Annotated in this window: 101 protein-coding genes and 1 pseudogene (2 of these 102 cut by a window edge); 50 read left to right on the forward strand and 52 right to left on the reverse strand. The window is 71.8% G+C overall.

Translation table 11 applies throughout. The annotated features are described in order from the left end of the window. On the reverse strand, positions 1–1,528 hold the 5' portion of the coding sequence (locus tag Q1B24_RS01055) for a substrate-binding domain-containing protein (RefSeq protein ID WP_299922280.1). 140 nt of this gene lie to the left of the window's left edge; the window shows 1,528 of its 1,668 coding nt (coding positions 1–1,528); its start codon is at positions 1,526–1,528; the stop codon falls past the left edge of the window. Between the two features lie 97 nt (positions 1,529–1,625). On the opposite strand from Q1B24_RS01055, the gene Q1B24_RS01060 reads away from it, so the two are divergent. Then, on the forward strand, positions 1,626–2,240 hold the full coding sequence (locus Q1B24_RS01060) for an ATP-binding protein (RefSeq protein WP_299922282.1): 615 nt from the start codon (positions 1,626–1,628) through the stop codon (positions 2,238–2,240). Here the strand turns inward: Q1B24_RS01060 and Q1B24_RS01065 are convergent. Further along, a complete protein-coding gene (locus Q1B24_RS01065) occupies positions 2,227–3,303 on the reverse strand; it encodes an adenosine deaminase (RefSeq protein ID WP_299922284.1) in 1,077 nt (358 codons plus the stop codon). The two genes, Q1B24_RS01060 and Q1B24_RS01065, sit on opposite strands and share 14 nt — an antisense overlap. A gap of 49 nt (positions 3,304–3,352) precedes the next feature. On the opposite strand from Q1B24_RS01065, the gene Q1B24_RS01070 reads away from it, so the two are divergent. After that, positions 3,353–3,805, forward strand: a complete 453-nt coding sequence (locus tag Q1B24_RS01070) for a MaoC family dehydratase (protein WP_299922286.1) — start codon at positions 3,353–3,355, stop codon at positions 3,803–3,805. Between the two features lie 16 nt (positions 3,806–3,821). Here Q1B24_RS01070 and Q1B24_RS01075 read toward each other — a convergent pair whose 3' ends face one another. The 3 genes from Q1B24_RS01075 to Q1B24_RS01085 all read right to left on the reverse strand — a co-directional run bounded on the left by Q1B24_RS01075 (position 3,822) and on the right by Q1B24_RS01085 (position 7,282). After that, positions 3,822–5,411, reverse strand: a complete 1,590-nt coding sequence (locus Q1B24_RS01075) for a VWA domain-containing protein (protein ID WP_299922288.1) — start codon at positions 5,409–5,411, stop codon at positions 3,822–3,824. A 105-nt stretch (positions 5,412–5,516) separates the two neighbouring features. Further along, a complete protein-coding gene (locus Q1B24_RS01080; RefSeq protein WP_299922290.1) occupies positions 5,517–6,812 on the reverse strand; it encodes a thymidine phosphorylase in 1,296 nt (431 codons plus the stop codon). Next, positions 6,812–7,282, reverse strand: a complete 471-nt coding sequence (locus Q1B24_RS01085) for a cytidine deaminase (RefSeq protein ID WP_299922292.1) — start codon at positions 7,280–7,282, stop codon at positions 6,812–6,814. Before Q1B24_RS01085 ends, Q1B24_RS01080 begins: the two co-directional genes overlap by 1 nt. Positions 7,283–7,464: 182 nt before the next feature. Here Q1B24_RS01085 and Q1B24_RS01090 point away from each other — a divergent pair, with 182 nt between their 5' ends. From Q1B24_RS01090 to Q1B24_RS01110, 5 genes are all read left to right on the forward strand, one after another. Continuing rightward, positions 7,465–8,586, forward strand: a complete 1,122-nt coding sequence (locus tag Q1B24_RS01090) for a BMP family ABC transporter substrate-binding protein (RefSeq protein WP_299922294.1) — start codon at positions 7,465–7,467, stop codon at positions 8,584–8,586. A 98-nt stretch (positions 8,587–8,684) separates the two neighbouring features. After that, positions 8,685–10,208, forward strand: a complete 1,524-nt coding sequence (locus Q1B24_RS01095) for an ABC transporter ATP-binding protein (RefSeq protein ID WP_299922296.1) — start codon at positions 8,685–8,687, stop codon at positions 10,206–10,208. Next, positions 10,205–11,443, forward strand: a complete 1,239-nt coding sequence (locus tag Q1B24_RS01100; RefSeq protein WP_299922298.1) for an ABC transporter permease — start codon at positions 10,205–10,207, stop codon at positions 11,441–11,443. Before Q1B24_RS01095 ends, Q1B24_RS01100 begins: the two co-directional genes overlap by 4 nt. After that, the gene (locus Q1B24_RS01105) at positions 11,440–12,741 is read left to right on the forward strand and encodes an ABC transporter permease (protein WP_299922300.1); all 1,302 of its coding nucleotides are present in this window, start codon (positions 11,440–11,442) and stop codon (positions 12,739–12,741) included. The genes Q1B24_RS01100 and Q1B24_RS01105 overlap by 4 nt, the downstream gene beginning before the upstream one ends. Positions 12,742–12,851: 110 nt before the next feature. Beyond that, on the forward strand, positions 12,852–13,988 hold the full coding sequence (locus Q1B24_RS01110) for a CDP-glycerol glycerophosphotransferase family protein (RefSeq protein ID WP_299922302.1): 1,137 nt from the start codon (positions 12,852–12,854) through the stop codon (positions 13,986–13,988). Between the two features lie 40 nt (positions 13,989–14,028). Here the strand turns inward: Q1B24_RS01110 and Q1B24_RS01115 are convergent, their stop codons facing one another. From Q1B24_RS01115 to Q1B24_RS01140, 6 genes are all read right to left on the reverse strand, one after another. Further along, complete coding sequence (locus Q1B24_RS01115) at positions 14,029–14,235, reverse strand: hypothetical protein (RefSeq protein WP_299922304.1); 207 nt, start codon at positions 14,233–14,235, stop codon at positions 14,029–14,031. 16 nt (positions 14,236–14,251) lie between these two features. Beyond that, positions 14,252–14,449: a hypothetical protein gene (locus tag Q1B24_RS01120; RefSeq protein WP_299922306.1), complete on the reverse strand. Its 198-nt coding sequence runs from the start codon at positions 14,447–14,449 to the stop codon at positions 14,252–14,254. A gap of 85 nt (positions 14,450–14,534) precedes the next feature. Then, positions 14,535–15,191 (reverse strand): Crp/Fnr family transcriptional regulator, encoded by a 657-nt coding sequence (locus Q1B24_RS01125; RefSeq protein ID WP_299922308.1) that lies wholly within the window; start codon positions 15,189–15,191, stop codon positions 14,535–14,537. A gap of 4 nt (positions 15,192–15,195) precedes the next feature. Then, positions 15,196–17,448 carry a GAF domain-containing protein gene (locus Q1B24_RS01130; protein WP_299922310.1) on the reverse strand — a complete coding sequence of 751 codons (2,253 nt, stop codon included), beginning with the start codon at positions 17,446–17,448 and terminating at the stop codon, positions 15,196–15,198. 141 nt (positions 17,449–17,589) lie between these two features. Next, positions 17,590–18,072, reverse strand: coding sequence for a DUF1707 domain-containing protein (locus tag Q1B24_RS01135; RefSeq protein WP_299922312.1), 483 nt, complete (start codon positions 18,070–18,072; stop codon positions 17,590–17,592). Positions 18,073–18,242: 170 nt separating this feature from the next. After that, positions 18,243–19,700 carry an MFS transporter gene (locus Q1B24_RS01140; protein WP_299922314.1) on the reverse strand — a complete coding sequence of 486 codons (1,458 nt, stop codon included), beginning with the start codon at positions 19,698–19,700 and terminating at the stop codon, positions 18,243–18,245. Between the two features lie 289 nt (positions 19,701–19,989). On the opposite strand from Q1B24_RS01140, the gene Q1B24_RS01145 reads away from it, so the two are divergent. The 11 genes from Q1B24_RS01145 (at position 19,990) to Q1B24_RS01195 (ending at position 34,224) form a co-directional block, all read left to right on the forward strand. Beyond that, positions 19,990–21,498, forward strand: a complete 1,509-nt coding sequence (locus Q1B24_RS01145) for an MFS transporter (RefSeq protein ID WP_299922316.1) — start codon at positions 19,990–19,992, stop codon at positions 21,496–21,498. A gap of 157 nt (positions 21,499–21,655) precedes the next feature. After that, a complete protein-coding gene (locus Q1B24_RS01150) occupies positions 21,656–22,501 on the forward strand; it encodes an ABC transporter ATP-binding protein (protein WP_299922318.1) in 846 nt (281 codons plus the stop codon). A gap of 3 nt (positions 22,502–22,504) precedes the next feature. Then, positions 22,505–25,036, forward strand: a complete 2,532-nt coding sequence (locus Q1B24_RS01155; protein WP_299922320.1) for an ABC transporter permease — start codon at positions 22,505–22,507, stop codon at positions 25,034–25,036. Between the two features lie 123 nt (positions 25,037–25,159). Next, the gene (locus Q1B24_RS01160) at positions 25,160–25,669 is read left to right on the forward strand and encodes a GNAT family N-acetyltransferase (protein WP_299922322.1); all 510 of its coding nucleotides are present in this window, start codon (positions 25,160–25,162) and stop codon (positions 25,667–25,669) included. Further along, entirely contained in the window at positions 25,666–27,051 is a 1,386-nt protein-coding gene (locus Q1B24_RS01165; protein WP_299922324.1) for an alpha/beta fold hydrolase, read from the forward strand. Before Q1B24_RS01160 ends, Q1B24_RS01165 begins: the two co-directional genes overlap by 4 nt. After that, complete coding sequence (locus Q1B24_RS01170; protein WP_299922326.1) at positions 27,048–27,281, forward strand: hypothetical protein; 234 nt, start codon at positions 27,048–27,050, stop codon at positions 27,279–27,281. Before Q1B24_RS01165 ends, Q1B24_RS01170 begins: the two co-directional genes overlap by 4 nt. Positions 27,282–27,372: 91 nt before the next feature. Beyond that, positions 27,373–30,114: an AAA family ATPase gene (locus tag Q1B24_RS01175; protein ID WP_299922328.1), complete on the forward strand. Its 2,742-nt coding sequence runs from the start codon at positions 27,373–27,375 to the stop codon at positions 30,112–30,114. Between the two features lie 128 nt (positions 30,115–30,242). After that, the gene (locus tag Q1B24_RS01180; protein ID WP_299922330.1) at positions 30,243–30,380 is read left to right on the forward strand and encodes a hypothetical protein; all 138 of its coding nucleotides are present in this window, start codon (positions 30,243–30,245) and stop codon (positions 30,378–30,380) included. Positions 30,381–30,420: 40 nt separating this feature from the next. Beyond that, the gene (locus Q1B24_RS01185; RefSeq protein ID WP_299922332.1) at positions 30,421–31,680 is read left to right on the forward strand and encodes an isochorismatase family protein; all 1,260 of its coding nucleotides are present in this window, start codon (positions 30,421–30,423) and stop codon (positions 31,678–31,680) included. A gap of 459 nt (positions 31,681–32,139) precedes the next feature. Next, positions 32,140–32,925 carry a hypothetical protein gene (locus Q1B24_RS01190; RefSeq protein ID WP_299922334.1) on the forward strand — a complete coding sequence of 262 codons (786 nt, stop codon included), beginning with the start codon at positions 32,140–32,142 and terminating at the stop codon, positions 32,923–32,925. 120 nt (positions 32,926–33,045) lie between these two features. Further along, positions 33,046–34,224, forward strand: a complete 1,179-nt coding sequence (locus tag Q1B24_RS01195; RefSeq protein WP_299922336.1) for an ATP-binding protein — start codon at positions 33,046–33,048, stop codon at positions 34,222–34,224. Here Q1B24_RS01195 and Q1B24_RS01200 read toward each other — a convergent pair. Genes Q1B24_RS01200 through Q1B24_RS01215 form a run of 4 tightly spaced genes read right to left on the reverse strand, consistent with a single transcriptional unit; the run spans position 34,214 to position 40,451 of the window. Beyond that, positions 34,214–35,401 (reverse strand): amidohydrolase, encoded by a 1,188-nt coding sequence (locus Q1B24_RS01200; protein ID WP_299922338.1) that lies wholly within the window; start codon positions 35,399–35,401, stop codon positions 34,214–34,216. The genes Q1B24_RS01195 and Q1B24_RS01200 overlap by 11 nt on opposite strands. A gap of 12 nt (positions 35,402–35,413) precedes the next feature. Continuing rightward, positions 35,414–36,403 carry a methylmalonyl Co-A mutase-associated GTPase MeaB gene (meaB, locus tag Q1B24_RS01205; protein WP_299922340.1) on the reverse strand — a complete coding sequence of 330 codons (990 nt, stop codon included), beginning with the start codon at positions 36,401–36,403 and terminating at the stop codon, positions 35,414–35,416. After that, entirely contained in the window at positions 36,403–38,640 is a 2,238-nt protein-coding gene (gene scpA, locus Q1B24_RS01210; protein WP_299922342.1) for a methylmalonyl-CoA mutase, read from the reverse strand. Before scpA ends, meaB begins: the two co-directional genes overlap by 1 nt. After that, a complete protein-coding gene (locus Q1B24_RS01215) occupies positions 38,637–40,451 on the reverse strand; it encodes a methylmalonyl-CoA mutase family protein (RefSeq protein ID WP_299922344.1) in 1,815 nt (604 codons plus the stop codon). The genes scpA and Q1B24_RS01215 overlap by 4 nt, the downstream gene beginning before the upstream one ends. Before the next feature lie 147 nt (positions 40,452–40,598). Between Q1B24_RS01215 and Q1B24_RS01220 the strand changes: the two genes are divergently transcribed. Next, positions 40,599–41,843, forward strand: coding sequence for a hypothetical protein (locus Q1B24_RS01220; protein ID WP_299922346.1), 1,245 nt, complete (start codon positions 40,599–40,601; stop codon positions 41,841–41,843). Positions 41,844–41,847: 4 nt separating this feature from the next. Here the strand turns inward: Q1B24_RS01220 and Q1B24_RS01225 are convergent, their stop codons facing one another. Genes Q1B24_RS01225 through Q1B24_RS01235 form a run of 3 tightly spaced genes read right to left on the reverse strand, consistent with a single transcriptional unit; the run spans position 41,848 to position 45,319 of the window. Then, positions 41,848–42,624 (reverse strand): succinate dehydrogenase/fumarate reductase iron-sulfur subunit, encoded by a 777-nt coding sequence (locus Q1B24_RS01225; RefSeq protein WP_299922348.1) that lies wholly within the window; start codon positions 42,622–42,624, stop codon positions 41,848–41,850. Positions 42,625–42,634: 10 nt separating this feature from the next. Beyond that, entirely contained in the window at positions 42,635–44,497 is a 1,863-nt protein-coding gene (locus tag Q1B24_RS01230) for a fumarate reductase/succinate dehydrogenase flavoprotein subunit (protein ID WP_299922350.1), read from the reverse strand. Next, positions 44,498–45,319: a hypothetical protein gene (locus Q1B24_RS01235; RefSeq protein WP_299922352.1), complete on the reverse strand. Its 822-nt coding sequence runs from the start codon at positions 45,317–45,319 to the stop codon at positions 44,498–44,500. Between the two features lie 155 nt (positions 45,320–45,474). On the opposite strand from Q1B24_RS01235, the gene Q1B24_RS01240 reads away from it, so the two are divergent. From Q1B24_RS01240 to Q1B24_RS01250, 3 genes are read left to right on the forward strand one after another with little or no spacing between them, the layout of a single operon-like run. Then, positions 45,475–46,194 carry a succinate dehydrogenase cytochrome b subunit gene (locus tag Q1B24_RS01240; protein ID WP_299922354.1) on the forward strand — a complete coding sequence of 240 codons (720 nt, stop codon included), beginning with the start codon at positions 45,475–45,477 and terminating at the stop codon, positions 46,192–46,194. Positions 46,195–46,234: 40 nt separating this feature from the next. After that, positions 46,235–48,256, forward strand: a complete 2,022-nt coding sequence (locus Q1B24_RS01245) for a fumarate reductase/succinate dehydrogenase flavoprotein subunit (protein ID WP_299923192.1) — start codon at positions 46,235–46,237, stop codon at positions 48,254–48,256. Beyond that, positions 48,253–48,996, forward strand: coding sequence for a succinate dehydrogenase/fumarate reductase iron-sulfur subunit (locus tag Q1B24_RS01250; RefSeq protein WP_299922356.1), 744 nt, complete (start codon positions 48,253–48,255; stop codon positions 48,994–48,996). Before Q1B24_RS01245 ends, Q1B24_RS01250 begins: the two co-directional genes overlap by 4 nt. 219 nt (positions 48,997–49,215) lie before the next feature. Here Q1B24_RS01250 and Q1B24_RS01255 read toward each other — a convergent pair whose 3' ends face one another. The 3 genes from Q1B24_RS01255 to Q1B24_RS01265 form a co-directional block, all read right to left on the reverse strand. Beyond that, positions 49,216–50,091, reverse strand: coding sequence for a hypothetical protein (locus Q1B24_RS01255; RefSeq protein ID WP_299922358.1), 876 nt, complete (start codon positions 50,089–50,091; stop codon positions 49,216–49,218). Between the two features lie 362 nt (positions 50,092–50,453). Next, entirely contained in the window at positions 50,454–51,503 is a 1,050-nt protein-coding gene (locus tag Q1B24_RS01260; protein ID WP_299922360.1) for a YihY/virulence factor BrkB family protein, read from the reverse strand. Positions 51,504–51,507: 4 nt separating this feature from the next. Next, positions 51,508–52,017: a 2'-5' RNA ligase family protein gene (locus Q1B24_RS01265; protein WP_299922363.1), complete on the reverse strand. Its 510-nt coding sequence runs from the start codon at positions 52,015–52,017 to the stop codon at positions 51,508–51,510. Between the two features lie 60 nt (positions 52,018–52,077). On the opposite strand from Q1B24_RS01265, the gene trpS reads away from it, so the two are divergent. After that, a complete protein-coding gene (gene trpS, locus Q1B24_RS01270; protein ID WP_299922365.1) occupies positions 52,078–53,133 on the forward strand; it encodes a tryptophan--tRNA ligase in 1,056 nt (351 codons plus the stop codon). A 34-nt stretch (positions 53,134–53,167) separates the two neighbouring features. Here the strand turns inward: trpS and Q1B24_RS01275 are convergent, their stop codons facing one another. From Q1B24_RS01275 to Q1B24_RS01290, 4 genes are all read right to left on the reverse strand, one after another. Further along, positions 53,168–53,326 (reverse strand): hypothetical protein, encoded by a 159-nt coding sequence (locus tag Q1B24_RS01275; protein ID WP_299922367.1) that lies wholly within the window; start codon positions 53,324–53,326, stop codon positions 53,168–53,170. A gap of 138 nt (positions 53,327–53,464) precedes the next feature. After that, positions 53,465–54,721 carry an MFS transporter gene (locus Q1B24_RS01280; protein ID WP_299922369.1) on the reverse strand — a complete coding sequence of 419 codons (1,257 nt, stop codon included), beginning with the start codon at positions 54,719–54,721 and terminating at the stop codon, positions 53,465–53,467. 73 nt (positions 54,722–54,794) lie between these two features. After that, on the reverse strand, positions 54,795–55,217 hold the full coding sequence (locus Q1B24_RS01285) for a DUF6498-containing protein (RefSeq protein ID WP_299923193.1): 423 nt from the start codon (positions 55,215–55,217) through the stop codon (positions 54,795–54,797). A gap of 68 nt (positions 55,218–55,285) precedes the next feature. Beyond that, the gene (locus Q1B24_RS01290) at positions 55,286–57,499 is read right to left on the reverse strand and encodes an NADP-dependent isocitrate dehydrogenase (protein ID WP_299922371.1); all 2,214 of its coding nucleotides are present in this window, start codon (positions 57,497–57,499) and stop codon (positions 55,286–55,288) included. Positions 57,500–57,672: 173 nt separating this feature from the next. Between Q1B24_RS01290 and Q1B24_RS01295 the strand changes: the two genes are divergently transcribed. Beyond that, positions 57,673–58,803, forward strand: a complete 1,131-nt coding sequence (locus Q1B24_RS01295; protein WP_299922373.1) for an aquaporin — start codon at positions 57,673–57,675, stop codon at positions 58,801–58,803. A gap of 30 nt (positions 58,804–58,833) precedes the next feature. On the opposite strand, the gene Q1B24_RS01300 is transcribed toward Q1B24_RS01295, so the two are convergent. Beyond that, positions 58,834–59,511: a hypothetical protein gene (locus tag Q1B24_RS01300; protein ID WP_299922375.1), complete on the reverse strand. Its 678-nt coding sequence runs from the start codon at positions 59,509–59,511 to the stop codon at positions 58,834–58,836. Between the two features lie 89 nt (positions 59,512–59,600). Between Q1B24_RS01300 and Q1B24_RS01305 the strand changes: the two genes are divergently transcribed. Then, on the forward strand, positions 59,601–60,587 hold the full coding sequence (locus Q1B24_RS01305) for a malate dehydrogenase (protein ID WP_299922377.1): 987 nt from the start codon (positions 59,601–59,603) through the stop codon (positions 60,585–60,587). Positions 60,588–60,646: 59 nt separating this feature from the next. On the opposite strand, the gene Q1B24_RS01310 is transcribed toward Q1B24_RS01305, so the two are convergent. The 5 genes from Q1B24_RS01310 to Q1B24_RS01330 all read right to left on the reverse strand — a co-directional run bounded on the left by Q1B24_RS01310 (position 60,647) and on the right by Q1B24_RS01330 (position 66,017). After that, a complete protein-coding gene (locus Q1B24_RS01310) occupies positions 60,647–61,042 on the reverse strand; it encodes a DUF3017 domain-containing protein (protein ID WP_299922379.1) in 396 nt (131 codons plus the stop codon). Position 61,043: 1 nt separating this feature from the next. Further along, a complete protein-coding gene (locus Q1B24_RS01315; protein WP_299922381.1) occupies positions 61,044–61,892 on the reverse strand; it encodes a bifunctional methylenetetrahydrofolate dehydrogenase/methenyltetrahydrofolate cyclohydrolase in 849 nt (282 codons plus the stop codon). A gap of 135 nt (positions 61,893–62,027) precedes the next feature. Next, positions 62,028–63,617 carry a bifunctional phosphoribosylaminoimidazolecarboxamide formyltransferase/IMP cyclohydrolase gene (gene purH, locus Q1B24_RS01320; RefSeq protein ID WP_299922383.1) on the reverse strand — a complete coding sequence of 530 codons (1,590 nt, stop codon included), beginning with the start codon at positions 63,615–63,617 and terminating at the stop codon, positions 62,028–62,030. Between the two features lie 276 nt (positions 63,618–63,893). Continuing rightward, positions 63,894–64,511, reverse strand: coding sequence for a phosphoribosylglycinamide formyltransferase (gene purN, locus Q1B24_RS01325; protein WP_299922384.1), 618 nt, complete (start codon positions 64,509–64,511; stop codon positions 63,894–63,896). Between the two features lie 243 nt (positions 64,512–64,754). Further along, the gene (locus Q1B24_RS01330) at positions 64,755–66,017 is read right to left on the reverse strand and encodes a DUF6350 family protein (protein ID WP_299922386.1); all 1,263 of its coding nucleotides are present in this window, start codon (positions 66,015–66,017) and stop codon (positions 64,755–64,757) included. Positions 66,018–66,241: 224 nt separating this feature from the next. On the opposite strand from Q1B24_RS01330, the gene Q1B24_RS01335 reads away from it, so the two are divergent. From Q1B24_RS01335 to Q1B24_RS01345, 3 genes are read left to right on the forward strand one after another with little or no spacing between them, the layout of a single operon-like run. Next, positions 66,242–68,140 carry a hypothetical protein gene (locus Q1B24_RS01335; RefSeq protein WP_299922388.1) on the forward strand — a complete coding sequence of 633 codons (1,899 nt, stop codon included), beginning with the start codon at positions 66,242–66,244 and terminating at the stop codon, positions 68,138–68,140. 60 nt (positions 68,141–68,200) lie between these two features. Further along, a complete protein-coding gene (locus tag Q1B24_RS01340; protein ID WP_299922390.1) occupies positions 68,201–69,601 on the forward strand; it encodes a hypothetical protein in 1,401 nt (466 codons plus the stop codon). A gap of 4 nt (positions 69,602–69,605) precedes the next feature. Next, positions 69,606–69,830 (forward strand): hypothetical protein, encoded by a 225-nt coding sequence (locus Q1B24_RS01345; RefSeq protein WP_299922392.1) that lies wholly within the window; start codon positions 69,606–69,608, stop codon positions 69,828–69,830. A gap of 16 nt (positions 69,831–69,846) precedes the next feature. Here the strand turns inward: Q1B24_RS01345 and sucD are convergent, their stop codons facing one another. Next, positions 69,847–70,728 carry a succinate--CoA ligase subunit alpha gene (gene sucD / locus Q1B24_RS01350; RefSeq protein WP_299922394.1) on the reverse strand — a complete coding sequence of 294 codons (882 nt, stop codon included), beginning with the start codon at positions 70,726–70,728 and terminating at the stop codon, positions 69,847–69,849. A gap of 17 nt (positions 70,729–70,745) precedes the next feature. Further along, positions 70,746–71,915 (reverse strand): ADP-forming succinate--CoA ligase subunit beta, encoded by a 1,170-nt coding sequence (gene sucC / locus Q1B24_RS01355; RefSeq protein ID WP_299922396.1) that lies wholly within the window; start codon positions 71,913–71,915, stop codon positions 70,746–70,748. Positions 71,916–72,044: 129 nt separating this feature from the next. On the opposite strand from sucC, the gene Q1B24_RS01360 reads away from it, so the two are divergent. Together Q1B24_RS01360 and Q1B24_RS01365 are read left to right on the forward strand one after the other, a co-directional pair. Then, positions 72,045–73,379 (forward strand): deoxyribodipyrimidine photo-lyase, encoded by a 1,335-nt coding sequence (locus tag Q1B24_RS01360; RefSeq protein ID WP_299922398.1) that lies wholly within the window; start codon positions 72,045–72,047, stop codon positions 73,377–73,379. Positions 73,380–73,594: 215 nt separating this feature from the next. Beyond that, entirely contained in the window at positions 73,595–74,362 is a 768-nt protein-coding gene (locus tag Q1B24_RS01365) for a peptidoglycan DD-metalloendopeptidase family protein (RefSeq protein WP_299922400.1), read from the forward strand. 489 nt (positions 74,363–74,851) lie between these two features. Here Q1B24_RS01365 and pcrA read toward each other — a convergent pair whose 3' ends face one another. From pcrA to Q1B24_RS01395, 6 genes are all read right to left on the reverse strand, one after another. Next, positions 74,852–77,263 (reverse strand): DNA helicase PcrA, encoded by a 2,412-nt coding sequence (gene pcrA / locus Q1B24_RS01370; protein ID WP_299922402.1) that lies wholly within the window; start codon positions 77,261–77,263, stop codon positions 74,852–74,854. A gap of 36 nt (positions 77,264–77,299) precedes the next feature. Then, complete coding sequence (locus Q1B24_RS01375; RefSeq protein WP_299922404.1) at positions 77,300–77,653, reverse strand: hypothetical protein; 354 nt, start codon at positions 77,651–77,653, stop codon at positions 77,300–77,302. A 29-nt stretch (positions 77,654–77,682) separates the two neighbouring features. Beyond that, the gene (locus tag Q1B24_RS01380; RefSeq protein WP_299922406.1) at positions 77,683–78,135 is read right to left on the reverse strand and encodes a universal stress protein; all 453 of its coding nucleotides are present in this window, start codon (positions 78,133–78,135) and stop codon (positions 77,683–77,685) included. A 1-nt stretch (position 78,136) separates the two neighbouring features. Further along, the gene (locus Q1B24_RS01385; protein ID WP_299922408.1) at positions 78,137–79,579 is read right to left on the reverse strand and encodes an APC family permease; all 1,443 of its coding nucleotides are present in this window, start codon (positions 79,577–79,579) and stop codon (positions 78,137–78,139) included. Positions 79,580–79,646: 67 nt separating this feature from the next. Continuing rightward, a complete protein-coding gene (locus Q1B24_RS01390; RefSeq protein WP_299922410.1) occupies positions 79,647–80,312 on the reverse strand; it encodes a response regulator transcription factor in 666 nt (221 codons plus the stop codon). Further along, positions 80,309–81,703, reverse strand: a complete 1,395-nt coding sequence (locus Q1B24_RS01395; RefSeq protein ID WP_299922413.1) for an ATP-binding protein — start codon at positions 81,701–81,703, stop codon at positions 80,309–80,311. The genes Q1B24_RS01390 and Q1B24_RS01395 overlap by 4 nt, the downstream gene beginning before the upstream one ends. Positions 81,704–81,846: 143 nt before the next feature. On the opposite strand from Q1B24_RS01395, the gene Q1B24_RS01400 reads away from it, so the two are divergent. Further along, a complete protein-coding gene (locus tag Q1B24_RS01400) occupies positions 81,847–83,139 on the forward strand; it encodes a PspC domain-containing protein (RefSeq protein WP_299922415.1) in 1,293 nt (430 codons plus the stop codon). 10 nt (positions 83,140–83,149) lie between these two features. Next, entirely contained in the window at positions 83,150–83,464 is a 315-nt protein-coding gene (locus Q1B24_RS01405; protein ID WP_299922417.1) for a hypothetical protein, read from the forward strand. A gap of 13 nt (positions 83,465–83,477) precedes the next feature. Here Q1B24_RS01405 and Q1B24_RS01410 read toward each other — a convergent pair whose 3' ends face one another. The 3 genes from Q1B24_RS01410 to Q1B24_RS01420 form a co-directional block, all read right to left on the reverse strand. Beyond that, positions 83,478–85,166 carry an aminotransferase class V-fold PLP-dependent enzyme gene (locus tag Q1B24_RS01410; RefSeq protein ID WP_299922419.1) on the reverse strand — a complete coding sequence of 563 codons (1,689 nt, stop codon included), beginning with the start codon at positions 85,164–85,166 and terminating at the stop codon, positions 83,478–83,480. Positions 85,167–85,201: 35 nt separating this feature from the next. Beyond that, entirely contained in the window at positions 85,202–86,308 is a 1,107-nt protein-coding gene (locus tag Q1B24_RS01415) for a glycerophosphodiester phosphodiesterase (RefSeq protein ID WP_299922421.1), read from the reverse strand. 64 nt (positions 86,309–86,372) lie between these two features. Beyond that, positions 86,373–87,395 (reverse strand): glycerophosphodiester phosphodiesterase family protein, encoded by a 1,023-nt coding sequence (locus tag Q1B24_RS01420; protein WP_299922423.1) that lies wholly within the window; start codon positions 87,393–87,395, stop codon positions 86,373–86,375. Positions 87,396–87,454: 59 nt separating this feature from the next. Between Q1B24_RS01420 and Q1B24_RS01425 the strand changes: the two genes are divergently transcribed. After that, positions 87,455–88,015 (forward strand): YbaK/EbsC family protein, encoded by a 561-nt coding sequence (locus tag Q1B24_RS01425; protein ID WP_299922425.1) that lies wholly within the window; start codon positions 87,455–87,457, stop codon positions 88,013–88,015. Between the two features lie 27 nt (positions 88,016–88,042). Here the strand turns inward: Q1B24_RS01425 and Q1B24_RS01430 are convergent, their stop codons facing one another. After that, positions 88,043–88,300, reverse strand: a complete 258-nt coding sequence (locus Q1B24_RS01430; protein WP_299922427.1) for a hypothetical protein — start codon at positions 88,298–88,300, stop codon at positions 88,043–88,045. A 149-nt stretch (positions 88,301–88,449) separates the two neighbouring features. On the opposite strand from Q1B24_RS01430, the gene Q1B24_RS01435 reads away from it, so the two are divergent. The 5 genes from Q1B24_RS01435 (at position 88,450) to Q1B24_RS01455 (ending at position 96,079) form a co-directional block, all read left to right on the forward strand. Further along, on the forward strand, positions 88,450–92,679 hold the full coding sequence (locus Q1B24_RS01435; RefSeq protein ID WP_299922429.1) for a BTAD domain-containing putative transcriptional regulator: 4,230 nt from the start codon (positions 88,450–88,452) through the stop codon (positions 92,677–92,679). Between the two features lie 79 nt (positions 92,680–92,758). Further along, positions 92,759–93,799 carry an LLM class F420-dependent oxidoreductase gene (locus Q1B24_RS01440; RefSeq protein WP_299922431.1) on the forward strand — a complete coding sequence of 347 codons (1,041 nt, stop codon included), beginning with the start codon at positions 92,759–92,761 and terminating at the stop codon, positions 93,797–93,799. After that, on the forward strand, positions 93,787–94,692 hold the full coding sequence (locus tag Q1B24_RS01445; protein WP_299922435.1) for an oxygenase MpaB family protein: 906 nt from the start codon (positions 93,787–93,789) through the stop codon (positions 94,690–94,692). Before Q1B24_RS01440 ends, Q1B24_RS01445 begins: the two co-directional genes overlap by 13 nt. Next, positions 94,685–95,833 (forward strand): acyl-CoA dehydrogenase family protein, encoded by a 1,149-nt coding sequence (locus Q1B24_RS01450; protein WP_299922437.1) that lies wholly within the window; start codon positions 94,685–94,687, stop codon positions 95,831–95,833. The genes Q1B24_RS01445 and Q1B24_RS01450 overlap by 8 nt, the downstream gene beginning before the upstream one ends. A gap of 30 nt (positions 95,834–95,863) precedes the next feature. Next, positions 95,864–96,079: an amphi-Trp domain-containing protein gene (locus Q1B24_RS01455; RefSeq protein WP_299922441.1), complete on the forward strand. Its 216-nt coding sequence runs from the start codon at positions 95,864–95,866 to the stop codon at positions 96,077–96,079. On the opposite strand, the gene Q1B24_RS01460 is transcribed toward Q1B24_RS01455, so the two are convergent. Next, positions 96,069–96,956: an alpha/beta hydrolase gene (locus Q1B24_RS01460; RefSeq protein ID WP_299922443.1), complete on the reverse strand. Its 888-nt coding sequence runs from the start codon at positions 96,954–96,956 to the stop codon at positions 96,069–96,071. The genes Q1B24_RS01455 and Q1B24_RS01460 overlap by 11 nt on opposite strands. Before the next feature lie 56 nt (positions 96,957–97,012). Here Q1B24_RS01460 and Q1B24_RS01465 point away from each other — a divergent pair, with 56 nt between their 5' ends. Genes Q1B24_RS01465 through Q1B24_RS01475 form a run of 3 tightly spaced genes read left to right on the forward strand, consistent with a single transcriptional unit; the run spans position 97,013 to position 98,382 of the window. Further along, positions 97,013–97,780 (forward strand): DinB family protein, encoded by a 768-nt coding sequence (locus Q1B24_RS01465; protein WP_299922445.1) that lies wholly within the window; start codon positions 97,013–97,015, stop codon positions 97,778–97,780. A 22-nt stretch (positions 97,781–97,802) separates the two neighbouring features. Further along, positions 97,803–98,174, forward strand: a complete 372-nt coding sequence (locus tag Q1B24_RS01470; RefSeq protein ID WP_299922448.1) for a hypothetical protein — start codon at positions 97,803–97,805, stop codon at positions 98,172–98,174. 22 nt (positions 98,175–98,196) lie between these two features. Next, positions 98,197–98,382 carry a hypothetical protein gene (locus tag Q1B24_RS01475; RefSeq protein ID WP_299922450.1) on the forward strand — a complete coding sequence of 62 codons (186 nt, stop codon included), beginning with the start codon at positions 98,197–98,199 and terminating at the stop codon, positions 98,380–98,382. On the opposite strand, the gene Q1B24_RS01480 is transcribed toward Q1B24_RS01475, so the two are convergent. Beyond that, a complete protein-coding gene (locus Q1B24_RS01480; protein WP_299922452.1) occupies positions 98,375–99,319 on the reverse strand; it encodes an FAD-dependent oxidoreductase in 945 nt (314 codons plus the stop codon). The two genes, Q1B24_RS01475 and Q1B24_RS01480, sit on opposite strands and share 8 nt — an antisense overlap. Then, complete coding sequence (locus Q1B24_RS01485; RefSeq protein ID WP_299922454.1) at positions 99,316–100,533, reverse strand: NAD(P)/FAD-dependent oxidoreductase; 1,218 nt, start codon at positions 100,531–100,533, stop codon at positions 99,316–99,318. The genes Q1B24_RS01480 and Q1B24_RS01485 overlap by 4 nt, the downstream gene beginning before the upstream one ends. A gap of 361 nt (positions 100,534–100,894) precedes the next feature. Between Q1B24_RS01485 and Q1B24_RS01490 the strand changes: the two are divergent. The 4 genes and pseudogenes from Q1B24_RS01490 to Q1B24_RS01500 form a co-directional block, all read left to right on the forward strand. Further along, positions 100,895–101,722 (forward strand): annotated as a pseudogene (locus tag Q1B24_RS01490) (DUF222 domain-containing protein); the annotation flags it as partial. A 68-nt stretch (positions 101,723–101,790) separates the two neighbouring features. Continuing rightward, a complete protein-coding gene (locus Q1B24_RS21815) occupies positions 101,791–102,000 on the forward strand; it encodes an HNH endonuclease signature motif containing protein (RefSeq protein ID WP_366916413.1) in 210 nt (69 codons plus the stop codon). Positions 102,001–102,188: 188 nt separating this feature from the next. Then, positions 102,189–103,799, forward strand: a complete 1,611-nt coding sequence (locus Q1B24_RS01495) for a helicase (protein ID WP_299922456.1) — start codon at positions 102,189–102,191, stop codon at positions 103,797–103,799. A 4-nt stretch (positions 103,800–103,803) separates the two neighbouring features. Continuing rightward, positions 103,804–104,217: an HNH endonuclease signature motif containing protein gene (locus Q1B24_RS01500; protein ID WP_299922458.1), complete on the forward strand. Its 414-nt coding sequence runs from the start codon at positions 103,804–103,806 to the stop codon at positions 104,215–104,217. Here Q1B24_RS01500 and Q1B24_RS01505 read toward each other — a convergent pair. After that, positions 104,177–104,458: a hypothetical protein gene (locus Q1B24_RS01505; RefSeq protein WP_299922461.1), complete on the reverse strand. Its 282-nt coding sequence runs from the start codon at positions 104,456–104,458 to the stop codon at positions 104,177–104,179. The genes Q1B24_RS01500 and Q1B24_RS01505 overlap by 41 nt on opposite strands. Before the next feature lie 53 nt (positions 104,459–104,511). On the opposite strand from Q1B24_RS01505, the gene Q1B24_RS01510 reads away from it, so the two are divergent. Beyond that, positions 104,512–105,021, forward strand: coding sequence for a metallophosphoesterase (locus Q1B24_RS01510; RefSeq protein WP_299922463.1), 510 nt, complete (start codon positions 104,512–104,514; stop codon positions 105,019–105,021). Here the strand turns inward: Q1B24_RS01510 and Q1B24_RS01515 are convergent. Next, positions 104,981–105,151 carry a hypothetical protein gene (locus tag Q1B24_RS01515; RefSeq protein ID WP_299922465.1) on the reverse strand — a complete coding sequence of 57 codons (171 nt, stop codon included), beginning with the start codon at positions 105,149–105,151 and terminating at the stop codon, positions 104,981–104,983. The genes Q1B24_RS01510 and Q1B24_RS01515 overlap by 41 nt on opposite strands. Before the next feature lie 142 nt (positions 105,152–105,293). On the opposite strand from Q1B24_RS01515, the gene Q1B24_RS01520 reads away from it, so the two are divergent. The 4 genes from Q1B24_RS01520 (at position 105,294) to Q1B24_RS01535 (ending at position 111,324) form a co-directional block, all read left to right on the forward strand. Further along, complete coding sequence (locus Q1B24_RS01520; RefSeq protein WP_299922467.1) at positions 105,294–107,150, forward strand: long-chain fatty acid--CoA ligase; 1,857 nt, start codon at positions 105,294–105,296, stop codon at positions 107,148–107,150. Then, positions 107,147–107,998, forward strand: coding sequence for a glycerophosphodiester phosphodiesterase family protein (locus tag Q1B24_RS01525; protein WP_299922469.1), 852 nt, complete (start codon positions 107,147–107,149; stop codon positions 107,996–107,998). The genes Q1B24_RS01520 and Q1B24_RS01525 overlap by 4 nt, the downstream gene beginning before the upstream one ends. A gap of 35 nt (positions 107,999–108,033) precedes the next feature. Then, a complete protein-coding gene (locus tag Q1B24_RS01530) occupies positions 108,034–109,089 on the forward strand; it encodes a hypothetical protein (protein ID WP_299922471.1) in 1,056 nt (351 codons plus the stop codon). Between the two features lie 84 nt (positions 109,090–109,173). After that, positions 109,174–111,324, forward strand: coding sequence for an MMPL family transporter (locus tag Q1B24_RS01535; protein WP_299922473.1), 2,151 nt, complete (start codon positions 109,174–109,176; stop codon positions 111,322–111,324). A 164-nt stretch (positions 111,325–111,488) separates the two neighbouring features. Here Q1B24_RS01535 and map read toward each other — a convergent pair whose 3' ends face one another. The 4 genes in view from map to Q1B24_RS01555 are tightly spaced (at most 51 nt apart) and all read right to left on the reverse strand, a layout consistent with a single transcriptional unit that may run on beyond the window. Further along, positions 111,489–112,262 carry a type I methionyl aminopeptidase gene (gene map / locus Q1B24_RS01540; RefSeq protein ID WP_299922475.1) on the reverse strand — a complete coding sequence of 258 codons (774 nt, stop codon included), beginning with the start codon at positions 112,260–112,262 and terminating at the stop codon, positions 111,489–111,491. Positions 112,263–112,272: 10 nt separating this feature from the next. After that, positions 112,273–112,974, reverse strand: coding sequence for a hypothetical protein (locus tag Q1B24_RS01545; RefSeq protein WP_299922476.1), 702 nt, complete (start codon positions 112,972–112,974; stop codon positions 112,273–112,275). A gap of 51 nt (positions 112,975–113,025) precedes the next feature. Continuing rightward, a complete protein-coding gene (locus Q1B24_RS01550) occupies positions 113,026–114,258 on the reverse strand; it encodes an ROK family protein (protein ID WP_299922477.1) in 1,233 nt (410 codons plus the stop codon). 8 nt (positions 114,259–114,266) lie between these two features. Beyond that, positions 114,267–114,544: the 3' portion of an ABC transporter permease gene (locus Q1B24_RS01555; protein ID WP_299922479.1), read on the reverse strand. It continues 1,003 nt past the right edge of the window; 278 of the gene's 1,281 nt are visible here — the last part of the coding sequence; the start codon falls outside the window, past its right edge; the stop codon is at positions 114,267–114,269.

Below are 114,544 nucleotides of genomic sequence, written 5' to 3' on the forward strand. Positions count from 1 at the left end.
CCTTGACGGGCTTGGCCGGGTCACGCAGCGACTTGAGCTGGTTGACGAGCGACTCCAGCGAGAGCGAGCTCGAGTCGTCGCTCGCGCCGTCGGTCATGATGACCACGGAGTTGAACCACGCCGGGTCCCACATCTCCTGGGCGTGCTTGTAGGCGGCCAGGGTGGTGTCCATGACACCGGTCCCGCCCCGCACCTTGCCGGGGAGGGCGTCGGCCTCGGCCCGGACCTCCTCACCGTGGCTCTTGCCGTCGGCACCCGGGGCGTCGAGCCGCTCGAGGGGCGAGTACTCGGCGTACGACGCACCGTTCTCGCCGCGGTTCTTGGAGAAGCCCCAGATGCCGATGCGGGCCTGCGCCGGGAAGGCGTCGAGCGCCACCTGGGACGCCGTCACCGCGAGCCCGATGCGGGTGGTGTCGCCGATGGCCATCTTCATCGACCCGGAGAGGTCGACCACGGCGAGGATGCTGGAGGGCACCGAGAGCACGCGCCACTGGCGCAGCGTGTCGTCGGTGGTCTTCTGCGGCACCTTGGCGAGCACGGGCGCGCTGCCGAGGCCGATGTCGTTGGGCAGCGGGGCGCCGTCGGGACCGCGGAGCTCCGCGGCTGCGATGGCCTCGATGCCGGCCGCCGAGGAGAACCAGCGGCCGAGCGCCCGGCCCACGCGGGCCGACAGGTCGCCGCCGGAGGAGAGGATGTCCTTGCTGCCGCGGTTCACGTCGATCAGCGGGTACTGCAGCATCGGCACACCGGTCCGCGGAGCCACCAGGGCGAGCTGGTCGTTGCTGCGACGGGCGGCCAGGTAGGCCTGCTCGGTCGCCGGGACGAGCTGGGTGCTGGAGGCGGTGATGGTCGAGAGGTCGGTCTCGTTGGCGCTGCCGGCCACGGCGCGCTCGCCGTAGGTCTGGGCGACCGGGACGGTCTTCTCCTCGATGGTCAGCGCGGTCTCGCCCGTCTTCTTCATCTCGGCGTAGGGCGCGAGCAGTGCGAGCGCGGAGGCACCCTCGGCGCTCGGGTCGGCCATCGCCAGGCTGCCGCCGTCGAGCACGGCGGACCAGGAGGCCGGGGCCTTGGCCGCGGGACCGCCGATGAGGCCGACCGGCGTCTGGGCGAGCACCTCGGCGATCGGCGTACCGGTCCCGCCGGCGCTGGTGAGCTGGCCCTTCCAGGTCGGGCTGTCCGGGATCCAGATCTCGGGCAGCTCGGCATTGGGGTCGCTCAGCAGGGCGACGACGTCCTTCACGCTGCCGGCGGTGACCTGGATGTCGATGCAGGGCTCGTCCTGGTTGACGTCCTTGACGGCCTTGTTGACGAGGTCCTCCATCACCGGGGCGGTGGTCAGCGTGACCACCTCGGAGATGCAGTCGGCCCCCTTGGGCTCGCCGCTGGCCCCGCGCACCGCGAAGAAGCCGACGAGACCCACGACGAGCGCCAGCGCGAGCCCGCCCAGCACGAAGGTCTTGGCGGGGCGCCCAGCCGGGCCGCCGGAGCCGTCCGCGGTCTCGGGTGCGGTCGAGTCGTCGAGACTCATGGAGGTCCTCCCACAGAGGTGTCGATCGGGGGTCTGGGCGAGACTAAGGTCAAGCCCTCGAGCCCCGTGGCCGAACGACGAAATGAGTTCGCAACAAATGAGCACAGCCCAGGTGGTCGTCCTGGCCGGTCCCAGCGGCGCCGGGAAGTCCCGGCTCGCCGAGCGTCTCGGACTCCCCGTCCTGCGCCTCGACGACTTCTACAAGGACGGCGACGACCCCTCGCTCCCCCGCATCACCACCGGCGCCAACGCCGGGCTCGTCGACTGGGACCACCCGGACTCCTGGCACGAGGCCGACGCACTGGCCGCGCTGCGCCAGCTGTGCGCCACCGGCCGCGCCGAGGTACCGATCTACGAGATCGCCCTCAACGGGCGCTGCGGCACGCACACCGTGGACCTCGGCGGCGCCACCCGCTTCGTCGCGGAGGGCATCTTCGCCCCGGACGTCGTGGCCGCCTGCCGGGAGGAGGGGATCCTCGCCGCCGCCTACTGCATCACCCAGCACCCGCTCGTGACGTTCTGGCGCCGCCTCACCCGCGACCTGCGCGAGCACCGCAAGCCGCCGCTGGTGCTCGTACGCCGCGGGCTGGCTCTGCTGCGCGACCAGCAGCGGGTCGTCTCCCACGCCGTACGCCAGGGGTGCCGGCGGGCGACGGGCGACCAGGCCTACGCCGAGCTGTCCGCCGGCACCGACGCTGCTAGCCGGCGATGAGGGCGGCGTAGCCCGGCTTGACGACCTCGTCGATGAGGGCGAGCCGCTCGTCGAAGGGCAGGAAGGCCGACTTCATCGCGTTGATGGTGAACCAGCGCAGGTCCTCGAACGTGTAGCCGAACGCCTCGACCAGGCCGAACATCTCCTGCGTCATCGACGTACCGCTCATCAGGCGGTTGTCGGTGTTGACGGTGACCCGGAAGCGCAGGTCGGTCAGCAGCCCGATCGGGTGCTCGGCGAAGGACTCGGCGGCCCCGGTCTGGATGTTGGAGCTGGGGCACATCTCGAGCGGGATGCGCTTGTCGCGGACGTAGGCCGCCAGCCGGCCCAGCTCGACCGAGCCGTCGTCGTGGACGGTGATGTCGTCGATGATCCGCACGCCGTGGCCGAGCCGGTCGGCGCCGCACCACTGGATCGCCTCCCAGATCGACGGCAGTCCGAAGGCCTCGCCGGCGTGGATGGTGAAGTGCGCGTTCTCGCGCTGGAGGTACTCGAAGGCATCGAGGTGGCGGGTGGGCGGGAAGCCCGCCTCGGCGCCGGCGATGTCGAAGCCGGCGACCCCGCGGTCGCGCCAGGCGATGGCCAGCTCGGCGATCTCCATCGAGCGCGCCTGGTGACGCATCGCGGTCAGCAGCTGGCGTACGACGATCCTGCCGCCGCTGGCGGCCATCGCGGCGTCGAATCCCTCCTGGACCGCGGCGACGACCTCGTCGAGGGTCAGCCCGCCGCTGACGTGCTGCTCCGGCGCGTAGCGCACCTCGGCGTAGACGACCCCGTCGGCGGCGAGGTCCTCGACGCACTCACGCGCCACCCGCGCGATCGCGGGGCCGCTCTGCATCACCGCGACGGTGTGGTCGAAGGTCTCGAGGTAGCGCACCAGCGAGCCGGAGTCGGCCGACTCGGCGAACCAGCGGCCCAGCGACTCCGCGTCGGGGGCCGGCAGCTCGTGGCCGGCCTCGGCGGCGAGCTCCACAATTGTCTGTGGACGCAGCCCGCCGTCGAGGTGGTCGTGCAGCAGGACCTTCGGGGCGGCCTGCACCTGGTCGCGGGTGGGAGTGCTCATCCGGACATCCAATCAGGGCCCGCCATGGTCAAGCACTATGTTCGTGCGCATGCGCACCTTCACCACCCTCGACGAGGTCGCCGACGCCGCCGGGTCCGAGATCGGCACCAGCGAGTGGCTCGTCGTCGACCAGGACCGGATCGACGCCTTCGCCGACGCCACCCTCGACCACCAGTGGATCCACGTCGACGTCGAGGCAGCGGGCGCCGGGCCCTTCGGCACCACCATCGCCCACGGGTTCCTCACGCTGAGCCTGCTCCCCCACTTCGCCTCCCAGGTCTTCCGGCTCGAGACCCCGGGCGCCCGGCTCAACTACGGGCTGGAGAAGGTGCGCTTCCCCGCCCCGGTGCCGGTGGACAGCCGGTTGCGCTCGCACGTGCGCTTCGGCGAGGTGCGCGAGCTCGCCGCCGGCAAGCAGCTCGTCGTCGAGCACACGGTCGAGATCGAGGGCCACGACAAGCCGGCCTGCGTGGCCGCGCACGTCGTGCTGCTCCTGGCCTGACGGCGGGCCCGGTCGGTCACCGCGAGAGCACCGCCTGGGCGAACACCCCCAGGATGTCCTCGGGCTGGGCCGCGAGGTAGGCCTCGCCCCCGGTGACGCGCGCCATCTGCCGCAGCGCGTCGAGGTCGGCGTCGCCGCTGATGGCGATCCCCACCATCCGCACGGGCCGGTCAGGATCACGCAGCTCCTCGAGACGCTGCAGCAACGCCTGCAGACCGATCGAGCCGGGATCCTCGTTCTGGCCGTCGGTCATCAGGACGACCGCGTTGGAGTATTGCGGCCGATAGCTGCGCAGCGCCTCCCGGTAGGCCGCCAGCGCCGTGTCGTACAGACCGGTCCCGCCGTCGGTCAGGCCGGGCATCTCGGCGGCCCACTCGCGCAGGGCGTAGCGCTGGGTGCGTCCGAAGCGCAGGTCGTCGAGGCGCCGGATCGGCTCGAGCTCGCGCCAGTCCTGCCCCGGTCCTCCCTTCTCGATCGAGAACACCCACAGCCCCACCCGGGCGTGGTCGGGCAGGAAGCCCAGACCGATCCGGGCCGCATCGGCCAGCAGGTCCATGCGTGAACCGGTGCCGGCGTCGAAGTCCATCGACCCCGACGCATCGACCACGGCGAGCATCGCCGACGGCACGCTGAGCGAGCGCCACGACAGCACCGCCTCGCCGATCGCCTTCGCGGACGGCGCCGGCAGCGTCCCTCGCACGTCGTCAGGGCTGCGGAGCCCCTCGGCGGCGACCAGCGCCTGCCCCTCCTCGCCGGCGAGGTAGGAGCCGAGCGCGCGGGCGAGCGCGCGTGATCCCTCGGCCGCCTCCCGACTGAGCGTGAGGGGGAAGTCGAGTGCCGGTGAGCCGACGTCCGGGGTGAGGTCGCGCAGGTCGTCGCGGCCCTCCACCGTGCTGAAGTCCTGCTCGGTGGCGACCACCAGGCGCGGAGACCTCCGGACGAACATCGCGGGCTGCACCGCGTCGTCCTCACCGTTCACCCGCCGCGCACCCTGTGCCTGGGCGAAGGGCACCAGCATCTGCTGGGACTCCGCGCGGCTGCGACCGATCGACCGCGCCTCCACACCGGGCGCGGTGAGGGCCAGGGCGCCCGCCACGGACGATTCGGGGTCCGGCGTGGACACCAGGCCGGACGCCTCGGCGTCACCCCAGGACGGCCACCGGCGGGCTCGGTCGCCGCCCACCAGCAGGACCGGTGTGTTGGCCAGGCTCCTGACCAGCAGCCGCGGTCGGGTGGCCTCGCCGAGGTAGGCCTCGGTGGTGAGGACGTGCGCCTCCGGAATCCAGATGTCCGGCAGCTCACCGCCCATCGAGACGCCCTGGGCGACGGCGATCCCCGGGCGCATCGCCGGGGCGACCTGCACGCAGTCGGGCGTGACGTCCGCGAGGGCGGCCACCACGACGCCGTACATCTCCGGGGCGACCGCGACGTCGACGTTGCGGAACTCGGCGCACCCGTCGGAGGCCGCGGCCCCGCCGTCGTCGCGTGAGAGGGCCAGCCAGGTGGCACCCGCACCGACCGCCAGGCCCGCCACCAGCACCACGGCCGCCAGCACGGCAGTGGACATCGTCGCGCGGCCGGGTCCACGCTCGTCGTTGGTCTGCATGGGCTCCCCCAAGATCCCTAGGTAAAGAAACGCTAGGCAGGGGGCCGACCGGATCGATTGTTACTGGCCGGTCATCGTCAGACTTGGGGAGAGCGGTGCAGCGGGTCAGCCGATCCGGTCGAGGACGATCTCGCAGCGTGCGTCCGCGGCGGCGTCGCCCTCCGCGGACGACACCGACCAGCCGCCCTCGAGGGAGGCAAGCGCCCGCTCGAAGCGCTCCGGCTCGTCGGTGAGCAGCGTGAACAGCGGCGCCCCCTCGGTGACCTGGTCGCCGGGGCGGGCGTGCCACACGACGCCGGCACCGGCCTGCACCGGGTCCTCCTTGCGCGCCCGACCGGCTCCGAGGCGCCACGCGGCCATGCCGACCGCCATCGCGTCGAGGCGGGTGAGGGTGCCGCTCGTCGGCGCGGTGACGACGTGCGACTCCTTCGCCTGCGGGAGCGCCGCGTCGGGGTCGCCGCCCTGCGCGCGGATCATCCGCTTCCACGCGTCCATGGCCGAGCCGTCGGCCAGCCTGTCGGCCGGGTCGACGTCGTCGCGACCGGCTCCGGCGAGCATCTCGCGGGCCAGGGCGAGCGTCAGCTCGACGACGTCGGCGGGGCCACCGCCGGCCAGCACGTCGACGGACTCCTGCACCTCGACCGCGTTGCCCGCCGTGAGACCGAGCGGGGTGGCCATGTCGGTGAGGAGCGCGACGGTGTGCACGCCCGCGTCGGTGCCGAGTGCCACCATCGTCTCGGCGAGCTCGCGCGCGGTGGCGAGGTCCTTCATGAAGGCGCCGCTGCCGACCTTGACGTCGAGCACCAGGGCACCGGTCCCCTCGGCGATCTTCTTGCTCATGATCGAGCTCGCGATGAGCGGGATCGCCTCGACGGTGCCGGTGACGTCGCGCAGGGCGTACAGCTTCTTGTCCGCCGGCGCGAGGCCGTCGCCGGCCGCACAGATGACCGCGCCGACGTCCTCGAGGATCGCGAACATCTCCTCGTTGCTCAGCGCGGCGCGCCACCCCGGGATCGACTCCAGCTTGTCGAGCGTGCCGCCGGTGTGGCCCAGACCGCGGCCGGAAAGCTGCGGGACGGCCACGCCGCAGGCGGCGACGAGCGGGGCGAGGGGCAGGGTGATCTTGTCGCCGACCCCGCCGGTGGAGTGCTTGTCGGCGGTCGGGCGCGACAGGCCCGAGAAGTCCATCCGCTCCCCCGAGGCGATCATCGCGCCGGTCCAGCGCGAGATCTCGCGGCGGTTCATGCCGTTGAGCAGGATCGCCATCGCGAGCGACGACATCTGCTCGTCCGCGACGTCCCCCCGCGTGTAGGCGTCGATCACCCAGTCGATCTGGCTGTCGGTGAGCTCGTGCTTGTCGCGCTTGGCGAGGATGACCTCGACGGCGTCGTGGGCGGCCACTACTCGGTTCCTTCCGATGCTGCGTCGGCCACGTGGGCCAGGTCGTCGGGTCCGAAGGCGTCGGGCAGCACCTCGGACATGGGCTTGACGCCCGAGACGGTCCAGACCAGCAGGTCCCGACCGCCGTGCTCGAAGAGCAGCTGGCGGCACCGGCCGCACGGCATGATGATCTCGCCCTCGCCGTTGACGCACACGAAGTGCGTGAGCCGGCCGCCACCCGTGGCGTGCAGCTGCGAGACCACTCCGCACTCGGCGCACAGCACGACGCCGTACGCCGCGTTCTCGACGTTGCAGCCGACCACGAAACGACCGTCATCGGAGCGTGCTGCCGCGCCCACCGGGTAGTGCGAGTAGGGCGCGTAGGCCCGACGCATCACGTCGACGGCCTGCTCTCGGAGGCGGTCCCAGTCGTCCTGACCCCAGTCGTGCGCCACCGTGTCGTCCGCCCTGTCGTCCGCCCAGTCCTCCACGCGGACACTATGGCGCATACGGGAGAGCCACCGTCTTTGGCAGGTCTCGCCGAAAGATCTCCGGCGGGTTTTAGGTCTCAAACGCATTTCAGAAGTCGCGAACCGCGTGACGGGGTGCCCGGTGGCAGGCATCATGCTCCCGGAAAGCGACCCCACTCCGGGGGCACGAACTTGGAGGCATTGTGAAGAAGTCGAGAAAGGTCGTCTCGAGCGGCCTCGTGGCCCTGCTGGCGGCCGCGACCCTGGCGGCATGCGGCGACGCGCCCGAGGAGGAGACCAGCACCGGGAGTGGGGACGACAGCAGCGCGGCTGCCAGCGACTTCCTGCCGTGCATCGTGTCCGACGCCGGTGGTTTCGACGACAAGTCGTTCAACCAGCTCGGCTACGAGGGCGCCAAGCAGGCCGCCGACGAGCTCGGCGTGGAGCTGAAGGACGTGGAGTCCAACAGCGAGAACGACTACGGCCCGAACCTGGAGGCCCTGGTCAGCCAGGGCTGCGACGCCATCGTCACCGTCGGCTTCGCGCTCGCCGCGGCCACCAAGGAGTCGGCCGCTGCCAACCCCGACATCGAGTACGTCCTGATCGACGACTCCGCGGACGGTGGCGAGGACGGCCAGACCTTCGACGGCGAGGCCGACCAGCCCAACATCAAGCCGCTGCTCTACGACACCGCGCAGGCCGCGTTCCTTGCCGGCTACGCCGCTGCCGACACCACGAAGACCGGCAAGGTCGGCACCTATGGTGGCCAGCCCTTCCCGACCGTCACCATCTTCATGGACGGCTTCAAGCAGGGCGTGGAGTACTACAACGAGGAGAAGGGCAAGAAGGTCGAGGTCGTCGGCTGGGACGGCGAGAACGGTTCCTTCACCGGTGGCTTCGAGGCCAACGAGGCGGCCACCAGCACCGCCAAGCGCATCCTCGACCAGGACGTCGACGTGATCCTTCCGGTCGGCGGCCCGATCTACCAGGGCGCGCTGACCGCGATCGAGGACTCGGGCAAGGACGTCGCGATGGTCGGCGTGGACGCCGACCTCTTCGAGACCGACCCCAACACGCAGGAGGTCGTCATGACCTCCATCCTGAAGAACATGAAGGTGTCCACCTACGAGGCGATCATGGCCGCCGGTGAGGACAACTTCGACTTCACGCCCTACGTCGGCACGCTGGAGAACGACGGCGTCGGCGTCGCCCCCTTCCACAACTGGGAGAGCAAGGTGTCCGACTCGCTCCAGGGCGAGCTCGACGAGGTCAAGGCCGGCATCATCGACGGCTCCATCGAGGTCACCTCGTACCTCAACCAGTAAGCAGCTCCACCAGACGGGGGGAGGTCGACGCGAGTCGGCCTCCCCTCGCTCTTGCCCGACCCTCCCCCGCCCCTGGCACCTGCATAGGATGCGATCCCATGAAGCTCGAGCTCCGTGGCATCACCAAGCGCTTCGGCAGCTTGGTGGCCAACGACAGGATCTCCCTGACCGTCGAACCCGGCGAGATCCACGCACTCCTCGGTGAGAACGGCGCTGGCAAGTCGACCCTGATGAACGTCCTCTACGGCCTCTACCGCGCCGATGAGGGCGAGATCCTGCTCGACGACGAGGTGCAGCACTTCACCGGACCCGGCGACGCGATGGCGGCCGGCATCGGTATGGTCCACCAGCACTTCATGCTCATCCCCGTCTTCAGCGTCGCCGAGAACGTCATGCTCGGCAACGAGTCCACCGGCTTCGCCGGCACCCTCGACCTCGACGCCTCCCGCGCCCGCGTGACCGAGATCTCCGAGCGCTTCGGCTTCCACGTCGACCCCGACGCGCTCGTCGAGGACCTGCCCGTCGGCGTCCAGCAGCGGGTGGAGATCATCAAGGCGCTCTCCCGCGACGCCGAGCTGCTCGTCTTCGACGAGCCCACCGCGGTGCTGACCCCCCAGGAGACCGACGAGCTGATGGAGATCATGCGCCAGCTCCGCGAGGCCGGGAAGGCCATCGTCTTCATCACCCACAAGCTGCGTGAGGTCCGTGCCGTCGCGGACAAGATCACCGTGATCCGCCTCGGCAAGGTCGTCGGCGAGGCCGAGCCCACGGCGTCCAACGCCGAGCTCGCCGCCATGATGGTCGGCCGGCCCGTCGAGCTGGTGGTCCACAAGGACCCGCCGAAGCTCGGCGAGGAGGTGTTCGCCGTGAAGGACCTGCGCGTCGTCAACGCCACGGGCCACGTCCAGGTCGACGGCATCACCTTCTCCATCCGGGCCGGTGAGGTCCTCGCCGTCGCCGGCGTGCAGGGCAACGGACAGACCGAGCTCACCGAGGCAATCCTCGGCTTGCAGGAGCATGTGACCGGCTCCGTGCGCCTCGACGGCAAGGAGCTGCTCGGCAGGTCCGTGCGCCAGGTGCTCGACGCCGGCGTCGGCTTCATCCCCGAGGACCGCCAGGAGGACGGCCTCGTCGGCAACATGACCATCGCCGAGAACCTCATGCTCAACCGCAGCTTCGCCCCGCCCTTCGTGCGCCGGGGGTCGCTGCAGATCGACAAGCTGCGCGCCTTCGCCGAGGAGAAGCTGCAGCAGTACGACGTCCGCGCGCGCGACATCGACACCGCATGTGGCAACCTCTCCGGCGGCAACCAGCAGAAGGTCGTCGTGGCCCGTGAGCTCTCGCGCGACCTGCGCCTGCTCGTCGCCGCGCAGCCCACCCGCGGCGTGGACGTGGGCTCCATCGAGTTCATCCACAAGCAGGTGGTCGCGACGCGCGACAGCGGCGTACCCGTCCTGGTGGTCTCGACCGAGCTCGACGAGGTGGTCGCGCTCGCCGACCGGATCATGGTCCTCTACCGCGGTCGGGTCGTGGGCATCGTCCCCGGCGACACCCCGCGCGAGCAGCTGGGCCTGATGATGACCGGCGAGCGGCCGAAGGACCTCGAGGGAGACGTGGCGTGAACGACGCAGTGACCAACGACCAGGCCCCGGCCCCCTCGGAGAAGGACGCCGACAAGCCCGACGCGCCGGAGCCCGGCAAGGGCCATTCCGTGATGCGGCAGATCGTCGCCGGGGACGTCTTCGCCGGCGTGCTTGCCGTCGTGCTGGCTGTGCTGGTCGGCTCGATCATGGTCGCCGCGACCGACGACGCGGTGCGCGAGTCCGCTGGCTACCTCTTCGCCCGGCCGGGCGACTTCCTCTCCGCCGTGTGGGACGCCGTGTGGGGCGCCTACACCGCGCTCTTCCGCGGCGCCGTCTACAACAACCTCGTCAGCGACTTCTCCACCCAGATCCGGCCGCTGACCGAGACCCTGAAGTTCGCCGCCCCCCTCATCGTCGCCGGGCTCGGCGTGGGCCTGGGCTTCCGCGCCGGCCTGTTCAACATCGGTGGTCGCGGGCAGATGCTGCTCGCCGGCGGAGCTGCCGGCTACGTCGGCTTCAACTTCGACCTGCCGACCTTCATCCACCTCCCGCTGGCGATCCTCGTCGGCATGGTGGTCGGCGCCCTCTGGGCGGGCATCGCCGGCCTCCTCAAGGCCCGCACCGGCGCCCACGAGGTGATCGTCACGATCATGCTCAACTACGTCGCCTACTACCTGCTCTTCTACGCCCTCTCCAAGGAGGGGCTCCTGCAGGCGCCCGGCTCGGCCAACCCCAAGTCGCTGCCGATGAAGGAGTCGGCGGTCCTGCCCGACATCCTCGGGGACCGCTTCAACCTGCACCTCGGCTTCGTGCTCGCCCTGGTCGCGGTGGCCTACGTCTGGTGGCTGCTCAACCGCTCGGCCCTCGGCTACCGCATCCGTGCCGTCGGTGAGAACCCCAACGCCGCCCGCTCGGCCGGCATCGACGTCGGTCGGACGTGGGTCACGGTGATGCTCCTCGCCGGGGCACTCGTCGGCCTCGCCGGTGTCAACCAGGTGCTCGGCACCGTGCCGGACGGCGTCACCCTCGACCTCGACGCCAGCATCGGCTTCGACGCCATCACGGTGGCCCTGCTCGGTCGGTCGCGACCGCTGGGCATCCTCGCCGCCGGTCTGCTGTTCGGTGCCTTCAAGGCGGGCGGCTTCTCGATGCAGGCGGCCGAGGGCATCCCCGTCGACATCGTGCTGGTCGTCCAGTCCCTGATCGTCCTCTTCATCGCCGCACCCCCGCTGGTGCGGGCGATCTTCCGGCTGCCGGCCAAGGAGGCCAAGTGAGCACCCTGACCGACCCGACCTCGACCGGCGCGTCGCCCGGTCCGGCGGCACCGACCGGCGAGGTCGTCACCCTCGTCTCCCGCAAGACGCCCGTGGTGCTCGGCGTCCTGACCGTCGGCCTCGCGCTGATACTCCTGTTCCAACCGGAGTCCGGCGAGACCACGCTCCGCCTCGCTCGCGAGACCGATTTCTTCCAGCTGCCCGACCTGACGCTGCCGACCATGCCGACCGCCTGGGCTCTGACCATCGTGTGCGCCCTGCTCACGGGCGAGTCCGTGCGCCGCTACCTCGCGAAGAAGCGCACCCCGATGTGGCTGGTCGCGATCTACGCCATCGCCTGGATGACCGGGTTCCTGGTCTGGGCCGCCGTCGGCGAGACCCTGCCGGTGGTCGGCCTCCTGGCAGGCTCGCTGGCCCTCGCCGTCCCCCTCGTCTTCGGCGCCCTCGGCGGCGTGCTCGGCGAGCGGGCCGGCGTGGTCAACATCGCGATCGACGGCCAGCTGCTCTTCGGCGCCTTCGCCGCCGCGGTGGTCAGCTCGATGACCGGGTCGCCCTGGCCCGGGCTGCTCGCCGCCTCGATCGCCGGCGCGCTCGTCGCCCTGATCCTCGGCCTCTTCGCGATCAGCTACTTCGTCGACCAGATCATCGTCGGCGTGGTGCTCAACGTGCTCGTCATCGGCATCACGAGCTTCCTGTTCAGCCAGGTGCTGGCCCCCAACGCCGCCGACCTCAACACGTCCGCCCGCTTCAAGGTGGTGCCGATCCCGGTGCTGGGAGACATCCCCCTGATCGGCCCGATCCTCTTCCGCCAGACCCCGGTGGTCTACGTGCTCTACATCGCGGTCGCGGTGGTCACCTTCGCCCTCTACCGCACCCGCTGGGGCCTGCGCGTCCGAGCGGTCGGCGAGCACCCGATGGCCGCCGACACCGTCGGCATCAAGGTCAACCGCACTCGCTACCGCACGATCCTCATCGCGGGAGCGGTCGCCGGCCTCGGCGGGGCCTTCTACACCCTGGTCTCGGTGCCGCAGTTCAACCGCGAGATGACCGGTGGCGCTGGCTACATCGCTCTCGCGGCGGTCATCTTCGGCAAGTGGGACCCGATCCGGGCGACCCTGGCCGCGCTGTTGTTCGGCTTCGCCTCCAACCTGCAGGGCGTCCTCTCGGTCATCGGGTCGCCCGTTCCGAGCCAGTTCATGCTCATGCTGCCCTACGTCGTGACGATCTTCGCCGTGGCCGGCCTGGTGGGCCGCTCCCGGCCGCCGGCCGCGGACGGCGTGCCCTACCGACCGCAGTAGGTGTGACGCGAGATTCCAGCTCCAGGAGGGCCCGGCGCCGTGCGCCGGGCCCTCCTGCGTCCTGTGGGACAACGGCCCCTCCCCTGCGCGGTCGCGAGTAGGATTTCGTCGTGAACGACGTGTGCGTGATCGCCTACTTCGCGGGCGACCCGACGAGGACCTACCAGCTGGCCCAGTGGCTCGAGGTCCTCGAGGTGCTCGACCGGGTCCACCCGGTCGGCCTCGTCCTGCGCGACCCCGACTCGGCCCGGCTGATCGGGTCGCGCACCGACCTGACCGTCCTCACCGCACCGACGTTCCCCGAGCTGACCGAGCTCTATGCCGAGCTCGACGCGAAGGTCGTCCTCTACTGCAACAACTCGGTGCTCAACTTCGAGTCGCTGCTCGACAGCCGGATGCTCCACGTTCACGTGAACCACGGCGAGAGCGACAAGCAGTCCATGGCCAGCAACAACGCCAAGGCCTACGACCGCGTGTTCGTCGCCGGCGACGCCGCGGTCCAGCGCTACCTGACCGGGCTGCTCGACTTCGACGCCTCCCGGCTGGTCCGCGTCGGCCGACCGCAGCTCGACCTCCCCCGCACGCCGCTGCTGGCGCCCAGCACGCGACGCACCGTGATGTACGCCCCCACCTGGGAGGGCGACGCCGACTACAACGACTACACGTCGGTCGACTCGCTCGGCGAGTCGATCGTCCGCGCGATCCTCGAGGTGCCCGAGGTCCGCCTGGTCTACAAGCCGCACCCGAAGGTCACGACGAGCCTCACCCCCGCGATCGCCGACGCGCACCTGGCGATCATGCGACTCATCGACGAGGCCGGGCGGCTCGACCCGACCGCCGGGCACACCCAGGTGCTCACCGGTGACATCCTCGCCGTGATGCCCGGCTGCGACGCGATGGTCACCGACGTGTCCTCGGTGGGTCTGGACTGGCTCTACCTGCACACCGACAAGCCGATCCTGCTCACCGATCCCCACGGCGACCTCGAGGCGCTGCACCACCAGGCACCCGTCAGCCGCTGCGCCGACGTCGTCGGACCCGACGACGTGCCCGAGCTCGCCGCGCTGCTCGGCGACCGGCTCGAGCACGACGAGCACCACCTCGCCCGCGTCGCCATGCGGCACCACTACTTCGACGACCTCGCCGTCGGCGAGAGCACCGGCCGCTTCCTCGCCGAGGTGAGCCGCCTCGTCGCGCTCCGCGACGAGCTGCTGACCGGCGGCACGCAGGCCGCGATCACGGCCTGAGACGAGCCGTGATCGCCGCGCAACGCACTGTGGCCGGCGATCAGTGCGGAAGGAGCTCGTCGGCGGCGGCACGCAGGGCGGCGGCACACTGTCGGTGGACGACCACGGTGACGGGAACGGGCTCCCAGTAGTGCACGCGTGCCGCCTCCCGGCTGGCGGCGTCGTCCTCGTGCCGGGCCAGACGCAGCAGCTCCTGACGCAGCGCCTCGTGGAGGACGTCGGCCTGGGTGGCGGACTGGGTGGACATGGTCGGCTCCGTCCGGTCAGCCGTACGAGTGCGAGAGGTGGACGAGCTCCAGGAGACGGGAGCGCCGGTGGGTGGACGCCGTCGCGGCGCCGGTGGTGTCGGGGAGGTCGGTCCGCCTGATCTCACGGACGAGGCGCCGGTGCTCTGCCTCGCGGAGGCGGTCGGTGATGACGGCTCGGCAGATGGCTTGGGCTTCGGAATCGTGGGAAAACATCTCGGGCTCCTTCGCTGGGATCTGTGTGATGAACCCGATCCTGAGCCGCTACGAAGGAAAGTTCTGTTCGCCCGGAGACACTCCGTCAGTCCTCGAGACTGCGTCGACGCAGCTCCGCCGGGTCCAGGACCTCGATCCGGGAGCGACTCAGCCGGACCACGTCGCGGTCCGCGAGCCGCTGCAGGACCTGGTTGACGGGCGGCCGCGTGGCACCCACCAGGTCGGCGAGCTGGGCCTGGCTGAGCGGGATCACGACGGCCCCGTCAACCCCACCGTAGGCATCGGCGAGGTCCACGAGACGGCGGCAGACCCGGCGGTCCAGGCTCTCGTACATGGTCTCGAGGAGCCGCCGGCTGAGGAGGTCGATCCGGTCGGCCAGGAGCATGGACACGACCCTCTCGATGCCCGGGTTGTGCGTGCAGAGCCGGTCGAAGGCCGTACCCGCCACCGCGAGTGTCCGGCTCGGCTCCAACGCCGTCACCGTCGCCGTACGACGTCGGTCGGCGCGCAGCAGCGCGAGCTCGCCGAAGTAGTCCCCCGGTGAGAGGACGGTGAAGGTCGCCGTGGCGCCCGAGGCCAAGGTGCCGCCCACGGCCAGGTGGCCGCGCTCGACCAGGTGGAGCGAGTCCGCCGGGTCGCCCTGGTGGCACAGGACCTCGTCACGCGCGAACGTGCGGCGGTGGGCAAGGGCGAGGAACGCCTCCCGGTCCTCGGCCCGCAGGGGTTCGAGCAACCGCCACACGGCGTCAGTCCTCTCCTGCCGCGCCCGTGTGGACGGAGGGCACGACCCGGGCAAGGGCGTCGAGGAGTGCGCCGCGTCCCACCGGCTTCACGAGGTAGGCCGCGGCCCCCAGCGCGGCGCCGCGTTGCTGCTCGTCCACGATCGACACCACGATCACGGGGATGTCGCAGGTCTCGGGGTCCTGCTTGAGGGTGGTCAGCACCGACCAGCCGTCCATGCCCGGCAGCCTGATGTCGAGCAGCACCGCGCTCGGCCGGATCTGGCGCACGGCCTCGAGACCGGCCGGCCCGTCGCGCGCGGTGGTGACCCGCACCGAGGCGCCGTCGAGGAAGGCCGTGAAGAGGTCGAGCGAGGGCCGGTCGTCCTCGATCACCACGACGTCGTACGTCCCAGGGGTGGAGGTCGGACCGGCCCCGTCGCTGGTGCGCGACGGGAGCGTGAAGCCGAAGGTGCTGCCGACGCCCACCTCGCTCTCCACCCACATCCGGCCGCCGAGCAGCTCGACGAGGCGGCGCGACAGCGTCAGCCCGAGTCCCGTGCCCTCCTCGCGTGACGCACCCCGCCCGCCCTGCTGGAAGGACTCGAAGATGCGCTCACGGTCCGCCTCCGGGACGCCGACGCCGGTGTCGGTCACCGTGACCTCGATGTCGACCGGCGTACGACGTGCGCGCACCACCACCGAGCCGCCGTCGCCGGTGAACTTGACGGCGTTCGTCACGAGATTGAGCACGACCTGCTTGAGCCGCAGCTGGTCGGAGTACGCCTGGACCAGGCCCGGCTCGACGTCGACACTGAGGTCGATGCCGTGCGCGGTCGCCCGCGCGCGGAGCATGGCCACCGCCTCCTGGAGGAGCACGCGCAGGTCGAACTCGGAGTAGTCGATCTCCATCCGCCCGGCTTCGACCTTCGAGAGGTCGAGGATCTCGTTCAGCAGCTCGAGCAGGTGCTTCCCGGAGCCGTGGATGTCTCGCAGGTACTCCTCCTGCCGTTCGTTGATGTCGCCGAACATGCGCTCGAGCAACACCTCCGAGAAGCCGAGCACCGCGTTCAGCGGGGTGCGCAGCTCGTGCGACATGCTCGCCAGGAACTCCGACTTGTGCCGGCTGGCCAGCTCCAGGGCCAGGCTCTGGTCCTTCAGCTCCCGGAAGAGCTGGGCGTTCAGCAACGCCAGCGCCGACTGGCTGGCGAAGGTCTCCAGGAGGTCGACGACCTCCGGGGAGAAGTCCCCGGTGCGCTTGCGCCGCACGATCAGCGAACCGACGATCGTGTCCTCGCGAAGCAGCGGGACGGCGACGAGCGAGGACCATCCGGCGCTGCGCAGGATCTCCAGGTGCGGGTCGGGCTCGACGCCAGCGAGGTCGGGGACGACGATCGGGCGCCGCTCCAGCGCCGCTCTGCCGACGACCGTCGTGTCGAGGTCGATCCGCACGTCTCGCAGCTGCTCGACGACCTCGGGAGCCGTGCGGTAGACGCTGCGCACGACGAACCGGCGGTCGCGCTCGGCGTACTCCATGATCGAACCGCCGTCGGTGCCGGACAGGGCGACCGCGTGCTCGGCGATCGTGTCGAGGACGTCCTGGAGGTCGAGGGTGGAGCTGACCGCCTCGCCGACCGCGCGGAGCGCCTCCAGCTCGTCGACCTTGCGGGCCAGCTCCGCTCCCCGCGTCTCGAGCTGCTGGACCAGCCCGACGCCGTTGACGGCAATGGCCGCCTGGACGGCGAACGCGCTGACGATGCCGATCTCACGGTCGTCGAACGGCCTGACCTCGTTGCGCCAGACGTTGAGAGCGCCGACGACCGCGTCGTCGACGATCAGGGGAGCAGCGACCACGGTGCGGAAGCCCGCCGATCGCTGCAGGTCGTGGCGTCCGAAGTCCGGGTCGGCCAGCACGTCGGGGATCTGGAGCGTCCTCCGCTCCAGGCCGACGCGTCCGATGAGCGCCTGCCGGTCCAGCGTGATCGGGTGCTCGGTCAGCACCTGTCGGGACGCCTCGGACAGCCCGACCGTCGCTGTGAGGCGGAACGTGTCGCCCTCCAACAGGTAGAGGTGCGCGGCCTCCGACCGGCACAGCCGGCGCGCGTTCTCGACGATGGCGGTGAGCACCGCGTCCGGATCTGCGGTCGACCGGCCCATGGCCTCGAGCACCTCGGACGTGGCGCCGAACTGGTCAGCCAGGGCGTCGTAGTCCCGGCGGAGCCGCTCGTGCTCCGCGGCGCTGACGGCTCCCCGGTCCGGGAACGGTGCAGGTTCGACCACGGCGGCCCTCCCTGCGGTCGGGCACCCCTCGACCGCACCGACCAGTCTCCTCCCGCGTGACGAGGCTCGGCAACCACCGGGATCGCGGGCTCGGCGTCGGCGGCTCGGGCGCCAGAACAGGCCACGCGCTGCGGCAAGGACTCAGCGACGGCGGCGGGAGAGCCTCGAGGTCACCAGGTGTGCCGTGTACCCGAGCCCGGCAGCGATGAAGCCGACGGCGAAGTTCCGCTCGTCGCTGTAGTTCGCCGCCGAAGCGACCAGGACGCCGCCAGCGATCAGCGAGGCGGGCGCGGCCGCCCAGCGCGCCAAGCGGCCCGCCCGGACATCGGGGGGCAGCGACCGCCACGTTTCAGCGACGCCGCCCGTTCGTCCACCATTCGTCGACGGAAGGTCCTCGACGAGGGCCGCCAAGTCGTCGGCGGTGACGGCCGACAATGCGAGTTGCTGCCGTCGGTCGAGCTCTTCCAGTGAGAGGCGGCCGTGGACGTGATGCTCGTTCAAGACACTCAAGCACCGGTCGCGTTCTGCGTCGCCGATCCGAATCGCGACTTCCCCCGCGGACCCAACAGTCTCCATCCGCCAAGACTCGCACGAGGTGCCGTTTCCGTACGGGACCTGGGACATGTCAGCACGCGGGCAGCGCAGATCCATGTCTGAGTGCGCCGCAAGGCGGCGGAACGGGTCACCTTTCCGACTGCGCGATCAGCAGCAGATCTGGGGCCCGCGGGACTGCCATGCAGCTTTTTCCCCGCCGTGTTGGTGCCATGATCCGGCTGGCCTCGCAACAGGCGACCTTAGTGCCGACTCCGGCCTGCGATCCTGCCGAGCAGCGCAGTGAAGAGCGCGACAGTCGCAGCAGCCACGAACGCGGTGGGGAAACCCGAGCCGGAGTCCCGCAGAGCGATGGCCGTGAACGCGGCGGTGCCGAGTGCGGCGCCGACCTGGGTTGCGCTGCTGGCCAACCCGGAGGCCAGGCCGGCATGAGTGTCAGGGACGGCCGAGGCGATGACCATGGTGGTGGGAGTGAAGCTGAGCGCGACCCCGGTGGCGACCAGGAGGAGTCCCGGGAGCACGCCCACCAGGTAGCCGTCTCCCACGGGCGCGCAGGCAAGCCACAGATGTCCGCCCGCCAGGACCAGGAGGCCGGAGACGAGGCTGCGGCGGGCACCGAACCTGCGCAGGACGCGAGGCAGGAGGACGAGCGAGACGACGAAACCGGTCAGGGACGTTGGCACCATCGCCAGTCCACCGGCTTCAGGAGACATGGCGAGCGCCTGCTGGAGGTAGAGCGCGACGAGCACGAATGTGGAGGCTCGGGCAGCTCCGCCCAGGACTGCAAGGGCGACGCCGATCCTCAGCATCGGGGAGCTGAACAGGTCGAGGGGCACCAAAGGTTCGGGTGCGCGGCGCTCGGCATGGATGAACACGGCCGCGAGCGCGACGGGGACCAGCACTCCGACGATGACGAAGTCCGTCCAGTTGCCCGATGCGAGGCTGAGCGCCCCGTCGACAAGCGCGACGACTGCTGCGGTGATGCTCACGGCTCCGCGCAGGTCGAAGTGGTGTCTCGCGCGCGGCTTGCTGTCGTCGAGGACACGCCCAGCCACGACGACGGCGAGCAAGGACACCGGGACGGTGACCAGGAAGACCGAGGGCCAGCCGAACGTGCCCGCCAGGAGTCCGCCAGCGGCGACACCAGTGGCGCCACCCAGCGCCGACGCGGCGCCCCACAGACCCATCGCCCGTGCCCGGTGCTCCCCCGGAAAGGTGACGAGGAGCAGCGCCATCGAGGCCGGGCTCAGACACGCTGCCCCGGCACCCTGCACGATCCTGCCGGCGATGAGCATCCACTCGCCGGCGGCCGTCGCTGCGGCGAGTGTGCCCACGGTGAACAGGACCGAACCGATGGTGAACATGCGGCGCCTGCCGACCTGGTCGGCGACGCGCCCGCAGAGCAGGAGAAGCCCGCCGAAGGTGAGCACGTAGGCGTTCACCACCCAGCTCACGCTGCTCCCACTCAGCGAGAGCGATGCCTGGATCGAGGGCAGCGCCACGTTGACGATCGACGTGTCGAGCATGACCACGAACTGGGCGGAGACCAGCAACGCCAGGGCGAGCCCCCGGCGGGACCGGCTGGGCCCGCCCGGCCGAGTGCTCGAAATGGCGCTTGCGATGGCGGCGGGAGGGGCGGCGGGAGGGATGGCGGGAGGGATGGCGGGAGGGATGGCGGGAGGGGTCGTACTGGTGGTCATGGCTGTCACCTCGGTCGTGGGTCGTCTTCGTCCACGGTCGCGGCGAGGTGCCTTGCGTCGCACCGGGGAGATCGCCGGGATTGCGCGACCGGGCGTTCCGCGGTCCACGACGACTGACCCTCCTCACTGGGCTGTCAGCTCGCGTGAGGCCCCGACTACCGGAGTCGATGCCTTCGCACGAACCGGCAGGCAACCCGGCAGAAGTCCCGGCGCGAGCCAACCGCCTCCGGACGGACGCTCGGGTCACCCGGCATCACGGAGCCGGCATCACCTTTCCGAGGAGAACGCCATGAGCCACTCGCACCACTCCACGACGGCCTCGCCGCCCGACGAGCACGCAAAGCACCACGGGCACCACAGCCACCCACACCACGACGCCCCGGACCACGACGTACCAGCCGTGCGGCGTCCCTGGACGGTGCTCGCGCTCATGCTGGCCGCCCAGGTCATGGTCGTGCTCGACGTCAGCGTCGTGAACGTCGCCCTCCCCAGCATCGCGACCGATTTGCGCCTGTCCTCGACCAACTACCAGTGGCTGATCAGCGCCTACGTGCTTCTCAGCGGCGGGTTCCTCCTGCTCGGCGGACGCGTCGCCGACCTCTTCGACCGACGCCGGGTGTTCCTCAGCGGCCTCACCCTGTTCACCGCGGGCTCCCTCACCGCGGGCTTCGCCGACACCGCACTGACCCTCATCGCAGCCCGCGGTGCCCAGGGTGCCGGCGCAGCCCTGCTCACCCCGGCCGCCATGTCCATCGTGATGGCCACCTACTCCGGTCGCCAGCGGGCCACCGCCCTCGCCATGTGGGGCACCGTCGCCAGCATGGGCATCGCCGCCGGCGTGCTGTTCGGCGGCATCCTGACGACCGCCTTCGACTGGCGCGCCGTGTTCTTCATCAACGTCCCCATCGGTGTCGCGGTCGCCGCCGGCGTCCTGGCCAAGGTCCGCTTCGCGCCCACCCGCGCCGCGGGCCGCCGCCAGCTCGATCTGTCCGGGGCAGCGCTCCTGGTGACGGGCCTGCTCACCCTCGTGTACGCCGTGGAGTCCACCACCAGCCACGGCTGGACGGCACCCCACACGCTCGTCGCGGTGGGCCTGGCCACGATGCTGCTGACCGGGTTCATCCTCAACGAGCGCAAGGTCGACAGCCCCATCGTCCCGCCCAGCACGTGGCGCATCCGGTCCCTGGTCTCGGCATCCACCGTGATGGCGGGCGTCACCGGAGCCGTCGTCGGTGCCATCTTCCTCAGCTCGCTGTACCTGCAGCAGGTGCTGGGCTCATCCGCTCTCGTCACCGGCCTGCAGTTCCTGCCGCTGGCTGCCTTCATCACCCTCAGCGCCGCCGTCGCATCGAAGGCTCTGCCGCACCTGGGCGCGAAGAAGCTCATCACGGTTGGGCTGCTGATCGCCACCGCCGGCGCGCTGGTGCTGTCGTTCGTCGACTCTGACCCCTCCTACCTGAGCGACGTGCTGCCTGGCTTCGCGCTGCTCGGCCTCGGCGTCGGTCCGATGTTCGTCGCCATCTCCGTTGCGGCGATGAGCGACGTCGCGTCCGAGCAGTCCGGTCTTGCATCGGGCCTGCTGATGACGGGCCACGAGATCGGTGCTGCCCTCGGCGTGGCCGCCCTGACGGCGGTCGCCGGCGACCTCACCACCCGCGCGGGCATCACTGCCGGCAGCCAGGACGCGTTCCTCGCCGTGGCCGTCGGGCTCCTCGCCCTGCTCGTGCCGACGTTCCTGCTGCCCGCTCACGACCCGACCCAGGCCCCGAGCGGTCACGGGCACGGCCACGGGCACTGACCCCGAGCCCTCGCCGGTCCATGGACCCGGCGGTTTCCCCGGCGCGACCACGAGCCGGGGAGACCGAGGCTCAAACCCCGAACCCACGAAGCCCTCCACCCGACAACCACGCGACCACCACTCGGCCGGCGCACGGCCACGCGACCAAGGAGCCACCATGACGAACCTGCTCAACGACACCCCCGGCACCGCCGACACCCACTCTGTTGCGGCCCCGACCAAGCCCGTCGCGGTGCGCGCACGCGGGCTCGTGAAGACCTACGGCACCGGGCCTGCGGCCGTGCAGGCCCTCGACGGCGCCGACCTCGACATCCACACCGGAACCTTCACCGGCATCATGGGCCCGTCCGGTTCCGGCAAGTCGACCCTGATGCACGCCCTCGCCGGCCTCGACGTCCTCGACGCCGGCCGGGTACTCATCGGAGACACCGACCTCACCAACCTCGGCGAGCGGCAGCGCACGTTGCTGCGCCGCGACCGCTTCGGGTTCGTCTTCCAGAGCTTCAACCTGCTTCCCGCGCTGACCGCGCAGGAGAACATCACCCTCCCGCTCGACCTCGCGGGACGTCGCCCGGACCCTGAATGGATGGCTCGACTGGTCGACACCCTCGGCTTGGGTCAGCGCCTGCAGCACCGACCTTCGGAGCTGTCTGGTGGACAGCAGCAGCGAGTCGCAGTCGCCCGGGCCCTGGTCACCCGCCCCGAGATCGTGTTCGCCGACGAGCCGACCGGGAACCTCGACACCCGGCACGGCCAGGCCCTGCTGAGGTTCCTTCGCGACGCGTGCGACGACCTCGGCCAGACCATCGTCATGGTCACCCACGACCCGCTTGCGGCCGCGCACGCCGACCGGGTCGTGCTCCTCACCGACGGCCGCGTCATCGAGGAGATCGCCGACCCCACCGCCTCGGCTATCGCCGACCGGATGCTCCAGCTCGACACCGAGGCGGACGACCGCCCCTACACCGCTGCTTCCAGCACCGACACCCACCCGGAGGGCTGACCCATGCTCCGCCTCGTCCTCAAGCAGACCATGGCCCACCGCGGCCGGCTGCTGCTCACCTTCGCCGCCATCACTCTCGGCGTGACGTTCGTCGTCGGCACCCTCGTGCTCACCGACACCTCCCGCAAGGTGTTCGACGACCAGTTCCGTGACGCCAGTACCGAGGTCGACATCGTCGTCCGCGACGCCGTCGCCTTCGACGCCGCCATGGGAGTCGAGGTCGAACGCGACCCCCTCGACCCCCAGCTCGCAGCCCGCGCCGCCACCCTGCCCGGCGTCGACCAGGCCATCCCCGTCGTCAAGGGAACCGGACTCCTCATCACCGACGGCAAGGCGATCGTGCCCGCAGGCCCCTCCATGCTGAGCTCGTGGACCGGCGTCGACGGGTTCACCCTCCGTGACGGCCGCGCACCCGGCGACGCGGACCAGGTCGTCATCGACGCCGCCACCGCGACCGCACACGACATCACTGTCGGCGACACCGTCCGGGTTCAGGCCGACCGTGAGGCCGACCTCCGGGTCGTCGGACTCGTCGGCTTCGGCGAGTCCGACGGCCTGCCCGACACCACCGTCGCCCTCACCAGCCTGCCCACCGCCCAGCGTCTCCTGCGACTCGGCGACGGCATCTCGCAGATCGACGTCATCGCAGCCGACGGCACCGCGACCTCGGGCGTGACCGAGGACCTCCGCGCCGCCCTCGGCGCCGACGTCGACGTGGAGGCCAGCCAGGACACGGCCGCCGCGAGCGCGGCAGCTGCCAAGTCCCAGCTCGGCTTCATCACCGGCGCACTGCTCGCGCTCGCCGGAGCGGCCCTGGTGATCGGAGCGTTCCTCATCGCCAACACCTTCTCCGTGCTGGTCACCCAGCGCACCCGCGAGCTCGCCGTCATGCGCGCAGCCGGAGCCACCGGCCGCCAGGTCATGACCTCCATCCTCGGCGAGGCCACCGTCCTCGGCATCGCCGGCGCCCTGGCCGGCACCGGTGCGGGTCTCGTCGCCGCCACCGGGCTCCGCTCCCTGTTGGACGCAGCCGGCGCGACCGTCCCGGACGGCCCGACCGTCCTGTCGGCCCGCACCCTGATCGTCGCGCTGGCCGTCGGGATCGGCGTCACGCTCATCGCCGCCTTCGGTGCCGCTCGTCGCGCGGCCCGCATCTCCCCGGTGATGGCCATGCGCGAAGGCGCTCTCGGCACGGCCGGCGGCCGGGGTCGTATCCGCGCCGCTGTCGGCGTCACGTTCACGGCCGTGGGAGTCGCCGCGCTCAGCGTCGGCGGCGCAGCCGAGTCGATGCCGGCACTCGGCGCCGGCACTGCCGCGCTGGTGGCCGGGATGGTCGCCCTCGCCCCGATGGTCGCGCCCGCCGTGGTGAACCTGATCGGCCGCGGACTGAGCGCCATCACCGGCCGCAGCGTGCCTGCGGGTTTGGCTCGAGAGGCCGCCCGCCGGGCGCCGCGGCGCACCGGAGCGACCGTGATGGCGCTGGCGCTCAGCCTCGCGCTGGTGGTGTTCGTCTCCGTCGTCGGTGCCTCGGTGCGCGCGGCTCTGCAGTCCGGCTTCGACGAGGCCATCACCGCGGAGCTGGTGGTGGAGAGCGCACGCGGCGAGATGCTCGGCGGCCTCGGACCCACGACCCTGAAGACGATCGAGGACCTGGACGAGGTCGGCACGGTCTCGCCCCTGCGGTTCGGGCACTGGAAGGACTCCGGTGCCACCCGTGCCCTCACCGCGCTCGACCCCACGACGATCGATGACGTGACCGACGTCGACATGGTCGAAGGCAGCCTGACCGACCTGCGCGACGGGGTGGTCATCACCGAACGCCAGGCAACCGAGCGCGGCCTCACCGTGGGCGACACCCTTGGCATGACGTTCGCCCGCACGGGGACAGTCAAGGTGCCCGTCGTCGGACTCATCGACGACGACGACGCGAAAGCGTTGAGCACCGACTACCTGGTCTCGCTCGCCAGCTACCGCGACTGGTTCACCGAGCGTGTCGACGCCAGCCTCCTGGTGCGCCCCAGCTCCGGAACCAGCGTCCACGACGCCCGGCTCGCGCTCGAGGACGCCCTCGAGGGCATGCCGACGGTCGAGGTACGAGACCAGGCCAGCGCGGCCGAGGCGCGAACCGCGTCCCTGGACGGCATTCTCACGCTGATCACTGCCGTGCTGATGCTGACCGTGCTGATCGCCATGCTGGGCATCACCAACACGCTGGCGCTGTCCATCATCGAACGCACCCGCGAGCTCGGGCTGCTTCGAGCGGTCGGGATGACGCGGCGTCAGTTGCGCACCATGATCCGCACCGAGTCCCTGCTCATCGCCGTCGCCGGCCTGCTCGTCGGAACCACGATCGGCGTCGCAACCAGCGCCTTGTTCGTACGCGGCATCGCTCAGGGAGGCGACCTGCACCTGCGGGTCCCCACCACCGGGCTCGTGCTCGTGGGTGCCGTGGCCCTCGTGGTCGGAACCGTCGGCGGGCTGGCGCCCGCTCGCCGTGCCGCCCGGCTGGAGGTGCTCACCGCCATCCGCGAGTGACCGCCTCCGCTCACACCGCAAGCCCCCCATGCAGCCGGGTTCTGCACCACCCCGCACGCCCCCTTCAGGTGCAGAACCCGGCGTTCTTCCCGACGCGACAACCGACCCGTACAGGAGATCCCCATGACCGACCAGCTGAACGCCTTCAGCACCGCCACCAGCACCGTCACCATCCGACGTGCCGGCGTGGAGGACGCCGACGACGTCCGGACTCTGCTCATGGAGCTCGCCACGCACGAGAACTCCGCCGATGCCGTCCACGCCACCCGCGAGGACTGGGGCCGCATGCTCGCCGACCCGTCCGTGGTGGTACTCCTCGCCGTCACCGCTGGACAGCCCGTCGGGTACGTCAGCGGCACCCGTCAGCTCAACCTGTGGCAGGGCCGCGACGTCTTCGCCATGGACGACCTCTACGTCCGCCCCCAGGTCCGCGACCGCGGCATCGGCGGACAGCTCATGGCCGCCCTGGCGCAGCACGTGAGCCCCGAGCAGTCCCTCGTCACATGGGGCGTCAACCAGGACAACGACGCCGGCCAGCGCTTCTACCAGCGACTGGGAGCCACGCTCCGCACCAAGGTCGTCGCCGCCTGGCGACCCGACGCCTACACCCGCTACCTGCAGGACCGGGCATGACCGCCACCGATGCACCCCGGCTGCTCCTGCGCGAGCTCGACCAACGCGACACCCACACCCTCCAGGCGCTGCTCGAGGCTGACGCGGGCTACGCACGCCGCGTCACCGGGGCCCCGGCAAGCCCGCACGCGGCGGTCGACCTGCTCGAGGGGCGGCCACCCGGTCTGCCGGCTGAGCACAAGGTGGTGCTCGGGGCGTACGACCACACCGGTGACCTGGTCGCCGTCGTCGACGTGCTGCGCGGGTGGCCCGACGCGCACACGGCACACATCGGACTCCTCCAGACCCATCCAGCCCACCAACGGCGCGGTGTCGGCCGTCGCACCCACGACCTGCTGCTCGACTGGGTCGCCCGTTGGCCCGAGGTCCAACGTCTGCGGGCCACCATCGTCGCCACCAACGCCCCGTTCGCCGACCCGTTCTGGACCACGATGGGCTACCGACCGGGCGAGACAGCCACGCCGTACCTGGCCGGCGAGGAGCCGACCACCGCGCTGGCATGGACCCGTGACCTTCCCACCACTCCGAGCCCGGAACGCTTCGCCGACGTCGGGGACGTGACGCTGTGCTACCAGACCTTCGGCGACCCGGCGTCACCCCCGATGCTTCTCATCATGGGGCTGGGTTTCCAGCTCGTGCACTGGCCCGACGCGTTCTGCCGGCAGCTGGCAGATCAAGGACTTCACGTGGTCCGGTTCGACAACCGCGACGCGGGACGGTCGACCCACCTGCCCGGCGGGACGTACACGCTCGACGACATGGCTGACGACGCCGTCGGGCTCCTCGACCACCTCGGAGTTGCGACCGCGCACGTCGTCGGAGCCTCGCTCGGCGCCATGGTGGCGCAGCTGATGGCGATCCGGCGCCCGGACCGGGTGGCCTCGCTCGCATCACTGATGTCGACGAGCGGCCAGCGCGGGAAGGGTCGCACCTCCCCGCTGATCTTCCGTCACCTCCTCACCCGCCGTCCACGCACGGAGGAGGAAGCCGTCGAACGCCGGGTCCGGATCTTCCGGGCCGTCGGGTCCACCGGACTCGCCCAGGACCTCGACGAGCTGCGACGGGCGACCGTCGAGGCGTTCCGACGCGACCCCGACGCCCGCGACGGACGCCGAAGGCAGCAGCGGGCGGTGCGGACCGCTTCGGACCGCACCCGCGCGCTCGCGCGCCTCGACGTGCCCACCGTGGTCATCCACGGCAGCGCCGACCCCATGTGCCACCCCTCCGGCGGGCGCGCGACCGCAGCCGCCATCCCCGGCGCTCGACTCGAGATCATCGAAGGCATGGGCCACGACCTGCCCCCTGCCGCCTGGCCGCTCATCATCACCGCCCTCACCCACAACGCCCGGACGGCCGACCCCCAGCCCGGGGGCCCCCGATGATGCGCAACACCCCGCGGGCCTTCGTCGGGACCGTGATGTTCCGCCTGGAAGACCCGCCCGGTGTTGGGGTCTGTGAAGCGGTCGAGCGGCACGTGGGCAACCTGCCCGGTGTCAGCTTCTGCGACGTCGACGAGGCTGCCGGGCTCCTCATCGTCACCGCTCGCGAGCCGGTGGAGCGCGCCGAGGTGCTGGCAGTCCTGGACCGGCTCGACTGCCGGGTGGCCCAGTGACCGACACGCCCGCAGAGAACCTCACAGATCCAGGGGAAAGCTGCGGCAGCAATCCTGTTCCGGTGTCGGGCCGTCTCGGTAAGGTGCCGCCGTGCTGAGGGGACGGGAGGCCGAGCAGTCAGCATTGCGCGCGCTCGTCGAACGCGCCGCAGCCGGCGACGGAGCCGCGTTGGTCCTCCGCGGCCAGCCGGGCGTCGGGAAGTCCGCACTGCTCGACGACGCGGTCACGACCGCCCGGGACGCGGTTGACGGTAGAGGTGTGACCGTCCTCCGCACGCGCGGTGTCGAGTCCGAAGCTCCTTTGCCCTTCGCTGCGCTGCACCGGCTGCTGCGTCCGGTGCTCGGGCGCCTCGACAGCATCCCAGCCCCCCAGGCGCGCGCGCTGCGCGCCGCCTTCGGTGAAGAAGCCGAGGGTGCTGGCGACCGGCACCTGGTCTACCTCGCCACACTGAACCTGCTCTCCGAGGTCGGCGGAGACGAACCCGTCCTCGGAGTCGTCGACGACGCCCACTGGCTCGACGACGCCTCCGCTGCAGCGCTGCTGTTCGTGGCACGACGACTCGAGGGGGAAGCGGTCGCCTTGATGTTCGCCATCCGTGACGACGAGGCCGGCGCCTTCGACACCCCGGACCTCACGACCATCACCATCGCTGGCGTCGCCGCCACCGCTGCCGGGGAGCTCATCGCCGACCAGGCCGCCGCTCCGATCGCTGCGCATGTACTCGAAGAGCTCCTCGACGTCACCGACGGCAACCCTCTCGGTCTCATCGAGCTGAGCGGTGCGCTCACCCCAGACCAGCTCACCGGACACCAACGCCTCCCCGAACGCCTTCCGCTCACCGAACGGGTCGAGCGCGCGTTCCTGGACCGCTACCGCAAGCTCGATGCCGCAGCCCAGACCGTGCTGCTGGTCGTCGCCGCCGACGACTCCGGCCACCCCGCCACCGTCGCCCGGGCTGCGGCCGCCCTCGGCGCACCCGAGGAAGCGTTCGACACCGCCGAGGAGTCAGGACTGCTCCGCATCAGCACCGAGGGGCTGATGCTCCGCCACCCGCTCGTACGCTCCGCCATCTACGGAGCCGCCACGAGCTCTCGGCGCCGTCAGACCCACCGGGCCCTTGCCGACGCCTTCGCAGGAACCGCTCACGAGGATCGTCGGGCCTGGCACCTGGCCGCGTCCGTCGATGGCCCGGACCCCGACGTCGTCGCAGCGCTCGACGAAGCCGCACAGCGCTCCAGCCGCCGCGGCGGCCACGAAGCAGCCGCCGCAGCATGGGCCCGGGCCGCGGAGCTCACCCTCGACCCCCACGAACGCGCCCAACGGCTGCTGAACGCCGCCGGAGCCAACCTCGCCGCCGGACGCCCGCTCGAGACCGAGCTCCTCACCCGTGCTGCGCTCGTCGACGCCGACGACCCGCTCCTGCGAGCGGACCTCCTGCAGCTCCAGGGCCAGGTCGAGTGGAACACCCGCTCCCTGCACGACGGATACCGGATCGTGTGCCGCGCAGCGGCCACCGCCGCGCCCCACGACCCGGCCCACGCTCGCGTCCTCGCGATGCTCGCCTCGGCCCTGGCCTCGTTCGGCGCCCACGCAGTGGACACCCCTTCCCCCTCCACCATCGTCACCGCACCCGCGCCCGACGCGACCGTGGAGGAGCAGGCGGCCGATGCCCTGCTCCGCGGGTTCACCGCCGTCATCGACAACGACTGGGCCAGCGCCGCCACGGCGTTGCGACGCGCCTGGGACCTCCCGCTGCCGGCCACAGCACCGGGCCTGATTCACGCCAACCTCGCCATCGCCACCATGCACCTGGGCGACGACGAACGAGCCATCCGGCTGCACGACCTGCAGCTCCAGCACGCCCGCGACGCCGGCGCCGTGAACATGATCGAGCACGCCCTGACCCGCGGCGTCGTGTTCCGCATCGCCACCGGGGCGTGGAGCGAGGCCTTCAAGGCCGCCCAGGAAGCGCTGCTACTGGACCGCAACCTGGGCCTCGACGAGCTCGCGGCGTTCCCGCTCGCCGAGCTCGCGGTCATCTCGGCGCTGCGCGGCGACCCGGCCGCCCCCCAGCGCCTGCGCGACCTCGACGCCGAGCTGGAACAACACCCGCCGCACGGCGCCACGACCGGCCTGGTGCGCGGCCTGGCTCACTGGGCCGCAGCCCGCCAGCTCGACGTCACACCCGCCACGGCCCTGCACCACCTGCAGCAGATCGACCTGCCCGTGGCCCGCTGGCTGACCGCACTCGACCGCATCGAGACCGCCGTACGTGCCGACCGCCGAGACCTCGCCGACGCGTGGCTCGAAGAGATCCGCTGCTTCGCCGAAGGAACCGACATGGCGTGGGCCTGGGCCACCGTCCACCACGCCAGAGCCATCCTCGGGGACGGGGACGCCGAGGAGCACCTCACCAGCGCGCTGGACTGGCACGCCAAGTCCCCCCGCCTGCCCGCACGCGCACGCACCCAGCTCGCCCTTGGCGAGCACCTGCGCCGTCACCGCCGCCGTACCGCGGCTCGCGTCCCGCTGCGTGAAGCGCTCGACACGTTCGAGAGCCTCGGCGCTGCCAGCTGGGCCGAACGCGCACGCCAAGAGCTGCGAGCCTCCGGTGAAACTGCCCGCCGAGGCACCAACCTCGTCGCCAGCGACCTCACCCCACAGGAGTCACAGATCGCCGCCCTCGTACGAGAAGGGCTCAGCAACAAGGACGTCGCGGCGCGGCTGTTCATCAGCCCCCGCACGGTCGACTTCCACCTTCGGAACGTCTACACGAAGCTGGGCATCACCTCACGCACCGAGCTCGCGGCACTCACCGTCGACCTCATGTGAGTCCCAGCACTGCAGACCCGTCCTCGCAGCGCCACGTGCGCCGGCGAACTCCCCGGTGATTTCCCCGGCGCGACCGGGCTTCCCCACAGAACACGATGGTGCCTCCACCCACCACCGAGGAGACCGTCATGACCGCCAACCTGCTCATCCACACCGCCGCCAACCACGAGATCCGCCGTCGGCTGAACGAAGCCGACGAAGCTCGACAGTCCCGCCTGGCGCGGGGACCCCGCCGCTGGCCCACCCGCCCGCGCGGACGTCGCTGACCCCATCCCGGCCGACGCGGCCGCCTCACAGGAGCCCTACGTGACTCGCACCCACCCACCTACCCCGACCGCCACGTCCTTGCCCCACACCGCCGCGCTGATCGTGGTCGACGCGCAGCGTGGCTTCGACGAGGCCACGTACTGGGGCCCACGCAACAACCCCGACGCCGACGCCAACATCGCCGCCCTCACCACAGCCTTCGCCGCGGCCAGGCAGCCGATCGTCTACGTCCAGCACGCCTCCACGGACCCGCACAGTCCACTCCACCGCGATCATCCCGGACACGCGTTCAAGGACTACCTCGAGAAGGCCAACCCCAGCCTGATCGTGACCAAGAGCGTCAACTCGAGCTTTCACGGCACCCCTGACCTGCACGCATGGCTCCAACGTGAACGCGTGACGGGGCTCGTGGTGTGCGGCATCACCACCAACCACTGCTGCGAGACAACCGCTCGCGTGGCCGGCAACCTCGGCTACGACACCATCTTCGCCTTCGACGCGACGCACACCTTCGATCGCACCGGACCAGAGGGTCATACGCTGACCGCCGACGCCCTCACGCAAGCGACCTGCACCAATCTCCATGGGGAGTTCGCCACGGTGATGACCACCACCGCCATCGTGGCAAGCGCCGCTCGGTCTCCGAGTAGGACACCACCTACGCCCCGCTCGGCACCGGTCAGGGATGCAGAGGCTGGCGGCGCCGGCCGCTGGGCGGGTCCAGGTCGGACCTCCGCCCAGGCCGAGATCGTCTTGCGGTCGGTACGAGCGCCGGAGACCATCATCGTCGTGGGGAACATCGGCGACGGTGCGGTAGCCAGGGACAAGGACTCGATCAGCCAGTGGGAGGCGGCGCGGATCTGGGCAGCTTCCACGGCACAGCGCGACGGCAAGCCCGAGCCTGCTCCGGTGGAGTCGGCACTACCGATCATCGAGCGGGGGTTGCGTGCTCCCGGCTCGACACTCCACCTCGCATCCGTTGGCGCCAGGGCGGCCGGTTTCGCCGTCGTGGTTCCGAGGGATGACGTCTTGGAGATTCTCTACCTCGGCGTTGACCCCCCAGCGTGGGGTGCTGGCGTTGCGGGCCGGTTGCTGAGCGACGTGACCGACTACGCGGTGGAGACCGGACGAGCAGAGGTGGACCTCTGGGTCTACGACGACAACACGCGGGCCGTGCACGTGTATCGGCGACACGGGTGGCTCGACACGGACGAGGTCCGCGTTCATGCGACGTCCGGACGAACCGAACGACGCTTCGTCAAGCACATGGCAGAGGTCCACGATCCCGAAGACAGCTGAGCACCCGACGCCGGGACCGCGGTGTCGTGGAGGCCGCGCACTCCGTGAGGGACGGGGGTGGCGCAGGAGGTGTCTTGCCAGTGTCCGGTGGTGGTGCGGCAAGGAACACGACGCCGGTGCCTGCCCGGCGCGCGGTCGGCGACGTGGTCGGCGTGGACGGCCGGGGCGTCGCACCACGACGTACGGCAGGTGGGCACACCCGTCGCGGCCTCCGCCATCCGCCGCGAGGTGTCGTGCTCGGACGCGAGCAGCGCCTGGGCCGAGCGCCAGCCCGGTCGAGGACTCCCCCACCACGCGCGCCCAGCAGAGCGGTGGACGCAGCGTCGGGCTGCTCCCACGTCCCTCGGATGTTCGCTCACACGCTCCGGGTGAAGCCCGGCACCGCGCGGCGATGCACAGTCGGGGGCGGGTCGGAGTCGTCGTACGGCGCGACCTCCCCCCGAGGGAAGGAAGCGAACGATGCCTGCCACGTCCGAGGAGACCCCTGCTCGGCTCACCGACGCCCAGGTCGGCGAGGTGCTGGCGCTGGCGAGGGACGCGGACAGCGTCGAGCTCAAGCTGACGGTGCCGGACTCACACCGACGCCAGGCAGCGACGGCCCTGGGGGTCGATCCGCTCGACGCCCAGATCCGGCAGGTGTACTTCTTCGACACCCCCGACCTGGCCCTCAACGAGGTCGGCGTGGTCGTCAGGGCTCGCCGGGTCCAGGGGCGGGGGGACGACACCGTGGTCAAGCTGAGGCCGGTGACGCCCGCGGCTGTCGAGGCGGAGCGGAGCTCGGACAACCTGGTGGTCGAGGTCGACGCGATGCCGGGTGGCTTCGTGTGCTCGGCGTCCATGAAGGGCGCACTCGGCCCGAAGGCCGTCAAGGACGTCGCGGCGGGACGCAAGGGCATCCGATCCCTCTACTCCAAGGAGCAGCGCCGGTTCTACGAGGCGCATGCCCCCGAGGGCCTCGGGCTGGACGACCTGTCGATCCTGGGACCGATCACCGTCCTCAAGCTCAAGCTCCGCCCCCCGGACCTGAGCATGCGACTCGTCGCGGAGGTGTGGTTCTACCCCGACGGGTCAAGGATCGTTGAGCTGTCGGCCAAGTCCCCACCCTCCGAGGCCTTCCAGGCCGCGGCGGAGCTGCGAGCCTTCCTGGCCGGCAAGGGCCTCGACGTCTCGGGCGAGCAGCAGACGAAGACCAAGACGGCGCTCGAGTTCTTCGCCGCCGAGCTCTCCGAGGGGTCGGGCTCGTAGCGGACCGACGAGCCGCAGGCGCCCTTTTCGAACATCCGGGCCGCCCCCCCGGTCGATGCATCCGAGGCGCATACCGCGGGGTACGGTGCAACGCACCCCAGCGGACTCTCGGAGGTTCTGATGGCTCTCGGCGAGCACGACCGTGATCGCTCCTCGTCGACCAACGCGACCCTCGGCGCGCAGGCGCTGGCGCAGAGCGGCGAGCGCTACGCGTCGATGTTCACCCACCACCCCCACGCGACCTACTCCGTGGACCAGGACGGCTACTTCACCGACGCCAACGAGCGGACGCTCGAGATGACCGGCCTGACCCTCGAGGAGCTGCGGAAGGCCCACTTCGCGCAGGTCATCCACGCCGAGGACCTGTCCGACATCCAGGAAGGATTCGAGGGGGCGATGGCCGGCGAGCCGCAGGTCGTGGACGCCCGGGTGGTCAGCACCGGCGGCGGTCTCACCGACATCCGCTGCACCGCGATCCCGGTGATCGTGGGTGGCGAGGTCGTCGGCGTGCACGGTGTCTCCGAGGACGTCACCGAGGCCAAGCGCGTGCTCCGCGAGCTCGAGGAGGCCAACGCCGCCAAGTCGCTCTTCCTCGCCACCGTCAGCCACGAGGTGCGCACCCCGCTGGCCGCGATCGTCGGCGCCGCCGAGCTCCTCATGGGCTCCGACCTCGACCCCGAGCCCGAGCACTTCGCCCGCATCGTGCACCGCTCGGGCGAGCGCCTCATGCGCCTGGTCCACGACATCCTCGAGTTCTCCGGCCTGGAGGCCCACCAGACGGTCCTCCGGCGCGGCCCCGTCGACGTACGCGACGTGGTCGACGACGTCGCGTCGTGGGCGGTGCCCTTCGCCGAGTCCCGCGAGCTCGACCTCACCTTCACCGTCGACAACGACGTCCCCGACGCCGCCACCGGCGACAGCCGGCGCGTCAACCAGGTCGTGACCAACCTGGTCCAGAACGCCATCACCTTCACCGAGCGCGGCTCGATCGACGTGAGGGTGACCAGCCGGCCGTGCGACGACCCGGCTGCGGGCACCTGGGTCGAGTTCCGGGTCCGCGACACGGGCATCGGCATCACCGAGTGCCACCTGCGCGACCTCTACGAGCCGTTCGTCCAGGCCGACCCGCTCGCGACCGGCGACCGGCAGGGCGTCGGCCTCGGGCTCGCCATCTGCCGCGAGCTCGTCGAGCTGATGGGCGGCCGGCTGGCCGTCGAGTCCGTCCTCGGGGAGGGCAGCACCTTCACCTTCGGCGTGCCGCTGGCACCCGCCGGAGACCCGGTCGACGTCAGTCGCTGAGCGCCGTCACCGCCGCCTCGGCCAGCACGCGGGCCGCGATGCCGGTGGCCGCCTCGTCGACCCGGAGGTTGCCCTGGTGGAGGTCGTACGTCGGTCCGCCGGGGGTGCGGGTGCCGAGGCGGGCCATGGCGCCGGAGATCGAGTCGAGGTACCACCCGAAGTCCTCGCCGCCCAGGCTCTGGGCCGTGGTGACGTGGCCGTGCGGGCCCAGGACGTTCTCGACCGCCCTCCCGAGCAGGCGCGTGGACACCTCGTGGTTCACGACGGGCGGCACGCCTCGCTGGTAGGTCACCTCGGCGGTCACGCTGTAGGGCGCCACGATCGCGGCGATCAGCTGGCGAATCAGGTGCTCGGCGTCGGCCCAGGCGACGGCGTCGAGCATCCGGACCGTGCCGGCCACCACGCCGCCGTGCGGGATCACGTTATGGGTCGAGCCCGCGCGCACCATGCCCCAGACCACGCTGACCCCTGCCCGCGGGTCGAGACGTCGGCTCAGGATGGCCGGGAGCTCGGTGATGACCTTGCCGAGGGCGAAGGTGAGGTCCTCGGTGAGGTGCGGACGTGAGGTGTGGCCGCCCTTGCCGATCAACCGCACGGTCAGCGCGTCGGCGGCGCCGGTCAGCGGCCCCTCGCGCAGGCCGATGCGGCCCACGTCGAGGCTCGGGTCGCAGTGCAGGCCGAAGACGTGGGAGACACCCTCCAGCGCACCGGCGGAGATGAGCTGGAGCGCACCGCCGGGCATGACCTCCTCGGCGGGCTGGAACAGCAGTCGCACGCGTCCGGGGAGCATCCCGCGGGCAGCAACCTCCGCCAGCGCGAGGCCGGCTCCGACGAGCCCGGCCGTGTGGACGTCGTGCCCGCACGCGTGGGCGACCCCGGGGTTGGTGCTCCGCCACGGGTCGGAGATCAGGTCGTCGACCGGCAGCGCGTCGAGGTCGGCGCGCAGCGCGACCAGCCGGCCGCTGTGGCCGATCTCGGCCAGCACCCCGCCGCCGTCGGGTCGCCTCACCGCCCAGCCTGCTCCCTCCAGCGCGGTCACGACCGCGTCGGAGGTGCGCTCCTCGGCCCAGCTCAGCTCGGGGTGGGCGTGGAGGTCGCGGCGGAGGGCGACGAGGTCGTCGGCGTACTTGTCGACGACCTCGGCGATGACGGGGGTGGCAGGGAGAGGTTCTGGCATGACCGACCCAGTCTAGGTCGCGACACCGTCGTACGCGGCGAGGATCCGATCCGCGGCCAGGGGTGCCGGCAGCTCGCCGGACAGGACGGCCCGTCGTACGTCGTCGCGCACCGCGGCCACCCCGGCCGACGAGCGCAGCCGCTGGTCGAGCTCGTCGCGCACGAGCGCCCAGGTGAACTCAAGCTGCTGCCCCGCACGCTTGTGGGCCAGGCCGTCGGTGCCGAGGTGCTCGCGGTGGGCGTTCACCCGCTGCCACACGTCGTCGACCCCGGCCCCGGTCAGCGCGGAGCAGGTCACGACCGGCGGGGCCCACTCGGCGTGCCCACGGACCAGGCGGAGCGCGCCCGAGAGCTCGCGGGCCGCCACGCGGGCGCCGGCCTCGAAGTCGCCGTCGGCCTTGTTGACCGCCACCACGTCGGCGATCTCGAGGATGCCCTTCTTGATGCCCTGCAGCTGGTCGCCGGTGCGGGCGAGGGTGAGGAAGAGAAAGGTGTCGACCATGCCGGCGACGGTGACCTCCGACTGCCCCACGCCGACCGTCTCGACCAGGACGACGTCGTACGCCGCCGCCTCGAGCACCAGCATCGCCTGGGTCGTCGCCCGGGCGACGCCGCCCAGCGTCCCGGCCGAGGGCGACGGGCGGATGAAGGCGTTCGGATCGACCGACAGCGTCGCCATGCGGGTCTTGTCACCGAGCACAGAGCCGCCCGTGCGCACCGACGACGGGTCCACGGCGAGGACGCCGACCCGGTGCCCGGCCCCGGTCAGCCGCGTGCCGAGCGCCTCGATGAACGTCGACTTCCCGACGCCAGGGACGCCCGAGATGCCGACGCGGGTCGCCATCGGTCGCTCGGTCGCCGCGAGCTCGGTGAGCAGCTCACGGGCGGCTGCCCGGTGTTCGGGACGCGACGACTCGACGAGGGTGATGGCCCGCGCGACCGCGGCACGCTGGCCGTCCTGCACGGCCGCGACGAGCACGGCGACGTCGATCGGCCGCGGCATCAGGCTCCCGGCTCGTCCCGGTGCTGTTCGCGCAGGCGCGCGATCAGGTCGAGGGCCGACTCCGCGATCACGGTGCCGGGCAGGAAGACCGCGGCCGCACCCATCTCGTGGAGCGTCGCCACGTCGTCGGGCGGGATCACGCCGCCGATCACGACCATGATGTCGGGCCGGCCCTGGTCGGCGAGTGCCTGCTTGAGCGCGGGCAGCAGCGTCAGGTGGCCGGCAGCCAAGGAGGACACCCCGACGATGTGCACGTCGGAGTCGATCGCCTGTTGGGCGACCTCCTCCGGCGTGGAGAACAGCGGGCCCACGTCGACGTCGAAGCCGAGGTCGGCGAAGGCGGTGACCACGACCTTCTGGCCGCGGTCGTGGCCGTCCTGGCCCATCTTGGCCACGAGGATGCGCGGCCGGCGCCCCTCCTCGGCCTCGAACTCCTCGGTCGCCCTCAGCACCTCGGCCACCTTGGTGCCCTCGGCGGTGCCGGCCTCGTCGCGGTACACGCCGCTGATCGTACGGATCACCGCCTGGTGGCGGCCGTAGACCTTCTCCAGCGCGTCGGAGATCTCGCCGACGGTCGCCTTCGCGCGGGCCGCGTCGACGGCCAGAGCGAGGAGGTTGCCGTCGAGGGAGCCGCCGCCGACCGGGCCGCGCTCGGCCGAGGCGGTCAGCGCGTCCAGCGCACGGCGTACGTCGTCGTCGTCGCGCTCGGCGCGCAGCCGCTCCAGCTTGGCGACCTGCTGGCGGTAGACGTCGTCGTTGTCGACGCGCAGCACGTCGAGCTTGTCCTCGGCCGCGAGCCGGTAGGTGTTGACGCCGATGACCTTCTGCGCGCCCGAGTCGATGCGCGCCTGGGTGCGGGCGGCCGCCTCCTCGATGCGCATCTTCGGGATGCCCTGCTCGATCGCGGCGGCCATGCCACCGGCCCGCTCGGCCTCCTGGATGTGGGCCCAGGCGCGCTCGGCGAGGTCGTGGGTGAGCTTCTCGACGTAGTAGGAGCCGGCCCACGGGTCGATGACCTGCGTGGTGCCGGACTCCTGCTGCAGCAGGAGCTGGGTGTTGCGGGCGATGCGCGCGGAGAAGTCGGTCGGCAGCGCGATCGCCTCGTCGAGGGCGTTGGTGTGCAGCGACTGCGTGTGCCCCTGCGTCGCGGCCATCGCCTCGATGCAGGTGCGCCCGACGTTGTTGAAGACGTCCTGCGCGGTCAGCGACCAGCCCGAGGTCTGGCTGTGCGTGCGCAGCGAGCGCGACTTGGGGTTCTGCGGCTCGAAGTCGTCGACCAGCCGCGCCCACAGCGCGCGGGCCGCGCGCATCTTGGCGACCTCCATGAAGAAGTTCATCCCGATGGCCCAGAAGAAGGACAGCCGCGGCGCGAACTGGTCGATCGTCATGCCCGTGCCGAGGCCTGCGCGGATGTACTCCACGCCGTCGGCGAGGGTGTAGGCCAGCTCGAGGTCGGCCGTCGCCCCGGCCTCCTGGATGTGGTAGCCGGAGATCGAGATGGAGTTGAAGCGCGGCATCTTCTGCGAGGTGTAGGCGAAGATGTCGCTGATGATCCGCATGCTCGGCGCCGGCGGGTAGATGTAGGTGTTGCGGACCATGAACTCCTTGAGGATGTCGTTCTGGATGGTCCCCGCGAGCTGTTCCGGCTTCACCCCCTGCTCCTCGGCCGCCGCGATGTAGAGCGCCAGCACCGGCAGCACCGCGCCGTTCATCGTCATCGACACCGACATCTCGTCGAGCGGGATGCCGTCGAAGAGCGTGCGGGTGTCGTAGATCGAGTCGATCGCCACGCCCGCCATGCCGACGTCGCCGCGCACCCGCGGGTGGTCGGAGTCGTAGCCGCGGTGGGTGGCGAGGTCGAAGGCGACGCTGAGGCCCTTCTGCCCCGCCGCGAGGTTGCGGCGGTAGAAGGCGTTGGACTCCTCAGCGGTGGAGAAGCCGGCGTACTGCCGGATCGTCCACGGCTGCGTGGTGTACATCGTCGGGTAGGGCCCGCGCAGGAACGGCGCGAGGCCGGGCCACGTGTCGAGGCCGTCGAGGCCGTCGAGGTGCTCGGGTCCGTAGACCGGGAGGATGTCGATGCCCTCCGGGCTGCTCCACGCCTCGCCCGCTCCCCCGTTGGTCGAGGAAGGCGCTCCGGCGCCTGTCACGAGACCACCGGCCAGCGGTACCTCGGCGAAGTTCTTCGGGATGCCTGTGCTGAGGAGGTCGCTCTGCGACCGTCTCGAAGTGCTCATCGGCTGAGCTCCTCTCGGATCCGGCCCAGGAAGCCGAGCGCATCGACCCCCACGGCACACGAGTCGTCCACGTCGGTCACGGTCTTCTCCCCCGGCTTCCCCGCCAGCACGACGTACGACGCACCTGCCGCCCGCAGTGCGGCGACGAGGTCGGCGCCCCACTCGGCGTACGCCGCGTCGGTGCCGGCGAGGCAGACGACGGGCTGGCCGGCGTAGGCCTCGAGCACCGCCGCGGTGTCGGACGTGGCGCCGGCCACCTCGACCGCGACCCCGCCGGCCGCGAAGAGGTTGCTGGCGAAGGTGGCGCGCGCGGTGTGCGCGGCGATGGAGCCCATGGTGGCGAGGAAGACCGGCCGGTCCGGAGGCGTCGCGCGCATGTCCTCGTAGGGAGCGGCGTAGGGCTGCACGCCGTGGCCGCTCCAGGGCTCGCGCTCGGGCAGCGCCTCGGCGAGGTTGGGGAACTCCGAGACGCCGGTCAGCGGACGCGACCGGTCGGCGATGCCGGCCTCGCGCGCCGCGCGGACCTCGGCGACCCGTGCCTTCACGCCCGCCGCGGCCTGCTCGCCGAACCCGCCGTCGGACTCGATCCGGCCGAGCTCGGCCCACCCGGCGACGGCGAGCTCGTCGGTGAGCCGCTCGACGGCGTAGGCGCCCCCTGCGGGATCGGCGACCACGGCGACGTGCGACTCCTCGATCAGGAGCGAGGACGTGTTGCGCGCGATGCGACGACCGAGGGCGTCCGGCCTGCCGAGCCGCGCGTCGAACGGGACGACCGTGATGGCGTCGGCGCCACCGACTCCCGCAGCGAAGGCGGCGACGGTGGCGCGGAGCATGTTCACCCAGGGGTCCTGCTTGGTCATCATGGCGCGGCTGGTCACGACGTGCTGGCGCTGCGGGACGTCCCCGGCGCCGCTGGCCTCGAGGACGCGGGCCCAGAGCCGCCGGGCCGCGCGCAGCTTGGCGATCGTGGGGAACTGCTCGTCGGTCGCGGCGTAGCGGAACTCGACGAGTCCGGCAGCGTCGTCGACGGAGAAGCCGGCCTCGGTCAGCAGGCGGAGGTAGTGGACGCCGACGGCCATGGTCCAGCCGAGCTCCTGCGCGTCGCTCGCGCCGCGCTCGTGCAGCGCGGTGCCGTCGACGACCGCACCCAGGACGCCGAGCGCCTGGGCCCGGCGGACGGTGTCGACGAAGGAGTCCGCCACCGTCCTCGCGCCGTCGGCGTGCCCCTCGCCGAACGTCAGCGCGGTCGCCGGGTCGGCCGACAGGTTGCTGCCCGGGTGCGGGTCACCGGCCGACTCCTCGAGCAGCCGGGCCAGCTCGACCGACTGCTCCTCGGCGGGCCGGTCGAGCGTCACCGGGGCGAGGTCGAGCAGCACCCCGCGCAGCGCGACGGCGAGGTCGGTGGCGAGCTCGACATCGAGGTGCAGCGACGTGGCGCCGTTGTCGAGGTCGACCAACGCCGCGTCGTTGACCTCGGCGGCGTCGTCCCCGACGAGGATCGTGCGCACGTCCCACGCGCCGGCGCGCTGCGGGCGCCCTGACGTGGTGAGGTCCTCGAGGTCAGCGGGCTGCCCGATCGGGGGCACCCGGATGCCGTCGAGCGTCGCACGGGTGAGCACGTCCCAGACGTCGGTGTCGGGTGCGTCGTCGCCAAGGCGCCGGGCCTTGCGCAGCACGGCGGCGGTGGCCGCCTCCCACGCCGCGACGTCGTACGCGTCGTCGTCACCGACCAGCCGGAGCGAGCCCTCCGCGGGCTGCAGCTCCTCGGGCTCGTCCAGTCCACCGTCGAGGCCACCTGGGAGGTTGGTCATGCTGCGCAGGATAGGCCCGTGCCGTGGCGAGGGTCACTGGCGCCGGCTATGGGATAGGTCACCGTCCCGGCTCGCCGCCGGAGATTCCCGGCCGACCGGGACGTGGGCCCCATGTGCTCGCCGCCGCGCATTCCTAGCGTCGTGGCCATGGCAGACGTCTTCCTCCACGTGGGTCTCTACAAGACCGGGACGACCACGATCCAGGGCGCCCTGACGGCCACGGCGGAGCAGCTCGCCGCCGCCGGGGTGCTCTTCCCGGGGGGCCACCGTGCCCAGCGCCTCGCGGCCTACGACCTGCTCGGCCAGCGTGTGGGCGGCGAGCTGCGCGGAGAGGCCGCGGGGGCGCTGGGCCGGCTGGTCGACCTGGTCGAGGCGCACGACGGTCCGAGCGTGGTGGTCTCCGAGGAGGAGCTGTCCCTGGCGCGACCGCGCCAGGCCCGTCGGCTGGTGGGAGCGCTGGCGGGCCACCGGGTGCACGTCGTCGTCGGTGCACGCGACATGGCGCGGACGCTGGTCTCGGCGTGGCAGCAGACGGTCGTCAACGGCGGCACCACCACCTGGGCGGACTTCGTGGCGTCGGTGCGGGGACAGGAGGGCGCGCCGCCGAGCGAGGGCGTGTCCTTCCACTGGCGCCACGACCTCCTCCGCGTCATCGACACGTGGGCGTCCGCGGTGCCGGCCGAGCGGATCCGGCTGGTCACCGTTCCGCCGCGGGGCACCCCGGGCACCGTCCTCCTGGCCCGCTTCGCCGCGGCGGCGAACCTGCCCGCCGGTTGGCCGGGCGACCGGGCGACCGTCCGCAACGTCTCGCTGGGCGCAGCGGAGCTCGAGGTGGTGCGGCGCCTCAACGAGGCGGTGGGCGAGCACTTCAACGCCACCCAGCACCGGTTCGTGATCGAGGCCGGGATCCGGGCGCGGCTCGCCGGCACGACCGACCGACCGCTCGAGCTGCCGACGGAGCACCTCGGGTGGGCACGGTCGTACGGCGAGCGGCTGGTGGCCGAGCTCGAGCGCCGCGAGGTCACGGCGTACGGCGACCTCGCCGACCTCGTCGCGCCCGACCTCGCGCCCGACCTGGCGCCCGCCGGTCCCGCCCTCGACGACGTCACCGATCCCGAGCTGCTCGCCGCGACGCAGGCCGCACTCGTGTCGATGGCCCTCGACCACGGCCGCCTCTTCCGCCGCTACCGCTCCGCGTTCCTCGAGCGCGAGGGGCGGCTGCCGGGACCTGCGGAGGTGCTGACGAGCCAGCTGCGGGCGGGCGGGTTCTGGCTGCGCAAACGGGCCGTCCACCATGCCGACGCGCACCCGCTCGTCGCACGGGCGTCGCGGCTCTACCTGGACCGGACCTCGCCGTCGGCGCGGTTGGCGCCGGGAGCGACGGAGACCTGACGCGTCAGACCTCGGTGCGGCCCTCGTCGTCCTTCGAGCGCAGGCCGATCTTGTTGCCGAGCCAGACGAGCGGGTCGTACTTCCGGTCCACGACACGCTCCTTCATCGGGATGATCCCGTTGTCGGTGATGTGGATGCCCTCCGGGCACACCTCGGTGCAGCACTTGGTGATGTTGCACATCCCGAGGCCGGCGGCGTCCTGCGCCAGCTTGCGGCGGTCATGGGTGTCGAGCGGGTGCATGTCGAGCTCGGCGTAGCGGATGAAGAACCTCGGCCCGGCGAAGTGCTGCTTGTTGTCCTCGTGGTCGCGCACCACGTGGCACACGTCCTGGCACAGGTAGCACTCGATGCACTTGCGGAACTCCTGGCCGCGCTCGACGTCGACCTGCATCATCCGGCGCTTGCCGTCGGCGTCGCGCGGGCCCAGCTCGGCGTACGGCAGCTCCCGGGCCTTCTCGTAGTTGAACGACACGTCGGTGACGAGGTCGCGGATCACCGGGAAGGTCCGCATCGGCGTCACGGTGATCGTCTCGGACGGCTCGAAGTCCGAGAGGCGCGTCATGCACAGCAGGCGCGGTCGGCCGTTGATCTCGGCGCTGCAGGAACCGCACTTGCCGGCCTTGCAGTTCCAGCGGATCGCGAGGTCGCCGGTCTGGGTCGCCTGCAGCCGGTGCAGCGCGTCGAGCACGACCTCGCCCTCGGACACCTCGACGGTGTAGTCGGTGAGCTCGCCGCCCTCGGCGTCGCCGCGCCACACACGCATCTTCAGGTCGTAGGCCATGACTGTCCCCTCACGTGTCCTGGAAGAGCTGCTGGAGGTCGTCGGGCATCACCGGCAGCGGCTTCTCCGCGATGTCGACGCCGTGACCGGACTCGTCGAGCGAGAGCACCAGGTTCTTCGCGCCCCACTCCGGGTCGGGGCCCGGGAAGTCGTCGCGGGTGTGCCCGCCGCGCGACTCCTGCCGGGCCAGTGCCGCCTTCGCGATGCACTCGCTGACCAGCAGCATGTTGCGCAGGTCGAGGGCGAGGTGCCAGCCGGGGTTGTACTGCCGGTGCCCCTCCACGACCATCCGGTCCGCGCGCTCCTTGAGCCGCGCGAGCTCGCCGAGCGACTCCTCGAGCTCGGGTGCGGTGCGGATGATGCCGACCAGGTCGTTCATCGCCTGCTGCAGGTCGTGCTGGATCGTGTAGGGGTTCTCCCCGCCGCCCCCGGGACCGGCAGCGACGTCGAAGGGCGCCAGCGCGTCGGCCTGGGCGGCCTTCACGTCGGCCTCGGCGACGGCCGGCCGCTCACCGGTCGTGGCGTACGCCGCCGCCGACTCCCCCGCCCGCTTGCCGAACACCAGCAGGTCGGACAGCGAGTTGCCGCCCAGCCGGTTCGACCCGTGCATGCCGCCGCTGACCTCGCCCGCGGCGTAGAGGCCGGGCACGGCTGACTGCTGGGTGTCGGGGTCGACCTCGACACCGCCCATGACGTAGTGGCAGGTCGGCCCGATCTCCATCGGCTCCGCGGTGATGTCGACGTCCGCGAGCTCCTTGAACTGGTGGTACATCGACGGCAGCCGCTTGCGGATGTAGTCGGCGTCGCGGCGGCTCGCGATGTCGAGGAAGATGCCGCCGTGCGGTGACCCGCGCCCGGCCTTGATCTCGGAGTTGATGGCGCGCGCGACCTCGTCGCGGGGCAGCAGCTCGGGCGGTCGGCGGTTGTTCTTCTTGTCGTCGTACCAGGCGTCCGCCTCCTCCACCGTGTCGGCCGTCTCGGCCCGAAAGAACTCGGGGATGTAGTCGAACATGAAGCGCTTGCCCTCGGAGTTCGTGAGGATGCCGCCGTCGCCGCGCACCGACTCGGTGACCAGCAGGCCCTTCACCGACGGCGGCCACACCATGCCCGTCGGGTGGAACTGCACGAACTCCATGTTGATGAGGTCCGCGCCGGCGCGCAGGGCCAGGGCATGGCCGTCGCCGGTGTACTCCCAGGAGTTGGACGTCACCTTGTAGGACTTGCCGATGCCGCCGGTCGCGAGGATCACGCTCGGTGCCTCGAAGGTGACGAAGCGACCCGTCTCGCGCCAGTAGCCGAACGCCCCCGCGACGCGCCCGTCCTGCTTGAGGACCTCGGTGACCGTGCACTCCATGAAGACGTCGACGCCGAGCTGGACAGTGCGCTGCTGGAGGGTGCGGATCAGCTCGAGCCCCGTGCGGTCGCCGACGTGCGCGAGCCGTGCGTACCGGTGGCCGCCGAAGTCGCGCTGCGAGATCAGCCCGTCCTCGGTGCGGTCGAACAGCGCGCCCCAGTCCTCGAGCTCGAGCACCCGCTCGGGTGCCTCCTGCGCGTGCAGCTGCGCCATCCGCCAGTTGTTCAGCATCTTGCCGCCGCGCATGGTGTCGCGGAAGTGGACCTGCCAGGTGTCCTCGGGCCACCGGTTGCCCAGCGCCGCCGCGGCGCCGCCCTCGGCCATCACGGTGTGCGCCTTGCCGAGCAGCGACTTGCACACCACGGCCGTGCGCGCGCCCGCCTCGTGGGCGGCGATCGCGGCCCGCAGCCCGGCCCCGCCCGCGCCGATCACCACGACGTCGTACGCGTGCCGCTCCATGCCGCCGCGCGCCTCCGGCGACATCTCGTTGCCGGTCATCGGATGTCTGGTGTCGCTCACTTAGAAGAACCTCACGTCCTGGATCGTGTGGGTGGCGAGCAGGAAGATGTAGAGGTCGACGATCGCGACCGAGAACAGCGAGTACCACGCCCACTTGCCGTGGCTCTCGTTGAGCCGCGAGACCCAGGTCCAGAGCCGGTAGCGGACCGGGTGCTTGGAGAAGTGGCGCAGCCGGCCGCCGACGATGTGTCGGCACGAGTGGCACGAGAGCGTGTAGAGCCAGATGAAGACGATGTTGACGATCATCAGCAGCGTGCCCAGGCCCATGTGGATGCCGCTGGTCTCCCCGTCGCCGACGGCGTACTCCGCGGGCATCGGCCGGAACGCCAGGACGGTGTCGAAGGTCAGCACCAGGCCGACCAGCACGGCGGCGTACCAGAACCAGCGGTGGAGGTTCTGCAGGATCAGCGGGAACCGCGTCTCGCCCGAGTAGGACCCGTGGGGCTCGGCGACGCCGCACGCCGGCGGGCTGAGCCAGAACGCCCGGTAGTAGGCCTTGCGGTAGTAGTAGCAGGTCATCCGGAAGCCGAGCGGGAAGATGAGGATGATCAGCGCCGCGGACAGCGGCCACCACGCGAACGGCTGGCCGAAGTCGGAGGCACCCTCGACGCAGTCGCCCAGGCATGGGGAGTAGAACGGCGACAGGTAGGGCGAGGCGTAGTAGTCACGGCCCATGAAGGCGCGGACCGTCGCGTAGACGACGAACGCCGAGAACACGACGAACGTCGTGAGGGGCGAGAGCCACCACCGGTCCTGGCGCAGGGTCCGTGCGTCGATGCGTGCTCGGGTCGGACTGCTCACGCCGTGGTCGGTCGTCGCCATGCGTCCTCCGTGAAGGTCCCGGCAGTCCGGGAGTGCTCCCGGACGACGGTCCCGACTATGACCTGTGTCACGCCTGAGCGGAAGACAACGCGCCCAGCAAAACCTCACACGGCCTCGGCGCGTCGTGCGTCCGAACGCCGCGATACCGTGGCGGCGTGGCATCCCAACTCACTCCCCCTCGGCCGACGCTGGTGAAGGGTGCGCGGGCATCGCGCACGACCATCGCGCTCAAGCTGGGCATGGCGGTCAGCGGCTTCATCTTCCTCGGCTTCGTGCTCGCGCACATGTACGGCAACCTCAAGGCGTTTGCCGGGCACGACGCGTTCAACGAGTACGCCCACCACCTGCGCGAGCTCGGCGAGCCGATGCTGCCGCACGAGGGCGCGCTCTGGATCCTGCGCCTCGGCCTCATCGCGTCGCTGGTCGTGCACGTCTACTGCGCCGTCGTGCTCTGGCGCCGCGCGGCTCGTGCCCGCACCACCAAGTACGTCATGAAGAAGGACACCGGCGCGACGCGGGCCAGCCTGATGATGCGCTGGGGCGGCGTGACGATCCTCGTCTTCCTGGTGTGGCACCTGCTCAACTTCACGATCGGCAAGGTCAACCCGCAGGGCGGCGCGACCAACGACCCGTACGACCTGATGGTCGACACCTTCGACCTCTGGTGGATGACGCTGATCTACATCGTCGCGATGCTGGCGCTCGGCGCCCACCTGCACCACGGCATCTGGAGCGCGGCGCAGACCCTCGGCTGGACCGGCACCGCCGCCAAGCGGCAGCGCGCCAAGGTCTTCGGCTTCGTCATCGCGCTGATCGTCTCGGTCGGCTTCTCCCTCGTCCCGCTCGCCGTGCTCGCGGGCATCATCACCAAGTAAGGGGTCACCGCACGTGAGCAACGACAGCCACGACATGGACATGCCGGACACCGTCACCTCGACGGAGGCCTCGCTCAGCGGGTCGCTCGACGGCGACTACGACGACGCCGCGGGCTACTACACCCCGGGCACGCCGCTGGTCGACGAGAAGGCGCCACAGGGCCCGATCGCGGACCGCTGGCAGAACCGGAAGTTCGAGGCCCGCCTCGTCAACCCGGCCAACCGCCGCAAGCTCTCCATCATCATCGTCGGCACCGGCCTGGCCGGCGCCTCGGCCGCGGCCACGCTCGGCGAGGCCGGCTACAACGTCAAGACGTTCTGCTACCAGGACTCGCCGCGGCGCGCGCACTCGATCGCCGCGCAGGGCGGCATCAACGCCGCGAAGAACTACAAGGAGGACGGCGACTCCGTCCACCGCCTCTTCTACGACACCGTGAAGGGCGGCGACTACCGCTCGCGGGAGTCCAACGTCTACCGCCTCGCCGAGGTCAGCACCAACATCATCGACCAGTGCGTCGCCCAGGGCGTCCCGTTCGCCCGCGAGTACGGCGGCCTGCTCGACAACCGCTCCTTCGGCGGCGTCCAGGTCTCCCGCACCTTCTACGCCCGCGGCCAGACCGGGCAGCAGCTGCTGATCGGGGCGTACCAGGCCCTCGAGCGCCAGATCGCCGCCGGCACGGTGTCGATGTTCACGCGCCACGAGATGCTCGAGCTGATCGTCGCGGACGGCAAGGCGCGCGGCATCATCGCGCGTGACATGGTCACCGGTGAGGTCCAGACCCACCTCGCCGACGTCGTCGTGCTCGCCTCCGGCGGCTACGGCAACGTGTTCTACCTGTCCACCAACGCGATGGGCTCCAACGTCACCGCCGCCTGGCGTGCGCACCGCAAGGGCGCCTACATGGCCAACCCCTGCTACACGCAGATCCACCCGACGTGCATCCCGGTCTCCGGCTCGCACCAGTCCAAGCTGACGCTGATGTCGGAGTCGCTGCGCAACGACGGCCGCATCTGGGTGCCGAAGAACCAGGCCGACTGCGACAAGGACCCGCGCGAGATCGCCGAGGCGGACCGCGACTACTACCTGGAGCGGATCTACCCCTCGTTCGGCAACCTGGTCCCCCGCGACATCGCCTCGCGGGCAGCGAAGAACGTCTGCGACGAGGGCCGCGGCGTCGGCCCCGAGGTGGAGGGCGTACGACGTGGCGTCTACCTCGACTTCGCCGACGCGATCGACCGCCTCGGCCGCGACGCGGTGGCCAACAAGTACGGCAACCTCTTCGACATGTACGCCCGGATCACCGGCGAGGACCCCTACTCGGTGCCGATGCGCATCTACCCGGCCGTGCACTACGTGATGGGCGGCCTGTGGGTCGACTACGACCTGCAGTCCACGATCCCGGGCCTGTTCGTCACCGGTGAGGCCAACTTCTCCGACCACGGCGCCAACCGCCTCGGCGCCTCGGCGCTGATGCAGGGCTTGGCCGACGGCTACTTCGTCCTGCCCCACACGATCCGCGACTACCTGGCCGACGGCCCGTTCGAGCCGATCGGCGAGGACCACCCGGCGGTCGTCGAGGCGCGTACGTCGGTCACCGACCGCATCGAGCACTTCCTGTCCGTCAACGGCACCCGCAGCGTCGACTCCTACCACCGCGAGCTCGGCAACATCATGTGGGAGTACTGCGGCATGGAGCGCACGGAGACGGGCCTGAAGAAGGCGATCGACCTGATCCGCGGGCTGCGCGACGACTTCTACCGCAACGTCAAGGTGCTCGGCACCAGCGAGTCGCTCAACCAGTCGCTGGAGAAGGCCGGCCGGGTGGCCGATTTCTTCGAGCTCGGCGAGCTGATGTGCATCGACGCACTCAACCGGCGCGAGTCCTGCGGCGGCCACTTCCGCGGCGAGTCGCAGACCGAGGACGGCGAGGCGCTGCGTCACGACGACGAGTTCGCCTACGTCTCCGCCTGGGAGTGGGCCGGCCTCGACGAGCGACCCGTCCTGCACAAGGAAGACCTGGTCTACACGGCCATCGAGATGAAGCAGCGGAGCTACAAGTGAACCTGACCCTCAAGATCTGGCGTCAGCCCGACGCCGTCAGCGCCGGTGCGATGCACACCTACCAGCTGGCCGACGTCTCCCCCGACATGTCGTTCCTCGAGATGCTCGACGTGCTCAACGAGCAGCTCAACGAGCAGGGCGAGGACCCGATCGCGTTCGACTCCGACTGCCGCGAGGGCATCTGCGGCATGTGCGGGCTCATGATCAACGGCGACGCGCACGGACCGGAGGTCACCACGACCTGCCAGCTCCACATGCGCTCGTTCAGCGACGGCGAGACCATCACGATCGAGCCGTGGCGCTCCGACGCCTTCCCCGTCGTCAAGGACCTCGTCGTCGACCGCGGCGCCTTCGACCGGATCATCCAGGCCGGCGGCTACGTCTCGGTCAACACCGGCTCGGCGCCCGAGGCCCACTCGGTCCCGGTCCCCAAGGACGACGCCGACCGCGCCTTCAACGTCGCGACCTGCATCGGCTGCGGCGCCTGCGTCGCCGCCTGCCCCAACGGCTCGGCCTCGCTCTTCATGGGCGCCAAGGTCACCCACCTCGGCCTGCTCCCCCAGGGCCAGCCCGAGCGCGACGAGCGCGTGGTCAACATGGTCGCCCAGCACGACCACGAGGGCTTCGGCGGCTGCACCAACATCGGCGCCTGCACCGCCGCCTGCCCCAAGGAGATCCCGCTCGACGTGATCTCGCAGCTCAACAAGGACCTCCGCACCGCGATCAAGCACGGTCACTGAGCCGCATCCGCTCCACACGCACGAGGGCCGGGGGTCTCCCCCGGCCCTCGTCGCGTCTCGGGTGCTGCCGCTCCTCCAGCTGCTGCCGTTCCGGGGCCTGGCCAGCGGTGCGTGAGACACGTTCTACGGCCCGAAAACGTGCGTCACCCACCGCTCCAGCGCGGACGATCGTCCGAGCGGTGAGTGAGACAGGTTCTGCACTCCGAAAGCCTGCGTCACTCACCCCGCCCGGTGGCGGGGCCCATGCGGCCTGACGACGTCGGACAAGCGCATGAACAGCGCGTCCCACTCGGGTCCGAACTCCGGCGGCGGACCCTCGTAACCGCGGCTCAGCAACATCGAGTGGAGCGCGCGCACGGCCGTCCTGGGTGTGCGAAGCCGCTCCTTGGTGACGAGCTCGTACGCCACGTCGTGCCGCCGGTAGGCGCGGTACCGGTCGATGTCCGCGTTGTACTGGGCACGGTCCTCCTGGTGATGGCTTCCCTCGTACTCCGCCGCAGCACGCTGCTCGCCGAACCACAGGTCGGGAGTGACTCGGACGCCGCGCGCGATCTCCACCGCGGTGTTGACCTGGGGCGGTCCGAGCCGAGCCGCGACGACGTACGCGAGCAGCTCGGCCTCGGCCATGGAACGGCACCGGTCGGTGAGGTAGGGCAGCACGTAGGTTGCCTCGGACGCTCCGCGACGCCACTTCTCCTCGCACAGGAGCTGGTCCAGGTCGTGCCGGTCCATGAGCTTCGACCGGAGCAGGTCGCACCCCACCTTGATCGCGTCGATCGTCCGCGCCTCGGCGCAATAGGCCACGAAGGCCGCGGCCGCCGTGACGCCGTCCTCGCCGAGCGGTGGCAGCTTGACGGTGCGGTGGAGGTAGATGCCGTCGATCACCAGGTGCAGGTCTCCCTCAACCACGAAGTGGAGCGGGCTGCGTGGCCCGTAGTCGAGTCCCAGTTCCTGGAGCCGGGTGATGCCCGCGGCGCGAGCACCGTCCGGGAGAGTCAGCCGGGCGGCGTTGAGCCGGTCCTCGAAGGTCGGCACGTGGTCGACGTGGCAGTAGACGCTCTCGTAGAGGCGCCTGAACTGTGGGCCCTGGAGCACACCTCGGCTGATCCCGCCACACAAGGCCTCCTCCCGCGTGAAGGGGCGACTCCGGAACGCGTTGGGCACGGGGAACATGCACCCATGGCAGCGGTCGCGGTCGGACGGGACCACCGGCCGATCTGGCAGCTGTGGAGGATGACGGTCTCGTCCGGGCTGTGGACGGCCAGCGGCCCGCGGTGGCCGGCCGGCCCGCGGTGCGTGAGGCAGCTTCTGGGCGCATCGAACCTGCCTCACGCACCGCTGAACGACGCCCCCTCCGAGCAGAGGTGCGTGAGGCACGTTGTCGACCGCAAGAACGTGCGTCACGCACCGCTCAGGGGGCGGGTGGGTGGGCGGGCGGGCGGGAGCAGGGGGCGGGGTCAGCGGCGGCGGAGGAGGGCGACGAGCCCGAGCATCGAGGCGGCGCCGGCGGCGAAGGCCGCCTTGGGAGAGGTGCCGCCGGCAGGGGTGGTGGAGAGTACGCCGGGCGCTGCCGCGGCGAGGTCGATGCGGGGTCCCTCGGGCATCTGGTCGGCGACCCGGTTCGCGTCGCGGAGGGCGCGCGCCTCGGGCGAGGTGTGGGCCCAGGCTGCGGCGAGGACGACGACGCGGGAGGTGTAGTTGATCCAGATCATCAGGATGAGCGCGATGCCGAAGGCCTGGAACGCCGCGGACTCGGCCGTGGCCTTGAGCAGGAAGGTGGAGAGCTGCTTGAGGACCTCGAACACGACGGCACCCAGGAGCGATCCGGACCACAGGGACCGGCTGGGGGTGTTCGGCTGGGCGAGCAGGCGGAAGAAGGCGAAGAAGAGCAACGTGTTGGCTGCCAGGCCGAGGCCGATCGCCAGCGCCCAGAAGAAGCCCTCCGCGACCACGCCCAGGTCGAGCCACTCCATGATCGGGGTGAGCACCTTGGTCGCGACGCCGGACACCGCCACGCTCGTGACCAGGATCGAGCCGAGGGCCAGGAGGGCGAGCACGTCACGCAGCTTGCCGAACACGAAGTTCGGTCGCTCGCGCTCGGGCTCCTCGAAGATCGCCATCAGCGCGGCGCGCATGCCTGAGAGCCAGCCCAGGCCTGAGTAGAGCGTGAGCAGGATGCCGACGCTGAAGATCCCCGGCGCGGCGGACTGGAGGGTGTCGAGCGGGACGCCGCTGTCGCCGCCGACCAGGCCGGGGAGGACGGAGTTGGCCGCGTCGACCAGCGTGTCCTCGGCGCCCTCGTAGACCTCCGTCACCTGTCCGAAGATCGCGAATGCGAGGGCGAGGATCGGGAAGAACGACAGGAACGCGAAGTAGGTCACCGCGGCGGCGAGGGCGCTGCCGTTGACCTGCCCGTAGTGCTCGACGGCGCGCACGAGGTGGTCGACGACCGGGCGCCGCTCGCGCACACCGGCGACGCGCTCCTTCACGGTGTCGAGGACCGGCACCCGCTCAGCCCAGCTCGAAGTGGTCGGTGGCCCGCCAGCCGGCGTCGGCGTCGTGGACGTAGAGGCTGAACGCGTCGACGGCGAAGCGGCACTCGAACTCCGCGAGCTCCGCGAACGCCCGGTCTAGCGCCTCGTCGTCGAGGTGGTGGGCGATGGTGACGTGCGGGTGGTAGGGGTAGTGCAGCTCGACCTCGAGCGGTCCCTGTCGTACGGCGTCCGCGAGCACCTCGCAACCCGAGATGCCCTCGGCCAGGGTGACGAACACGACGGGCGAGACCGGGCGGAAGGTGCCGGTGCCGCGCAGGTGGATGTCGAAGCGCGACACGGCGGACGCCGCGTGCGTCAGGTGCGCGCGCACCGTCCGGAGGTCGGCGTCGGGCACCTCGGTCGGCGGGACCAGCGTGATGTGGGTGGGGATCTGCGTCGCCGTGAGGTCGCCGACGCTGGTCCGGTAGCCCTGGAGCTCGCTCGCCCAGGGCTCGGGAATCGCGATCGCTACTCCGATGGTGGGCACCCACGAGACCCTACAGAACCCCGTCGCGGAGCCGATCAGCCCCGTGAAAGGATCTGCCGCGTGAGTGACACCTTCCGCGCCGCACAGGCTCGCAGCGACGCCATCGAGGAGCAGATGGCCAAGGACCCGGCCTCGCTGCGCATGCTGACCGGGGACCGTCCGACCGGGGCGTTGCACATCGGCCACTACTTCGGCTCGATCCGCAACCGCCTCCGCCTCCAGGACAGCGGCGCCGAGATCTGGCAGCTGATCGCGGACTACCAGGTGATCACCGACCGCGAGGTCGCCGGCGACATCGCCGGCAACGTGCGCAACCTGCTGGTCGACAACATCGCCGCCGGGCTCGACCCGGAGAAGGCGACGATCTTCACCCACTCCTCGGTGCCCGCGCTCAACCAGCTGATGCTGCCCTTCCTCAGCCTGGTCAGCGTCGCGGAGCTGCAGCGCAACCCCACCGTCAAGGACGAGGCCAAGTCGGCCGGCATCACCTCGATCGGCGGGCTGCTGCTCACCTACCCCGTGCACCAGGCCGCGGACATCCTGTTCTGCAAGGCCAACGTCGTGCCGGTCGGACGTGACCAGCTCCCCCACCTCGAGCAGACGCGCGTGGTCGCGCGCCGCTTCAACGACAGGTACGCCCCGGTGTTCCCAGAGCCGGGTGCGCTGCTGTCGGAGGCGCCGCTGATCCTCGGCACCGACGGCACCAAGATGAGCAAGTCCAAGGGCAACGTCGTCGAGCTGCGGATGAGCGCCGACGAGACCGCCAAGAAGCTCAAGGGCGCCAAGACCGACAGCGACCGCGTGATCACCTACGACCCGGATGCCCGCCCGGAGGTCGCCAACCTGCTGACGCTCATCGGCCTGTGCGAGGGCGTCGACCCGGCGGCGGTCGCCGAGGAGATCGGCGACGGTGGCGGCGGGGCGCTGAAGGGCCGCCTCACCGAGGCGATCAACACCGAGCTCGCCCCGCTGCGGGCCCGTCGCGCCGAGCTCGAGGCCGACCCCGGCTACCTCGACGAGGTGCTCCGCCGCGGCAACGCCCGTGCCAACGAGGTCGCCGAGGCCACGCTCGACGAGGTGCGCTCGGCGATGGGCATGGTCTACGGCTGGGCGTGAGCCCGGCGCACACGCACCGGGCCCACGCCCCGGCTCAGACGGCCCAGCCCACGTTCTCCGCGACCAGGTCGGCGGCGGGGTAGATCCCCCGCAGCTCCTCACGTCGTCCCAGTAGGTCGACGACCGCACCGGTGTTGCGGTCGGCGAGCTGGCGGCGGCGCTCCATCTGGCGCGCGATCTTGTCCTCGTCCATGACGTTCCCCTCCGGAAGATCTGGGGCGGACTGCCCGCCCCTCATGGATTGGATCGTTACAAGTCCGGGCTACGCCACAGTTCCGCCCGTGTTAACACCACGCAACATCATCGGGAAGGTCGTGCACCGCCGCGCGGTTCAGGCGCGTACGGCGTCCCGTCCCCGCACGTGGAGGGCGGCCGACAGCAGCAGGATGGCCACCCCGGCGACCGAGAGGACGAGCCCGACCAGGGCGGGGGCACGGAGTCCCCAGCCGGCCGCGATGACCAGGCCGCCCAGCCACGCGCCGAGCGCGTTGGCGATGTTGAGCGAGGCGTGGTTCATGGCGGCACCGAGTGTCTGGGCATCGCCCGCCACGTCCATCAGCCGCAGCTGGAGGTTGACGACCAGCACCGAGCCGAGCGTGGTGATGAGGAAGACGACCGGCAGGGCGGCCCAGCCGTGGGGCGCGGCGACCCAGAAGGCCAGCATCGTGAAGGCCATGCCGACGCCACCGATGATGAGCGAGCGGAAGATCGACCAGTCAGCCATGATCCCGGCCAGCCAGGTGCCGGCCACCATGCCGAGGCCGAAGGAGAGCAGGAAGACGGGCACCGCCTTCTCCCCCAGCCCTGCGACGTCGGTGACCACCGGGGCGATGTAGGTGTAGACGGCGAACATGCCGCCGAACCCGACGGCGCCCGCGAGCAGGGTCAGCCAGACCTGCGGCACCTTGAAGGCCGACAGCTCGCGGCGCCCGCTCGCACCCGGGTCGCCGGGGACCGACGGCACGAGCCAGACGACGAGCCCGAGGGTCAGCACGGCGAGCCCGCCGGCCGCCCAGAACGCCGCCCGCCAGCCGAGCTCCTGGCCCAGGACCGTCGCTGCGGGTACGCCGATGACGTTGGCGACCGACAGGCCGAGCATCACCAGCGAGACCGCGCGCCCCTTGTGCGAGGGCCGCGCCATGCTGGCAGCGACCAGGGAGGCGACGCCGAAGTAGGCACCGTGCGGCAGCCCGGCGGCGAAGCGGGCGACCATCAGCTGCTCGTAGGACGTCGCGAGCGCGCTCACCGCGTTGCCGACGGCGAAGGCCGCCATCAGGGCCACCAGCAGGGCCCGCCGCGGGAGCCGCGCACCGAGGAACGCCAGCACCGGCGCGCCGACGACCACACCGACGGCGTACGCCGAGATGACGTGCCCGCCGGTGGGGATCGAGACGTCCACGCCGGCGGCGATCTGGGGCAGCAGGCCCATCGTGACGAACTCGGTGGTGCCGATCGCGAAGCCGCCCATCGCCAGCGCGAGGACCGCGAGGCCGAAGTGGCGCGCGGTCACCGCCGGCACGTCGACGTCGCCGGAGCGGCTGCCGGAGGGGTCGGCGGGTGGAGCGGAGGTCTCGGCAGTCGTCGTCATCACCTGGCGCAAGAAGGGGCGCAGCCGGTTTTGTTCCCCGGCACCGGCGCGTCGGCGCGGGAGGTGGCCGGGATCACGCCGAGCCGACCCAGCGGAGGACGAGGCCGAAGCCCAGGATGATCGCGACGTGCAGCACGAGCATGCGCGGGTAGGGCTGCCACATGGCCGTGGTGGCGGAGACCCGCCACCGCTCCCCGCCGTCGTACCAGTTGATCCACAGCGAGCCGACGTGGCTCAGCGCGAGGGTCAGCCCGGCCAGCAGCCACATGCCCGGGTGCAGGTCGCCGCCCGCCAGGAAGGCCATGACGAAGGCGAACACGCCGTGGACGAGCGTGAAGATGCCGTAGTGGAGGGCGAAGAAGAACGACAGTGCCCCGGCGTCGGAGGCGTCGACGGGCTTGCCGTTGAGGGTCATCCGTCCCGCACCGGGCGTGGCGGGGCCGCGCGCGGTGCGGACCTTGACGATGGTGATCGCCCAGCAGGAGACGTTCTCGATCCGAGGAGAGCAGGGGCGCGCGCGGCGGCCCCTGCTCCCCCGTGGTCATGTCGTGGTGGTGTGCGTGCTCAGCCCAGCGAGGCGATGGCCTCGTTGAACGTCGCGGACGGACGCATCACCGCTGCAGCCTTCTCCGCGTCGGGGCGGAAGTAGCCGCCGATGTCGGCCGGCTTGCCCTGCACGGCGAGCAGCTCGTCGACGATCGTCTGCTCGTCGGCGCGCAGCGTCGAGGCGAGCTCGGCGAACGCGGCGGCGAGGTCGGCGTCCTCCGTCTGCTTCGCCAGCTCCTCGGCCCAGTAGAGCGCGAGGTAGAAGTGCGAGCCGCGGTTGTCGATCGTGCCGAGCTTGCGGCCCGGCGAGCGGTCCTCGTTGAGGAAGGTCTCGGTCGCCTTGTCGAGCGTGTCGCCGAGGATGCGGGCGCGGGCGTTGTCGTCGTAGCCGGCGAGGTGCTCGAGCGAGGCGGCCAGGGCGAAGAACTCACCCAGGCTGTCCCAGCGCAGGTAGTCCTCCTTGACGAGCTGCTGCACGTGCTTCGGCGCCGAGCCGCCGGCGCCGGTCTCGAAGAGGCCGCCGCCGTTCATCAGCGGGACGATCGAGAGCATCTTGGCGCTGGTGCCGAGCTCGAGGATCGGGAAGAGGTCGGTGTTGTAGTCGCGCAGCACGTTGCCGGTCACCGAGATGGTGTCCTCGCCGCGTCGGATCCGCTCCAGGGAGTACGTCGTCGCCTCGGCCGGCGCCATCACCTGGATGTCGAGCCCGTCGGTGTCGTGGTCCGCCAGGTAGGTCTTCACGAGCGCGATGAGGTTGGCGTCGTGGGCGCGCGTCTCGTCGAGCCAGAAGATGGCCGGCGTCTCGCTGGCCCGGGCGCGGGTGACGGCGAGCTTGACCCAGTCGCGGATGGAGGCGTCCTTGGTCTGGCAGGCGCGCCAGATGTCGCCGGCCTCGACGTCGTGCGACATCAGCACCTCGCCGGACCCGTTGCGGACCTCGACCTTGCCCGCTGAGGGGATCTCGAAGGTCTTGTCGTGCGAGCCGTACTCCTCGGCCGCCTTGGCCATCAGGCCGACGTTGGGCACCGAGCCCATCGTCGAGGGGTCGAGGGCGCCGTGGGTGCGGCAGTCGTCGATGGCGGCCTGGTAGACGCCGGCGTAGGAGGAGTCCGGGATGACGGCGAGGGTGTCCTGCTGCTCCCCGTCGGAGTTCCACATCTGGCCGGACGTGCGGATCATCGCGGGCATCGAGGCGTCGATGATGACGTCGGAAGGCACGTGCAGGTTGGTGATGCCGCGGTCGGAGTCGACCATCGCGAGCGACGGGCCCTCGGCCAGGCCCTTCTCGAAGGCGGCCTTGATCTCCGCGCCGCCGTCGACCTTGTCGAGGCCGGACAGGATGGCGCCGAGGCCGTCGTTGGCCGAGAGGCCCGCGGCGGCCAGCTGCTCGCCGTACTGGGCGAAGACGTCGGCGAAGTAGGCGCGCACGACGTGGCCGAAGATGATCGGGTCGGAGACCTTCATCATCGTGGCCTTGAGGTGGGCGGAGAACAGCACGCCGTCGGCCTTCGCCCTCGCCACCTGCTGCTCGAGGAACTCGTCGAGGTGGGCCGCGCTCATGAAGGTCGCGTCGACGACCTCGCCCTCGAGGACCTTCAGGCCCTCCTTGAGGACCGTCTCCTGGCCGTCGGCGCCCACGTGCACGATCGCGAGCGTGTCGTCGGCGGGGATGACCACGGACTGCTCGTTGCTGCGGAAGTCGTCGTGCCCCATCGTGGCGACCGACGTCCGGGAGTCGCTGCTCCACGCGCCCATCGAGTGGGGGTGGGCCTTGGCGTAGTTCTTGACCGAGGCGGGCGCGCGGCGGTCGGAGTTGCCCTCGCGCAGGACGGGGTTGACCGCCGAGCCCTTCACCTTGTCGTAGCGGGCGCGGGTCTCGCGCTCCTCGTCGGTCTGCGGGTTCTCGGGGTAGTCCGGGAGGTCGTAGCCCTGCGACTGCAGCTCGGCGATGGTGGCCTTGAGCTGCGGGATCGAGGCGGAGATGTTGGGCAGCTTGATGATGTTGGCCTCGGGCTTCGTCGCGAGCTCGCCGAGCTCGGCGAGCGCGTCGTCGAGGCGCTGCTCGTCGGTGAGCCGGTCGGGGAACTGCGCGATCACGCGACCGGCAAGCGAGATGTCACGGGTCTCGACGTCCACACCGGCGGTCTTCGCGTAGGCGGCGATGATCGGGAGGAACGAGTACGTCGCGAGCAGCGGCGCCTCGTCGGTGTGGGTGTAGATGATCTTGGCCATGGGTACGACAGCTCCTGCAGCTCGTGATCTGGTCCGGGCATAACTCTTGACGTCAAGATACCTGACGCCGGGAAGCGGTGGCGACTCGCCTACCCTCGCACCCCTCCTTCCACGCCGCTAGGCTCAGCACGGCCTACGAGGGGTATGGCCACCCGACCCTGGAGGGACGCGCGATGAGCGACACCGTCGAAGACACACCGACCACCGGACAGAAGTTCACCGCCGAGGCACTGGGCACCTTCGTGCTCGTCTTCTTCGGCTGCGGCGCCGCCGTCTACAGCGGGGGCGACCTCGTCGCCACGGGTCTGACCTTCGGCCTCACCGTCGTGGTGATGGCCTACGCCGTCGGGCGCGTCTCGGGCGGTCACTTCAACCCGGCCGTCACGCTGGGCGCCGTCCTGGGCGGCCGGTTGCCGTGGAGCCAGGTCGGCCTCTACATGGCCGCCCAGCTGCTCGGCGCCCTCGTCGCCGGAGCCGTGCTCTTCGGCCTCGGTCACGGCTTCGACGGCTTCGTCGCCGAGGGCAACATGGGCCAGAACTTCTTCGGCGACCAGGGCTCCGGCTTCGCCTGGTGGGCCGCCCTGCTGCTCGAGGTGGTGATGACCGCGGTGTTCCTGTGGGTCATCCTCGCCGTCACCGACGCGCGCAACGACGTCAACGTCGCCCTCGGCCCGCTCGCGATCGGCCTCACGCTCAGCATGCTCCACTTCCTCGCCATCCCCCTGACCGGTACGTCGGTCAACCCGGCCCGCTCGATCGGCGTCGGCGTCTTCGCCGGCACCGACGCGATCATCCAGCTCTGGCTCTTCGTGCTCGCACCGCTGCTCGGCGCGGCGATCGCCGGCCTCACCTACCCCGTCCTCTTCGGCCAGGGCTCCGAGCCGGTCGCCGGCTCGGGCCTCAACTTCGGCGGCGGCAAGAAGGACCAGTACGTCCCGGGCAACTACGAGGCCCAGTGGAACCAGGGCCAGCCGGGCAGCTGGGGCCAGCCCGGTGCCGCGTGGGGCGCTCCCCCGCAGCAGCAGTGGGGCCAGCCCGGCCAGCAGCAGCCCGACCCGGCCTACGGCGCACCGCAGGCCGCTCCCCCGCAGCAGCAGCCGGGCCAGCCCGGCCAGTGGGGGCAGCCCGCGCCGCAGCAGCCGGCCCAGCCCGGTCAGCCCCAGCCCGGCCAGTGGGGCGCACCCCAGCAGCCCGGCCAGCAGCCCCAGCAGCAGCCGCAGCAGCCCGGGCAGAGCGCTCCCGGGCACTGGGGCAACCCCGAGGGTGACGACGACGGCCGCACCCAGGTGCGCCGCCCCGACTGACCCCGGCCGGCGCTGGCCAGCGCCGACCGACTAGCCCTCGACCAGCTCGGCCGTCCAGCCGGCGTCGAGGTCCTCGAGCCCGACGAGGCCGACACCCTTCTCGTACACCGTGCGGGTCGTGGTGCCGGCCTCGTCGAGCAGCTGCACCATCTCGCTGGACTGGTCCTCGATGGTGGCGCTGGCGCGCGGCAGGCCGGGGACGTCGTACGACAGCCAGCCGTCGCCGAGCCGCGGGTCGGCGGGCATCGCGAGACCGGCCTCCGCGCCGTCCTCGGCGGCGCGCCAGGACGACGCGGCGGAGTCGGCGCCGACCAGCCACACGTTGCCGGCCTCGTCCTGGGCGTAGAGGTGCGTCTCGACGGTGGTCGTGCCGTCGCCGGGGTCGGTCGTGGTCTCCACCGCCGTCGCGGCGAGACCCGCGACCGGGACCGTGCCGTCGAGCACGTCCACCACCATCCGGCCCGTCGTGCGTCCGTCCTCGGTGAGGTCGTAGGTCATGCGCGTGCCCGGCTCGAGCGGCAGCCACGGATTGTCGACGTCGTCCACGAAGTCCGCGGGCGCGGGGGTCGGCGTGGGGATGACGAGGCCGTTGATGCCCAGTGATTCGTAGGGCTCGGGCTGGCCGATGCCCGCGCACCCGGAGGTCCCCAGCAGGAGGCCCGTCGCGAGCGCTGCGACCGCCAGCGGGCGGCGTACGGCTCCAGACATGGGCGCCAGCATGCCAGCCGCACCGCGCTGCTAGCGTCAGCGGGACAACCCGGAACAGATCCGAGACACCCTCACGAGGAGTACGAACCGTGACCTCCGAACCTCTCAAGGTGGCCGTCACCGGCGCCGCCGGCCAGATCGGCTACAGCCTGCTCTTCCGCCTCGCCAGCGGTGCACTGGCCGCGGACCGCCCGATCGAGCTGCGGCTGCTCGAGATCGAGCCCGCCCTCAAGGCGCTCGAGGGCGTCGTCATGGAGCTCGACGACTGCGCGTTCCCGAACCTCGCCGGCGTGCAGATCGGCTCGGACGCCGAGAAGATCTTCGACGGCGTCAACCTCGCCCTCCTCGTCGGCGCGCGCCCGCGCGGCCCCGGCATGGAGCGTGGCGACCTGCTCTCGGCCAACGGCGCGATCTTCACCGCGCAGGGCAAGGCCCTCAACGCCGTCGCCGCCGACGACGTACGCATCGGTGTCACCGGCAACCCGGCCAACACCAACGCCCTCATCGCGATGACCAACGCGCCCGACATCCCCCGCGAGCGCTTCTCGGCCCTGACCCGCCTCGACCACAACCGCGCGATCAGCCAGCTCGCGGCGAAGACCGGCGCGAAGGTCACCGACATCAAGAAGATGACGATCTGGGGCAACCACTCGGCGACCCAGTACCCCGACCTCTTCCATGCCGAGGTCAACGGCAAGAACGCCGCCGAGGCCGTCGGCGACCAGGCCTGGCTCGAGAACGACTTCATCCCGACCGTCGCCAAGCGCGGCGCCGCGATCATCGACGCGCGTGGCTCCTCCTCGGCCGCCTCGGCCGCGTCGGCCACGATCGACGCCGCCCGCGACTGGCTCTTCGGCTCGGCGCAGGACGACTGGGTGTCGATGGCGGTCGTGTCCACGGGCGAGTACGACGTCCCCGAGGGCCTGATCTCCTCCTTCCCGGTCACCACCTCCGGCGGCGACTGGTCGATCGTCGAGGGCCTCGAGATCGACGACTTCTCGCGCGCCCGGATCGACGCCTCGACCGCCGAGCTCGCCGACGAGCGCAAGGCCGTCACGGAGCTCGGCCTGATCTGATCCAAGACGACGGCCGGGCACTCCTTCGCGGGGGTGCCCGGCCGTCTTCCTGGTTTCGCCTAGAAGCCCCCGGGCTGGTCCGGGATGGATCCGGCGAGGAAGATCAGCAGCCCGCCGAGCACGATGAGCACGGCCGCGTCGAGCACCTTGTGGCGTACGGCGAGCATGCCGGCGTCGCGGCGGCGCAGCACCAGCCGGACGGCGGTGGCGAAGATCAGCGCCCCACCCATCAGCCGGATGCCGGTGCGCCACTCGTCGAGCGCCACGACGACCAGGGACGCCCCGACCACGCCGAGGACGAGCAGGTAGAACGCGCCCCCGATCGTCGAGGGGTAGCGACGCGGTTCGTCGGGGTCCTCCGGCGGTGGCTCCGCCGAGACCGGTGCGACCGACTCGGGGGGCTCGACGTGCGGGTCGGCCCGTTCGGGGCGCTCGGGGTTCTCGGGGTCGGCCATGTCAGGACCGGACGGACTTCTCGGCGATCTCCACGATGTTGGTCAGCAGCATCGCGCGCGTCATCGGTCCGACACCCTTCGGGTTGGGCGAGACCCAGCCCGCCACGTCCCACACGTCGGGGTGCACGTCGCCGGTGACCTTGCCGTCCACGCGCGAGACGCCCACGTCGAGCACCGCGGCGCCCGGCTTGACCATGTCGGCGGTGATGATGCCGGGCACGCCGGCGGCCGCGACGACGATGTCGGCGGTGCGGACGTGTGCGGCGAGGTCGCGCGTGCCGGTGTGGCACAGCGTGACGGTGGCGTTCTCCGACCGGCGCGTCAGCAGCAGCCCGAGCGGGCGCCCGACGGTGATCCCGCGGCCGACGACCACGACCTCCGCACCGGCGATCTCGACGCCGTGGCGGCGCAGCAGCTCGATGGCGCCGACCGGGGTGCAGGGCAGCGGGCCGGCCTCGCCCAGCACCAGCTTGCCGAGGTTGACGGGGTGGAGGCCGTCGACGTCCTTGTCGGGGTCGACCCGCGAGAGCAGGGCGAACTCGTCGAGCCCGGTGGGCTGCTGGACGATGAACCCGGTGCAGGCGTCGTCGGCGTTGAGCTCGTCGATGACCGCCTCGACCTCGGCCTGGGTGGCCGTGGCGGGCAGGTCACGGCGGATCGAGGTGATGCCGATCTCCGCGCAGTCCTTGTGCTTGGCGCCGACGTACCAGTGCGACCCGGGGTCGTCGCCGACCAGCACCGTCCCGAGGCCGGGCACGACGCCCCGCTCGCGCAGCGCGGCGACGCGCTCCGCCAGCTCGGCCTTGATGGTCCGCAGCGTCGCTGCGCCGTCCAGGGTCTGTGCGGTCACGCGGGACATCCTAGGGAGGTGGGGTGGGATGGGCTGGGGTGGCTGGTCGCGACATCAGGGTCTCGATACACGCCGTCGCGACCTCACACGCCGTCGCGCTCGACCTTTTCACTCCGCGGAGTCGCTTCGCTCCTCCTAGTGAAAAAAGTGGCGCGCGCCGGTCAGGTACATCGTCACGCCGGCCGCCTCGCAGGCCGCGACGACCTCGGCGTCACGGACCGAGCCACCGGGCTGGACGATGGCCTTGACCCCGGCGTCGATGAGGATCTGCGGGCCGTCTGCGAAGGGGAAGAAGGCGTCGGAGGCGGCGACCGCCGACGACGCCCGCTCGCCCGCCCGCTCGACGGCGAGGCGGCACGAGTCGACGCGGTTGACCTGCCCCATCCCGACGCCCACCGAGGCGCCGCCGGACGCGAGCAGGATCGCGTTGGACTTCACCGCCCGGCAGGCACGCCAGGCGAACGCGAGGTCGGCCAGCACCTCGTCGGAGGCGGCCTCCCCGGTGGCGAGGGTCCAGGTCGACGGGTCGTCGCCGCCGTCGTCCGACCGGGCGGAGAGCACGTCGCGGTCCTGCAGCAGCAGGCCGCCGGAGATGGCCCGCATCTCGCCGCCGCCGCGGGTGAGCGGCGGGCACTCGAGGATGCGGATGTTCTTCTTGGCCTGCAGCACCTCGACGGCGCCGTCCTCGTAGCCCGGCGCCACCACGACCTCGGTGAAGATCTCCGCGACCTGCTCGGCCATCGCGACGGAGACCGGCACGTTGGTGGCGATCACCCCGCCGAAGGCGCTGACCGGGTCGCACTCGTGGGCCTTGCGGTGAGCAGTGGCGACGTCGCCGGCGACGGCGATGCCGCACGGGTTGGCGTGCTTGATGATCGCCACGGCCGGCTCGTCGAAGTCGTACGCCGCCCGCCGGGCCGCGTCGGCGTCGACGTAGTTGTTGTAGGACATCTCCTTGCCGTGGTGCTGCGTGGCCTGCGCCAGGCCGGGGCCGCCGGGCAGGAAGCCGTTGCTGTAGAGCGCGGCGGACTGGTGCGGGTTCTCGCCGTAGCGCAGCACCGCCTCCTTGTTCCACGTCGCGCCCATCCAGGCCGGGAAGCCGGAGCCCTCGCTCGTGTCCGTGAGCACGTTGCCCATCCACGACGCCACGTGGACGTCGTAGGTCGCGGTGTGCACGAACGCCTCGGCGGCGAGGCGCTGGCGCTCGGCCAGCGTGAACCCCCCGGTAGCAACGGCGGCCAGCACGGCGTCGTACGTCGCGGGCGAGGTGACGATGGCGACGCTGGGGTGGTTCTTGGCCGCGGCGCGCACCATCGACGGACCGCCGATGTCGATCTGCTCGACGCACTCGTCGGGGCCGGCGCCCGACGCGACGGTCTGGGTGAAGGGGTAGAGGTTGCTCACGACGAGGTCGAACGGCTCCACCCCCAGCTCCTCGAGCTGCGCGACGTGGGAGTCGAGGCGGCGGTCGGCGAGGATCCCGGCGTGCACGCGCGGGTGCAGGGTCTTGACCCGGCCGTCGAGGCACTCGGGGAAGCCGGTGAGGTCCTCCACCTTGGTGACGGGCAGGCCGAGCGACTGGATCAGCGCGGCCGAGCCGCCGGTGGAGACGAGCTCGACACCGGCCTCGTGGAGGCCGCGGACCAGGTCGTCGAGACCGGCCTTGTCGTAGACGGACACCAGGGCACGGCGGATCGGGACACGAAGGTCGGCAGAGGGGGACACGGGACTCCTCGGACTCGGGCGAGATCGGTAACGAGATCGGGGGCACCCAGGCGTTCGATGGTCCCCGGCGTCACTCCCTGGTGGTGACCCACCTGCGCCAGTCGTGTGGCTGCAGACTAAGGCATGACCCTCGGTCCCGGACCTACTGCGCGTCCCCACGAGCGCACGACGGCTTCGTTGTCGTCAGTCGCCATGACTCCGTCATGTCTCCCTCCTCCGCCTTGCCCTCGCACGCCCGTGACGTCGCTCGCTACGGCCCGTGCCCGAGGGGCATGCCTACCGAGCCGCGTCGCCGATGCGAACCCGGCGGCCATCGACCGCGATGCCCTCGCGGGCGATCCGGCCGACGGTGTCCACGAGCATCGCCCGCTCGGCGGTCTTGATGCGCTCGTGCAGCGACGCGACGTCGTCGTCGTCCTCCACCGCGACCGGCACCTGGGCGATGATCGGGCCGGTGTCGACGCCCGCGTCGACCACGAAGAGCGTCGCGCCGGTCACCTTGACGCCGTGCTCGAGGGCATCGCGCGGCCCGTGCATGCCGGGGAACGCCGGGCACAGGGCCGGGTGGGTGTTGAGGGTGAGGAACCGGTCGAGGAACTCGGTGGAGAGCAGCTTCATGAAGCCGGCCGAGACGACCAGGTCGGGCTCGAAGCGCTCGACCACGGTGGTGAGCGAGGCGTCCCAGCCCTCGCGGGTCTCGAAGTCCGACACCTTGCGCACGAAGGTCGGGACCCCCGCGCGCTCAGCGCGGGCGAGGCCCTCGATGTCCTCGCGGTCGGCGCCGACGGCGACGACCCGGGCGCCGTACGCCGGATCGGCGCAGGCGTCGAGCAATGCCTGCAGGTTGGTGCCGGATCCCGAGACGAGGACGACGAGGCGGGTGGGCTGGTGCACGCCCGGAAGTCTAGGGCTGCGGCTACGCGCGCCTCCGCCGCGCCGGGCGCGCCGGGACCGCTGAGCAGCCCGACCTGCGCGAGCGGGCACCCCTCGACCGCCTGGCGGCACGGTCCGATCGACTGCACCTCCGCGGTGCCTCGCTCCACCTCGACACCCGGCGCGCTGATCTCCAGGTCGCCGTCGTGCCGCGGCGTCGGCCCGAGCGAGGGGCGGTCGCCGTGGCTGTGTCCAGCCCCAGGGTCAGTCCTCGGTCGGTGAGTCGGTGAGCGAGTCGGTGCCCGGTGCAGCGTCCGGTTCGGTGTCGGGCACCGCACTGTCGGACGGGACGGTGGCGGACGAGGCGGTCCGGGCGGCACGCCAGGCGAACCATGCCAGCACCGAGGCGCCGAGGAGCGCGCCGACGCCGCACGCGGTGACGGCGTGGACCAGCACGTCACGGGTGAAGGGCCCCACGAAGCGCATCCGACCGGGTCCGGCGGCGCCGCCGGACAGCGAGGCGAGCACCGCGAACCCGACCCCGGCCGCCAGCCCGCCACCGCACCCGGCGAGGGCGATGCGGTCCCAGGTCAGGAGGCGGCCGCGCAGCGCGCGGTGGGCGGAGAAGGCGGCGACCAGCGGCGGGAGTGCCATCAGCGCGCCCACCCAGCCAGGAGGGGTGCCGACCGCCGGGAGCGCGGCGAGCAGGGGGACGACGGGGAGCGGTCCGAGGACGACCGCCCCGGGTGAGACGAGGGTGGCGCCGCCCACCGCGAAGCCCGGGCCCAGCAGCCACGAGCCGGCGAACAGGGCGGCATTGGGTGCGAAGGCAGCGTTGACGAGGGCGTAGAGGCCGGCCTCCGACGGGCTGGGGTGCAGCCGCGCGGTCATGGTCGCGGCCTCACCGAAGGAGACGACGAAGGAGACGAGGAAGACGATCGCGGAGACGGCCAGCAGGCGCGCGAGCACCGCGCCCGCGACCGCGGCGCCTGCCCGCACCGACGCGGGGAGGAAGGCCGCCCAGATCGCGGCGCGCCCCGACCCGATCGCGATGGCGGGGGCGGCGACGAACGCCGTCAGCAGCAGCGTCCAGCCGAGCACCCGCGGAAGGGACGGGTCGGCCGTGGTGCCGGCGGCGAGGGTCGCGACCACCACGGCCACGACGGCGTAGGCCGCGAAGAAGAGGGCGATGGCGGTCGGGACGGTGAAGTCGCGCTCGCCGTCCGAGATCCGGTCGGCGTCGGGGCCGTGGCCGGACACCGAGTCGCCGACGCGGTGGCCGAGCCGCCACATCGACCACGCCGCGATCGCCGTGATGCCGAGCGGGACGATCGTGATGCGTGCGCCCATGACGGTGACACCGGACCCGTGGCCGGCCAGCCAGGCAAGGGCGCCCACGCGCATGCCGTCGCGGGGTGCGCCGTGCACCCCGGCGTCGGTGGCGAACCAGCCGATGACGCCGATCGCGAGCAGCACCACGAGCGGCCCCAGCGCGGCGAGCGCCCCACCGAGGGTGGCGATCAGCACCAGCGGCCGCGGTCGGGCAGCGTCGGTCCGCCCACTCTCGTGTCGGGACCGGTCTGGTCGGGTGAGGAGCGACGTCATGGCTGCCCCATCATCACCCGCTCCCACCGGCAGATCGCGCTGCCACGCCGCCCGCTCCGGACCACGGGCCGGGGAAGGATCGGGGAGGGAGCGGACGGGGGGAAGGATGTGCGCGGCTCCCGCCACTCCCGTACCGTGGAGCGGTCATGAGGAGCCCCGAGACCTTCGACGCCTACTACGTCGAGACCCGCACCCGCCTCCTGCACGAGGCGTACGCCCTCACCGGCGACGCGCCGGCCTCCCGCGCCGCCGTGCGAGACGCCTTCGTGGTCGCGTGGCACCGCTGGCGCAAGGTCGAGCAGCTCGAGGACCGCGACGGCTACGTACGTCCCCTCGCCCACGGCCGCGCCCGGCGGCGGCACACCGCCCGGATCTGGCACCGTGACAAGTCTCTCGACCCCGAGGTGCGCAGCACGCTCGATGCGCTGTCCAAGCTCACCACCCGTCAGCGCGAGCTGCTCGTGCTCAACGGCATCTCGGCGCTCTCCCTGGGCGAGGTGGCCCGCACGGTCGGGCTGCCGCGGGCCGACGCCGAGCGGGAGCTGCAGACGGCCAGCGCGCAGTTCTCGCTGCACCGCGACGCCCCGACGACCGACATCCCGCGGTTGCTCCACGCCCTCGCCGGGCCCCTCGAGGACATCCGCTGGCCGCGCGCCACCGTCATCCGCCGGGCCGGGGCGGCGCGACGTCGTACGCACACGGTCATCGGCGCCGGCCTCGCCACCGTTGCGCTCCTCGCCTCCGGCTCGCTCGTCGCCACCGGCGCGGGTGCCGAGCCCACCAGCCTGACCGAGGAGAAGGCCACCCCGAGTGTCACCGTGCGCCAGCCGGTCGTCGACGACGCAGCGGAGGAGATGGTCAGCGCCGACTCGCTGCTCGCCCCGGCCCAGCTCGCCCGGTTCGGCGCAGGCCTCGACTGGACCGAGACCGCCACCACCGACAACCTCGACGGCGACGGACTCCTGGCGACGTGCCAGCGCGAGCGGTTCGCCGACCCCGACGGCGTGACGGCGCTCGCCCGCACGTGGGAGGGCACCGAGACACGCGTCGTGAAGAAGAAGGTGGGCCAGGGCAACCGACAGCGCACCCGCGGGCGCAAGGTCACCGATGTGAGGTCGACGGCCGTCGAGATGGTCGAGGTGTCCCGCGACGCCCGCCACGCGGCGCAGGGCTTCGAGACGGCGTCGTTGTGGTTCGCCGGTTGCATCGATCCCCGCACCCAGCTGATGGACACCCGCGCCGTCAAGCGCGTCGGCGACGAGGCGCGCACCTTCCGGCTCCGCTCGTGGGGCAAGGAGCCGACCACCCTGACCGTCGGCATGGCCCGCACCGGCAGCCTCGTGGTCACCCAGGTGGTGCGCAGCCAGGGCCGGCCCGTGTCGGACAAGGCGGTGCTCACCGGGCTGTCCGCCGCCGTCAACGGCGTCTGCGGTGCCGAGGGCGCCGGCACGTGCGCCGGGCGCGCGAAGTCCCGTGCCACTCCCCCGCTCTCGATCGGTACGCCGCCGGGGTTGCTGTCGGTCGTCGACCTGCCGCCCGTCGCCGCCGTGCGCGGCCCGTGGGTCGGCACCGAGCCCGAGAAGGCGCGCAACAACTACGCCGCCACCCGCTGCGACCGCACGACGTTCGAGGGCAAGGGCATCAGCAAGGCCCTGACCCGCACCTTCCTCTTCCCCGAGACGCCCAACGCCTCCCAGCTCGGCCTCACCCAGACCGTGGGTGCGATGCAGCCGGGCCGGGCCGCCACCTTCGTCGACCAGGTCCGCGACCGCATCCGCCAGTGCGGGCGCGCCAACCTCGGCACGAACGTCACCGAGCTGGCCTCGAGCTCCACCAGGTCCGCCGACCTGAGCGTGTGGGCCCTCACCTTCGAGATCAACGACAGCCAGTCGTTCCCGTTCCTCATGGCCGTCGTGCGCGACGGTGGCGCCGTCTCCCAGCTCGGCTTCGCCCCCGACCGCAACATGACGATGTCGCGCGCCGACTTCGTCGCCCTCGCGCGGCGGGTGGCGCAGCGGCTCGAACCGCTCGACCCCTCACGCTGATCGACCCTTCTCCCCCGTCCTCCCGGCAACCTTTTCGCCCGTCGGGGTGTCTCACACGGCATGAGGCAGCGCGCGCGGCTCGTCACGGCCGCGCTCGGGTGCGCCCTCGTGCTCGCCGGGTGCGGGGACCGGTCCTCGGACGGAACGGTGTCGGGCGACTGGCTGGGCGACTCCGTGACGACCGCGAGCGACGGGTCGAGCCCCGGCACGACGATCCCCGACGACTTCCCGCTGTCCTCGGGCATGGGCGGAGCCGCGGACACCGTCCGCACCTCCCGCACCGGCACCGGCCTGCGTGACCTCGAGCTGTGCGGCACTTCCCCGCTGCGCGGACTGGGCACCCGCGACCGCATGGTCGCCGACAACAGCGGCGGTGAGTCCGCCGACACCCGCGAGCTGCTGGTCCTGGGCGCCCCGGAGGACGCCGTACGTCTCGCGGACCGGCTGGCCGGCCTCGCGTCGGACTGTGCGGAGCCCGACCGTGGTCGCGACATGGACACGTTCACCGAGGTGCTCGCCTCGCCCTTCGGTCCCGGTCCGGCCACCACCCTCCTGCAGACCTACAGCGTCGACGGCGCACCGGGCGCCGGTGCGACCGTCGTCCACGTCGTACCCGTCGGCGCGGCGCTGCTCGTCAGCTCCACCTACGGCCAGTGGACGCGCGGCAGCGCCCGGGAGGCGGTCGACGCGACCGTGGCACCGCTGCGCAGGACCGTCGCGGCCCTGACGATGTTCGGTGAGGTGCCGGCACCCACGCCGTCGCCCTCCGAGTCGCCCTCCGAGTCCCCGTCCGAGTCCCCGTCCGAGTCGCCCTCGCCGGCACCCACCTCGCCGTCGCCGTCCACACCTGCTCCGTCGTCCCCTCCGTCGACCGAGCCGCCCGAGCCCACCGAGCCGCCGGAGCCCACCGAACCCCCGGAGCCGCCGGCGCCGGCCGAGATCCCGGTGGACTTCCCCCTCGACGTCGGCCTGCCCGAGGACGGCGGTGACTACGACGTCACGCCGCCCGCCGGCGACGTGGCGATGGACCCGGTCGAGATGTGCGGGCGCGCGGTGTGGCCCGTCCCGGGAGCGGACGACACCCGCCACCTCTACTCCTCCGTCGTCGGCCCGGAGTACTACGACGGCCGCGAGCTCGTCGTGCACACCGACGCGAAGGCCGCGACCGACGCGATGGCGGAGGTCCGCCGGGCGGCGCAGGAGTGCCGGCGCACGGGCAACCAGGTGTGGACCGTCCTCGAGCGCGACACCGGCCACGACACGGTGACGATGGGCCTGACGTACGACGACGGGCTGGGCAGCTCGGTCTACCAGGTGACCCGGGTCGGTGCGGCGCGACTGATGGTCCAGACATACGGTGAGGGCACGCTCGCGTCGCTGGACCGGCAGGCCGACGAGGTCACGGGGACCACCAACCAGATCGTCCAAGCGATGTGCGTGTTCACGAGAACGGGGTGCTAGAACCATGTCCATTCCCTCGACACTGGCCAGTGCGGCCTGCCCGACCCTGCCGTCGCCGCGGCGGCTCTCCGCCGTCGCGCCCGTACGCCTCCTCGGCGCGCACGTGGTGTGGCGGCTGCTGTGGGAGGCGCACCCGCCCACGCGCCACGACCGGCACGCGAGATCCACGACGGCCCCGCAGGTGGACCTGCGAGGCCGTCTGGAAGAGGCTGCTGACCAGGAGTCCTGACCAGCGACCCGGTTGATCAGAGCTTCTGCAAGATCTCCCGCATTAGCGCAGCGGTCTCCGACGGCGTCTTGCCGACCTTGACCCCGGCGGCCTCGAGGGCCTCCTTCTTCGCCTGGGCGGTGCCCGACGAGCCCGACACGATGGCGCCGGCGTGGCCCATGGTCTTGCCCTCGGGAGCGGTGAAGCCGGCGACGTAGCCGACGACGGGCTTGGTCACGTGCTCCTTGATGTAGGCGGCGGCGCGCTCCTCGGCGTCGCCACCGATCTCGCCGATCATCACGATCGCCTTGGTCTCCGGGTCGTTCTCGAAGGCCTCGAGCGCGTCGATGTGGGTGGTGCCGATGATCGGGTCGCCACCGATGCCGATGGCGGTGGTGAAGCCGAAGTCCTTCAGCTCGTACATCATCTGGTAGGTCAGCGTGCCCGACTTCGACACCAGGCCGACCGGGCCCTTGCCCGCGATGGTGTGGGGCGTGATGCCGGCCAGCGACTCGTCGGGCGTGATGATGCCCGGGCAGTTGGGGCCGATCATCCGGGTGGACTTGCCCTCGAGGTACTGCACGACCTCGGCGGTGTCGAGGACGGGGACGCCCTCGGTGATCACCACGAGCAGCGGGATCTCGGCGTCGATCGCCTCGATGCAGGCGTCCTTGGTGAACGCCGGCGGCACGAAGGCGACGGACACGTCGGCGCCGGTCTCCTTCATGGCCTCCTCGACGGTGCCGAAGACCGGGAGCTCCTTGCCGCCGAGCTCGACCGTCTGACCCGCCTTGCGGGCGTTGACGCCGCCGACGATGTTGGCGCCCGACTGGACCATGAGGGTGGTGTGCTTGGCACCCATGCCGCCCGTCATGCCCTGGACGATGATCTTGGAGTCCTTGTTGAGGTAGATGCTCATCTGTTCAGTTCTCTCTCTCAGGCCTGGTGGGCGAGCTGGGCGGCCTTGTCGGCCGCGCCGTCCATCGTGTCGACCTGGGTGACCAGCGGGTGGTTGAGCTCGTCGAGGATGCGCCGACCCTCGTCGACGTTGTTGCCGTCGAGGCGGACGACGAGGGGCTTGGCGGCCTCGTCGCCGAGGATCTCGAGGGCACCCTTGATGCCGTTGGCGACCTCGTCGCAGGCGGTGATGCCGCCGAAGACGTTCACGAAGACGCTCTTGACCTGGGGGTCACCGAGGATGATGTGGAGGCCGTCGGCCATCACCTGGGCGTTGGCGCCGCCACCGATGTCGAGGAAGTTGGCGGGCTTGACGCCGCCGTGGTCCTCACCGGCGTACGCCACGACGTCGAGGGTCGACATGACCAGGCCCGCGCCGTTGCCGATGATCCCGACCTGGCCGTCGAGCTTGACGTAGTTGAGGCCCTTGTCCTTGGCGGCCGCCTCGAGCGGGTCCTCCTCGTCGCGGATCTCGAACTGCTCGTGGTCGGGGTGGCGCACCTCGGAGGCGTTGGCGTCGAGCGACACCTTGCCGTCGAGCGCCTCGAGCTTGTCGCCCTCGAGGCGGGCGAGCGGGTTGACCTCGACGAGGGTGGCGTCCTCCTCGACGTAGACCTTCCACAGCGCCTGGACCATCTCGATGGCCTGGTCGCGCAGCTCGGCGGGGAACCTGGCCTCGTCCACGATCGCGGCGGCCTTCTCCGGCGTCACGCCCTCGAGGGCGTCGATGCGGATCTTCTTGACGGCGTCGGGGTTGGTCTTGGCGACCTCCTCGATCTCCACGCCGCCCTCGACCGAGGCGATGCACAGGTGCGAGCGGTTGGAGCGGTCGAGCAGGAAGGAGAAGTAGTACTCCTCGACCGGCGGCGTCGCCGGGGTCACCAGCACGCGGTTGACACGCAGGCCCTTGATCTCCATGCCGATGATGTCGCGGGCGTAGGACTCGGCCTCGTCGGCGGACTTGGCGATCTTCACGCCACCCGCCTTGCCGCGGCCGCCGGCCTTGACCTGCGCCTTGACGACGGTCACGCCGCCCATCTCCTCGGCGGCGGCGCGAGCGGCTTCGGGGGTCTCGGCGACCACACCCAGCGTCGTTGCGACTCCATGCTTGGCGAAGAGCTCCTTCGCCTGAAATTCCATCAGGTCCACGAGGTGACCAGTCCTTTTCGTCTGCGAACAGTGGCGGGGATTCCCTCTCGGCACCCTAGACCTCCCGAGCGGGGTCGCACGAGGTCGGGTGAGCGTGGTGGTGCTCACGCCCGGGCTAGGTTGAGGAGCATGCCCTCCTCGGAACGAGACGCCAGCTCAGCGGTGATGTGGTTCCGGCGGGACCTCCGGGTGCGCGACAACCCGGCCCTGCGCGCCGCGCTCGAGGAGGGGTCGGTGACCGCGCTCTTCGTCCTCGACCCGGCCATCTGGGCCACCGCCGGTCCGGCCCGCCGGGCGTGGCTGGCCGCCACCGTGCTGTCCCTCGCCGACCGGATCCCGCTGAGCATCCACCACGGCGACCCGCGCGACGTCGTACCGCGGGTGGCCGACGGTCGGCGCGTGCACATTGCCGCCGAGACCACCCCCTACGGCCGCCGTCGCGACGAGGCGGTCGGTGAGCAGGTCGAGCTCGTCGCCACCGGGTCGCCGTACGCCGTGGGGCCGGGGCTGATCCGCAACGGCAGCGGCGAGCCCTACCAGGTGTTCAGCGCCTTCAACCGCGCGTGGCGCGAGCACGGCTGGTCCGAGCCCGCACCGACGCCCCGCTCCCCCGACCTCCGACCGGCCGACTCCCACCAGCGCGCGCTCGACCTGATGGAGAAGGCCGTCGCCGACGCGCCGTTCGAGCTGCCCGCGGCCGGCGAGGACGCCGCGTGGCGGCGCTGGCGGTCCTTCCGCGACGAGGGCCTGAGCAGCTATCCCGACGAGCGCGACAGGCCCGACCACGACGGCACCTCGCGCCTCTCCCCCTACCTCCACCTCGGGGTGCTCCACCCGCGCTCGCTGCTCGCCGAGGTCGCCCCCACGTCGACGTACGCCACCGAGCTGGCGTGGCGGGACTTCTACGCCGACGTGCTGTGGCACACCCCGTCCTCCGCATGGTCGGATCTCAAGCCCGCGCTGAAGGGCATGAGGTACGACGACCCCGAGGACGCCATCGAGGCGTGGCGCACCGGGACGACGGGCTATCCGATCGTGGACGCCGGGATGCGCCAGCTCCTGCACACCGGGTGGATGCACAACCGGGTGCGGATGATCACCGCCTCGTTCCTCACCAAGGACCTCCACGTGTGGTGGCCGGTCGGCGCACGCCACTTCCTCGACCTGCTCATCGACGGTGACGTGGCCTCCAACAACCACGGCTGGCAGTGGGTGGCCGGCACCGGGACCGACGCCTCGCCCTACTTCCGGGTCTTCAACCCGGTGACCCAGGGCCTGAAGTTCGACCCGCAGGGCGACTACGTACGTCGTTGGGTGCCCGAGCTCGACCACCTGCCGGGCAAGGCGGCCCACGAGCCGTGGAAGTCCGACGTGGGCTACGAGCGCGACTACCCGCTCCGCATCGTCGACCACGCCGACGAGCGCCAGGAGGCCCTCGAGCGCTACCAGGCAGCCCGTGGCTGAGCACTCCAGGCAGTCGCGTCCGTTTATCGGCCGCCGGACGGGGTAGACGAACTCTTTTGGTCGAGGGTTGCACTTTCCCGTGATCTTTCCGTTACAGTCGTGCGCGGTCTAGCCGACCCGACCCCCCGACGACCCGGCAGATTGGTAATTCCTTCATGGGCAACCACCGAGCGGAGCGCGCTCCCCAGCGACGCACCTCGGCAACGGCTGCACCCGTGAGCGGCAAGCGACGTGCCTCCACGCCGCCGCGACGCTCGCTGGTCCGGCTCCCGTCCCTGCCACTCGTCGCCGGTGTCGCGGTGCTGGCGGTCTCCGCCGGTGGCGCCGTCACCGCGTCCGGGTCGGGCGTCACCGCCCTCGCCTCGGCCGGCTCGGCCGTCGGGTCCACGCAGGCCGTCGGCTCCGCTGCCGGCCAGGCCGTCACGCGCCGCAACGTCGTCGTGAGCCGCAACCACATCCGCGACTCCGGCAACGAGGAGACCGACCCCGAGCTCGTCGCGCTGGCCGAGAAGCAGATGGCCGAGCGAGCCGCCAAGCTCGAGCAGATGCGGCAGGCCGCGGAGAAGCAGGCGGCGAAGATCAAGGAGAACAAGTGGGTTCTCCCCCTCGCCAACTACCAGCTCACCGCCACCTACGGTGAGTACGGCCTCTGGGCGAACTACCACACCGGCCTCGACTTCAACGGTGAATCCGGCGACCCGATCTCGGCCGTCGCCAACGGCACGGTCACCTCGGCCGGCTACGACGGGGCCTACGGCAACAAGACCGTCATCACGCTCGATGACGGCACCGAGATCTGGTACTGCCACCAGACCTCCATCTACGTCTCCGTCGGCGATCGTGTCAACGGCAGCGAGGTCATCGGCACCGTCGGCGCCACCGGCAACGTCACCGGCTCCCACCTCCACCTCGAGGTCCGCCCCGGTGGCGGCGATCCGGTCGACCCGTTCCAGGCGTTCGTCGAGCACGGCATCGTCCCCTGATCGACTGCCGCCCGCCGCTGCGGTGGGCCACGCACCTTTTCGAGCCGCAGAACCTGCCTCACACACCGCCCGCCCGCGCGTCGTACGCCGACCCGCCCCCGAGCGGTGACGGAGCCACATTCCGGCTGCAGGAAATGTCGGTGGACCACCGCCCATCCGCGCGACGTACGCCGACACACGCCCGAGCGGTGGCGGACCCACATTCCGGCTGCAGGCAATGTCGGTGGACCACCGCCAGCCCGCGCTGCGGTGAGCCAGGCACCTTTTCGAGCCGCAGAACCTGCCTCACGCACCGCCCAGCCCCGCGTCGTACGCCGACACGCCCCCGAGTGGTGACTGACCCACATTCCGGCGGCAGGAAATGTCGGTGGACCACCGCCAGCCGGCCCGTCGTAGCGGTGAGCCAGGCACCTTCTCGAGCCGCAGAACCTGCCTCACGCACCGCCCGCCGGCGCGTCGTACGCCGACACGCCCCCGAGCGCCGGCTGGCTAGAGCTTCTCGACGGGGGCGTAGCGGAGCAGGAGGCGCTTGACGCCGTCGGAGCCGAAGTCGATGGAGGCCACGGACTTCTCGGCCATGCCCTCGACGGCGACGACCGTGCCCATGCCGAAGGAGTCGTGCACGACCCGGTCGCCCGGCGACAGGCTCGGGATCTCGCGGGCCGGCTTGGCCTTCGACGCCGCGTCGGCGCGCAGGGCCGCGGAGCTGAAGTTGCGCCGCCCGGCGTCGGTGGGGGTGCCGAGGCGCGCGGAGCCGCCGGTCAGGTCGGTGCGGCCCCACCGGGTCTGCTCGGCCGCCGTACGACGCCAGTCGACGAGGTCGACCGGGAGCTCGTCGAGGAACCGGCTGGCGGGGTTGTGGCTGGGCGCACCCCACGCGGAGCGGACCAGGGCCCGGGAGATGTAGAGGCGCTGCTGCGCGCGGGTGAGGCCGACGTAGGCCAGCCGGCGCTCCTCCTCGAGCTCGGGCTGGTCGCCGAGCGAGCGCTGGTGGGGGAAGACGCCGTCCTCGAGACCGGTGAGGAAGACGACGGGGAACTCCAGCCCCTTGGCGGTGTGGAGGGTCATCAGGGTGACCACGCCGGAGTCGTCGCCGTCCGGGGAGTCGGGGATCTGGTCGGCGTCGGCCACCAGCGCGACCCGCTCGAGGAAGTCGCCGAGCCCGACCGCGACGGTGCCGGCCTCGACCTCGGCCGGGTCGGCGCTGGGCCCGGGCTGCGGGTCCTCGGCGAACTCGCGGGCGACCGCGACGAGCTCCGCGAGGTTCTCCGCACGGGTGCCGTCCTGCGGGTCGTCGCTGGCCTCGAGCTCGGCGAGCAGGCCCGAGCGCTCGAGCACGGACTCGAGGATGACGTCAGGCCGCTCGTCGGCCTCGACCATCGACTGCAGCTCCTGCACCATCGCGACGAACGCCTCGATGTTGCGCAGGCTGCGCGTGGCCAGGCCGGGAGCCTCCGCCGCCCGGGTCAGGGCGTCCCAGAAGGTGGTCCGGTCGCGGTCGGCGAGCGCTGCGATGCAAGCCTCCGCCCGGTCGCCGATACCGCGCTTGGGGGTGTTGAGCACCCGTCGCAGCGAGATCTCGTCGGCGGTGTTGACCAGCATGCGGAGGTAGGCCAGCGCGTCGCGCACCTCCTTGCGCTCGTAGAAGCGCACCCCGCCGACCACCTTGTAGGGCTGGCCCGTGCGGATGAACACCTCCTCGAAGACGCGGGACTGCGCGTTGGTGCGGTAGAACACCGCGACGTCGGCAGGGCGTACGCCGGCGTTGTCGGCCAGCTTGTCGATCTCCTCGCTGACGAAGCGGGCCTCGTCGTGCTCGTCGTCGGAGACGTAGCCGACGATCCGGGCCCCCTCCCCCGCGTCGGTCCACAGCCGCTTGGGCTTGCGACCGCGGTTGTTGCCGATGACCGAGTTGGCCGCGGACAGGATGGTCTGCGTGGAGCGGTAGTTCTGCTCGAGCAGGATCGTGGTGGCGTCGGGGAAGTCCTGCTCGAAGTCGAGGATGTTGCGGATGTCGGCCCCGCGGAAGGCGTAGATCGACTGGTCGGCGTCGCCCACGACCATCAGCTCGCTGGGCCCGACGAGGTCGCGTGACGGATGCGGCGCGTCCTCCTCGACCGGCGCGAGCGGCTCCTCGAGCGACGTCCCGCACAGCTGCTGGATCAGGCTGTACTGGGCGTGGTTGGTGTCCTGGTACTCGTCCACCAGCACGTGGCGGAAGCGGCGGCGGTAGTTCTCCCGCACGTCGGGGAACGCCTGCAGCAGGTGCACCGTGGTCATGATCAGGTCGTCGAAGTCGAGGGCGTTGGCCTCGCGCAGGCGGCGCTGGTATGCCGTGAAGGCCTTGGCGTAGGCCTCCTCGAAGGAGTTGCGTGCCTCCTTGGCGGCGTCCTCGGGGTCGCGCAGCTCGTTCTTCTGGTCGGAGACCCAGTGGAGCACCGCGTTGGGCTGGTAGCGCTTGGGGTCGAGCTCGAGGTCACGCAGCACGAGCGTCATCAGCCGCTTGGAGTCGGCCGCGTCGTAGATCGAGAAGTTGGACTTGAAGCCCACCCGGTCGATCTCCTTGCGGAGGATGCGGACGCACGCGGAGTGGAAGGTGGAGACCCACATGATCCGCGCCCGCTTGCCGACGAGGTCCTCGACGCGCTCCTTCATCTCGGCGGCGGCCTTGTTGGTGAAGGTGATCGCGAGGATCGAGCCCGGGTGCGCCTTGCGCTCGTTGATCAGCCAGGCGATGCGGCGCGTCAGCACCCGGGTCTTGCCCGAGCCCGCGCCGGCGACGACGAGGAGCGGTGCCCCGGCATGGGTCACCGCCGCTCGCTGGGGCTCGTTGAGCCCGTCGAGGAGCGGGTGGTCGCGGAGCTCGAAGAGGGCCTGCTCGGAGGTGTCAGTGGGGGTCATCTCGCCCCCAGCCTATGCGGGGGCGGTGACAGCCGATCAGGCGTGGGCGGGCGACCAGAAGACCGCCACGGCGATGTTGGCGATCGTCAGCGCGAGCAGGCCGAAGTAGAGGCCCTGCGGGATGCTCGGCTTGCGCATGTTGACCATCACCAGCACCAGGATGACCAGGCCGACGGCGAACTTGACGCCGATCTTGGCCTGGTCGGGCGAGCCCAGGCTCTCGAGCACCCCGACCAGCAGCAGGCCGGCGAGGAACGCCAGGCCGGAGCCGTCACGCATCAGCGAGTTCACCCGCTTGGTGTCGTCACGCACCTGCACCAGGAGGCCTCCGAGGAGGGCGGCGTAGCCGAGGATGTGGGCGAAGAGCAGCACCAGCCGCAGGGTCTCCATGCGCACACCCTAGTGAGTCGGCCGGACGGTCAGGACCGGCGCCTCTTCGGCTTGGGTGCAGGGCGTACGACGAGCACGGGGCACGGCGCGTAGTGCTGCACACGCTGGGCGGTGCTGCCGACGAGCACGCTGTCGCTCAGGCCGCGGCCACCCGCCGCGACGACGACCAGCCCGGCGTCGTACTGCTTGGCGGCCTTGATGATCTCGTTGGCCGCCGAGCCGCTCCGGATGCGCTTGTTCACCTTCGGGCCCCAGCCCTCGAAGACGGCGGCGATGGTGTCGACCGCACTCTGCGCGGCGTCGCGGAACGACCCGTCGATCTTGCCCTCCGACAGGTCGTCGGCGAACGCCACCGAGGCCAGCGGCCGGATGACCGCGACGACGGAGATCTCGGTGACCTTCGTCGGGTCGGCGAAGGACTTGAGGTGCTTGGCGGCGGCCAGCGACTGGCGCGAGCCGTCCGTGGCGACGATGACGTGCATGTCAGCCCTCCTTGGTGGCGCTGGTGGTGGCGTCGAGGTCGGGGGTCCGGGACCCGGTGCCCTTGTTGCCGAAGAAGTACTCGACCAGGAACAGCACCAGGCCGACGCCGATGAGCCCGGCGCACCAGACGAGGGAGTAGGGGTCGTCCCAGATGGTGAAGTAGAGGATCGCGAGGTTGCCGATGAGCCCGACGACCAGCAGCGGCGAGCTCGCCCTGAAGAAGGGGTGGTCCTCGTCCTGCCCGCGGAGCTTGAAGCAGGTCACGATCACCAGCGCGTAGATCGCCAGGAGCAGCACGACGGTGACGGTGGCGAGGCGGCCGACGAGGTCGATGCCACCCCCCGCCTCGGTCACGAGCGTGCCGATGACCAGGAGCGAGCCGACGACCAGGCCGCTGAAGATCAGGCCCACCCACGGGCTGCGCCGCGTCGGGTGGATCTTGGCGAAGACACCGGGCACGACGTCCTCGCGGGCCATGCCGTAGAGCACGCGGGGCTGGGTGACGATCGTGACCAGCGTGGTGTTGGTGATCGCGATCAGCGCGATGATCGAGAAGAGCTTGGTCATGAACTCGGTCGAGAACGGCAGGATGCCGGCCTTGACCACCTCGAGGAGCGCGGCATCCGAGTTGGCGAGCACGTCGTTGGGGACGGTGAGGGCCGCGGCCATCGAGACGAGGACGTAGACCAGGCCGGCGACCATCATGCCGCCCACCAGCGAGCGCGGGAACGCCTTGTAGGGGTCGATGGTCTCCTCGGCCACGTTGGCGGTGTTCTCGAAGCCGGTCATGGCGAAGAAGGAGAACGAGATGCCGGCCAGCACCGCGAGCGCGGGGCTGCCGTAGTCCCCGGACGTGTCGATCGCGGTCAGGACCCCGAAGTCGGCGTCACCGCGGCTCACGTGGATGATGCCGATCACCATCACGATGAGCAGACCGGCGACCTCGACGAAGGTCATCAGCATGTTCATCCACACCGACTCGGTGATCCCGATGAAGTTGACGACGACCAGCAGGGCGACGAAGACCAGCGAGACCAGCAGCGCCGGCGGCGCGGACCACAGCGTGTCGAAGTAGGACGCGAAGCCCACCGCGAGCGAGCCCGATGCCGCCATCGACGCGGCCAGGAACGAGACCGTCACCAGGAAGGTCAGCGGCCGGCTGCCGAACGCCTTGTTGACGTAGAGCGACGCGCCTGCGGCCTGGGGGTACTTCGTCACGAGCTCGGCGTACGCCGCTCCCGTGATCGCGGCGACCGTGACGCCGAGCGCGAAGGCGATCCAGAACGCACCGCCGACAGCGGCCGCGACCAGGCCGATGAGGACGTAGATGCCCGACCCCAGCACGTCACCGAGCGTGTAGAAGAAGAGAAGACGACCGGTGATCGAGCGCTTGAGCTCGCTGTCGTCCTCGTCGGGCCGAGGGATGGTGGCGCTGTCTGCCATCCCACGACCCCACCGGTTCCCCGGTCCCTTGTCAATCATCGCCCACCCGGACGGGGGCGACGCCGGCTCAGAGCAGGCGACGGTCTGAGGCCCACTTCGTCAGCTCGTGCCGGCTCGAGAGCTGGAGCTTGCGCAGCACCGACGACATGTGGGTCTCCACGGTCTTGACCGAGATGAACAGCTCCTTCGCGACCTCCTTGTAGGCGTAGCCGCGGGCGATCAGCCGCATCACCTCCCGCTCGCGCTCGGTGAGCCGGTCGAGGTCCTCGTCGACCGCGGCCACGTCGATCGACCCGGCAAAGGCGTCGAGCACGAAGCCCGCGAGCCGCGGCGAGAACACCGCGTCTCCCCCGGCGACCCGGGTGATCGCGTCGACGAGCTCGGGCCCGGTGATCGTCTTGGTGACGTAGCCGCGGGCGCCTCCGCGGATGGTGCCGATGACGTCCTCGGCGGCGTCGGAGACCGACAGCGCGAGGTAGAGCGTGTCGTGCGACGGCTGGCGGCGCATCACCTCGACGCCTCCTCCGCCGGGCAGGTGCACGTCGAGCAGGACGACCTGCGGCTGCAGCTCGCGCACGACGGAGACGGCGGCGTCGGCGTCCGCCGCCTCGCCGACGACCTCGACCAGGCCGGCTCCGCTCGCGGCGAGCTCGGCGCGCACCCCGGCGCGGAACATCGCGTGGTCGTCGACCAGGACCACCCGCACGGGACTCGTCGGATCGGCCTGGTTCATCGGGTCTCCTCGTGGTCGTGCGGCTGCTCGTCGGGCTGGTGGTCAGGCTGGTGCGGGGGGTCGTGCCTGGGTTCGTGCGCGCCGGAGCGGGGCATGTGGAGCCGGACCTCGGTCCCCTCGCCGGGAGCAGAGCGTACGTCCGCGCCGCCGCCGTGGCGTGCCATCCGGTCGACGATGCTGTTGCGCACGCCATGGCGGTCGCCGGCCACGGCGCCGAGGTCGAAGCCGGAGCCGCGGTCGCGGACGAACACGTCGACGGCCCCGTCGGTGGTCTCGGCGTAGACGTCGGCCCGCTGGGTGCCGGCGTGCTTGGCGACGTTGACCACGGCCTCCCGGGCGGCGAGGACGATCGGGCGCAGCGCCTCGTCGAGGTCGCAGTCGCCGACGGTGACCACGTCGACGACGACGGGGTGCTGCGACTCGACGTCGGCCGCCATCTCCTTCAGCGCTCCCGCGAGCGTCGTCGCGTCGGTGGTGTCGGCCTCGAACAGCCACTGGCGCAGGTCGCGCTCCTGCGAGCGGGCGAGCCGGGCGACGGTGGTGGCGTCGTGGGCGTTCTTCTGGATGAGCGCGAGGGTCTGCAGCACCGAGTCGTGCAGGTGGGCGGCCATGTCGGCGCGCTCCTGGGTGCGGACCCGCTCGGCACGCTCGGCGCCGAGGTCGTTGACCAGCCTCAGCGCCCACGGGCCGACCACGATGGCCAGCCCCAGCAGCCCGAGCAGGCCGGCGACGAGCACCGGCACGGCGAAGGTCGCCTGTCCGGCGGCGACGGCGAAGACGATGAGCGCGGTGACGATCAGCCCGAGGCCCGCGGCGATGCGCGCGTAGGCGGCCCAGCCGCCGTTGCCGAAGATCGCGCGGAACGGGTCGATGCGCCCCGAGGAGTCCATCCAGCGCTCGCGCTGGGCCTCGTCGGCCTGGCGCCACAGCAGGCCGATGCCCGCGACCCCGAGGACCACGGGCCAGAAGAGGACGCCCTGGCCGAAGATGCCCTCCACACCGAGGACCACGCCGAAGAACAGCGCGCCCAGGGCGATCGCCGGTCCTGCGTCGCGCAGCCGTGATCGCCGCCCGGGACGCTTGCCGGTGCGGGTCGCGCTCTCCAGCCCCGGAGCGCCGACCTCGAAGTGCTGGTCGGCGGGCAGGAACACCCACAGGCCGGCGTAGAGCATGAGCCCGAAGCCGCCGAGGAACGCGGTGGCCACGAAGAAGCCCCGCACCCACAGCACGGGAACGCCCAGGTGCTCGGCGAGACCCGCCGCGACGCCGCCGGCGATCGGCGCCGAGATGTCGCGGTAGGCGCGACGGGGCGCGCCCGGGCGCGGCGGGCGGGCGGTCGCGCGGCCGGCCGGGTGCGGAGCCGGGTGTGCGGGGGGCGTCGGGTGGCTCATCGTGCCTCCATCGTCGCAGGCGTGCACGTGCGCGACCATGAGGACTGACCCCGAGCCGACCCTGACCCGCACCCCGGCGACGACGACGCAGATCAGGGCTATCCCCGATGGTGCGGGGCAGCGACGACGAGGAGAGTTGAGCCATGGACAACGCCACCCCCTCGAACCCCGCGGACCCGCCCGGGTCGTCCGCGGCAGCGACTCCGACCGAGGCGCACGAGCAGCCCGCCCCGGGCACGCCGCCCCCGTCGGGACCGCGGGTCACCCGCGGCGAGATGAAGGACCTGGGCCGCCTGCGCCGCAGCGTCACCGACCGGCACGTGGCCGGCGTCGCCGGCGGCATCGCCCGCCACCTCGACGTGGACCCGATCATCGTCCGCGTCGCGCTGGTGGTGGCGGTCTTCTTCGGCGGGGCCGGCCTGCTGCTCTACGTCGCCGCCTGGATCCTGGTGCCCGAGGAGGGCACCGACGACGAGCCGCTCGGCCTCGACCAGCGCAGTCGCACGATCGCCCTCGCCGGCGTCGGCGTGCTCGCCCTCGTCGCGGCGCTCGGCGACTGGGCGGGGGCGTTCTGGTTCCCCTGGCCGCTCGCGATCGGCGCCGCGCTCGTCGTGTGGTTCCTGAACCGCAAGGAGCAGTCGTCGACCCGCGCCGGCAGTGCCGCGCCGCCGATGTACGACGGCCAGTTGCCGGTCGACCCCGCTGCCCACGCTCCGGGGTACGCCACGGGGTACGACCCGTCGTACGCGACCGGGTACGAGACGGGGTACGCCCCCGCCTACGACCCGGCCGGGCAGTGGGCGTCGTACGACCGGCCGCGGCGACCGCGCAACCCGCGCAAGCGCGGACCGATCCTGTTCTGGTTCACGCTCGCGCTGATCTGCCTCGGGGTCGGGGTGCTCGCCGTGGTGGACATCGCCGGCGTCGCCGTCGCGGACAGCGCCTACCCCGCCCTCGCGCTCGGCATCATCGCGGTGATGCTCGTCGTCGGGTCCTTCTGGGGTCGCGCCGGTGGGCTGATCCTCCTGGGCCTCGTGGCCGCCCTCGGCACCGCAGCGGCGACGGTCGGCGGCAGCATCGGCGAGGAGACCCGCTACTACGCACCGACCGACGCCGCCGAGGTCCGCCAGGCCTACGAGTTCGGCGGGGGCCGCTTCACCCTCGACCTGTCGGAGGTCTCCGACGTCGAGGGCCTCGACGGCCGCGACCTCACGATCGACGGGGTCGGCGGCGTGGTCGAGGTGGTCGTCCCCGACGGGATGGACGTCGACGTCCGCACGCAGGTCGTCGGCGGCACCAGCCAGGTCTTCGACGAGCAGGCCGACGGCTTCGACATCACCCAGGACGGGTTCCTCGACGGCGGCGACGGTGTCCCGGACATGTCCATCACCATCGACCTGGTCGGCGGCGAGGTCCTCGTCCGCGAAGCCGCCTGAGGAGACAGCCATGACTGACGACCGCAACAACCACCCTGATCTCTATGGCTACGACACCGGCTACGACGGGGGCTACGGCACGACGTACGACGAGCCGATGACGGGGCCGCTCGACGCACCCGACAAGCCGTCGGGCCTCCACCCGGTCAACATCGGCCAGCTCGTGATGGGCGTCGCCTTCGCAGGCATGGTGCTGGTGTGGGCGCTCGTCCAGGGCGACGTCGTGGAGACGTCCGAGCTCCGCTGGCTCATGCCGATCCCGTGGCTCGCGGCCGGTGCCGCCGGACTCGCGGCGACGGTCTGGCCCTCACGACGGTCGACCTGACCCGACGGCGTCCCTAGCCGAGCGAGCACGCAGGCAGCGCGAACCACCGGAGGTCGTCGAAGTCGGCACCGAGGTGGGCGTTGTCGGACCAGTCCGGGGGCGAGGCGGCGGCCATGATCGCGCGGCCCTCGTCGAGGTGCTCCCGGAGCACCGAGACGGGGGCCGTCTGCGTGTGCGCGGGCCAGGTCATCGCCCCGTCGGCGGCGTAGATGACGTCGGTCAGGCGCAGCGGCGGCTCGACCGGGCCGGTGCGGTGGTGCCAGAGGCCGGTTGCCGGGTCGAAGCGGTAGTCGCCGAGGAGGCGCCAGCCGTCACGCGCCACGAGGCGGACGGCCTCCACGACGTAGGTGAAGACCTCCTCGTCGACGAAGTAGTTGAAGTTGACCCGCACCCAGCCCGGCTTGATGCCCTCACAACCTCCCCGGATCTGCTCCTCGTAGCGGTGGCTGTGGTCGAGGTCGATGTCGAGCAGCCGGTGGCCGTAGGGACCGGCGCACGAGCAGCCACCGCGGGTCTGGATGCCGAACAGGTCGTTGAGCAGCGCGACGACGAAGTTGTGGTGGAGGTAGGTGCCGTCGGGGGCCTTGACGACGAAGGACACGATCGAGAGGCGCTGGGAGTCGAGGTTGCCGAGGATCTGGATGGTCGGCTCGGCGACCCACGCCTCGACGGCGCGCGCGAGCAGCTCCTCCTCGTGGGCCTGGATCGTCTCGACGCCCACCGCCTGCTTGAGCTGGAAGACCAGCCCCGCGCGGATCGACTCGACGATCGCCGGCGTGCCGCCCTCCTCACGGTGGGCCGGGTCGTCGAGGTAGCGGTGCTCGGTCGGGTTGACGTACATGACCGTCCCCCCGCCGGGCACGACCGGGACCCGGTTGGCCATCAGCTCGCGGCGGACGACGAGGACCCCCGGGGTGCCGGGACCGCCGATGAACTTGTGCGGGCTGATGAAGATCGCGTCCTTGCGGGAGGTTCCGGGGCCGTACATCTCGATGTCGACGTAGGGCGCGCACGCGGCGAAGTCCCAGAAGCTGAGGGCGCCGTGCTCGTGGAGCAGGTCGGCGACGCCCTCGGTGTCGGTGACGATGCCGGTGACGTTGGAGGCCGCGGAGAACGAGCCGATCCTGAGCGGCCGGTCGGCGTGGCGCTCGAGCTCCTCGCGCAGGTGCTCCAGCGAGACCCGGCCGTCGGCGTCCTCGTGGATGGTGACGACGTCGGCGATGGTCTCGCGCCAGCTCACCTCGTTGGAGTGGTGCTCGAACGGGCCGATGAACACCACGGGGCGCTCGTGGGCCGGGATCGCGTCGCTGAGGTGGTGGCGGTCCTCGAGCACGCAGGGGATGCGGAGGCCGAGGATGCCGATCATCTTGTCGATCGCGGAGGTGCTGCCGGAGCCGCAGAAGACCACCACGGTCTCGTCGTCACCACCGACCGCGTCGCGGATGATCCGCCGCGCGTCCTCGCGGAGCCGGGTGGTCTGCAGTCCCGTGCCGCTCGCCTCGGTGTGGGTGTTGGCGTAGGCGGGGAGCACCTCGTGGCGGATGAAGTCCTCGATGAAGGTCAGGCTGCGACCCGACGCGGTGTAGTCGGCGTAGGTGACGCGGCGTGGACCGTAGGGGCCCTGCATCACCTGGTCGTCCCCGATGACGGACGCGCGGATGCGCTCGAGCAGGGGGGTGGAGGGGGCACCGGCGTACGTCACGTGACGAGCGTACGCCGGTGCGAGGCCGTGGCCCGTCACCCCTCGGCGAGCACCCCGGCGACCACGTCGGGGTTGTCGCTGAAGATCCCGTCGACACCCGCGTCGAGGAAGGCTCGCGCCTCCGCGGCCAGGTCACCGGGCGCGTTCGGGTCGGTGCCGATCCGGAAGTTGGTGGCCATGAACTGGTTCTCCCGGCGCAGGGTCCACACGTGCACGACCAGGCCCACGTCGTGGGCGTCGGGCACCACCGACGACGGCGCCCCGGTCCGGCCGGCGGCGTCGCGCGGGAGCACCAGGTTCTTCGCCGCGCCCAGGCCGTCGGCGTAGGTCGCGATCGCGGCCAGGCCGGCCGGCGTCACCATGGAGGCGTACGTCGTGCCGGGCAGGTCGGCGGGCCCGCCGGACGCGTCGACCAGCTGGGCCAGCGGCACGTCGACCATCGTGTCGAGCTCGCGGAGGTTGGTGACCTCGAAGGACTGGATGATCACCGGGTCGTCGGCGTCGGCCCACTTGCGCTTCTCCAGCGCGGCGACGAGCGGCTCCTCGAGCGAGAGCCCGATGGAGTCGAAGTAGGTCGGGTGCTTGGTCTCGGGATAGATGCCGACGCCCTCGCGGCGCGCCAGCTTGATGACCTGGTCGAGGGTCGGGATCCGCTCCTCGCCGTCGTACGCGGTGTTGCCGGGGCGTACCTGCGGGAGCCGTTCCTTCGCGCGCAGCGTGCGGAGCTCCCGGTAGGTGAAGTCCTCGGTGAACCAGCCGGTCACGGCGCGACCGTCGATGACCTTGGTGGTGCGGCGCTCGGCGAACTCGGGGTGGTCGGCGACGTCGGTGGTGCCGCCGATCTCGTTCTCGTGGCGGGCGACGAGCACGCCGTCCTTGGTGGCGACGAGGTCGGGCTCGATGTAGTCGGCCCCCTGCTCGATGGCGAGCTCGTAGGCGGCAAGCGTGTGCTCCGGGCGGTAGCCCGACGCGCCGCGGTGGCCGACGAGCACGGGCTCGCCGACGGAGGGCTCGACGGCGGAGGGCTTCGCGCCGGCGGCGGGTGCCGCGGTGGCGGGCGCGCCGCTGGCCGCGAGCGGCGCGAGGGTGGTCAGTGCAGTGGCGAGGGCCAGCCCGAGGCCGGCACGTGTCCGAAATGTCATGCCGGAGAGCCAACCGGCGCAGGACGGCGGACCGCGGTCGATGCGGTGAACGACCCGTGAACCCTCAGCCGACAGCGATCGCCGCGGGCTCGCGGAGCACGGCCAGCGCGGCCTCGGGATGGTCGGTGATGACCCCGTCGACCCCGGCGGCGAGCAGCGCGCGCACCTCCCCCGCCATGTCTCCGAGGGCGTCGGGCGCGTCGCCGCGGCGCAGGTTGGTCGGCAGGAAGCGGTTCTCGGCCCGCACCGTCCAGGCGTGCACGGTCAGGCCACGACGGTGGGCGTCGCGGACGAGCGTCGACGGTGCGCCGATCGCCCCCGCGGCGTCGCGGGGCAGCACGAGGGAGGTGTGGGCGCCGAGGCCGTCGGCGTACTCGTCGATGTCGTCGAGCTCCTCGGGCGTCAGCCGGTGCCCGCGGTCGAGCAGCTGCAGGACGGGCAGCCGGGTCCGCGCGGCGAGGCGGCGCAGGACGGGCGCCTCGAAGGACATCAGGGTCACCCGGGCCCACGGGTGGTCGAGGCCCTGGCGGGCGAGCTCGCGCAGCAGCGGCACGTCCAGCGGCAGGCCCACCGCGTCGTGGTGGGCGGCGTGCTTGAGCTCGAGCGCCACCCCCACCGGGCGGCCGCGGCGGAGCGCCTCCGCACCGACCATCGCCAGCACCTCGGTGAGCGTCGGCACCCCCTCCACACCGTCGTACGCCGTGTTGGCGGGCCGGGTGCCCGGCATCCGCTCGCGTGCGGCGAGCGTCTTGAGCTCCGCGACGGTGAGGTCCTGGACGAACCAGCCGTGCTGCTCCACACCGTCGACGACCAGGGTGCGGCGCAGGTGGGCGAGGTCGGCACGATCGGCCACGTCGGTCGTCGCGCTGAGCTCGAGGTCGTGGCGCGCGACGAGCACCCCGTCGCTGGTGGCGACGAGGTCGAGCTCGATGTCGTCGACGCCCATCCGGATCGCGGTCCGATAGGCCTCCAGGGTGTGCTCGGGACGGTGCCCGCTGGCGCCGCGGTGCGCAACCACGGCGGGGGTGGGGACCAACGACGAGGTCCTCCAGTGCCAACCCGGGGCGGCCTCGCGGGTCACCGTCATGGCACCACGCTGCATGAGCACGGGGACCGCACGGTGGTGACGCGATGACGTCAGGGTGAATGCCGCATGATGACCGCGTGACGCTCCCGAGCTTCCCGTCCCTGACGTCCCTGCCCGCAGCCGAGCACGCCGGCCTGGTCGCCGCGCCCGTCGCCGCGGCGCTCGCCGCCTGGCCCGGTGCGGCCGAGGTGGCCGTCGTCGAGATCGACCCCGACCTCGCCGACACCGCCGCGATGAGCGAGGCCTACGACATCCCGATGACGGCGAGCGGCAACTGCGTCGTCGTCGCGGGCGCGCGGGCCGGCGACGAACGGATCGCCGCGTGCGTGGTCCGCGCCGACACCCGCGCCGACGTCAACACGCTCGTGCGCAAGATGCTCGACGTGCGCAAGGCGTCCTTCCTGGCGATGGATCGCGCGGTCGCGGAGACCGGCATGGAGTACGGCGGCATCACCCCGGTGGGGCTCCCCGCGGGGTGGCGCGTGCTGGTCCACGAGGCACTGCTCGACGAGCCCGTCGTCGTGCTCGGCAGCGGCGTACGACGCTCCAAGCTGCTCGTGCCCGGGCGCGTGCTCGCCGACCTGCCCAGCGCGGAGGTGGTCCCCGACCTGGGCCGGTGACCTGCGCACGGTGAGTGCGGCCTTGCCTCACCTGTGCGGCTCGAGCTCGTCGTCGAACCTCATGCGGTTGCGGGTGCCGCCGGTGGGCGCGTCGCTGGGGCACGGGCGCACCGCCGCGCGGGTGTTGCAGGCCGGCTCGTAGTGCTTGACCTCGGGCTCGGGCAGCTGCACCCCGATGTCCTGGGACGGAGGCTGCACCTCCTCCCCGCAGGCGGCGGTGGCAAGCCCCGCGGCAGCGACGGTGGTCGCCACCAGGAAGGTGCGAACTGCAAGGGTGATGGTCATGGTCGTGTCCTCTCGAACGGTGGTGACGCCGGACGGGGCGCCCGACCCGTACGACGTTCCGACGGGGCGGTATCCGGCGGGCCCGTCCGCGGTATCCGTGCGGTATCCGCCCCGTTGACGCCGCGTCCGACGGGGAGCACGGTGGCGGTGTGGGCATCCAGGTCCTCGGTCCGTTGGCCGTGGACGGCTCGGGACGTCTCGGTCCGCGCGACCGTGTCGTGCTCCAGGCCCTGACCGTCCGTCAGGGACGATCCGTCACGTCCGACGAGCTGGCGGACGCGCTCTGGGGCGACAGCCCGCCGGCGTCTGCCCACAAGAACCTGCAGTCGTGCATCGTCCGGCTCCGCAAGGCACTCGGCGCCGACGCCATCGAGACCACGGGCGACGGCTACCGGCTCCGGGCCCGTGCCGACGACGTGGACGCCCAGCGGTTCGAGGCAGAGGTGGCACGAGGCCGCGAGCTCCTCGCGCTGGGTGAGGCGGACCGAGCCTCGTTCCTGCTGGAGAAGGCGCTCGAGCTGTGGCGCGGGCGGGCCTTCGTGGACCTCGTCGAGTGGCCGCCCGCCCGGCGGGAGTCCGATCGTCTCGAGGAGCTCCGCCGGGATGCCGAGGAGCTCCTGCTGGACGCGCAGCTCCGTGGCGGCCACGCCCGCGAGGCCCTCCCCCGCGCCTACGAGATGGTCCGTGCCGCCCCGATGCGGGAGCGCCGTTGGGAGCTCCTCGCCCTGGCCCAGTACCGCACAGGTGCCCAGGGCGAGGCGCTGCGCACCATCCGGCAGCTCCGCACGGTCCTGGTTCGTGAGCTGGGCATCGACCCGGCGCCGGAGGTCGCCGCCCTCGAGCAGTCGATCCTGCGTCAGGACCCCTCGCTGCGACACGACGAGGCGTCCGTGGCGGTGCCCACCTGCCCGTGGCAGGGACTGCAGGCCTACGACGTCACCGAGGCGGACCGGTTCTTCGGGCGCGAGGAGGAGATCGAGACCTGCCTGGCCATCCTCGACCGTCAGGGCCTGCTCGCCCTGGTCGGCCCATCGGGGTCGGGCAAGTCGTCGCTGATGCGGGCCGGCCTGGGCGCTCGGCTCCGCCAGCGCGGCACGGCGCTGGTGACGATCACCCCGGGCCGGTACCCGGTGCAGGCCCTGTCGGCCCTCAGCCCGGCCCGTCCCGGTGACGCCCTCTTCGTGGACCAGGCAGAAGAGCTGTTCACGCTGTGCGAGGACCCGGTCGAGGCCCGCACCTTCCTGGACGCGCTGGTCGGGGAAGCGGACAGCCGGCCCGTCGTGGTGGCGCTGCGTGCCGACCGGCTCGCCGACCTGACGGCCCACGCCGCCTTCAGCCGGCTCGTCGAGCGCGGCCTCTACCTCGTCGGCGGGCTCGAGGAGGGCGGCCTCCGCCTCGCGGTGACCGGCCCCGCCCGTCAGGCCGGGCTGATCCTCGAGCCCGGGCTGGTCGACCTCCTCGTCACCGAGGTCCGCGACGACCCCGGCGCCCTGCCGCTCCTCTCGCACGCGCTGCTGGAGACGTGGAAGCGGCGTGAGGGGAGCACCCTCACCGTCGATGGCTACCGGGCCAGCGGCGGGATCCACGGCGCGGTGGCGCAGTCGGCCGAGCGTCTCTACGCCCGGGTCGAGCCCGACCTGCGCGAGGCGCTGCGCGACCTCGTGCTGCGCCTGCTCTCCCCCGGGCCTGAGGGGGAGCCGGTGCGCACCCGGGTCCCCCGGCGTCTCGTCGGCACGGACGCCGCGCGCGACCGGCTGATCGAGATGCTCGTCTCGGCGCGGCTCGTCACCAGCGACGACGGCGTCCTGGAGATCACCCATGAGTCCCTCGCCCGAGCCTGGCCGCGCCTGCGCGGGTGGCTGGAGGACGACGTCGACGGCCGTCGGATCCTGCATCACCTGAGCTCGACAGCGGATGCGTGGGACAGCCTGGGCCGGCCGGACAGCGAGCTCTACCGTGGCGTCCGGCTGACCCGCGCGCTGGACTGGCGGGCGCGCACCGGCGCCACGCTGACCGTGGTCGAGCGCGACTTCCTCGCGGCCTCCCGCGCGCAGGCCGACATCGAGGAGCAGAGCGCGGTCACCCGCGCGCGCGAGCAGGCCCGCCTGATCTCGCGCCTCCGACAGGTGCTCGCCGGGGCCGTCGTGCTGCTCCTGCTCGCAGCCGCCGGCGCGGGTGTCGCCCTGTTCCAGTGGGACCGGGCCGACGACAACGCGGCCGCGGCAGCAGCCTCGGAGATCCAGGCCGTCGCCCGCCGCGCCGGTGCGAGCGCGCTGGTCACCGGCAACGTCGACACCTCCCTGCTCCTCGCCGTCGCAGGCACCCGTCTGGACCCCGGCACGGGCACCGCGAGCAGCCTGCTCGCCGCCATCGGCAAGCGGCCCGAGCTCTTCGCCTCGACCCCCATCGAGGGTGACCTCCCGCTGGGGATCGACGCGAGCGCCGACGGGAAGTACGTCGCGATCCTCGACGAGTCGCACCACCTCCGCCTCTACGACGCGAGCACCGGAAGGCTCGTCGGTGATCGGCAGGAGGGCGCTCCGGTGGTCACCTTGGGCGCCCAGGTGGGAAGGCAGGTGGAGTTCAGCCCGGACGGCCGCTGGCTGGCTGTGTCGTGGACCCCCGCCAGTGGCCAGGTGCTCGAGCTGCTCTCGGTGCCCACCCTCGAGCCGGCACCCACGTTGCGCGGCCTGCCGGGTCGCGGGTGGCAGGTCACCGACCTGTCGTTCAGTGGCGACGCGAGCCACTTCACCGCGGGTCTGCAGAGGACGGCGGACGTGGGTGCCTCCCGGATCCGCGGCGCGGCGCTCGTGTGGGACCTCCAGAGCGGGGCCGCGCCCCGCCGCTTCCGGTTCATCGGCAAGGTCCTCCCGCAGGTCGCGCTCGACGAGCGCGGGGAGGTCCTCTTCACGTCCCACCCCCTGACCCGACGCTCGGTGGCCACCGGCGCCTCTCGCGTGCTCGTCCCGCGCGACTGGTTCTGGTCCCTCGCAGTGCTCCCCGACGGTGACGTCCTCGGTATCGACAACAACACCCCGACCCGGGTCGACGGGTCCAGCGGGGAGGTCCTGACCAGGTACCCCTCCGAGGGCTCCTTCTTGATGAGCCTGCGGGTCCGTCCCGACGGGCGGAGGTTCATCGTGGTCAGCTCGGACGAGCGCGAGGTGCGGGAGTGGAAGGTCGTCGACGCGAAGGAGCCTCGCGGAATCTTCTCCCTCGACCGCGGCAACGCCAACGCCGTCGACTACTCCGCCGACGGGACGTTCGTCCATGCGTCAGGTCGGGGTGGCACCGCCCTGCGCCGCTGGGACCTCACCGGGGAGAGGGGCTACGTGTCGACCGTGCCGACGTCCTCAGGCTGGAGCGGCCAGTTCGGGGTCATGGCCTCGGACGGCCAGCGATCCGTGGTGCTGGCCGACGGCGGATGGGTCCTCTCCGACTACCGCACGGGCAGGGTCGGCGTGATACCCGGGCCCGGGGGCTTCCGGCACACCTACGGCGCCTTCCACCCCGACGGGCAGCACTTCGCGACCGCGGCGGGGCCACGGGTCGAGGTGTGGGACGGCGCCGGGAAGCCGACCGGCCAGCAGGCGGTGTTTCCCTCCGGGAAGCTCACCGAGCTCGACTACACCCCCGACGGGAGCCGCCTCGCCGTGGCCGAGCTCGACGGGACCATCACCCTGCTGGACGGTGACTCACTCGAGCGGGTGGGCACGCCGGTCGAGATGGATGAGCCCGTGTCCTGGGTCGTCGCACGCCCGGACGGGCGCACGGCTGTGGTCCTCCTCGGCGGCGGCCCAGCTTCCGGCAACTTCGTGCTCCCGAGCGTCGGCTGGGCGCTAGTCGACCTGGTGGACGGTGTCGTGGTGCGACGAGGGACGCTGGGGATGAGGTACGGGCACTGGCTGGACGTGTCACCCGACGGCACGCGCGCCGTCATCGGCGGCGGGGAGTACGGGGACGCCGCCCAGGCCGGCGACCGAGCCGACGTGGAGGTCATCGACCTGTCCACGGGCCGCCAGGTCGCACCGGCGCGGGAGTGGGGCGGCAACCCCAGGTCGCAGGTGATCTTCTCCCCGGACGGGACCCGGCTGCTGTCGTCGAGCCCCAACGGCCTGGTCGCCGTGTGGGACGCCGGGACAGTGACCCCCACCTCGACCATCGCCCTGCCGCTGGCCGTCGCGGCGAGCGGCGCCTTCCTGCCGGACGGCCGCACGGCACGCTTCCTCGACTGGTCCACCGGGATGGCCTACGACTGGGACCTCTCGACCGACAGCGCCGTCGAGTTCGCCTGCCGCGCGGTCGGCCGCGACCTCACGCGGGAGGAGTGGACCGAGAACTTCGGCGACCTGGCCTACCGCGAGACCTGCCCCCAGTAGGGCTCAGTCGCGGCGTTCGGCTGGTCGCCGACACACACCACCCTTGCCGTCGTGACAGTGCCACTGTCACAGTTGAGGCATGCGTCTCGCCACCCTGCTGATGTACGACGGCAACCCGCGCAAGGCCGCCGACGAGGTGGTCGCGCTGGAGCGGGCGGGGCTCGACAGCGTGTGGGTCGCGGAGGCCTACGGCTTCGACGCGCCCACGCTGATGGGCTACCTGGCCGCCCGCACCGAGACCGTGCAGATCGGCTCCGGCATCCTCAACATCTACTCCCGCACGCCGGGCGCCCTGCTCCAGACCGCGGCCGGGCTCGACAACGTCAGCCAGGGACGAGCCATCCTCGGTCTCGGCGTCAGCGGGCCGCAGGTCATCGAGGGCTTCCATGGCGTGCCCTACCGCAAGCCGATGGCGCGCACGGCCGAGGTCGTCGACATCATCCGGCGCGGTCTCAAGCGGGAGCCGCTGTCCGCCGACGGCGAGTTCCACCTGCCGCTCGACAAGGAGCACGGCGCGGTCACCGGGCTCGGCAAGCCGATCAAGCTGCTGACCCGACCCGAGCGCGACACCATCCCGATCTGGATCGCCGCGCTGGGCCCGAAGAACGTCGCGCAGACCGCCGAGATCGCCGACGGCTGGATCCCCCACCTCTTCCACCCGGAGAAGGCGCACGTGGTCTGGGGCGACGCGCTCGCCGCCGGCACCGCCAAGCGGCTCGACGGACTCGGCCCGCTCCAGGTGATGGCCGGCGGCATGGTCGCGATCGGGGAAGGCCCCGACACCACGTCGCTCCTCGACTTCGCGCGTCCGGTCTTCGCGCTCTACGTCGGCGGGATGGGCGCGAAGGGCAAGAACTTCTACAACGACGTCGCCCGCGCCTACGGCTACGAGAAGGAGGCCGAGGAGATCCAGGACCTCTACCTCGCCGGCAAGAAGCGACAGGCCGAGGCCCTCGTCCCGACCGAGTGGCTCGAGGCGGCCAACCTCGTCGGCCCGGCGTCGTACGTCAAGGAGCGCATCGCCGCCTTCCGCGAGGCCGGCGTCACCGACCTCAACATCACGCCCGTCTCCGAGGACCCCGCAGCCACCGTCGCACAGGTGAAGGAATGGGTGTCCTGAGCCTCGTCCACGCGCCGGGCCGCTTCGCCAACCTCCGTCGGATCCGGTCCCTGGACCCGGAGGTCGACCACGACGAGATCCTGCGCCTGACCGCCCGCTTCGAGTTCCCCTGGGACTACTCGCAGGGCACGGGCATCGCGTTCATGCGCGACTACGGCATCCCGTCGATCGCCGCCCTCCTCGACCGCACCCGCGAGTTCGAGGACCACGGCACCAAGCGCTACGACGACACCATCCTCATCGGCGACGAGGCCACCCTCGACGGCATCGACTCGTCGCGCTCGCACGCCGCGCTGCGCCGGCTCAACCGCATCCACGGCCACTACGACATCCCCGACCGCGAGCTGGCCTACGTCCTCGCCACGACCATCGTCGGGCCGGTCCGCTGGATCGATGCCTACGGCTGGCGCCGCCTCGACCCGATCGAGCTCGCCGCGATCACCAGGGTGACCACGCGCTTCGGCGAGCTGATGGGGATCAAGGGCCTGCCGACGACGTACGACGGCTACCTGGCGCTGCTCGTCGACCACGAGCGTCGGTACTTCGCCCACACCCCGGCGGCGACGCGGTTGGCGGAGGCGTCGATCCGGGTCGCGAAGGAGATCGCCCCTCCCCCGCTCCGCCCGCTGACGCGCCGGGTCACCATCGCGGTGATGGACGAGCGGCTGCGCGAGGCCCTCGGCCTCCCGCGCCAGCCACGGTGGTTCGTCCGCGCCGTGCGTGGGGGGCTGCGGCTGCGCGGACGGCTGCTGCGGTTCGCTCTCCCGCGCCGCACGGCGTACGTCCACCGCCCGACGACCTACCCGCACGGCCACCGGCTCGAGGACCTCGGCCCGCTGTCCATGCTCGACGAGCTCAACGCATCCGCCCACCGAGAGGGATCCCATGCCTGACCGCCCCAGCATCCTCGAGCAGGAGCACGAGGACTTCCGCGCCGTCGCACGCGCCTTCTTCGACAAGGAGGTCGCGCCGCACCACGCCGCCTGGGAGGAGGCAGGTGTCGTCGACCGCGAGGTGTGGCGCAAGGCCGGCGAGCGGGGGCTGCTGTGCTTCGACGTCGACGAGGCCTACGGCGGGCCGGGCATCAAGGACTTCCGCTACAACATGGTGCTCGCCGAGGAGTCGGCACGGGCGGGGGCGTCGGGCCCGGGCTTCGCCGTGCACACCGACATCATCGTCCCCTACATCTCCTCGCTGGGCACCGAGGAGCAGAAGCAGCGCTGGCTGCCGGGCTGCGTCTCCGGCGACCTCGTCACCGCCATCGCGATGACCGAGCCGGGCGCGGGCTCCGACCTCCAGGGCATCCGCACCACGGCCGTCGACGCGGGCGACCACTACGTCCTCAACGGCTCGAAGACCTTCATCTCCAACGGCATCCTGTCCGACCTGGTCGTCGTGGTCTGCCGCACGAATCCGGACGCCGGCCACCAGGGCATCTCGCTGCTCGTCGTCGAGCGCGGCATGGAGGGCTTCGAGCGCGGCCGCAACCTCGCCAAGATGGGCCTGCACGCACAGGACACCGCCGAGCTGTCCTTCACCGACGTACGGGTGCCGAAGGAGAACCTCCTCGGCGCCGAGGGCTCCGGCTTCGTCTCGCTGATGGAGAACTTGCCGCAGGAGCGCATCTCGATCGGCTGCATCGCCGTCGCCGCGATCGAGCACGTGCTGGACCTGTGCTTGGCCTACGCCAAGGAGCGCGAGGCCTTCGGCAGGCCGATCGGGAAGTTCCAGCACAACCGCTTCGTGCTGGCCGAGATGGCCACCGAGGCCCACATCGCGCGGGTGTTCATCAACGACTGCGTGCTGCGGCTCAACGCCGGGGAGGTCGACACCGCGCTGGCGTCGATGGCGAAGTGGTGGACCACCGAGCTGCAGAAGCGGGTCGTCGACGCCGGCGTGCAGCTGCACGGCGGCTACGGCTACATGGACGAGTACCCGATCTCCAAGGCCTACACCGACTCGCGCATCCAGACGATCTACGGCGGCACCACCGAGATCCAGAAGGAGATCATCGGACGGATGCTGGGGCTGTAGATCGTCGGCCGCAGTCGTTAGGTTCGGGGCATGGACCTCTTCGAGATGGACGAGACGCAGACCATGACCCGCGAGGAGGCCGCCGCCCGGCTGCGTGCCCTCGCCGACTCGCTCGCCAAGCACAACTCCGTCGAGTTCACCCGGCAGGGCGGCCGCGTCACGGTGGCCGTGCCCGACGAGGTGCGGCTCAAGGTGGAGGTCGAGCTCGGCGACGACAACGAGGTCGAGATCGAGCTCACCTGGTAGCGAGCACCTCGCGCAGCCGCGCGGCGAACTCGTCCGGCTTGCCCGTCTGGCCGTACTCGCCGCCGAGGAAGCCGTTGTGCCCGCCGGGGAAGACGACCGGCTCGACGCCCAGCTCACGCGCGACGGCGTATCCGGCCCGTCCGGCGATCTCGCCGTCCTCGGGTCCGCCCGACTCCTCCCCCACTCCGAGCACCACGCGGGTGGGAGCGGCACGGACGGCCTCGAGGTCGGGGACGCGGGTGCATCCCTCGCCCCGCATGTTGGCCATGAGGCCGTCGTTGCGCGAGCCGTCGTCCTCGGTCGGCAGGCCGAACACCGCCGGGTCCGGGACGGGTTCGTCGCCCGTCCACTCACCGCGGTGCATCACCAGGCTGATGAAGCGGGCCATCCCGGGGCCGATGCCGGCAGTGTCGTAGGCCGCCACCAGCTCGTCGCACGCCCTGCCGATGGCAGCGCCGTCGGGCAGGAGCGGGGCCATCGGAGGCTCGTGGGCCACCAGGATGCGTACGTCGTCGGGGTGCGCCGCGACGAGGAAGAGCGCGTTGACCGCGGCACCGGACGAGGCGAACAGGTCCACCGGGCCGACGCCGAGCGCCTGGACGAGGGCGTGCAGGTCCTCGGCGTGCTGCTCGGGCGTGACTGCTGCGGTGTCGTCCTCGCGCGTGCTCCGGCCCACGTTGCGCGGGTCGGTCAGCACGAGCACGCGGCCGTCGAGCCTCGACGCGAGGCTACCGAAGCCGGTGCTGTCCATCGGCGAGCCCGCCAGCACGAGTGGCGGGGACTCGGGCGTGGCGTCGGCGAGGTCGCCGACGACGTCGAAGGACAGGAGGGCGCCGGGAACCGCGACGGTGCCGGGCGTGCGGGGTGCATCGGTCATGGCGCCATCATCGAACCGGTCGCGGATCGTCCGCAACGCCTCCTAGCCTCGCGTCCATGACCGACTTCACCGAGCAGGACCTCAGCGGCTCGACGTTCCGCCGGGTCGACCTCTCCGACGCCCAGCTGCACGACGTCGACCTGAGCCGCGCGCGTGTGCGCGCGGCGTACCTCGACGGGGTGCGGATGACCGGCGTCGAGGCGCCGGACCTCGAGATCCACGGCGAGCTGGGCCGGCTCGTCGTCAACGGCGTCGACGTGGTCCCCCTCGTCGAGGCGGAGCTCGACCGGCGGATGCCCGAGCGCTCCCTGATGCGTCCCACCGACGCCGACGGATTCCGCGAGGCCTTCGTCACCCTCGACCGACTGTGGGCCGGGACCGTCGACCGGGCTCGGGGGCTGCCGCCCGCGTTGTTGCACGAGCGGGTCGACGGCGAGTGGTCCTTCGTCGAGACGCTGCGCCACCTCGGGTTCGCGCACGCCTGCTGGGTCGGCGGTGTCGTGCTCGCCGACCCCGCCCCGTGGCACCCCCTGGACCTGCCGTGGGACGAGGCACCGGCCGTCGACGGCGTGCCGTGGGACCGCGACGTACGCCCCTCCCTGGACGAGGTGCTCGTCGTGCGGGCGCAGCGCCGGGCCACGGTGGCCGAGGTGCTCGCGAACCTCACCGACGACGGGCTCAGGCGGCCTGTCACCTCGGCCACTGCGTTCCTCCGCGACGCCGAGTCCCTCACGGTCGCCGACTGCCTGCGGGTGGTCCTCAACGAGGAGTGGGAGCACCGGCTGTACGCCGAGCGCGACCTCGCGGTGCTGGCCGCGCGGTGACTCGCTGCCGCAGACTGGGCGGGTGAGCGACACCGAGACCCTGGGCGTGCGCCTGGCCCGCGCCATCGCCGCGAAGGACGAGGCGGCCCTGCGCGCCGTGCTGGCCGACGACGTCGACTTCCGCGGACTGACCCCCGGCCGGACGTGGGAGGGCACCGGGCCCGACGCGGTCGTGGAGACGGTGTTCGGGGCGTGGTTCGAGCCGGCGGACGAGATCGAGCGGGTCGTGGACGTCTCCGAGCGCGACGACGTCGCCGACACCTCGCACGTCAGCTACCGCTTCGACCTCGCCACGCCGGGCGGTTCCTACGTCGCCGAGCAGCAGGCCTACTACCGGGGGACGGACGTCATCGAGCACCTCCGCGTGATGTGCTCCGGCTTCCGGCCGAGGTGACGCACCGCTCCTCGGGTCACGGGTGGAGATGATGCGGGCCTACGCCGAGACCGAGCGGTGCCGCACCGCCTTCATGCTCGGCTACTTCGGCGTCGGCACGGTCACCGACGTCGAGGAGGACCGCATCACGGTGCTGTTCGAGGACGAGGGCTACCGCACCCTGGCGCTCGACCTGGTCGAGGAGCGGGGACTGCTCGAGGTCACGTGAGCCGCGCCGCCAGCGCCCGCCCCAGGCGTACGCCGGACAGCCAGGCGGTCTCGACCTTCGGCGCCGCGCCCCACCCGTCGCCGCACACCCCGACCGGACGGTCGCCCTCGACGAGGGCATAGGGCTCCTCGCGTCGACCTGTCGGGCGGGCGAAGGTCCAGCGGTGGACGTGGACGTCCTCGGGCTCGCCGACGTCGAGCAGTCGCCGGACTGCCTGCACCGCGGCGGGCGCTGCCCCGGCCGGGTCGTCGAGGTGGCGCGCGGCCAGCTCGGGCGTGGTGTGGGCGACCAGCACGGGTGCGTCGTCGCCGCGGCGCCGGCCGTCGTCGGCGATCCAGCCGACGTCGGGGTCGCCGTTCACGAAGGCACCGTCGAACCGGACCGTCGGGCTCACCGGGTCCCACGTGCGGGCGGACCACCGCGCGGCGACGGCGAGGACCGGCTCCCACTCCCGGTCGAGGACCGCCGCGACGGGGTGGTCGCCCACCAGCCGCCGGGCCTGGGGATCGGGCATGGCGAGCACCACCGCGTCTGCCTCGAGCTCGTCCAGCGCCCCGACCTCGCGGCGCTTGACGCCCAGGCCGGCGGCCAGGTCCTCGACGAGCGACCGCAGGCCGTGGGGCGCGCCCCATCGCACGGGGCCGGGCTTGCTGTCCGCCTCCCCGTCGCCCAGGGCGGTGAACGTGTCGGTCCACTCGTGGGCGAGGCCGCGGGCAGCCCAGTCGTCGACGACGGCGGCGAACCCGGGATCGCTCACGGTGAGGTAGGACGCGCCCAGGTCGACCCGGCGCTCCCACAGGGTGCGGGCAGCCATCCGGCCGCCGGGCACGTGACCCCGGTCGACGACCGTGGTGTCGACACCCGCCGCGCGGAGCTCACGGGCGCACGCCACGCCCGCGAGGCCCGCACCGACGACGACCACCCGTCGCCCGCTCACAGCAGGGACTCCGCCGCGCGCTGGCCGCTGACGAGCGCGCCCTGGATCGAGCCGGTGTCGCGGTGGTCGCCGCAGACGACGAGGTCGCCGTGACGCACCGGACGGGCCGCGCTGAACGGCGTCGGCTGCGCCGGGAGGGCGTGGGGCACCTCGTGGCGGGCGACGACCTCCCACCCGGCCGGGTCGACCCCGAGCAGGTCGCCTGCGTGGCGCCGCATGGCGTCGGTGTCGTGGCCGTCCCGCAGCAGGGCCGAGCCCTGGACGAGGTGCCGTCCCGGTGGACCGTACGACGGTGCGGCGCGCGAGACAACGGCGGCGTTGACCAGCGGCCCGGCGGGCGTCCGCCGCGCGTCGACGTGGAGCAGGTCGGCGTCGGGCGCCGTGGAGGCCGACCACCACACGGTGACGACGCCCTTGGTCGCCGGCACGGGCAGACCGGTGAGCTCGGCCGCCTCCGGCGCGCCGGTGGCGACGACGACGTGGTCGGCGGTCCACCTGCCGTCGTCGGTCTCGACCGACGTGCCGCTGACGCGACGCGCAGGCTGACCGAGCCGCACCCGGTCGCCGAGCGTGCCCGCGAGCTGGGCCGGGAGGGCCTGCATGCCGTCCCTCGGCAGGGCCGGGACCCCGCGGACGAACATCCAGGTGAGCAGCAGGGCGAAGCGGTCGGCGGTGCTGCCGTCGTCCTCGAGCAGCACACCGGCGAAGAAGCGGTCGACCACGCGTCGCAGCAGCCCGTCCACGCCGGCCCCGTCCAGCGCCGTACGCCGGTCGACGTCGGCGCGTGCCTCGAGCACGTCGACCAGCTCGCGCACGGGACGCGGTCTCAGCAGCGGGGCCGCCCAGCGCGCGAGCGCGGCGACCTCCCGCGGGCGCCGTACCGCGGTGCGGAGCGACGCGGGGACCAGCGCCGGGTTGCGGAGCGGGTGCCCCAGCAGGTCCAGGCCCGTCTCGGTGCGTACCGCGACGCCGGCGCCGAACGGCTGCAGGCCGAGGGCGTCGACGTCGACCCACCGGCGTACGGCCGGGTAGGCGGGGTTGAGCAGCTGGAAGCCTCGATCCACGAGGAACCCGTCGACGCGGTCGGTGCGGATGCGCCCGCCCACCCCGTCGGAGGCCTCGAGGACCACGACGTCCCGTCCGGCCTCGGCCAGCGCCTGGGCGCACCGCAGGCCGGCCAGCCCGGCGCCCACGACCACCACGTCGGCTCTCATGCGGTGACCCTAGGTGAGGCGCCCAACGCACGCCGGTCAGTTCGGGTCTGACTGCGCGCTGCTCCTCGCCGAGGCGGAGGGCTCAGGCCACCACCAACGGCTACCGCTGAACCGAGTGTGCGAACACACGTGCGGATAGTGTCTTCGGCGACCAGGCTGTCCGTGAACTCCTGGATGGGAGTGTGCTACGAGGGCCTCGGCCCAGTTGGCGTCCTGGTGACGACCCGTTGACCTGCCGCGATTGCGCGCGGCGTGGAACCGTCGTCGAAGGAGGCCGCCCGTGACACCTCACCCGATCATCGCTGCGGCCTGCGACGTCCGCGCGTCATTCAAAGGCGTCGCCGACGCGAACCCGACGTTCATGACGACGAGTGAGAAGGCGAGCGCGTTGGTCGAGCTCGCGGCTGCGGAGGCGCAGCTGGCCGAGCTGCGGCTGCGGATCCTCACCGACGCCGGTGATCTGGCTGAGGCGACGGCCGCCCGTGATGCTGCCGGCTGGCTGGCGCAGCACACCCGCTCCTCGTACGCCGACGCACGCGCCGACCTGCGCCTGGCCCAGGCACTGGACCGCGACCGGCCCGCCCTGGCGGCGGCGATGCGCGACGGCGCGGCATCGCTGGCGCAGGCCCGGGTGATCGAGCGAGCACTCGGTGCGCTGCCCGCGGCCGTGGACGCCGAGACCGTCGCACTGGCAGAGAAGCACCTCGTCGACCACGCAGGCGAGTTCGGGCCGAAGGAGCTCGCCCGCATCGGGCGACGCATCCTCGACGTCATCGCCCCCCACCTCGCCGAAGCCGCTGAGGCCGCCCGGCTGGCCGACCTCGAAGCCCACGCCGCCGAGAAGACCCGCCTCACGATGCGCCGCCTCGGTGACGGCACCACCCGCGTCTCCTCCCGCGTCCCCGATGCCGCCGCGACCCGCCTCGCGACCATCCTCGAAGCCTTCACCAACCCCCGAGTCGAGCGGGACCGCGAAGCCCGCGTGACGCGCGACCCTCACGCGACAGCGGGCGACCCGGTCGCCCGACTCGCCTACCCCAAGCGGATGGGCCAGGCGTTCGTCCAGCTCCTCGAGACCCTCGACCCCACCCGCCTGCCCGTCCACGGCGGGGACGCCACCACCCTCGTCGTCACCATCGACCTCGAGTCGCTGAAGGCCGACCTCGCCACCGCCGACCTCATCGGCGCCGGCCTCGTCCCGGGAGACGAGGCCGGCGGTGACGCCTCTTCACCCCCGCCCAACGCAAGGCACTCCTCATCCGCGACAAGACCTGTCGCGCCGAAGGCTGCGACACCCCCGGCACCTGGTGCGAGGCCCACCACCTCGATCCCTGGCAACCCGGCGGACCCACCGACCTCGACAACGGCGTCCTGCTCTGCCACCACCACCATCACCGGATCCACGACCCCGCCTACCGCACCGAACGCCTCCCCAACGGCGACCACCGCTTCCACCGACGCAGATAGGCCGGTGGCGGCGGACGTGGGCGAGCCGCACCAGTTCGCGTCCGAGACCCCGATACCGTCCGGTGGTGGCCAGCTCTCGACGATCCGGCGCACGCCGACGCAGCGCGTCCTCGCGCCGGAGCGGCGCGCGACAGCACCAGCGGCCGTTGCCGGTCGCCGGTCCGGGCGAGCGGCTGTGGGTGCTCGACGTGCCCTACGGGACCCAGGTCGACGGCGCCAGCTGGCACCCGGCACTCAAGACCCACCTCCACGTCGGGCGCACCCTGCCGGCGCACCTCGCGCCCTACTCTCCCGGGCCCTACACGCTGGGGCGGTTCGTCGAGAACACCCTCAATCCTGACGACCCGACCCCCGACCCCGAGCCGACCGACGCGCTCGAGCCGCGACGCATCCAGTTCGAGGCAGCCGATGCGATCGCCGCGCGCGCCGCGGCGGGCGGGCGGCAGTTCCTGCTCGCCGACGAGCCGGGCGTGGGCAAGACGATCTCCGCAGTGCTCGGGGCGACGGCGGTGGGCGACCTCCGCGGTGCGCAGCGGGTGCTCGTCGTCGCCGACCGGCCGGCCGCGATCACGATCGGCCACTGGTGCCGCACGATCACGGCGCTGGGGCACGGCGGCCTGGAGTGGGTCGTGATCACGTGGGACCGCCTGGACAAGGTCACGGACCACACCTGGGACGTGATCATCGCCGACGAGGCCCATGCCCTGCGGCGTACGACGACGAAGCGGTGGAAGCTGTGGGCGCGGATCTCCGGGCACGGCAAGCCGCACGACCAGGCGCCGTTCGTCATCGCGACCACCGCGACGCCCGGACACACGCCGCTGGAGCTGCCCTACCTGGCTCCGGCGTATGCGCAGGTCCTCGGCGAGTCGATGCGGGAGTGGACCTCGGCGACGAAGCCGGCGGACACGTTCGCCAGCGCCCTCGAGCGCCACGGCGTCGGGATGGAGCGGGGACGCTACGGCGCGACGTGGACCACCGATCCGGCGCGCCGTGCGGCGGACCTCAAGCTCGTACGCGGCTGGCTCGACGAGGAGCGGCCCGCAGCGATGCTGCACCGAGCCGCGCCGTGGGGCCCGGTGCCGATCTCCGGCATGCCCGTCACGCTGACGCCGGCGGAGCGGGCGGCGTACGAGGCCGAGTGGGGAGAGTTCTGCCGCGAGATGGACATCGCCCGGCGCGGCCGCAACGTCGCCAAGGGACGGGCCGCACTGCTGCGCTTCCGGCAGAAGGCCGGCCTCATCCGCGTCGACTCGACGGTCGACTGGATCGCCCAGCAGGCCCAGGCGGAGCGGCAGGTGGCGTGCTCGGTCGAGTTCGTCGCGACCGCCGCCGACCCGATCGCCGACCGGCTGCGCGACTCCGGCATCGAGGTCGCCACGATCTACGGCCGCGACCGGTTCGAGCCGGAGGCGGAGCGGCTCCGGTTCCAGACCGGGCAGGCGAGAGTCTGCGTCTTCACCACGGTCGCCTCGATCAGCCTGCACGCCGGCGAGACCCTCGCCGACGGCCGCAGCGCGAGCACGGAGCCGCGGGTCGGTGTCTTCCACCAGGCCCGCTTCTCGGGCATCGCCGGACGACAGGTGACCGGTCGCACCCACCGCGACCACCAGGTCTCGCCGTGGCACATCGCCTATGCCGAAGGGACCGTCGAGGAGCAGGTCGGCAAGGTGATGGTGGAGCGGATCGCCGCGGCCTCCGACACCGTGGGCAGCGACACCACCGGCCTCGCCGACCTCGCCCAGCTCCTCGGGGCCGACTGGCTGCCCGTCACCACCCTGACCGAGGACGGTGCCTGAGCCCGTGCCAGCGTCCCGCACCCGCCGAGCCCGGGCGTCCCGGAAGCGCCAGCGGCGGATGGCGAGCGTCGAGCACGACCTCAGCCCGAGCGAGTGGACCGCGTTGCAGGAGGCATGGGGCGGGTGCGCCTACTGCGGCGCGACGGGCGGGTCGTTGCAGAAGGACTGCGTGCTGCCGATCTCCCGCGGTGGTCGCTACACGCTGCTCAACGTCGTGCCGGCCTGCGCGTCGTGCAACGCGAGCAAGTGCAACGACGAGGTGACCGGCTGGCTGCGGCGCAAGCGGCTCGACGAGCGCGCCTTCCTCGTCCGCCTCGCGACGGTGCAGGCCGAGCTGCGGCAGCCGGAGCCGCCGCACGCAGTTGCTGAGGAGGCGCCTACAGCGGCGCGTCCGCCGGGACGATCCGGAGCACGCTGAGCGTCCCGGCCTCCCGGCCCACCACGACCTTCACCCCGTCGAGCCGCTCGAGGGCGGCGCGTACGTCGTCGACCTCGAGGCGGGTGTCGACGGCGATGTCGGCGTCGCGGATCGGCACGGCCGTCTCGGGCCACTCGGACGAGTCGACCTCGAAGGGGTCGAAGTCGGTCTGGGCCGCCGACCACAGCTGGAGCGCGGACTCGGCGACCATGTCGTCGGTGGTGGACTGATCGGTGGTCATGCGTCGACGGTACCCATTCGCGCGCAGCCGGCCGGAGCCGGTTGACTGACCGGATGGCCACCCGACTCCTGCTCCTGGCGGACACGCACGTGCCCAAGCGCGCCCGCGACCTGCCGGCCGAGGTGTGGCGGGCCGTCGAGAAGGCCGACGTCGTGGTCCACGCGGGCGACTGGGTCGACGTACGACTCCTCGACGAGCTCCAGGCGCGCTCCGCCCGGCTGGTCGCCTGCTGGGGCAACAACGACCACGGCGAGCTGCGCGAGCGGCTGCCCGAGGTCGCGCGCACCGAGGTCGAGGGCGTGCGCCTCGGTGTCGTCCACGAGACCGGTCAGGCCAAGGGGCGCGAGGAGCGCATGAGCGCCGAGTACGCCGACCTCGACGTGCTGGTCTTCGGCCACAGCCACATCCCGTGGGACACCGTCACCGCGACCGGGCTGCGGCTGCTCAACCCCGGCTCCCCCACCGACCGGCGACGCCAGCCGCACTGCACCTACCTGACCGCGACGGCCGCGGGCGGCGAGCTCAGCGACGTCGTCCTGCACCGGCTGCCGCCACGGAGGTAGGCGCCCAGCCGCGGTCCTCGGTCGTCGCGGACGTGATGCCCTGGCGCCACTGGGCGAGGGCGACGATCGACGCCCCCACCACGACGAACCACGTGACGAGGTGGAAGAAGCCGTCGGCCAGCGTGTTCACCTCGAGGCCCCGGTAGCAGCGGACGGAGGCTCACCCACGGAGGTCGACATGGGACCCGGTACCCATGGCCCCTAGCCAGCACACGCCCGGCGCTCCATGATGTGACCCCCGCCACACGAGCGACCCACCCCGAGGAGCCGGAATGACCGCGACCGAGACCGCCCCCGACGTCCTGGCCGTGCGCGAGGACTACGAGGCCCGCATCCTCGGCCTCCACATGCCGGCCACCGTGCGGCAGGCAGCGGAGAAGTACGGCGACCTGCCCGCCTTCTCCGACAAGTTCGACGTGCCGGAGGGCCAGACCTGGTCGACCATCACCTGGAGCGAGACGTGGGAGCTGACCCGCCGGGTGGCCGCGGCGCTGATCGACCTCGGTGTGGAGCCCGGCGACCCGGTCGCGATCATGGCCGCCAACCGCACCGCCCACACGCTGGCCGACTACGGCGCCATGACCGCGGCCGCGGTGCCGATGTCGATCTACAACACGCTCGCCCAGGACCAGGTCGCCTTCATCGCCGGTGAGTCGCGCCCGGTGGTGGTGGTGCTCGAGGACCACGACCGCTACCAGCGGTGGGAGAAGGCCCTCGACGAGGTCGACTCGATCCGCCACGTCGTGATGCTCGCCGACACCGACCGCGTCGACGACCCGCGGGTGATGACGTGGGACGACCTCCTTGCGCGGGGCGAGGACACCGGACGCGTCGACGAGCGGATGGAGCGGATCACGCCCGACCTCCCGGCGACCTTCCTCTACACCTCCGGCACGACGGGCAACCCCAAGGGCGTGGTGCTCACCCACCACAACGTCATGTACGAGGCCGTCTCCACCCTCGACGCCGGCGGCCTGCACGGCCCGCAGCGCACGATCAGCTACCTCCCGCTCGCCCACATCGCCGAGCGCATCCTGGCGACGTACGCTCCCCCCTTCCTGGGCAGCCACGTGCACGCGATCCCCGACCCCGCCGGCCTGCTCGGCGCACTCGGAGAGGTGCACCCCACGGCGTTCTTCGGCGTCCCGCGCGTGTGGGAGAAGATCAAGACCGGCATCTCGGCCAAGCTCGCCGAGGACCCCGACCCCGCCAACCAGAAGCTCGTCACCGACGCGATGGCCGCCGGACTCGCCTGGACGCAGGCCCACGAGTACGGCAACGAGATGACGCCGGAGGTCGAGGAGGCCTACGCCAAGGCCGACGAGGCGATCCTCGGCTTCCTCCGCCTGCTGCTCGGCCTCGACCAGGTGACGTGGGCCGCGAGCGCCGCGGCGCCGATGCCGCTGGAGGTCGCGAAGTTCATGGGCGGCCTCGGCCTGCAGGTGTACGACGTCTACGGCATGACCGAGACGACCGGGGCCTTCACCTCCAACGGACCCGACGCGTTCAAGCTGGGCACGGTCGGACGACCCAACCCCGGCATCGAGGTGCGGCTCGCCGAGGACGGCGAGATCCTGTGCCGCGGCCCGGTCAACACCCCCGGCTACTACAAGCAGGAGGGGGCGACCCGCAACCTCATCGACGAGGACGGCTGGATCCGCACCGGCGACATCGGCACCGTCGACGACGACGGCTTCTACTCGGTCGTCGACCGCAAGAAGGAGCTGATCATCACCTCCGCGGGCAAGAACATCGCGCCCTCCAACATCGAGAACTACCTCAAGGAGTCGCCGATCGTCGGTCACGCGATGGCCCTCGGCGACGACCGCTCCTACGTCGTCGCGATCCTCACCCTCGACGGGGAGATCGCCCCGCTCGTGGCCGCGAAGATGGGCATCGAGTTCACCGACCTCGCCGACCTGTCGCAGAAGCCCGAGATCCGGGCGATGGCGCAGGCCGCCGTCGACAAGGCCAACGAGCGCCTCTCCCGGCCGGAGCAGGTCAAGGCCTGGGAGCTGCTGCCCGACGAGTGGACGGCCGAGTCCGAGGAGCTCACTCCGACGCTCAAGCTCAAGCGCCGCGTCGTGCGGACCAAGTACGCCGACGTGGTGGACAAGCTCTACACGTGACGTTCGACGCTCCACCCGTGCACGTCTTCGACGTCGAAGCCCACCGCGGCGGCGCCGGGCTCTGGCCCGAGAACACGCTCGAGGCCTTCGGTCGCGCCCTCGCGCTGGGGGTCACCACCCTCGAGCTCGACGTCCACCTCACCGCCGAGGACGACGTCGTGGTCCACCACGACCCGACCGTCGCCGACGCAAGGCGCATCCGCGAGCTGACCCGGGCCGACCTCCCGCCGACGATGCCGCTGCTGCGGCAGGTCGCCGCGCTGCTCGACGAGCGCGGCGCCGACCCGGTGCGGGTCAACCTGGAGGTCAAGTACGACGCCCTCGACGCCAGTGGGCTGACCACCCGGGAGGCCTTCGTCGAGCGGGTCGTCGACGCACTGCGGATCGACGGCCTGGTCCCCCGCACCAGCATCCAGTGCTTCGACTGGGGCGTGCTCGACCGCGTCGGCGACGCCGAGCCGGGCCTCGCGCGCAACCTGCTCGTGAGCCCGAAGTACCTCCGCGACACCGAGGGTGCCCCGTCGCCGTGGTTCGACGGGCTCCCCGTCGCCGACGACTTCATCGCGACCGCCGCGCAGCAGGGCTTCACGGCGATCTCCCCGATCCACGGGTCGCCCTTCCGCTCCGGCGTGGCCGACCCGGGCTACACGCCCTTCACGACGGCGGCGCTCGTCGAGGCCGCCCATGCAGCCGGACTCGCGGTCGTCCCCTACGTCGTCGACGACCCCCCGACCATGCGGCACCTCGTGGGCCTGGGGGCCGATGGGCTGATCACCAACCGGCCCGACCTGCTGCGGGAGGTGCTGGCGAGCGAGGGTCGCGACCTGCCGGCCCCGTTCCCCGGCTGACGCAACCCTTGGGCCGTGCGTGACGTCTCCCATGCATGAAGACTCTGCCTCGGGCGATCCTCCTCGTCGCGACCGCCCTCGCGATCACCTCGCCGCTCGCGCCGTCCGTGCAGGCATCCGCCGAGAAGGCGGCGCCCCGCACCGTTCTCGACGTGCGCGACCTCGACCAGGGCGAACCGCCGGCCATCGCGTGGACCGAGCGCACGGCGGGCAGGACGGTGATCCACGGTCCCGGCGGCACGGACACCCCGGTGCCCAACAACGTCGTGGCGCTGGCGCCGATGGGTTCGGGCTACGTGATCCAGACGGCCCTCAACCGCCCGGTGACGGTGCGCTGGGTCGGCGCGGACGGCACCCCGGGCCGCCGCGAGTGGCGTACCGGTGACGGCCTCGCCGTCTCACCGCTGGGCAACGTCGTCGCCTTCGCCGGCAGGCGCGGCGGCAAGGTCTGGACCATCGACCAGGAGGGGGACCGGGTCTTCCGGTTCAACCCGGTCCCGGTCACGGGTACCTCGCACGCGGTGGCGGTGGCGGGCGAGAACTGCAAGGAGGGCGAGGGCGAGCCCGGCACCGGGTGCTCGATCGCGGTCAACGGGCCGCACCGCGCGTTCTCCACCTCCTCGCACGGCATCGTCGACCGTGTCCCGCGACTGCGACAGGTCACGACCGGCCGGGGGCGGTGGATCGGCGGCATCACCTCTCTCAGCGACATGGGCTCGTGCAGCGCGATGCTGCACAGCTGGCGCGTGAAGTGGCGTACCTGCGACAACCAGCTCTCCGACATCTCGCCCGACAACCGCCACGTCATCGGCACACCGGCGTACGCCGACGGCTTCGGCCCCGGCGTGCTCGACGTCCTCGCCACGGCCGACGGCTCGGTGGCCCACACCTTCACGTACTCCCGCCGCGGCCACTCGGCGACGTACTTCGACGAGGTCTGGGAGGACGCCGAGCACGTGCTCGTGGTGACCTACCAGGAGGGCGAGTGGGCCGTGGTCCGGCTCGGTGTCGACGGGTCCATGGAGTACGCCGTCGCGCCGCGCCGCGGGTCGGTGGACCGTCCGTCCCCCTTCCAGCTGCAGACGAGGTGACCCGGCCGTCGGAAGACGTCCCTGTCTAGACCTCAGGGCTATTACCGATGCACGAATCGGGCCCGGGCTGTTCGACTGGGGAGCATGCACCGACAGATCGCTGGAACCCTCACGGGACGGGTCACCAAGTGGGTCGTGCTCGCCGTGGCGGTGGTCATCACCGGCTTCATGGGGATGTTCTCGACCCAGCTCGCCGACGTCCAGAACAACGAGGCCTCCTCGTGGCTGCCGGAGTCGGCCGAGTCCACCCAGGTGCTCGAGGAGCTGTCGCAGTCGGTCGACCCCAACGACATCCCGACGCTGGTGGTCTACCACCGCGACGGTGGCCTGACCGACGAGGACCTCGCCCAGATGGAGGCCGACGGGCCGGAGATCGCCGAGCTCGACGGCGTCACCGCCGAAGGCGTGCTCACGCCCGCGGCTGCCGAGGCCGCCGCCGCCCAGGGCGCCCCGGTCCCGACGCTGGTCTCCGACGACGGCCAGGTCGCCTACCTCTACTTCGTGCTCAACTTCGGCGCCGACGGGTGGAACGCCATCCCCGACGCCGCCGACGAGATCCGCGACATCGCGGAGCTGGACGGCGGCGAGGTGCACCTGGCGGGGTTCGGTGGGCAGGCGGCCGACTCGGCCGAGGCGTTCGAGGGCATCGACACGAATCTGGTCTTCGCCACGCTCGCCGTCGTGATCGTCATCCTGCTCTTCACCTACCGCAGTCCGGTGCTGTGGATGCTGCCGATCATCTGCGCCGTCGTCGCCAACACCGTCGCCACCGGTCTGGTCTACCTGCTGGCGAAGCACGCCGGCCTGACGGTCAACGGCCAGAGCCAGGCGATCCTCAGCATCCTCGTGATCGGGGCGGGCACCGACTACGCCCTGCTGCTCGTCGCGCGCTACCGCGAGGAGCTGCGCCGCCACGCCGACCGCCACGACGCGATGGCCTTCGCGCTGCACCGCGCGGCGCCGGCGATCTTCGCCAGCGCGGCCACGGTCGCGGTCGGCATGCTCTGCCTGTCCTTCGCCGAGCTCAACTCCACCGCCGGCCTCGGTCCGGTCGCCGCCATCGGCGTCGGGGTGACCATGCTGGTGATGCTCACGCTGCTGCCCGCCCTGCTCGTGATCTGCGGGCGCTGGGTCTTCTGGCCCAAGCGTCCCGGCTTCGGCAGCCCGGAGCCGACCGCCGACGGCCTCTGGGCCGGGGTCGGCCGCCGGATCAGCCACCGCCCGCGCCGGGTGTGGGTGACCACGACCGGGTTGCTGCTGCTCGCCTGCCTCGGGCTCTTCAGCCTCGACACCTCCGGGCTCGCGACCGAGGACACCTACACGAAGGAGTTCGACTCCATCAAGGGGCAGAAGCTGCTCGAGGAGCACGGCCTGTCCGACAACTCCAACACCATCCAGGTCGTCACCGCCGCCGACCTCGCGGACGACGTCGTCACCTCGCTCGACGGGATCGACGGCCTCGGCGAGCCCGGCGAGGTGCAGCCGCTGGCCGACGGGCGCGCGTGGTTCGAGGCCACGATCGACGCCGACATCTCCTCGACCACCGCCGCCGGCATCGTGGAGTCCTCGCGCGACGCCGTCCATGCGGTCGACGGGGCCGACGCCCTGGTGGGCGGCGGGTCCGCGTTCTACCTCGACACCAAGACCGCCTCCGTGCGCGACAGCTGGGTGATCATGCCGCTGGTGCTGCTCGTGGTGCTGCTGATCCTCATCGGCCTGCTCCGCGCACTGCTCGCGCCGCTCATCCTCATCGCCACCGTCGTGCTGTCGTTCGGCGCAGCGCTGGGCATCTCGGCGCTGCTGTTCGAGTACGTCTTCGGCTTCGCCGGGTCCGATCCAGGGTTCCCGCTCTTCGCGTTCGTGTTCCTCGTGGCGCTCGGCATCGACTACAACATCTTCCTGATGACCCGGGTGCGGGAGGAGACGGTGCAGCACGGCACCCGCCGGGGCTCGCTCATCGCGCTCGCCTCGACGGGCGGGGTGATCACCTCCGCCGGGGTCGTCCTGGCCGCGACGTTCCTCGTCCTGGGATCGCTGCCACTGGTGTTCCTCGCCGAGCTCGGCGTGGCCGTCGCCCTCGGCGTCATGCTCGACACGCTGGTGGTCCGGTCGGTCCTGGTGACGGCGCTCAACCTCGACCTGGGCGGCAAGATCTGGTGGCCCAGCAAGCTCGACCGCGAGGACGCCCCGCTCACCGCTGCGGAGGCGGAGGCCCCCTTGGAGACGGTGCACTAGGACCTGCCGGGTCATGCCCGGCACGGCGCGTGTGGGGAACGAATCGCAGCACGCACGCCGGTTTCGGCCTGCGAATGGTTCCCCACCCGGCTCGCTGGGGAACCGTCGGCACCTCCAGGGCCTTCCGCGGGGTGCCGTTGGTTCCCCACGCGCCCGCCGACGCGTCACCGCGACGGCAGCGTCAGGACCTCCGCACCGTCCTCGGTGATGGCGATGGTGTGCTCGCTGTGCGCCGTCAGGCACCCGGTGGCGCTGCGCAGCGTCCAGCCGTCGTCGTCGGTGACGAGCTCGTCGGTGTCGACCATGATCCACGGCTCGAGCGCGAGCAGCAGCCCCGGACGGAGCTTGTAGCCCCGGCCGGGTCGGCCGTCGTTGGACACGTGCGGGTCCTGGTGCATGGTCGTGCCGATCCCGTGGCCGCCGAACTGCATGTTGATCGGGTAGCCGGCATCGCCGAGGACCGTGCCGATCGCGTGCGACAGGTCGCCGATGCGGGCGCCGGGACCGGCGGCGGCGATGCCCGCGGCCAGCGCGCGCTGGGTGGTCTCGATCAGCTCGACGCTCCCGGCCGGGCGGCTCTCCCCCACCACGAAGCTGATCGCGGAGTCAGCGGCCACCCCGTCGAGGCGGACCGCGAGGTCGAGGGTGAGCAGGTCGCCGTCGGCGAGCCGCTGGTCGCGCGGGCGACCGTGCAGCACCGCGTCGTTGACCGCCGTGCAGACGTAGTGGCCGAAGGGCCCGCGACCGAAGGACGGGGCGTAGTCGACGTAGCAGGACTCGGCGCCGGCCTCGCGGATCATCTCGGCCGTCCAGCGGTCGAGGTCGAGCAGGTTGGTGCCGACCTCGCTGCGCGAGCGCAGCGTCTGCAGGATGTCGGCGACGAGGGCGCCGGTCCGGCGGGCGCGGTCGACCTGGGCGGGGTTGAGGATCTCGATCATCGCGGGCTCATCATCTCAGGCCCAGACTCGCACACCGCTTGCGCGTGGAACCGCTGCACAGGTCGTCGAGGGTCAGGATGCCCTCCGCGACGAGCACCGAGGTGAGGGTGTCCACGGTGACCTCTTTGTCGCTGTAGAGCCAGGACTCGACGCCGTCGACGTCCACGCCGCCCTCGACGGGGTTGTCGGCGAGGTAGGCCACGGCCAGGTCGGCCGCCCGGTCGCTCATGTCGCCGGTCGGGACGTAGGTCATCGACTTCTCCTTCCCCATGACGACGTCGCGGGCGGCCTCCACGTCGGAGCCGGACCGGCCGGTCGGCACGCCGCTCTCGAGGCCGACGAAGCGGTCGGAGCCCGGGACGAGCTCACCGAGCGAGATCACCGGCAGGTCGCCCCCGGTGAGCGTCCCGAGGTCGTCGGGGTCGACCGCCACCACGACGACGACGTCCGCCGAGTCCGCCTCGGCCTGGCGGGCCTGGCTCTTCTGGGCGGCGGCGTCGCCCTCGGCGTCGTACACCCGCACGCGGCACTCGTCGCACGTCGACTCGACGCGATCGGTCAGCCGCTCGACGTCGACCACCCGGGACGAGGCGTCATCGGTGTCGGCGACGAGGACCGCGATCGTCGGCTCGTCGCCGGCACAGGCCGACAGCAGCGGGGCGACGACGAGGGCGGCGGTGAGGAGTCGGGTGAGGAGGCGGGCGCGGAGCATCCCGAGGAGGTTATCGGCTCGAGGTGCCGGGCACGGCCTCGGCGCGGCCGCTCATCCGGCCAGGCGCGTGCCGACGCCGACCAGCGCCGTGCCGAGGGCGGCCACCGGGTCGACGAACAGCGGCTCGAGGGCGATCTCCGCGGCGCCCAGCAAGGAGGAGTCCGAGCCGAGCCCGGGCAGGGTCAGCGTCACCGACTCGAGCGGCGCGGGCAGCGCACCGTCGGCGAGCCCGGCCTCCACCTCGGGACCGACCAGCGCGTAGAGGGAGCGGAAGTAGCCGCCAAGCACGACCTGGCGGGGGTTGAACACGTTGACGATGCTGGCGAGCCCGTGGCCCAGGGCGGTCCCGGTGTCGCGGAGCGCCGCCGACGGCTCACCGAACCCGGCGAGCACCTCGTCGAGCTGGGCGACCTTGTCGGTCGGGCAGTGGATGGCCTCGGCGATGGCGTGGGCGCCGACCTCGGTCTCCCAGCAACCCCGGTTGCCGCAGTGGCACTCGCGGCCGGCCGGGTTGAAGCGCAGGTGGCCCACCTCGCCGGCGTAGCCCCCGGCGCCCTCGAGCCGGACGCCACCGGTGATGACGCCCGCTCCGACGCCGACGTTGCCGGAGACGTAGATGAGGTCGTCGACCCCGACGGCCACCCCGCGCACGTGCTCGGCGAGCGCGCCCAGGTCGGCGTCGTTGGCGATGGACACCGGCACGTCGAGGCCGAGAGCGGCCAGGACGATCCCGCCGAACGACACGTCGTGCCACTCGAGGTTGGGGGCGAGGCGGATCAGGCCGTCGCTGCTGCGCACCAGGCCGGGGACGCTGATCCCGATGCCGACCAGCTGGGCGGCGTCGGGGACACCCTCCACGACGCAGCGGATCAGCCCGGCGACGGCGGCTCCCACCTGCCACGCCTCGCCGTCGCTGCGCACGGGCGCCTCCGCCCGCCTCAGCACACGTCCACCGAGGCCGACCCGGGCCACCACGGCGCGGTCGACCCCGAGGTCGACCGCGACGACGAACGGCCCCCGCTCGGCGACGCGGACGCCCGCCGACGGACGACCGGCGCCCTGCCGCGGGGCACCCTCGACCGGGAGCGCACGCTCGGTGATGCCCAGCGCCTCCAGCTCGTTGACCAGCGCGGCGATGGTGCTGCGGTTGAGGCCCATGAGGCCGGTCAGCTCGGCGCGCGAGATCTGACCGGCTCCGTGGACGTGCCGCAGCACGGTCCCGAGGTTGTGGCGACGCGCGAGCTCCTGGTTGGTCCCCAGGCCCGGGCGCCGACGGGTGGTCATTCCGGTCCCTACACGCCAGCGGAGGAACGGCGGCGCCGCGAGATGGCGTCGACGCTCGCGGCGAGCAGCAGCACACCGCCGGTGACGAGGAAGTTGATGTAGCTCGCCTGGTTGAGCAGGCCCAGGCCGTTGGGGATGGTCGCGATCACCAGGCCGCCGATCACGGCGTCGAGGGCGCGGCCCCGGCCGCCGAAGAGGCTGGTGCCGCCGATGACCGCGGCGCCGACGGCGTAGAGCAGCTCGTTGCCGCCACCGGAGCCCGGCGAGACCTTGCCGGTGTAGGACG

The organism is uncultured Nocardioides sp. (assembly GCF_947488025.1).
In the GTDB taxonomy this organism is placed as follows: domain Bacteria; phylum Actinomycetota; class Actinomycetes; order Propionibacteriales; family Nocardioidaceae; genus Nocardioides.

What these genes read in the sequence shown, in the direction of transcription:
- Q1B24_RS01180 (WP_299922330.1), top strand. Translation starts at nt 30,243, where the DNA reads ATGACCGCCAACCTGCTCATCCACACCGCCGCCAACCACGAGATCCGC.
- Q1B24_RS01160 (WP_299922322.1), top strand. Translation starts at nt 25,160, where the DNA reads ATGACCGACCAGCTGAACGCCTTCAGCACCGCCACCAGCACCGTCACC.
- Q1B24_RS01310 (WP_299922379.1), bottom strand. Translation starts at nt 61,042, where the DNA reads ATGGCCGACCCCGAGAACCCCGAGCGCCCCGAACGGGCCGACCCGCAC.
- Q1B24_RS01225 (WP_299922348.1), bottom strand. Translation starts at nt 42,624, where the DNA reads ATGGCCTACGACCTGAAGATGCGTGTGTGGCGCGGCGACGCCGAGGGC.
- Q1B24_RS01275 (WP_299922367.1), bottom strand. Translation starts at nt 53,326, where the DNA reads ATGGACGAGGACAAGATCGCGCGCCAGATGGAGCGCCGCCGCCAGCTC.
- Q1B24_RS01220 (WP_299922346.1), top strand. Translation starts at nt 40,599, where the DNA reads ATGGCAGACGTCTTCCTCCACGTGGGTCTCTACAAGACCGGGACGACC.
- Q1B24_RS01485 (WP_299922454.1), bottom strand. Translation starts at nt 100,533, where the DNA reads ATGAGAGCCGACGTGGTGGTCGTGGGCGCCGGGCTGGCCGGCCTGCGG.
- Q1B24_RS01215 (WP_299922344.1), bottom strand. Translation starts at nt 40,451, where the DNA reads ATGACCAACCTCCCAGGTGGCCTCGACGGTGGACTGGACGAGCCCGAG.
- Q1B24_RS01155 (WP_299922320.1), top strand. Translation starts at nt 22,505, where the DNA reads ATGCTCCGCCTCGTCCTCAAGCAGACCATGGCCCACCGCGGCCGGCTG.
- Q1B24_RS01120 (WP_299922306.1), bottom strand. Translation starts at nt 14,449, where the DNA reads ATGTTTTCCCACGATTCCGAAGCCCAAGCCATCTGCCGAGCCGTCATC.
- Q1B24_RS01075 (WP_299922288.1), bottom strand. Translation starts at nt 5,411, where the DNA reads ATGCAGACCAACGACGAGCGTGGACCCGGCCGCGCGACGATGTCCACT.
- Q1B24_RS01415 (WP_299922421.1), bottom strand. Translation starts at nt 86,308, where the DNA reads ATGACATTTCGGACACGTGCCGGCCTCGGGCTGGCCCTCGCCACTGCA.
- Q1B24_RS01395 (WP_299922413.1), bottom strand. Translation starts at nt 81,703, where the DNA reads ATGAGCCACCCGACGCCCCCCGCACACCCGGCTCCGCACCCGGCCGGC.
- meaB (WP_299922340.1), bottom strand. Translation starts at nt 36,403, where the DNA reads ATGCCGCGGCCGATCGACGTCGCCGTGCTCGTCGCGGCCGTGCAGGAC.
- Q1B24_RS01405 (WP_299922417.1), top strand. Translation starts at nt 83,150, where the DNA reads ATGACTGACGACCGCAACAACCACCCTGATCTCTATGGCTACGACACC.
- Q1B24_RS01455 (WP_299922441.1), top strand. Translation starts at nt 95,864, where the DNA reads ATGGACCTCTTCGAGATGGACGAGACGCAGACCATGACCCGCGAGGAG.
- Q1B24_RS01465 (WP_299922445.1), top strand. Translation starts at nt 97,013, where the DNA reads ATGACCGACTTCACCGAGCAGGACCTCAGCGGCTCGACGTTCCGCCGG.
- Q1B24_RS01450 (WP_299922437.1), top strand. Translation starts at nt 94,685, where the DNA reads ATGCCTGACCGCCCCAGCATCCTCGAGCAGGAGCACGAGGACTTCCGC.
- Q1B24_RS01300 (WP_299922375.1), bottom strand. Translation starts at nt 59,511, where the DNA reads ATGTCTGGAGCCGTACGCCGCCCGCTGGCGGTCGCAGCGCTCGCGACG.
- Q1B24_RS01335 (WP_299922388.1), top strand. Translation starts at nt 66,242, where the DNA reads ATGAGGAGCCCCGAGACCTTCGACGCCTACTACGTCGAGACCCGCACC.
- Q1B24_RS01545 (WP_299922476.1), bottom strand. Translation starts at nt 112,974, where the DNA reads ATGCTCCGCGCCCGCCTCCTCACCCGACTCCTCACCGCCGCCCTCGTC.
- Q1B24_RS01095 (WP_299922296.1), top strand. Translation starts at nt 8,685, where the DNA reads ATGAAGCTCGAGCTCCGTGGCATCACCAAGCGCTTCGGCAGCTTGGTG.
- Q1B24_RS01550 (WP_299922477.1), bottom strand. Translation starts at nt 114,258, where the DNA reads ATGACCACCCGTCGGCGCCCGGGCCTGGGGACCAACCAGGAGCTCGCG.
- Q1B24_RS01290 (WP_299922371.1), bottom strand. Translation starts at nt 57,499, where the DNA reads ATGGCCAAGATCATCTACACCCACACCGACGAGGCGCCGCTGCTCGCG.
- Q1B24_RS01510 (WP_299922463.1), top strand. Translation starts at nt 104,512, where the DNA reads ATGGCCACCCGACTCCTGCTCCTGGCGGACACGCACGTGCCCAAGCGC.
- Q1B24_RS01440 (WP_299922431.1), top strand. Translation starts at nt 92,759, where the DNA reads ATGCGTCTCGCCACCCTGCTGATGTACGACGGCAACCCGCGCAAGGCC.
- Q1B24_RS01165 (WP_299922324.1), top strand. Translation starts at nt 25,666, where the DNA reads ATGACCGCCACCGATGCACCCCGGCTGCTCCTGCGCGAGCTCGACCAA.
- Q1B24_RS01400 (WP_299922415.1), top strand. Translation starts at nt 81,847, where the DNA reads ATGGACAACGCCACCCCCTCGAACCCCGCGGACCCGCCCGGGTCGTCC.
- Q1B24_RS01060 (WP_299922282.1), top strand. Translation starts at nt 1,626, where the DNA reads ATGAGCACAGCCCAGGTGGTCGTCCTGGCCGGTCCCAGCGGCGCCGGG.
- Q1B24_RS01295 (WP_299922373.1), top strand. Translation starts at nt 57,673, where the DNA reads ATGAGCGACACCGTCGAAGACACACCGACCACCGGACAGAAGTTCACC.
- Q1B24_RS01385 (WP_299922408.1), bottom strand. Translation starts at nt 79,579, where the DNA reads ATGGCAGACAGCGCCACCATCCCTCGGCCCGACGAGGACGACAGCGAG.
- Q1B24_RS01360 (WP_299922398.1), top strand. Translation starts at nt 72,045, where the DNA reads ATGCCCTCCTCGGAACGAGACGCCAGCTCAGCGGTGATGTGGTTCCGG.
- Q1B24_RS01115 (WP_299922304.1), bottom strand. Translation starts at nt 14,235, where the DNA reads ATGTCCACCCAGTCCGCCACCCAGGCCGACGTCCTCCACGAGGCGCTG.
- Q1B24_RS01530 (WP_299922471.1), top strand. Translation starts at nt 108,034, where the DNA reads ATGAAGACTCTGCCTCGGGCGATCCTCCTCGTCGCGACCGCCCTCGCG.
- scpA (WP_299922342.1), bottom strand. Translation starts at nt 38,640, where the DNA reads ATGAGCACTTCGAGACGGTCGCAGAGCGACCTCCTCAGCACAGGCATC.
- Q1B24_RS01430 (WP_299922427.1), bottom strand. Translation starts at nt 88,300, where the DNA reads ATGACCATCACCCTTGCAGTTCGCACCTTCCTGGTGGCGACCACCGTC.
- Q1B24_RS01375 (WP_299922404.1), bottom strand. Translation starts at nt 77,653, where the DNA reads ATGGAGACCCTGCGGCTGGTGCTGCTCTTCGCCCACATCCTCGGCTAC.
- Q1B24_RS01380 (WP_299922406.1), bottom strand. Translation starts at nt 78,135, where the DNA reads ATGCACGTCATCGTCGCCACGGACGGCTCGCGCCAGTCGCTGGCCGCC.
- Q1B24_RS01135 (WP_299922312.1), bottom strand. Translation starts at nt 18,072, where the DNA reads ATGTCCCAGGTCCCGTACGGAAACGGCACCTCGTGCGAGTCTTGGCGG.
- Q1B24_RS01245 (WP_299923192.1), top strand. Translation starts at nt 46,235, where the DNA reads ATGCCGGACACCGTCACCTCGACGGAGGCCTCGCTCAGCGGGTCGCTC.
- Q1B24_RS01425 (WP_299922425.1), top strand. Translation starts at nt 87,455, where the DNA reads ATGCCGCATGATGACCGCGTGACGCTCCCGAGCTTCCCGTCCCTGACG.
- Q1B24_RS01195 (WP_299922336.1), top strand. Translation starts at nt 33,046, where the DNA reads ATGGCTCTCGGCGAGCACGACCGTGATCGCTCCTCGTCGACCAACGCG.
- Q1B24_RS01140 (WP_299922314.1), bottom strand. Translation starts at nt 19,700, where the DNA reads ATGACCACCAGTACGACCCCTCCCGCCATCCCTCCCGCCATCCCTCCC.
- Q1B24_RS01345 (WP_299922392.1), top strand. Translation starts at nt 69,606, where the DNA reads ATGTCCATTCCCTCGACACTGGCCAGTGCGGCCTGCCCGACCCTGCCG.
- Q1B24_RS01520 (WP_299922467.1), top strand. Translation starts at nt 105,294, where the DNA reads ATGACCGCGACCGAGACCGCCCCCGACGTCCTGGCCGTGCGCGAGGAC.
- Q1B24_RS01445 (WP_299922435.1), top strand. Translation starts at nt 93,787, where the DNA reads ATGGGTGTCCTGAGCCTCGTCCACGCGCCGGGCCGCTTCGCCAACCTC.
- Q1B24_RS01190 (WP_299922334.1), top strand. Translation starts at nt 32,140, where the DNA reads ATGCCTGCCACGTCCGAGGAGACCCCTGCTCGGCTCACCGACGCCCAG.
- Q1B24_RS01390 (WP_299922410.1), bottom strand. Translation starts at nt 80,312, where the DNA reads ATGAACCAGGCCGATCCGACGAGTCCCGTGCGGGTGGTCCTGGTCGAC.
- Q1B24_RS01145 (WP_299922316.1), top strand. Translation starts at nt 19,990, where the DNA reads ATGAGCCACTCGCACCACTCCACGACGGCCTCGCCGCCCGACGAGCAC.
- pcrA (WP_299922402.1), bottom strand. Translation starts at nt 77,263, where the DNA reads ATGACCCCCACTGACACCTCCGAGCAGGCCCTCTTCGAGCTCCGCGAC.
- Q1B24_RS01150 (WP_299922318.1), top strand. Translation starts at nt 21,656, where the DNA reads ATGACGAACCTGCTCAACGACACCCCCGGCACCGCCGACACCCACTCT.
- map (WP_299922475.1), bottom strand. Translation starts at nt 112,262, where the DNA reads ATGATCGAGATCCTCAACCCCGCCCAGGTCGACCGCGCCCGCCGGACC.
- Q1B24_RS01070 (WP_299922286.1), top strand. Translation starts at nt 3,353, where the DNA reads ATGCGCACCTTCACCACCCTCGACGAGGTCGCCGACGCCGCCGGGTCC.
- Q1B24_RS01065 (WP_299922284.1), bottom strand. Translation starts at nt 3,303, where the DNA reads ATGAGCACTCCCACCCGCGACCAGGTGCAGGCCGCCCCGAAGGTCCTG.
- Q1B24_RS01340 (WP_299922390.1), top strand. Translation starts at nt 68,201, where the DNA reads ATGAGGCAGCGCGCGCGGCTCGTCACGGCCGCGCTCGGGTGCGCCCTC.
- Q1B24_RS01505 (WP_299922461.1), bottom strand. Translation starts at nt 104,458, where the DNA reads ATGACCACCGATCAGTCCACCACCGACGACATGGTCGCCGAGTCCGCG.
- Q1B24_RS01460 (WP_299922443.1), bottom strand. Translation starts at nt 96,956, where the DNA reads ATGACCGATGCACCCCGCACGCCCGGCACCGTCGCGGTTCCCGGCGCC.
- Q1B24_RS01200 (WP_299922338.1), bottom strand. Translation starts at nt 35,401, where the DNA reads ATGCCAGAACCTCTCCCTGCCACCCCCGTCATCGCCGAGGTCGTCGAC.
- Q1B24_RS01235 (WP_299922352.1), bottom strand. Translation starts at nt 45,319, where the DNA reads ATGGCGACGACCGACCACGGCGTGAGCAGTCCGACCCGAGCACGCATC.
- Q1B24_RS01535 (WP_299922473.1), top strand. Translation starts at nt 109,174, where the DNA reads ATGCACCGACAGATCGCTGGAACCCTCACGGGACGGGTCACCAAGTGG.
- Q1B24_RS01170 (WP_299922326.1), top strand. Translation starts at nt 27,048, where the DNA reads ATGATGCGCAACACCCCGCGGGCCTTCGTCGGGACCGTGATGTTCCGC.
- Q1B24_RS01280 (WP_299922369.1), bottom strand. Translation starts at nt 54,721, where the DNA reads ATGACGACGACTGCCGAGACCTCCGCTCCACCCGCCGACCCCTCCGGC.
- sucD (WP_299922394.1), bottom strand. Translation starts at nt 70,728, where the DNA reads ATGAGCATCTACCTCAACAAGGACTCCAAGATCATCGTCCAGGGCATG.
- Q1B24_RS01420 (WP_299922423.1), bottom strand. Translation starts at nt 87,395, where the DNA reads ATGACGGTGACCCGCGAGGCCGCCCCGGGTTGGCACTGGAGGACCTCG.